This window comes from Enterobacter cloacae complex sp. I1M (assembly GCF_014982425.1).
Lineage (GTDB): Bacteria > Pseudomonadota > Gammaproteobacteria > Enterobacterales > Enterobacteriaceae > Enterobacter > Enterobacter intestinihominis.
Genome location: NZ_JADCLG010000021.1, coordinates 1 through 114,955 on the forward strand (window position 1 = coordinate 1; position 114,955 = coordinate 114,955).

Sequence of the window (114,955 nt, forward strand, 5' to 3'; positions counted from 1 at the left end):
CCCTCAGCCCCGTGGGAGAGGGGCTGTGGGTGAGGGCACCAGGCCTTAACAAACGCTACCCTCTCCCCGTGGGAGAGGGGCTGGGGGTGAGGGCACCAGACCGCACAGTACGCAACCCCGAAAAACCCATCCCAAATCACATTTAAGGGTCGATCTTTGACCTCAACTTCTCTATAATCTTGCGACCCCACGTTACGAGAAGGTTTTTTTCCCGAAACTTTCTATGTGTCGGCATGTGCTATTCGAAGGGGTAGGTTTGCCGGACTTTGTCGTGTGAACCTCAACTGACTAAACGTTTGGGTGTTCACCAACGTGTAACTTATTATTTGGGTAAGCTTTTAATGAAAACTTTTACAGCTAAACCAGAAACCGTACAGCGCGACTGGTATGTTGTTGACGCGACCGGTAAAACTCTGGGCCGTCTGGCTACTGAACTGGCTCGTCGCCTGCGCGGTAAGCATAAAGCGGAATATACTCCGCACGTTGATACCGGTGATTACATCATCGTTCTGAACGCTGACAAAGTTGCTGTTACCGGCAACAAGCGTACTGACAAAATGTACTACCACCACACCGGCCACATCGGTGGTATCAAAGAAGCGACCTTTGAAGAGATGATTGCCCGCCGTCCTGAGCGTGTGATTGAAATCGCGGTTAAAGGCATGCTGCCAAAAGGCCCGCTGGGTCGTGCTATGTTCCGTAAACTGAAAGTTTACGCAGGCAACGAGCACAACCACGCGGCACAGCAACCGCAAGTTCTTGACATCTAATCGGGATTATAGGCAATGGCTGAAAATCAATACTACGGCACTGGTCGCCGCAAAAGTTCCGCAGCTCGCGTTTTCATTAAACCGGGCAGTGGTAAAATCGTAATTAACCAGCGTTCTCTGGAACAATACTTCGGTCGCGAAACTGCCCGCATGGTAGTTCGCCAGCCGCTGGAACTGGTTGATATGGTAGAAAAACTGGATCTGTACATCACCGTTAAAGGTGGTGGTATCTCCGGTCAGGCAGGTGCGATCCGTCACGGTATCACCCGCGCGCTGATGGAGTACGACGAATCCCTGCGTTCTGAACTGCGTAAAGCTGGCTTCGTTACTCGTGACGCTCGTCAGGTTGAACGTAAGAAAGTGGGTCTGCGTAAAGCACGTCGTCGTCCACAGTTCTCCAAACGTTAATCTATTCTGCTTACGCAGAACGATTGGCGAAAAACCCGCTTCGGCGGGTTTTTTTATGGATAATGCGCAGGTTATCCACAGTAACATTTCATATATCTTCTCTTTTTCCACATTTCCGGCATCCCCTCACCACAAAGCCATCAAAATCTGGTAAACTATCATCCAATTTTATGCCCAAATATCGGTGAATACTCGATTTTTGTTCGATTCTTGAACAATGTGTTTTCTCTGGGATGGGCGATACATCATCTGGCTGGCCCCGTTGGGCTGGTAGCAGTAAAAATTCTGAATATACCTGGAGGTTTTCATGGCTGTCGCTGCCAACAAACGTTCGGTAATGACGCTGTTTTCTGGTCCTACTGACATTTATAGCCATCAGGTTCGTATCGTGCTGGCCGAGAAGGGTGTCAGTTTTGAGATCGAGCATGTGGAAAAGGATAACCCGCCTCAGGATCTGATCGATCTCAACCCGAGCCAAAGCGTACCGACGCTGGTGGATCGTGAGCTGACCCTGTGGGAATCCCGTATCATTATGGAATACCTGGATGAGCGTTTCCCGCATCCGCCGCTGATGCCTGTTTACCCTGTTGCGCGTGGTGAAAGCCGCCTGTACATGCAGCGTATCGAGAAAGACTGGTACTCGCTGATGAACGTTATCGTTAACGGTTCCTCTTCAGAAGCGGATGCTGCGCGTAAACAGCTGCGTGAAGAGCTGCTGGCGATTGCGCCGGTATTTGGTCAAAAACCTTTCTTCCTGAGCGATGAGTTCAGCCTGGTAGATTGCTACCTGGCACCGCTGCTGTGGCGCCTGCCAACCCTGGGCGTAGAATTCAGCGGTCCTGGCGCGAAAGAGCTGAAAGGCTACATGACTCGCGTATTCGAACGCGACTCTTTCCTGGCATCCTTAACTGAACCGGAGCGCGAAATGCGTCTCGGCCGAGGCTAATGACTGTGGAAATGTCACAACTTTCACCACGCCGTCCGTATCTGCTGCGCGCCTTCTATGAATGGCTGCTGGATAACCAGCTCACGCCGCACCTGGTTGTGGATGTGACGTTGCCGGGCGTGCAGGTTCCAATGGAATACGCACGCGACGGACAGATTGTACTGAATATTGCGCCACGTGCAGTGGGTAACCTGGAACTGGCGAACGACGAAGTGCGCTTTAATGCGCGTTTCGGCGGCGTGCCGCGTCAGGTTTCCGTTCCGCTGGCTGCGGTTCTGGCTATCTACGCCCGTGAAAACGGTGCAGGTACCATGTTCGAACCGGAAGCGGCTTATGATGAAGAGGTCGCCAGCCTGAACGATGATGGGACATCCGATGAACGTGAAAGCGACACGGTAATGTCTGTGATTGATGGCGATAAACCCGACCATCACGACGACAATGACCCTGATGACGATCCGCCTCCGCGCGGTGGTCGTCCGGCACTCCGTGTCGTCAAATAAACTTCATAAAGCACAATATTTTTTCCGAACCTGCACAGCTGTGCAGGTTTTTTTATTTTCTGCATAAAATTACTCTCTAAAAAACTTGTGTCTTTGCAAAAGATATCGGTCTATTAATTGGCATGGGATTAATCTTGTTGGGTTATTTTCTGTAGGACAGTTAAATTTATCTTCAATAATGTTTTATTTTAATTTGATTGTATCCGATATCACCCTGTGAAAATATATATGTGCGTTAACAAAAACGGATTTTCTTTTAAGGACAAATTATGAATATCACTTTTAAAAAATTATTTTCATCTGCTGCTATTTGTGCAGCCCTCGCCATGTCAAATGCACACGCTGCTAATGATGTGACGTTGAAAGTTATTGGTAATATCGTTCCTGGTTCCTGCGTACCCTCACTGCCAAACGGTGGAGTGGTAGATTATGGCACAATGCCAGCTTCTACCATCAATCCAACTGGCACGGCGAATACACTGGTTCAGTTGGGGGCTAAAAGTATTACTCTCACTATTACCTGTGACAGCGATACCAGCGTTGGGGTGACTTCTACGGATAACCGCCATGATACTCGTGTGGGCCTGGGGAGCGCCGCTTATATTGAAAATGGGTTTTTCGATAATGTAAATGCTAACGCTTCAGGAAACGCCTATGGCTTGGGTAAAACGAGTGCGGGTGTGAATATTGGCTCCTATGTAATTGCAGCAGATCCCGTTAATACAACAACAGATGGTGTTGTCGCTGATCTCATTGCAGCCACAGGTACCGATACATCAAATTATACCTGGGTAAAATCCAGTACGGGTGCTTTTGCACCAGTTAACAGTGGCACAGGCCAGACACGTGTCTTTACGGCTGCTGCATCGGGAACCACCACACCAAAAGCTTTTAAAGTTATGAATATGCCGTTACGCATTACAACTGCGCTTCAGGACAACACTGTATTGGGTACAGGCGATACTATCACGCTTGACGGTAATGCCACGCTGAGCCTTGTTTATCTTTGATATTCGTTATTGCTAAATGCTGTAGAAAATAAATCGGGAAATGAAAATAATGGAATTTAAAAAAGTACTCTCGGCAGCAACCGTCGCCGTAGCCTTCGGTTTATCCGCTTTTGCTGCCCAGGCCGCTAACGATGTTACGCTGAAAGTTGTCGGTACGATTAACCCGGCTGCATGTACGCCGACCCTGCCTGATGGCGGCGTTGTAGATTATGGAACGGTACTGAACCAAAATATTGCACCGACCGGTGCGACAAACAAGCTGGTACAATTGGGGCAGAAAAGCATCACGCTAAATATCAGTTGCGAAAGCAACATGAGCGTTGCTTTTACCTCCACCGATAACCGCCTGGACAGTCGCGTTAACCTGTCTTCAACCGCGTTTATCGCAGGTAGCGGTACGGATAAATCAGACTTCAGCAACACCGCTGGTGCCTTTGGTCTGGGTAAAACCACCGCTGGCGTGAGCATTGGTGCTTACACCGTTGCCATCAATACTGAAGCGGTCACAGCGGATGGCGCGAATGTTGACACCCTGGTAACAGGGAGCATCACTGAAGGCCAGCGTTCCTGGGAGAAAGTTGCGCCAGGCCTGGGTTACCTCTGCTCGCTTAATGGCTGCACGGGCTACCAAAAAGCGAATACCGTAGCAACAGCCGGTACCACGCAGCCAAAAGCCTTCAAACAGCTTAGCGTGCCGTTGCTGGTTACCTCTGCAGTGCAGGATAACTCGGTATTAGGTACGACTGACGTAATTACGCTGGACGGTAACGCAACCATTAGTCTGGTATATCTCTAATAATTTAACGCTTAATTAACGTGGCAATGGTTAGAGTATTTAATAGCCATTGTCACGCTTTTTTTGCATTAAAATAGCTTTCTCTGCCGCAAGAATAATAAAAATAATGCCGGTATGATTTTTATTTATTTATGTGAGTGGAAAGTCATGAAGAAAATTCTATATCTTGCGTTGTTGGCTGTAGCGACAAAGTGTTGTGCCACCGGTATGGTTCCAGAAACATCGGTTTTATTAGTCGATGCACAAAAAGGCGAAGCCAGTATGAATGTTAAAAATACGGATTCGCAGCCTGCATTGCTTTATACAAACATTGTAGATTTACCTGATAGCGATAAATCTATTCGTTTAATCGTTTCTCAACCTGTAGTCCGTGTCGACGCCGGGGAAACACAGCGAATGCGTTTTCTGCTGCAAACCAGCAAACCCATGAAGTATGAAGAACTTAAACGCGTCACGTTCGAAGGCATTCCTCCAAAGGAGAAAGGAGAAGATAAAGTTGCGTTGACTATCCGCCAGGATCTTCCTGTTGTAATTCATCCTGCGGGTCTACCTGAGGAGACGCAGCCATGGAAATTTTTGACATGGAACAAAAAGGGTGATGGCCTGGTTATCAACAATCCCAGCGATTACGTTGTTCGTATAACGGCATCCTTTAAAACATTACCCTCAGGAAAAGCGGGTGTGCTGGATAAGACCTACATCCTTCCTCACACCTCGATAAAAACAACATTACCAAATTTCTCTGATAATAAAGTTGAATTCTATCCGGCGAGTCGTTACGGCTATAAAGGGGATCGCTTTACTACAGATTTGAAGTAAGCCTCTATAAGGACAGCAAAGGATATGCAGCAAAAAACGTTACTCGCCTGTCTCATTGGCCTGGTCTGTTCTGGCCAGGCGATGGCTCAGCAGATGGAAACTGCTGCCATTAATTTTGATCAGGAAACGCTTCGTTCACTGGGGATAAACCCGGACGTATCAAATTATTTCTCTCGCAAGACGAAGTATTTACCGGGTAGCGTTTCCGTCGCCCTGAAGGTGAATGGTGATAATAAAGGCAACGTTATTGCTCGTTTCGACAACAACGGCGATCTCTGTTTCGACAAACCTTTTATGGAGCAGGCAGGATTAAAAGTTCCCTCTGACTATGAGTCCGGCTGCTACGATTATACCGGTCATATCCCGAGCGCTATTGTGGAGGCTTCGCCTGCGCAAGAATCTCTAAGTCTGGTTGTACCGGCGGATCGGGTAGCAAACAGCGAATCGGATATCGGAGCTTATACTTCCGGTGGCACTGCTGCGCTGTTGAATTATTCTCTTCTCTCCTCGCGCAATGAGTTTGGTGACGGGCACTCTGACTATTCACAGGCCATGCTGGACGGTGGGGTCAATTTCGACGACTGGATCTTACGTACACAGCAACTGCTGAGCCGGAGCGACGGAGAATTTGAAAGTAATAACTCATCGACCTATTTGCAGCATACCTTTGTCCCCCTGAAAAGTACCCTACGGGCGGGCGAGGTCAATATCAATAACTCCCTTCTTCAGGGTACGGGAATCTATGGTATCGAGCTTTCACCGGAGAGCGCCTTACAACAGGGGGGTAGCGGAGTGAGCGTGTCCGGTATCGCCAATACGCCTCAGGCCCGTATTGAAGTGCGTCAGCAAAATGTTCTGGTGTACAGCACACTGGTGCCGGTCGGGCCGTTTAATCTCACCGATGTGCCGGTACGTAACGGCGTTAGCGATCTGAACGTGACGGTAGTGGAAACCGATGGCAGCCAGCACAGCTATGTGGTGCCCGCAGCGCTGTATAACCAGAGCGCAGGGGCGCCTTCAGGATATCACTTCGCGCTGGGACGAGTGAGCGATAGCTATAGTGAAACGCCATGGGTAGCCAGCCTTTCTGGAGGCTGGAAACTAAGCGAACGGGTGAATGTCAACGCAGGCTCAATCGTAGGCGAAGATTACCAGGCTGTCGCCACCAGCCTTGATACAGTGCCGCTACCAGCCTGGCTTGTTTCACTCCAGGCGAACCAGTCCAACGATTCGAAAGATTCACTGAAAGGGCAGAGGTACACGCTATCGGCAACATGGAGTTCTGACCCCGCATTTGGCATGGGGGCTAACGCCTCTGTTACGCATAAATCGCAAGACTATCGCGAACTTTTTGAAGCACTGGATGATGATTTCGACAGCGGTAATAAAAATGAGTATTCCGCCGGGCTAACCTGGAGTGTGCCCTACTTAGGCACGCTTAGCACCAGCTACTACCAAACGCAGGGTTATGATAAGTCAGATGATTCCCGCTTCATCTCTGCGGGTTGGAACAAGTCATTCAAGTACGCCACGATTTCCATGAACTGGCAACATCAGTTGAGTGCAGATGAGGAGAATGAGGATGATGGCGATCTGTTCTACGTCAACCTCAGTATTCCTTTTGGTGCCAGCAATAGCGTAAGCCTGTACAGCCGTCATGATGACCATAAAACGCGGTATGGCGCCTCTGCGCTTGGCGTCGTAAGTGATACCACATCCTGGTCGCTGGGAGCTGAACACGATCAGGCCACGAATCGCGATAATGTAAACGGTGGGATAAGCAGCAACCTTCACTATACGCAGCTTGGCCTGAGCGCCAGTTCGGATAACGAGAATAGCCGCAGCTATTCAGGATCGCTACAGGGGGGCATCGCGGTTCATGGACAAGGCGTTACGTTCTCTCCATGGGCGATCCGCGACACGTTCGCGATCGCTGCTCTGGATAAACCCGTCTCCGGTGTGAGGATTGACACGCCCCAGGGGCCGGTATGGACCGACTTCCGTGGTCAGGCAGTGGTACCGTCAGTGGGAGCCTGGCGCCCAGCGCGGGTAGAAGTGGATACGGAAACATTGCCGAAAAATATGGATATCGGGAATGGAACCCGTGTCGTCACGCTTGGCAAAGGAGCGGTAGGGCATCTTGATTTTACTGCGTTAACCCAGCGACGTGCACTGGTGAACGTTACCCTGGCAAACGGTAAAAAGCTGCCGAAAGGGATCGCCCTTGAGGATTCGCACGGAAATTATCTTACGACCTCAGTGGATGAAGGCGTGGTCTTTTTTAACGATGTTGAACCTGCTCAACAGGTGGTGGCAAAACTGGATAACGGCACCTGTGCATTTGGTCTGAAGCTTCCGAAAGAGGCAAATACCGATACATTCTATGAAACTGTCAATGAGGTGTGTAAATGAAGGCGCTTATTTTAGCCTTGTGCGCAATGGCGTTTTCTCTGCATGCTATGGCTGACTGCCAGTTAGTATCAAGCCAGCAAAAACTCAGCTATGGCCGTATGAGTGCCGCAGAGCGCCAGGCGGAAGGGAACAGGTTGATTGAGATGCCGGAGAAACAGATTGTCCTGAACGTGATATGCGATGAACCGTCGCGTATTCGTCTCTTTCTGGGCAGTAACGTACCGAAAGGGCATGAATTTGGTTTTGGTGATAACGGCGTCATGCGCGTTACTGCCGCGCAGGCAACGGTGGACGATCGTACAGTCAATCTGGCGGCTATCCATGCCGGCGACCCGTGGGTTACCAATGGCGGCGTGAGAGAGATCGCGCCAGCGCTTAACGAAGGGATTGCGTTTATCAACGGTCAGGAGCTGCGGGGAAAAACGGCGTCTGTCACGCTTACCATCAAACCGCGCTTCAAAAGTAACCATATTACGGACAGAGAAGTGTGGCGCGGAAATTTACGCGTAAGGATGGATGTACAATGAAAAAGCGTATAGCGCTATTACTCTGCGGAATGTCTGCCGCTTCAGCGGTATGGGCAACTGATACGGTCAATATTGATGTGGATGTCACCGTTGACGCTGCCGCCTGTACACCGGCGTTGAGCAATGGCGGTGTGGCAGATTTCGGCACGCGCTATGCGGGGTCGCTCTCCTCCAGCGCATTCACACAGCTTGGTACTCGCGATCTTACACTATCGGTGACGTGTGAATCTTCTACGGGAGTTGCGATTACCGCGCGTGATACCCGCGCCAGTTCCGTGGTCGTTGGCAAAGATAAATCCGGGCAAGAAGGGGTAAAATTCCAGATAAATAACGGTGCCTATGTGCGTGATACGACCCGCCTGTTTGGTTTAGGATTGACCAGCGAGCAGAAGCCGATTGGCAGTTATGGGGTGCAAATTAACGCGGCAGGCGTGACGGCAGCCGACGAAAGTGCCGCTGTTCAGGTGGAGATCGCCGGGGCCGCGACCAAAAATGGTCCATGGACGCGCACGACGCTATTGCCCTTGCCGACCCAGCAGGACTTTTTCTATACGTTTGTGCAAAAAGGCACGGATATTCCGCAGCCGATCTCATCGGCGGTCGTTCCGCTACAGGTGAGTGCCGCAGTCGCCAACGGGCTTGGCAGCGGGCAAGAAATCAAGCTGGACGGCGAGGCGGTGATTACGCTGGTCTATTTATAATCTCTTTCTGCAAAAGAATATCGAAAATAGACGCGCCAGTTCACCGCTGGCGCCGCGCTTACCAGGTCTGCAAAGAGGCTGCGATTTGTAGACCTGATAAAGCGTAAACAGGCTGATACGTCTCCGGATGAGATTTCCTGAAGCGATAATTACCGTTTAAAGGTTACCGCTTCCGGCTGCGTCAGATGCAGCGTTGTCTGGCTGGGTACCGTTTCGGCGATAACCCGCCCGTGACGAACAGAATAACGCGCAGGCGTCTGGCGACGAACCGCATCAAAGCCATTTTCGGCCGGTAAAACAACCAGGTTCGCAGAATTACCCACCTTCACGCCGTAGTCCTGCAGGTTGAGCGTTTTCGCGCTGTGGGTGGTGATCAGATTCAGCCCGTCGTTAATCTGCCCATACCCCATCAGCTGGCAGACGTGTAAACCCATATGCAGCACCTGCAACATATTGGCGGTGCCCAGGGGATACCACGGATCGAAAACGTCATCATGCCCAAAGCAGACGTTGATCCCCGCCTCCAGCATCTCTTTCACGCGCGTTACGCCGCGGCGCTTAGGATAGGTGTCGAAGCGGCCCTGAAGGTGGATGTTCACCAGCGGATTGGCGACGAAGTTGATGCCCGACATTTTCAGCAAACGAAACAGGCGGGACGCGTAGGCGCCATTATAGGAGTGCATCGCTGTGGTATGGCTGGCGGTAACGCGCGCGCCCATCCCGTCACGGTGCGCCAGCGCGGCGACGGTTTCCACGAAGCGCGACTGTTCATCATCGATTTCGTCGCAGTGTACGTCGATCAGCCTGTCGTACTTCTGCGCCAGTGCGAAGGTTTTGTGCAACGACTCCACACCATACTCGCGGGTAAATTCAAAGTGCGGAATTGCGCCAATAACGTCCGCCCCCATACGCACCGCCTCTTCCAGCAACGCTTCACCGTTGGGATAAGAAAGAATGCCCTCCTGGGGGAACGCCACGATTTGCAGATCGACCCACGGGGCGACCTCCTGCTTCACTTCCAGCATCGCTTTCAGCGCCGTCAGCGTGGGATCGGAGACGTCAACGTGAGTACGCACATGCTGAATGCCGTTGGCCATCTGCCATTTCAGCGTCTGCATTGCGCGGGTCTTAACATCTTCGTGGGTGAGCAGCGCCTTACGTTCAGCCCAGCGCTCAATCCCCTCGAATAAGGTACCAGACTGGTTCCAGCTCGGTTCACCAGCCGTTTGAGTGGTATCCAGATGGATATGCGGCTCAACGAAAGGGGGAATGACCAGCCCGCCTTCAGCATCAAGCACCTGGCCCACCGGTGACGATGCCGCGTCCTGCGGTTCAATACGGCTAAAGCGCCCGTTTTCAATTGCGATCTGCCATAACCCCTCTTGCCCCTGTAAACGGGCCTGACGAATGGTGAGGGTATTATTCTGCATGGGGAGCCTCCGGGGCGGTAGCAAAGGTACGTCTGACAAAGGGGGTTAACAGAAGGTAGCTGAATACGCCACCGAGGACCGCATTCACCGGCACTATACCGGGAATAATATTCCCGGCAGCCACGCCGAGCGCGACCGAAAGAATGGCTACCCAGTTGACCGGCACAAAGGTAGCGCTATGGAAGCTGGCGTAGCGGCGGCGGTTGATCAGATAGTCGGCGATAATCACCCCACCGACGGGAGGGATCGCCGCCGACAGAAAGGTGAGCCAGCCGACAAAGTTATTGTACAGCCACAGCGCGCAGAGCGTGCCGATAATACCGTTAACCACCGACAGCGTGCGGCTGGAAAGGCCGGTCACGTTGGCAAAGCCCAGACCCGACGCATAGAGCGCGTTATCGTTGGTTGTCCAGATGTTCAGGCCGAGAACGATAATGGCGGGCAGCAGTAGCCCCTGAGCGATCATCACGTCCGAGATATCCGCCTGTCCAACTGCCGCGGCGCCTGCCGCACCGAAGATAAACATCAGCGAGTTGCCAAGGAAAAACGCCACCATTGCCACCACCACGGCGCCTTTCGCGTTACGCCCAAAGCGGACGAAGTCGGCGGTCAGCGTTCCGGCGCTGATGAAGGAGCCGACGACCAGCGCCAGCGCGCCTGAAAAATTGAGCGGGGTCTGTGGCACCATCGCTTTTAAATGATCCAGCCCGCCCACGCCGTCCACCGCCAGCCAGACGGAGTAGCTGCCGAGGATAACTATCGCGGGAACGGCGATGATCGACAGAATCGTCAGCGCTGAGATACCAAAGAAGATGGTCATAGTCATCAACAGACCGGATACCGCGATCAGGATATTGACGTCGATGCCCGTGGCTTTACTCACCGGGATGGCAAACATCGCTACGCCGACGCCAAACCATCCTACCTGCGTACCGCCTAAAAGCATGGAGGGAAGCCAGGAACCTTTTATACCGAACGAGTAACGCGCAAGAAGATGGGTTGAGAGGCCGGTTTTTGCGCCAATGTAGCCAAGAAAAGCAGTGTAAATACCGAGGAGGAGATTGCCGAAGAGAACTGCGAGGAAGAAATCATTATAGGAAAGACCGGTACCGAGCGTACCTCCGGTCCACATACTGGCGGAAAAAAAGGTTAACCCTAACATCACAAAAGTGAGTGGAATCACGCCTTTCCGCGCCGCCAGAGGGACGGGGCCCTGGCTATAATTGTTATCTTGCGACACAACGCCTCCTTGAATTTTGGCCAAAAAATCCGCCGCATAATATACATTTTTTTCATGAAAGCAAACGTTTACGTCAGGATTTACGCTGCTTTTTTGCTTAAAAAGGTATCATTAACTTAAGGGCAGGCTACTGAAAACAGGCTCCCCAGCGTTCCGCTTTATGCTTCTGCCGGGGAGTCAGAGGGGCTTACACTTCCAGGAAGTTCATAATCCCGTCAGCCGCTTTACGGCCTTCGGCAATCGCCGTGACCACCAGGTCAGAGCCGCGAACGATGTCGCCACCGGCGAAGATTTTCGGGTTGCTGGTCTGGAACGCGTTGTCGCTGCCTTCCGGCGCAATTATGCGGCCCTGAGAGTCCAGCTCTACGCTGTGCTTCGCCAGCCACTCCATGCTGTGAGGACGGAAACCAAACGCCATCACCACGGCGTCAGCCGGGATCACGTGTTCAGAACCGGCCACGATCTCCGCGCGACGACGGCCTTTCGCATCCGGCGCGCCCATCTCCGTGCGCGCCATCTTCACGCCGCTCACTCTACCGTTGGCATTCACCTCAATACCCAGAGGCTGGATGTTGAACTGGAACTCCACGCCCTCTTCACGCGCGTTTTTCACTTCGCGCTTAGAGCCCGGCATGTTCTCTTCGTCACGACGGTAAGCACAGATGACGTGCGCCGCGTTCTGACGAATGGAGGTACGCACGCAGTCCATCGCGGTATCACCGCCGCCCAGCACCACCACGCGTTTGCCTTCCATGCTGACGAACGGCTCATCGGCGGTCTCACCGTAGCCCATGATCTGCCTGGTGTTGGCAATCAGGAACGGCAGCGCGTCGTACACGCCCGGCGCATCTTCGTTCTCCAGACCACCGCGCATGGACTGATAAGTACCCACGCCCAGGAACACGGCGTCGTAATCCTTCAGCAGGTCGTCGAGCTGCACGTCACGGCCCACTTCCACGTTCAGTTTGAACTCAATGCCCATGCCGGTGAAGATTTCGCGGCGGCGGGTCATCACCTCTTTCTCCAGCTTGAAGGCCGGGATACCGAAGGTCAGCAGGCCGCCAATCTCCGGGTGGCGATCAAAGACCACCGCTTTCACGCCGTTACGGGTCAGCACGTCCGCACAGGCCAGGCCTGCCGGGCCCGCGCCGATAATCGCCACGCGCTTGTCGGTTTGACGCACACCGGTCATATCCGGACGCCAGCCCATTTCGAACGCTTTATCGTTGATATAACGTTCGATGTTGCCGATGGTCACCGCGCCAAACTCGTCGTTCAGCGTACAGGAGCCTTCACACAGACGATCCTGAGGGCACACGCGGCCGCACACTTCCGGCAGGGTGTTGGTCTGATGAGACAGCTCGGCGGCTTCAAAAATACGCCCTTCGTTGGCCAGCTTCAGCCAGTTCGGGATGTAGTTATGGACCGGACACTTCCATTCGCAGTAAGGGTTACCGCAGGACAGGCAGCGGTCTGCCTGTGCTTTGGCCTGGCCTTCTGAAAACGGCTCGTAGATTTCAACAAATTCAATTTTACGGATCTTCAGCGGTTTCTTTGGCGGATCAACACGCTGAAGGTCGATAAACTGGTAAACGTTCTGGCTCATCTGAATTCCTTACTGCGCCTGCACGCGCAGCTCTGCTGCGCTACGACTACGGTGACCCAACAGGGCTTTAACATCGCTGGACTTCGGCTTAACCAGCGCAAATTTCGCAGAGAACGCCGGCCAGTTGGCCAGGATCTCTTCGCCGCGCGAAGAACCGGTATGCTGCACGTGTTCGGTAATTAAGCCGCGCAGGTGTTCTTCGTGGATGGCCAGCGTATCAACGTCCAGCACTTCCACCAGTTCCGGGTTCACGCGTTTGCGGAACTCACCGTCTTCATCCAGGACGTAGGCAAAACCGCCCGTCATGCCCGCGCCAAAGTTCACGCCGGTTTTACCCAGGACGCACACAATTCCGCCCGTCATGTATTCACAGCCGTTATCGCCGATGCCTTCCACCACGGTGATGGCACCGGAGTTACGCACCGCAAAACGCTCGCCCGCACGGCCCGCGGCAAACAGACGACCGCCGGTTGCACCGTACAGACAGGTATTGCCGATGATGCTTGCTTCATGGCTGCGGAAGGCTGAACCAACCGGAGGACGCACCGCCAGCAGACCGCCCGCCATGCCTTTTCCGACGTAGTCGTTGGCATCACCGGTCAGGTATAACTCAACGCCGCCCGCGTTCCACACACCGAAGCTCTGACCCGCGGTACCGCTGAAGTGCGCGGTAATCGGATCCGATGCCAGGCCCTGGTCACCGTGCGTTTGCGCGATGTAACCGGAGAGAGATGCACCCACGGAACGATCGGTGTTGCGGATATCAAACCAGAACGTTTTGCTCTGCTTCTCATCCACGTACGGCTTCGCCTGTTGCAGCAGCTGCGCGTTCAGCACGCCGTTGTCGAACGGCGGGTTGTTCTCGGTGCAGTAAACCGCTTTGCCAGGATGCGGCTGAGCGGTTTCCAGCAGCTTAGACAGCTCCAGCTTCTGCTGCTTGGCCGTGAAGCCCTCAAGCTCTTTCAGCAGGTCGGTACGGCCAATCAGATCCACCAGACGCTTCACGCCCAGCTGCGCCATCAGCTCGCGGGTTTCACGGGCGATGAAGTCAAAGTAGTTAGTCACTTTGAACGGGAGGCCGTGATAGTGATTCTTACGCAGCTTTTCGTCCTGGGTAGCAACGCCCGTTGCGCAGTTGTTCAGGTGGCAAATACGCAGGTATTTACAGCCGAGCGCAACCATCGGGCCGGTACCGAAGCCGAAGCTTTCCGCACCCAGAATCGCCGCTTTGATGATGTCGAGGCCGGTTTTCAGCCCGCCGTCTACCTGCAAACGGATTTTGTGACGCAGGCCGTTGGCGACCAGCGCCTGCTGGGTTTCCACCAGACCAAGCTCCCACGGACAACCCGCGTATTTTACGGAGGAGAGCGGGCTTGCGCCGGTGCCGCCGTCGTAGCCGGCGATGGTGATCAAATCCGCATAGGCTTTCGCCACGCCGGTGGCGATGGTGCCAACGCCCGGCTCGGAAACCAGCTTCACGGAGATCATCGCTTTCGGGTTGACCTGTTTCAGGTCGAAAATCAGCTGCGCCAGATCCTCGATAGAGTAAATATCGTGGTGTGGCGGCGGGGAGATCAGCGTCACGCCCGGCACCGAGTAGCGAAGCTTAGCGATGTACGGGGTGACTTTATCACCCGGCAGCTGACCGCCTTCACCCGGTTTTGCCCCCTGCGCGACCTTAATCTGGATCACGTCGGCGTTAACCAGGTACGCAGGCGTTACGCCGAAACGGCCGGACGCTACCTGCTTGATACGGGACACTTTATTGGTGCCGTAACGGGCAGGATCTTCACCGCCTTCGCCGGAGTTGGAGTTGCCGCCGATGCTGTTCATGGCTTCCGCCAGCGCTTCGTGGGCTTCCGGGCTCAGCGCGCCGATGGACATCGCCGCGGTATCGAAACGTTTGAACAGCTCAGATGCGGGTTCAACCTCGTCAATGCTGACCGCTTCCTCACCCGGATTGATGGCAATGAGATCGCGCAGCGTCGCCGCCGGACGGTTGTTCACCAGCTCAGCATACTGCTGATAATCGCTGTACTCGCCGCTTTGCACCGCCTGTTGGAGTGTGCGCACCACGTCCGGGTTATAAGCGTGATACTCACCCCCGTGAACGTATTTCAGCAGACCGCCCTGTTCCAGCGGCTTACGTGCCAGCCAGGCGCGTTTCGACAGGTTCACCAGATCCTGCTGGAAGTCAGCAAAGCCTGCGCCACCAATACGGCTGATCACGCCCTGGAAGCAGAGGTTGGCAACGTCGTCATGCAGACCGACCGCTTCAAACAGCTTCGAGCAGCGGTAAGAGGCGATGGTCGAGATGCCCATTTTGGACATGATCTTGTACAGACCTTTATTGATGCCGTTACGGTAGTTCAGCATCACAGCACGGTAGTCTTTATCGATCGCGCGGGTATCCACCAGGCGGGCCAGTGTTTCGTAGGCCAGATACGGGTAGATCGCCGTGGCGCCAAAGCCTAACAGCACCGCAAAGTGGTGCGGGTCGCGCGCGCTCGCAGTTTCAACGATGATGTTGGCATCGCAGCGCAGGCTCTTGTCCACCAGACGCGTCTGGATAGCCCCCACCGCCATGGGTGCAGGTACCGGCAGACGGTTTTTCGCGATGTTGCGGTCAGACAGCACCAGCAGAACGGTGCCGTTACGCACCATCTGCTCGGCTTTGTCGCACAGCGCGTTCACCGTCTCTTCGAGGCTCGTTTCGGTCACGTCGAAGGTGATATCGAGCGTGTCGGCGCGATAGTGCTCCTCGGTCATGGTGGTGAGCTGTTTGAAATCGGAGTACAGCAGGATCGGTGATTTAAAGGTCAGACGGTGCGCCTGGCCTTCGGCTTCACAGAATACGTTCATCTCACGGCCGATGCTGGTGGCCAGCGACATGACGTGGGCTTCGCGCAGCGGATCGATTGGCGGGTTGGTGACTTGCGCAAACTGCTGACGGAAATAGTCGTAAATAATGCGTGGCTGGCTGGAGAGCACAGCAAACGGGGTATCGTCACCCATTGAGCCGACCGCTTCCTGGCCGTTTTCGCCGAGCACGCGAATAACCGAGTCCAGCTCTTCCGCGCTGTAGTTAAACTGCTTCTGGAAGCTCGCGAGGGTGTCATCGTCCAGCTCGCGGCTACCCACTTCTTCGTCTGACAGATCTTCAAACGGCACCAGACGACGCACGTTTTTCTCCATCCACTCTTTGTACGGATGGCGGCTCTTCAGATCGTTGTCGGTTTCAGCAGAGTGCAGAATACGCCCACCGCGGGTGTCAATCACCATCAGCTCGCCCGGTCCGACGCGGCCTTTCTCGACCACTTCGTCTGGCTGGTAATCCCAGATACCCACTTCTGAGGCACAGGTGATGAGCTTGTCTTTGGTAATGACATAGCGCGCCGGACGCAGACCGTTACGGTCCAGGTTACAGGCGGCAAAACGTCCGTCGGACATAACGATGCCTGCCGGGCCATCCCACGGCTCCATGTGCATGGAGTTAAAGTCAAAGAACGCACGCAGCTCAGGGTCCATATCCGGGTTGTTCTGCCAGGCCGGCGGTACAAGCAGACGCATGGCGCGCACGATATCCATCCCGCCCGCCAGCAGCAGTTCCAGCATGTTATCCATTGAGCTGGAGTCCGAGCCGGTTTCGTTCACGAACGGCGCGGCATCGTGCAGGTCCGGGATCAGCGGGGTCTGGAACTTATAGGTACGGGCGCGGGCCCACTGGCGGTTACCGGTGATGGTGTTGATCTCACCGTTGTGCGCCAGGTAGCGGAACGGCTGAGCCAGCGGCCAGCGTGGAACGGTGTTGGTGGAGAAGCGCTGGTGGAACAGGCAAATGGCCGATTCCAGACGCAGATCCGCCAGGTCCAGGTAGAAGCGCGGCAGGTCAGCCGGCATGCACAGACCTTTATAGATGTTCACCAGGTTAGAGAGGCTACAGACGTAGAACTCTTTATCGTCCTGAAGACGTTTTTCAATGCGGCGGCGGGCAATAAACAGACGGCGTTCCATATCACGCGGACGCCAGCCCGCAGGCGCGTTGACGAAAATCTGTTCAATACGAGGCAGCGAGGAGAGGGCGATTTCACCGAGCACCCCTTCGTTGGTTGGCACATCGCGCCAGCCGACAATCGACAGGGTTTCACGCTGAAGTTCTTCTTCAACGATGCGGCGTGACGCGGCAGCTTTTTCAGGATCCTGATTCAGGAACAGCATACCGACAGCGTAGTTTTTGGCTAAACGCCAGCCGCGCTCTTCCGCCACGATGCGGAAGAAACGATCCGGTTTTTGCAGCAGCAGACCGCAACCGTCGCCGGTTTTACCATCGGCAAGGATGGCGCCACGGTGCTGCATACGGGCCAGTGCGTGAATAGCAGTACGCACTACCTTGTGGCTAGGTTCGCCTTCTATGTGGGCGATCAGGCCGAAACCACAGTTATCCTTCTCAAGGGATTTATCGTACAACATATCAGTGAACCTCCCCAGGCTCGTCGGGCTTCCCACTGAACTTTACCGTGGCGCACAGGCGCAGAAAGAGCATGGCGACGGGGTTAGCGTTTCATACGCGGACCTCGCATTCGCCCTCTTTTTCATCCTTTCGCGCAGGTAAACAAGTTTGAGGACTTGCTTCAGAGGGAATCTCAATTACTGCATAAATATGATGAGCAGGCCGCTCATCCAGAAAGCTTCCAGCGGATTTCCAACTTATCGGGAATTGGTACACAGGTCAAATGGCAATCTTATTTATACAAAAATGTGCTAAAGAGTGGTCATATTGTTGTTTTTATTGATGATTTCACTATTTTTACAACCACTTAAAGCGCCGGGAAGGTGCAGGGGAGTGTGATCTGACTCACTATATGAAAGCGGTATTATCAATGCAGCGTGCTGAAATGCAGATTTATAGCAGAATAATAATCTGGGGTGGCATTCAAACCCGCATAAAATCACTGTTTTTCAGACCTGGCGCTATAAATGAAAAAAACCATCAAAACATAAGGAAAAGTAATTACGTGCAGGGTGAATGAAATCTCGGTAATCGTGATTATTTATTCAAATAGATAAAGGCCGTCCAGGGCGATTGATCCAGGTCATCGCCGACAGAGGCTAAAAATGGCAGGCTTGTCCCCTTTCTTCGGGACGGTCTATCAGATTATGCAGTTACAGAAATTAGTCAATATGTTTGGTGGGGATCTTTTGCAGCGCTACGGACAAAAGGTTCACAAACTGACGCTGCACGGCGGCTTTAGCTGTCCGAACCGCGATGGCACCATCGGGCGTGGTGGCTGCACCTTCTGTAACGTGGCCTCGTTTGCTGATGAAGCTCAACAGCATAAATCTATCGCTGAACAGCTCGCCCATCAGGCGAGTCTGGTGAACCGCGCGAAGCAATATCTGGCCTATTTCCAGGCCTACACCAGCACGTGGGCGGAGGTGCAGGTGCTGCGTGCTATGTATCAACAGGCGGTTGCTCAAGCGAACATTGTCGGGCTGTGCGTGGGGACGCGTCCGGACTGCGTGCCGGACGCCGTGCTGGATTTACTTAGCGAGTACAAAGAGAAGGGCTACGAGATCTGGCTGGAGCTGGGCTTGCAGACCGCGCACGACAAAACCCTGCACCGTATCAATCGCGGGCATGATTTTGCCTGCTACCAGCGCACCACACGTCTCGCCCGCGAGCGTGGATTAAAAGTCTGCTCGCATCTGATTGTCGGCTTGCCGGGAGAAGGGCAGCAGCATGGTCTTGAAACGCTGGAAAAAGTCGTCGAGACCGGCGTGGACGGCATTAAGCTGCACCCGCTGCATATCGTTACGGGAAGCATTATGGCGAAAGCCTGGGAAGCGGGGCGGTTAAGTGGCATCGAACTCGACGACTATACGGTGACGGCGGGGGAGATGATTCGCCACACGCCGCCGGAGATTGTTTACCACCGCATCTCGGCAAGCGCCCGCCGCCCAACGCTTCTGGCACCGCTCTGGTGTGAGAACCGCTGGACGGGGATGCTGGAAATCGACCGCTATCTACAGGAGAACGGCGTACAGGGGTCGGCGCTTGGCCGCCCGTGGGTTCCACCGCTACCGGCGACGGCCGCCTAACAGACTTCCCAGCATGCCGCGCACTATCTGGTTGGTAATCTGACGCGTCGCGCTTTTTGCCATGGTCTGCACCACGCCATCGCGTTTGCCGCCGCGCGGCCCGGTGCTGCCGAACAGAATATCTTTCAGCCCGCCGAGAATGCCGTCGTCCACGGCTACAGATTGCCCTTTGGCGGCAGGCGCATTCTGCGATTCGGCAGTCGCCTGCACCCCTTTTTGCAGCATCTCGAACGCGGATTCGCGATCCACCTCGTCTTCATACTTCCCGTACACCGGGGAGTGGTTGATCAGGCCGTTGCGTTCATCGTCCGTTACTGGCCCCATGCGCGAGCAGGGCGCAATCACCATCGCGCGCTCGACAACTGTCGGGCTGCCTTTTGCATCGAGGAACGAAATCAGCGCTTCACCGGTGCCCAGCGCCTGAATGGCGGTTTCGGTATCAAAGGCCGGATTGGCACGCATGGTTTGCGCCGCGGCTTTCACCGCTTTCTGATCTTTTGGCGTAAAGGCGCGCAGGGCGTGCTGCACGCGGTTACCCAGTTGCCCCAGTACGTTGTCCGGAATATCCGACGGGTTTTGCGACACAAACCAGACCCCGACGCCTTTGGAGCGGATCAGGCGGATAACCTGTTCAATTTTATCCAGCAGCACCTGCGGCGCGTCGTTAAACAACAGGTGCGCTTCGTCAAAGAAGAACACCAGTTTGGGTTTTTCCAGATCGCCTGCTTCCGGCAGTTGTTCGTAGAGTTCAGAGAGCATCCACAGCAGGCTGGCGGCGTAGAGCTTCGGCATCTGGTAGAGCTTCTCTGCGCTCAGAATGTTGATGATGCCTTTGCCGCTGCTGTCGGTGCGCATCCAGTCTTTGATATCCAGCATTGGCTCGCCGAAGAAATGCTCGGCGCCCTGTTGCTCCAGCGTCAGGAGCCCGCGCTGAATGGCGCCCACCGAGGCGCTGCTGATATTGCCGTACTGGTTCTGGAAGGATTTGGCGTTATCGCCAATGTACTGGGTGATGGCGCGCAGATCTTTGAAGTCGAGCAGCAGTAAGCCCTGATCGTCGGCGATACGGAAGATAATGTTCAGCACCCCGGACTGCACGTCGTTAAGATTAAGCAGACGGGTCAGCAGCAAAGGGCCGAGGTCGGAGACGGTGGCGCGCACCGGATGCCCTTTTTCGCCGAAGATATCCCAGACCACCACTGGATTACCGTGCGGCGTCCAGTCCGTGATGCCGATATTTTTCAGGCGCTCGAGCAGTTTTTCTGACGCCGTGCCTTCCTGAGCCACCCCGGTTAAATCGCCCTTCACGTCAGCCATAAAAACCGGCACGCCAGCCTCGGACAACGACTCAGCCAGCTTTTGCAGGGTGACGGTTTTTCCCGTCCCGGTCGCGCCGGTGATCAGGCCATGACGGTTCGCCATCGCGGGCAGTAAAAACAGCTCTTTTTCCAGCGTCCTGGCGATTAACAATGGTGTACTCATGATGCACGTCCTCTCGTAGTCCTGGGTGGAGTATAGGCAACCTGACGGCAAAACGTCTGCGTAAATTCCTCACTTTGCGGCGCATTATCCAGTGCGGACTATGCTTTTGCATACGGTAAACAAAATTTTGGGAAACTATGTCCAGATTCTTTTTTAACGACCGCAAACAGCTTGTCAACGATGCCATTGAAGGCATACTTCTCTCCGCGCCGCACGGTAATCTCGTCAAACTGGATATCGATCCGGCCATCCGCGTGGTGGCACGCGGCGACTGGGATAAAAGCCGCGTGGCGGTGATCTCCGGTGGCGGCTCCGGCCATGAACCGGCACATGCCGGGTTCGTCGGTAAAGGCATGCTTACCGCAGCGGTGTGTGGCGATTTGTTCGCCTCCCCAAGCGTGGATGCGGTCCTCAATGCCATTGTGGCGGTGACGGGCGATCGTGGCTGCCTGCTGATTGTGAAAAACTACACCGGCGACCGGCTTAACTTTGGCCTGGCAGCGGAAAAAGCCAAACGCTACGGCCTGAAGGTGGAGATGGTTATCGTTGCGGATGATATTGCCCTGCCGGATAACAAGCAGCCGCGTGGTATCGCGGGAACGGCGCTGGTGCATAAGATTGCGGGATATGCGGCAGAGCAGGGGAAATCGCTAAACGACGTGCGGGATATAGCGCAACAGGCCTGCGATAACCTCTGGAGCCTGGGCGTGGCGATGCAAACGTGCAACCTGCCGGGCAGCGATGATGAAGAGGGGCGCATAAAACAAGGCCATGTCGAGCTGGGTTTGGGCATTCACGGCGAGCCGGGAGCTTCCGTCGTGGATACGCAAAACAGCAAAGCCATTATCGACACGCTGGTGACGCCGTTACGCGCGCAGGCGGGTGACGGGCGCTTTGCGGTGCTGATCAACAACCTCGGCGGCGTGTCAGCGCTTGAGATGGCTCTGCTCACCAAAGAGCTGGCGCATTCGGCGCTGAAAGAGAACATAGCGTATCTGATTGGCCCGGCGCCGCTGGTGAGTGCGCTGGATATGAAAGGGTTTTCGCTAACGCTGTTAAAGCTCAGCGATTTCTTCGAGAAGGCGATACACGCCGAGGTCGAGACGCTGGGCTGGCAGAAGCCCGTCGCGTTCGCGCCCCTGCGTACCGTCCCCCATAGCGCCCTTCATGACCGCGTGGAATATACCCCATCGGACAATCCGCAGGTGAGCGAGGCCGTCGCTTCGGTAACGAAGACATTGATCCAGCTGGAAAACCGCCTCAACGCGCTGGATGCCAAAGTAGGCGATGGCGATACGGGCTCCACCTTTGCGCAAGGGGCGCGGGATATTGCGCAGCGACTTGAGGAGAACAACCTGCCCCTTAACGACGTGCCGACATTACTCCTGCTGGTGGGGGAGCGGCTGGCTACGGTAATGGGCGGGTCGAGCGGGGTGCTGATGTCGATCTTCTTCACGGCGGCAGGACAAAAGCTTCACGATGGACAGCCGCTACCAGAAGCATTGTTGAGCGGACTGGCGCAGATGAAGCAGTATGGCGGTGCAGATCTCGGGGATCGCACGCTGATCGACGCCCTGCAACCGGCGCTGGAGGCGTTAAGGGATGGCGATCTGCGGACGGCGGCGCAGGCTGCGCAGCAGGGTGCCGAAGCAACGGCAAAAATGGCGAAAGCCGGCGCGGGACGCTCGTCGTATGTCAATAAAGAGAACCTGGATGGGGTGATGGATCCGGGAGCGGTCGCGGTGGCAGAAGTACTTAACGTATTGGCGCGGCAGTGAAAGTAGGCCGGGTCAGGCGAAGCCGCCACCCGGCAAACTCACATCAGAAATCCGCTTTCAACACCACGCGGTAGCGGGCTTTGCCGTCGCGCACGTGCTGGATCGCTTCGTTGATTTTTGACATAGGATACAGTTCGGTGGTCGGCGCCACTTTTGTGCGTCCGGCAAACTTCATCAGCTTGCGTAACTCATATGGCGTGCCGGTAGCAGATCCGGATACGCTGCGATCGCCGCCGATCAGGGTAAACGCCGGAACCGGCAGCGGCTTCATCACCGCACCCACGGTGTGGAAGTTACCACCGTAGGCCAGGGCCTCAAAGTACGGCTGCCAGTCGAGATCGACGTTGACGGTGTTGATGATCAGGTCAAACTGACCTGCCAGAGCGGTGAGCGCCTCGGGATCGCGACTGTTCACCACTTTATCCGCACCCATCGCCAGCACTTCCTGCTCTTTCGCCGGGTTCGAGCTGAACGCCGTCACTTCACAGCCCATCGCGTGCAGCAGTTTGATGGCAATATGCCCCAGCCCGCCAATACCGATCACGCCCACGCGGCTGGTGGCAGTTACGTGATGCATCAGCAGCGGTTTAAATACGGTGATACCGCCACACAGCAGCGGACCTGCTGATTCAATATCAATGCTGTCCGGCAGCGGGATAACCCATTGCCAGTCGGCGCGTAGTTTATCGGCGAAACCACCCTTGTTCAGGATGGTCGGCGTAGCGCCCTCAAGGCAGTTGATCTGGTTACCGCTAATACAGGCGTCGCAGTGGCCGCAGCTGCGTGCCGTCCAGCCGATACCCACGCGCTGGCCCACTTTCAGCCCTTTGTCCTGCGCGGCGCTGCCGAGCGCAACGACGCGGCCAATGACTTCGTGCCCGGCAACCAGCGGATAGCTGGAAAAGCCCCATTCATTGTCGATCATCGAGAGGTCTGAATGGCAGATCCCGCAGTAATCCACCTGTACTTCGACGTCTTCCGCTTTTAGTTCGCCCGCATCGTACTCGTACAGCTCAAGTTCTGCACCCGCCTGCGGTGCGGCGTAGCTTTTTATCTTCGACATCGCGTTTCCCCTGTTTTGGTGTGAACTGTGAGTGTAGAGCATTCAGTTTACAGACGCTTAACAGAAGACGGCAGGAACAAAACTTACAGACTTTTCAGCATCCTGACTTCGCAGTCCACGTGGCCCGTGCAGCCCAGTGGGGCATCGATATGCTCAAAGCCCAGATGCTCATACAGGCCAATGGCCTCTTTAAGGAAAGCGGTGGTTTCAAGGTAGCAACGTTTAAAGCCCTGTGAGCGTGCATGTTCCAGGGCGACCAGCGCCAGCTTTTTCGCCAGGCCTTGTCCGCGTATCGTTGGCAGGAAATACATTTTCTGGAGTTCACAGATATCCGGCTCGCTGCAGAGCAGGGGGGCAATGCCGCCGCCGCCCACGACCTGGCCGTCCTGCTCGATGACCCAATAGGCATGGCCCGGCTGGCTGTACAGCTGAAAAAGTTCGTCCAGATTGGGATCGGCCACGGTGTAGCCTTTGTCGGCGGTCAGGCCATATTCGGCCGATACCGTGCGGATAACGGCGGCGATAGCCGGGTTGTCCTGCTCAGTGATCCGACGCATTGTCGTCGCGACGGGGGTAATCACGCTCATAGCATTACTCATGACAAAAATTGACACACAACTGCTGTTAATAGCACCGCAGAAAGGGGAGTGCAAGCGAGGAGTTTTCAGGAAGGATACCCCTTACGCCCTGAAGCGTAAGGGGTAAAAGCATTACAGGGCTGCAATAACCGCCTGCTGCTCGATCAGTTTGGTCTTCGCATCGGCGAAGGCAACCAGACGCTCACGCTCTTTGGCGATGACCGCTTCCGGCGCGCGGGCCACAAAGCCCTCGTTCGCCAGTTTGCTTTCGATTTTGCCAATTTCCACGTCGACTTTCGCCACTTCTTTCGCCAGACGAGCCAGCTCAGCGTCTTTGTCGATCAGGCCCGCCATCGGGATCAACAGCTCCGCGCCGTCGATAATTTTGGTCACGGAAACCGGACCTTTATCATCGGCAGGCAGCACGGTGATGCTTTCCAGACGCGCCATGGTTTTCAGGAAGGTGTTGTTCTCGGTGACGCGACGAACGGCAGCTTCGCTGCAACCGCGCAGCAGCAGCTCCAGTGGTTTACCCGGAGCGATGTTCATTTCCGCGCGGATGTTACGTACCGCAACGATCGCCTGTTTCAGCCACTCGGTATCCGCAGACGCGGCTTCATCCACTTTCGCGGCATCGAATGCCGGGAACGGCTGGAGCATGATGGTATCGGCGTTAATACCGGCAATCACCTTCACGCGCTGCCAGATGGTTTCGGTGATGAACGGAATGATCGGGTGCGCAAGGCGCAGCAGACCTTCCAGAACGGTAATCAGCGTATTACGCGTACCGCGCAGCTCTGCCTCAGTGCCGCCGTTCATGACCGGCTTCGCCAGCTCCAGATACCAGTCACAGAACTGGTTCCAGGTGAATTCGTACAGGATGCCTGCCGCGATGTCGAAGCGGTAGCTGTCCAGCGCGTCGCGGAACGCTTTCACCGTCTGGTTAAATTCCGCCAGGATCCAGCGGTCTGCCAGAGACAGGGTCATTTCGCCGCCGTTAAATCCGCAATCCTGATCTTCGGTGTTCATCAGCACGAAGCGGCTGGCGTTCCACAGCTTGTTACAGAAGTTACGGTAACCTTCCAGACGCTTCATATCCCAGTTGATGTCACGACCGGTGGAGGCCAGCGCCGCCAGGGTGAAGCGCAGGGCGTCGGTACCGTGAGATTCGATCCCGTTCGGGAACTGCTTCTCGGTACGCTTGCGGATTTTCTCCGCCAGCTGCGGCTGCATCATGTTGCCGGTACGTTTTTCCAGCAGCTCTTCCAGAGAGATACCATCAACCATGTCCAGCGGGTCGATAACGTTACCCTTGGATTTGGACATCTTCTGGCCTTCGTCGTCGCGGATCAGGCCGGTCATGTAGACGGTATGGAACGGAACCTGCGGCTTGCCATCTTCGTCTTTGATGAAGTGCATGGTCATCATGATCATGCGGGCGATCCAGAAGAAGATGATGTCGAAGCCGGAGACCATCACGCTGGTTGGGTGGAACTGACGCAGCGCGTCGGTGTTTTCCGGCCAGCCGAGGGTCGAGAAGGTCCACAGCGCGGAAGAGAACCAGGTATCCAGCACGTCTTCGTCCTGGCGCAGCGCAACGTCAGCGCCCAGGTTGTTTTCCTGACGCACTTCCTCTTCGGTGCGGCCAACGTAGACGTTGCCTTCATTGTCGTACCACGCCGGGATACGGTGACCCCACCACAGCTGACGGGAGATACACCAGTCCTGAATATCGCGCATCCAGGAGAAGTACATGTTTTCGTACTGCTTCGGCACGAACTGAATGCTGCCGTTCTCAACCGCTTCCACAGCCGGTTTCGCCAGCACGTCGGCACGCACGTACCACTGGTCGGTCAGCATTGGCTCGATAACCACGCCGCCACGGTCGCCGTACGGCACGGTCAGATCGTGAGGTTTAATCTCTTCCAGCAGGCCGAGCGCGTCCACGGCGGCTACGACGGCTTTACGCGCGGCAAAGCGCTCCAGCTTCTGGAACTCAGCCGGGATGTCGCTGGAATAAACGTCGGATTCGTTGCCTTTGGTATCGTACACTTCTGCGCTTTCGCGGATATCGCCGTCGAAGGTCAGAATGTTGATCATCGGAAGTTGATGACGACGACCGACTTCATAGTCGTTAAAGTCGTGCGCCGGGGTAATTTTCACGCAGCCGGTGCCTTTTTCCATGTCGGCGTGTTCGTCGCCCACAATCGGAATACGGCGGTTCACCAGCGGCAGCACCACAAATTTGCCGATCAGATCTTTATAGCGCGGATCTTCCGGGTTAACGGCCACGCCGGTATCGCCCAGCAGGGTTTCCGGACGGGTGGTCGCCACCACCAGGTAATCTTTACCGTCTGCGGTTTTCGCGCCGTCGGCCAGCGGATAGCGGATGTGCCACATGGAGCCTTTAGACTCGCGGTTTTCCACTTCCAGGTCAGAGATGGCGGTACGCAGTTTCGGGTCCCAGTTGACCAGGCGTTTGCCACGGTAAATCAGGTCTTCTTTGTACAGGCGCACGAAGACTTCTTTCACGGCGTTGGACAGGCCTTCGTCCATGGTGAAGCGCTCACGCTCCCAGTCCACGGAGTTGCCGAGACGGCGCATCTGACGGGTAATAGTGCCGCCGGATTCCGCTTTCCACTGCCAGATTTTGTCGATAAACGCGTCGCGACCGTAGTCGTGGCGGGTTTTACCCTCTTCAGCGGCAATTTTACGCTCAACCACCATCTGGGTCGCGATACCCGCGTGGTCAGTCCCCGCCTGCCACAGGGTGTTTTTACCCTGCATACGCTGGTAGCGGATCATGGTATCCATGATGGTCTGCTGGAAAGCATGCCCCATATGCAAACTGCCGGTGACGTTCGGCGGCGGGATCATGATGCAGAAGGACTCTTTGCTTTCGTCGCCGTTAGGCTTGAAATAGCCCTGCTGTTCCCAGTGCTCGTAAAGCGGCTGTTCGATATCGCGTGGGTTATATGTCTTTTCCATTATTTCCAGGTTGCCGTATTCAGGTTAAAACCGGCCAGGCGGTACGCTTTGTAGCGTTCGCGCGCCAGCTGTTTCAAAGATTCTTCGTAAGGGACAAAGTCTACCACTTCTGTGAAAGCGGTGGCAAAATCTGCAAAGTCTGTCCGCAGGCTAATGAGAATGTCGCGCGCGCTGCTGTTGCGTTTTTGCGGCCAGGCAATCTCCACCGGTGCCCCGCCGCGTGGACCTTCGCCCGACAGGTTATGCGGAACAAAACTCTCCGGCGGGCGCGCCCATAGCGCTTCATCCAGACGAATCGCCTGCTGCTCATCTTCACAGGCAATCAGGACGCGTTTACCTGCGCGCCAACGTTCTGCGGCAATTTCACACACCAGTTGTTCAACGGCGCTAAGGCCATCCTGATGGGTGTCATTGTCCAGAAGGTAGAACGTTGCATTCTTCATATATGGGGTTTCTTGTCGTGGATTTAAATGCAAAGCCGGGTGGCGCTACGCTTACCCGGCCTACGGTTGAGTGACGTTGTAGGCCGGGTAAGGCGAAGCCGCTACCCGGCGTTTTTCATCACTCGTCGCCGTTAAAACCCGCGCGATTGAGCAGGAACTGCGACAGCAGCGCCACCGGACGTCCGGTCGCGCCTTTGGCTTTACCGGAGCGCCATGCGGTCCCCGCGATGTCCAGGTGCGCCCAGTTGTACTTGCGGGTGAAGCGCGCCAGGAAGCAGCCTGCGGTAATTGCGCCGCCAGGACGACCACCAATGTTCGCCATATCCGCGAAGTTAGACTCCAGCTGTTCCTGGAACTCGTCCCCCAGCGGCAGACGCCACGCGCGGTCGCCAGCCTGTTCGGACGCGCCGATCAGCTCATGCGCCAGCGGATTGTGGTTCGACATCAGGCCGGTGATGTGATGCCCCAGCGCAATCACGCAGGCGCCGGTCAGGGTAGCTACGTCGATAACCGCTTCAGGTTCGAAACGCTCAACGTAGGTCAGCACGTCGCACAGCACCAGACGGCCTTCGGCGTCGGTGTTCAGCACTTCAACGGTCTGGCCGGACATGGTAGTCAGCACATCACCCGGGCGATAAGCGCGGCCGCCAGGCATGTTTTCGCAGCCCGCCAGCACGCCGATCACGTTGATGGGCAAATGAAGTTCCGCGACCATGCGCATGACGCCGTAAACCGCCGCCGCGCCACACATGTCGTACTTCATCTCATCCATGCCTTCTGAAGGCTTGATGGAGATACCGCCGGAGTCGAAGGTCAGCCCTTTGCCAACGAGCACGATCGGACGCGCGTCTTCAGACGGATTGCCTTTGTATTCGATGACCGACATCAGGGATTCGTTCTGGGAGCCGTTACCGACCGCCAGATAAGAGTGCATCCCCAGCTCTTTCATCTGCTGTTCGCCGATAACGCGGGTGATGACGTTCTTGCTGTAGGCGTCAGCCAGCTGGCGCGCCTGTGACGCCAGGTACGCGGCGTTACAGATGTTTGGCGGCATATTGCCAAGATCTTTTGCCGCTTTAATACCGGCAGCAATCGCCAGACCGTGCTGAATGGCGCGCTCGCCGCTGGTCAGCTCGCGACGGGTCGGCACGTTAAAGACCATTTTACGCAGCGGGCGACGCGGCTCGCTTTTGGTGGTCTTCAACTGGTCAAAGCTGTAGAGACTCTCTTTTGCGGTTTCGACGGCCTGGCGTACTTTCCAGTACGTGTTGCGGCCCTTAACGTGCAGCTCCGTGAGGAAGCAGACGGCTTCCATCGAACCAGTATCATTCAGTGTATTAATGGTTTTCTGAATAACCTGCTTGTACTGGCGCTCATCAAGCTCACGTTCTTTACCGCAGCCAATCAGCAGAATACGCTCGGACAGGACGTTTGGAACGTGGTGCAGCAACAGGGTCTGCCCTGGTTTGCCTTCCAGTTCGCCACGGCGCAGCAGGGCGCTGATATAGCCGTCGCTGATTTTATCGAGTTGCTCGGCGATCGGGGAGAGTCGGCGTGGTTCAAAGACGCCCACAACGATGCAGGCACTCCGCTGTTTCTCCGGGCTACCGCTTTTTACACTGAACTCCATGCACTACGCTCCTGAATCTTAAAGACAACGGCGGCGGCTACGGATAGAATTGAAACCTTTCGTAACTCATGTCCGCCGTTGTGGTGACTTCGTGTTAATCTTACGTTACTACGGTTTCGACACGTCAATAAATGTCATGAAGCGCGAATCCGCCGGGTTTTTTAATCTTAGCGATGATTTCGACGACTCAAGAGAATAAATGACGTTTAAGCCATGAAACAAGCTAAATTCCTGCATAAGACGAGTTTTAACGGGCGTATTTAAAGTGATAATCATAAGATATCTGGTTCGGGAGACGCTGAAGAGCCAACTGGCGATCCTCTTTATCCTCCTTCTGATCTTTTTCTGTCAGAAGCTGGTCAGGATCCTCGGCGCGGCAGTTGATGGCGAAATCCCAACGAATCTGGTGCTTTCCCTGCTCGGGCTTGGCGTGCCGGAAATGGCGCAGCTTATCCTGCCGTTAAGCCTGTTCCTTGGTCTGCTGATGACCCTGGGTAAGCTCTATACCGAAAGTGAAATCACCGTGATGCATGCCTGCGGCCTCAGTAAGGCCGTATTGGTAAAGGCAGCCATGGTGCTGGCGCTGTTTACGGGCATTGTTGCCGCGGTTAACGTCATGTGGGCGGGGCCGACCTCGTCCCGTCATCAGGATGAGGTGCTGGCGGAAGCAAAAGCTAACCCGGGGCTGGCGGCGCTGGCGCAGGGGCAGTTCCAGCAGGCGACCGACGGTAACTCCGTGCTGTTTATCGAAAGCGTCGATGGCAGCCGCTTCAATGACGTGTTTCTTGCTCAACTGCGCCCGAAAGGTAACGCTCGCCCTTCTGTGGTAGTGGCGGACTCCGGTCAGCTGGCGCAGCGTAAAGACGGCTCTCAGGTTGTCACGCTGAACAAAGGAACGCGTTTCGAAGGCACGGCTATGCTGCGTGACTTCCGTATCACCGATTTCCAGAACTACCAGGCCATCATTGGTCACCAGGCCGTCGCGCTCGATCCAACGGATACTGAGCAGATGGATATGCGCACCTTAATGAATACTGATACCGATCGTGCGCGTGCTGAACTGCACTGGCGTATCACGCTGGTATTCACCGTATTTATGATGGCGCTGATGGTAGTGCCGCTGAGCGTGGTGAACCCGCGTCAGGGCCGCGTGCTGTCGATGCTGCCAGCGATGCTGCTGTATCTGGTGTTCTTCCTGCTGCAAACCTCAATCAAGTCTAACGGCGGGAAAGGAAAAATTGACCCGATGATCTGGACCTGGGTCGTGAATGGTTTGTATCTGCTGCTGGCAGTCGGACTCAACTTGTGGGACACGGTGCCTGTGCGTCGTCTTCGTGCCCGGTTTACGCGTAAAGGAGCCATCTAATGCAGGCGTTTGGCGTACTTGACCGCTATATCGGTAAAACAATTTTTACCACCATCATGATGACCCTGTTCATGCTGGTGTCGCTCTCGGGCATTATCAAATTTGTCGACCAGCTGAAAAAAGCCGGGCAGGGGAGTTACGACGCGTTGGGCGCCGGGATGTACACCCTGCTCAGCGTACCAAAAGATGTGCAGATCTTCTTTCCAATGGCGGCCCTGCTGGGTGCGCTGCTGGGCCTGGGGATGCTGGCTCAGCGTAGCGAACTGGTGGTGATGCAGGCATCGGGCTTTACCCGTATGCAGGTTGCGCTGTCGGTGATGAAAACCGCGATCCCGCTGGTGCTGCTGACCATGGCGATCGGCGAATGGGTCGCGCCGCAAGGCGAACAGATGGCGCGTAACTACCGTGCTCAGGCGATGTACGGCGGTTCTCTGCTCTCCACGCAGCAGGGATTATGGGCGAAAGATGGTCAGAACTTCGTCTATATCGAACGCGTGAAAGGGGATGACGAGCTGGGTGGCGTGAGTATCTATGCTTTCAATAACGATCGTCGTTTGCAGTCAGTGCGTTATGCCGCCTCTGCTAAATTTGATGCAAACAACAAGCTGTGGCGGTTATCCCAGGTTGATGAATCTGACCTGACTAACCCGAAACAGATCACCGGTTCGCAGACCGTTAGCGGTACCTGGAAAACCGACCTGACGCCGGACAAGCTCGGCGTCGTGGCGCTTGACCCCGATGCGCTCTCCATCAGCGGTCTGCATAACTACGTGAAGTATCTGAAATCGAGCGGGCAGGATGCGGGGCGTTACCAGCTCAACATGTGGAGCAAAATCTTCCAGCCGCTGTCCGTGGCGGTGATGATGCTGATGGCGCTGTCGTTCATCTTTGGACCGCTACGTAGCGTGCCGATGGGGGTTCGCGTGGTAACCGGTATCAGCTTTGGTTTCGTGTTCTATGTCCTCGATCAGATTTTTGGTCCGCTGACGCTGGTGTATGGCATTCCGCCAATTATCGGCGCGCTGTTGCCGAGCGCCAGTTTCTTCCTGATCAGCCTCTGGATGCTGCTAAAACGCTCCTGATAAACCTTCTTCCTCGCTCCCGCTTGCCCGGGGGCGAGGCTAATCTCCTGTTTCACCCCGCACTTTTTCTCACAACCTTCAACGCCTCGCCGTGAATTTGAGTATTATTGAGCGATAAAGTCGTGAAGGGATCCTCTATGAAGCAAATTCGAATGCTGGCCCAGTACTACGTCGACCTGATGATGAAGCTCGGGCTGGTGCGTTTTTCCATGCTGCTGGCGCTGGCGCTGGTCGTTCTGGCCATCGTCGTGCAAATGGCCGTGACCATGGTTCTGCATGGTCAGGTCGAGAGCATCGACGTGATCCGCTCTATTTTCTTTGGCCTGCTGATCACCCCATGGGCGGTCTATTTCCTCTCCGTGGTGGTTGAGCAGCTGGAAGAGTCCCGACAGCGTTTATCGAAACTGGTGGATAAGCTGGAAGAGATGCGCGAGCGCGATCTTAAACTCAACGTTCAGCTCAAGGACAACATTGCCCAGCTGAATCAGGAAATTTCAGACCGTGAGAAGGCGGAAGCCGAGCGTCAGACCACGCTGGAGCAGCTGAAAATTGAGATGAAAGAGCGTGAGGTCACGCAGATCCAGCTTGAACAGCAATCCTCTTTCCTGCGCTCGTTCCTCGATGCGTCGCCGGATCTGGTGTTCTACCGTAATGAAGATAAAGAGTTCTCCGGCTGTAACCGGGCCATGGAATTGTTGACCGGGAAAAGCGAAAAGCAGCTGATACACCTGAAACCTCAGGATGTCTATTCCGAAGAGGCGGCGGCAAAAGTGATGGAGACGGATGAAAAGGTGTTCCGTCATAACGTCTCGTTGACCTATGAGCAGTGGCTGGACTACCCCGACGGGCGCAAGGCCTGCTTTGAAATCCGCAAAGTGCCTTATTACGACCGGGTGGGTAAACGTCATGGTCTGATGGGCTTTGGCCGTGATATCACCGAGCGTAAGCGATATCAGGATGCGCTGGAGCGCGCCAGTCGTGACAAGACCACCTTCATCTCCACCATCAGCCATGAGCTTCGTACGCCGCTAAACGGTATCGTGGGGCTGAGCCGTATTCTGCTGGATACCGACTTGACCAGCGAGCAGGAAAAATACCTCAAAACGATCCACGTTTCGGCGGTCACGCTGGGCAATATCTTCAATGATATTATCGACATGGATAAGATGGAGCGCCGTAAGGTTCAGCTCGACAACCAGCCGGTTGATTTTACCGGCTTCCTCGCGGACCTGGAGAACCTGTCAGGTTTGCAGGCCCAGCAGAAAGGACTGAGCTTCGTGATGGAACCGACGCTGCCGCTGCCGCATAAAGTGGTGACGGACGGCACGCGTCTGCGTCAGATCCTGTGGAATCTCATTAGCAACGCCGTGAAGTTTACCCAGAAGGGACAGGTTGCGGTGCGCATTCGCTATGATGAGGGGGACATGCTGCACTTTGAAGTTGAGGACTCGGGTATCGGCATTCCTCAGGATGAGCAGGATAAGATCTTCGCCATGTATTATCAGGTTAAAGACAGCCACGGTGGTAAACCGGCGACCGGCACGGGCATTGGCCTGGCGGTGTCGAAACGTCTGGCGAAAAGTATGGGTGGGGATATCACCGTTGCCAGCCAGCCGGGTAAAGGCTCTACCTTTACGCTTACCGTCCACGCCCCTGCTGTTGCTGAAGAAGTGGAAGATACGTTTGAGAACGACGATATGCCGCTTCCAGCCCTGCACGTCCTGCTGGTTGAAGATATTGAGCTGAACGTCATTGTCGCCCGGTCGGTACTGGAAAAACTCGGTAACAGCGTGGATGTCGCGATGACCGGCAAAGCCGCGCTGGAGATGTTCACGCCGGGCGAGTACGACCTGGTGCTGCTCGATATTCAGCTACCGGACATGACCGGGCTGGATATCTCCCGCGAGCTGACGCGCAAATATGCTCCTGACGAGCTGCCGCCGCTGGTTGCGTTGACCGCAAACGTGCTGAAAGATAAAAAAGAGTACCTCGAGGCCGGTATGGACGATGTGCTCAGCAAGCCGCTGGCAGTACCTGCCCTGACGGCGATGATCAAGAAGTTCTGGGATACCTGTGATGAAGAGGAGAGCACCATGACGTCTGTTGATAGCGCCAAAACCCAAACGATACTGGATACCGCCATGCTGGAGCAGTATATCGATCTGGTGGGACCCAAACTGATCACCGATGGCCTGGCCGTGTTCGAAAAAATGATGCCGGGCTATCTGAACGTGCTCGAATCCAACCTGACGGCGCGTGACCAGAAGGGCATCGTCGAAGAGGGACATAAAATCAAAGGCGCAGCTGGTTCAGTCGGGTTACGCCATCTCCAGCAACTGGGCCAACAGATTCAGTCGCCTGATTTACCTGCCTGGGAAGATAACGTAGGTGATTGGGTTGAAGAGATGAAACAAGAGTGGCAAAACGATGTGGCAGTGCTGAAAGCCTGGGTAGAATCCCGAAAAAAATGACCCCGGCTATACCGGGGTGCGCGAATACTGCGCCAACACCAGGGAAATCGTGGCTGCGCCTGATTTTTATGGGTTGTTTTCGCATGGACGCCGCCTGAAAATTAAGGCCGCACGCAGATAAGATAGCAAATCTTAAACAGTTTGTTACATGAATCAGTGAAATGTGTGAAGCATAGCGTTTTAATCAGAATTTTTAATGTGCTTCAGCGAGTTGCATAGAAGGATCGTCAGAATGAAGAAAGTGGGTGTCGTGCTGAGCGGATGTGGCGTTTACGATGGTTCAGAGATACATGAAACCGTATTAACGCTGCTGGCATTATCGCGCCAGGGGGCCGACGTTATCTGCTTCGCTCCGGATAAAACGCAGGCAGACGTGGTTAATCATCTTACCGGCGAGCCAATGGCGGAAAGCCGTAACGTGCTGATTGAAGCGGCACGTATTGTGCGCGGGGATATTCATCCGCTGGTACAGGCCGATGCGGCTGAGCTAGATGCGCTCATCGTGCCGGGCGGCTTTGGCGCGGCGAAAAACCTGAGCACGTTTGCAACGCAAGGCGCGGCGTGCCATGTCGATCCCGATTTGAAAGCGCTATCGCTGGCGATGCATGCGGCAGGTAAGCCGCAGGGCTTTATCTGCATTGCGCCAGCCATGCTGCCGAAGATTTTTGATTTCCCGCTGCGGCTCACGATCGGAACCGACATTGATACTGCTGAAATTGTCGAAGATATGGGCGGCGAACACGTGCCATGTCCGGTAGACGACATTGTGGTGGATGAGGACAATAAAATCGTCACCACACCGGCGTATATGCTGGCGCAGAACATTGCCGAGGCTGCTGCAGGCATTGAAAAGCTGGTGGACAGAGTGCTGGTTCTTACCGAATGAGTCGTAAATTATCCCCTGGCGGGTGGTTAAAACGGATCCTGCTGCGTATTGTGCTGGTCCTGGCCGTTTTTTGGGGCGGAGGCATTGCGCTGTTCAGCATCCTGCCCGTCCCGTTCTCGTCCGTGATGGCAGAGCGGCAGATTAGCGCCTGGCTCTCGGGTGATTTTGGCTATGTTGCCCACTCAGACTGGGTCGGCATGGATGAAATCTCCCCGTGGATGGGGCTGGCGGTCATTGCGGCAGAAGATCAGAAATTCCCGGAGCACTGGGGTTTTGACGTGGCGGCTATCGAGAAGGCGCTGGATCATAATGAACGTCATGAAAACCGCGTCCGCGGTGCGTCGACGCTTTCTCAGCAGACGGTAAAAAATCTGTTCTTATGGGACGGTCGCAGCTGGGTGAGAAAAGGGCTGGAGGCCGGGCTGACGCTGGGCGTCGAGACGGTGTGGAGCAAAAAACGCATTTTGACCGTCTACCTGAATATCGCGGAGTTTGGTGACGGCGTGTTTGGCGTCGAATCGGCATCGCAGCGCTATTTTGGCAAGCCCGCCAGCAGGCTGACTATGTCCGAAGCGGCACTGCTTGCCGCCGTGCTGCCGAACCCGCTGCGTTTTAAGGCCAGCGCGCCGTCAGGCTACGTGCGAAGCCGCCAGGCGTGGATTATGCGCCAGATGCGTCAGCTGGGTGGGGAAGGGTTTATGGAGCGAAATAATCTTATGTAAAGCGGGTAAGCGCAGCGCTACCCGCCGACGTGGCGAACGTTAATCTTCGTCAAACCCGGCGTTAAACAGGGCAATCACTGCCGCCAGCGCTTCTTCTTCCTGCGGGCCGGTGGCTTCAACTTCAATCTGGCGGCCTTTGGCAGAATCCAGCATCAGCAGCGCAATCACGCTGTTGGCTTCTGCCTCGGTTCCCTCATCGTTGCGCAGCAGCACCTCAGCATCAAAACCCTGCATCAGTTCAAACAGCTTCATCGCCGGGCGCGCATGCATGCCCAGCTTATTGGTGATTTCGACGGTCTGTTTTACGGTCATGTTTTGCGTTTTTCCAGCGTGCGATGACGGGACTGAACGTTCTTCCCGCGTGAGCGGAAGTAATCGGCCAGCTGTTCGGCAATGTAGACCGAACGATGTTTACCGCCGGTACAGCCAATCGCCACCGTCAGGTAGCTACGATTGTTTGTCTCCAGCATAGGTAACCATAGCTCAAGGTAGCTTCGCGTCTGGTAGATAAAATTGTGTACTTCTGTGTGTCGGTCGAGGAACGCCGCCACCGGCTTATCCAGACCGGTCATCGGACGCAGTTTCGGATCCCAGTGTGGGTTCGGCAGGAAACGCACATCAAAAACGTAATCCGCATCGATAGGGATACCGTGCTTAAAGCCGAAGGATTCAAACACCATCGTCAGTTCGCGCTCGCGCTTGCCGAGTAAGCGAGTACGCAGCATTTCCGCCAGCTCGTGGACGGACATTTCTGAAGTGTCGACAATCAGGTCGGCCCGGGAACGCAGCGGCTCAAGCAGATCGCTCTCTTTATCGATGGCGCTTTCCAGCGAAAGATTTTTACTCGAGAGCGGGTGCAAACGACGTGTATCGCTGTAACGGCGGATCAGCGTGTTGCGGTCAGCATCCAGGAACAAGAGCTGAGGCGAGAAGCACTCCGGCAGGCTGTTCATTGCCTGCTCGAAGATTTCCGGCGATTCCGGCATGTTACGCACGTCAATACTGACGGCGGCAGAGATTTGCCTGTCCGCCAGCGTCCGCGCCAGATCGGGTAACAGCACTACCGGCAGGTTATCTACGCAGTAAAATCCCATGTCTTCCAGCGCGCGCAGGGCCACGGACTTCCCGGACCCCGAACGACCGCTGACGATCATCAGCACCATGTTCCGTTTCTCCTCAGGGAAGCCGTTCTGAAGGCCCTTTCCCGATTATGCCTCATCCTGATTGCCTTCTGCTTCAGTGATAATTTGATAAAGCTCTTCATCACTTTGAGCTGAGCGCAGTCGACGACAAATGGTTTTATCCGCCAGACGTTTGGCAACCAGCGACAGCGTGTGCAGGTGGGTTTTGGTCTGATCGGCAGGAACCAGCAGCGCGAAGAGCAGATCCACAGGCTGGTTATCGATGGCGTCAAAAGCGATAGGCGTTTCCAGTTGCACAAACACCCCCACGGCACGCAGCGTATCTTCTTCCAGCTTGCCATGCGGGATCGCAATGCCATTGCCGATGCCGGTACTGCCCATTTTTTCACGGGTCAGAATGGCTTCAAACACGATCTGCGGCGGCAGACCCAGCTGTTTTGCGGCCAGCTCACTGATGATTTCCAGCGCACGTTTTTTGCTCTGGCAGTGAACGCCACTGCGGGTACAATCCTGGTTAAGGACATTGCTCAGTTGAAGAGCGGAATCGTTGTTTATCATAATTTCACCTAAGCGCTAACTGTACAAATGGCCTGTTGTGCTTCACAACAGGCCGTCCTGCACCCGTTAACTGCCCGGACAATTAGTGTTGTTTCAGTTTATCTTTATGTTTATTGAGCTGTCTCGCAAGCTTATCAATCAAGCCGTCGATAGCCGCGTACATGTCTTGCCCTTCCGCACTGGCATGAAGTTCCCCTCCGTTGACGTGCAGGGTCGCATCCGAGATATGCGTCACTTTCTCCACTTTCAACACAACATAGACCTGGTTGATCCTCTCGAAATACTGCTCGAGTTTCGCGAACTTAGCGTTTACAAAATCGCGTAAAGCCTCAGTAATTTCGACGTTATGTCCGGTGATATTGAGCTGCATAGTGTCTTCCTTATCGGTTGTGTCAAACCAGTTGTTTACGCTGGTTAGACGGCGGAATGGATAAAGACTCTCGATACTTCGCGACAGTACGGCGTGCCACCATAATACCCTGATCGGACAGCATGGTGGTTAACTTACTGTCACTGAGTGGCTTCGCGGGGTTCTCCGCGGCGATCAACTTCTTCACCAGTGCGCGAATAGCTGTTGACGAGGCTTCGCCGCCGCCTTCGGTGTTCACGTGGCTGGAGAAGAAATACTTAAGCTCAAAAATACCGCGTGGGCTGTGCAGATACTTCTGCGTGGTCACGCGGGAAATGGTTGATTCATGCATCTCGACGGCCTGGGCGATGTCCGCCAGCACCATCGGTTTCATAAATTCTTCGCCCTGCTCAAAGAATGCCTGCTGCTGTTCGACAATACAGCGGCTGACGCGCAGCAGCGTGTCATTACGGCTTTCCAGACTCTTAATCAACCAGCGTGCTTCCTGAAGGTTGCTGCGAATGTATTGATTATCAGCGTCGTTACGGGCGCTGGTGCACATGGAGGCGTATTGCTGGTTGATTTGCAGGCGAGGAATGCTGTCGGCGTTCAGTTCAACGACCCAGCGGCCATTGTGTTTTCTCACCAGCACATCAGGAATAACGTATTCCGGTTCGCTGGTCTGGATCGATTGCCCCGGACGCGGATCGAGTGACTGGATCAGATTCACCGCTTCCTTCAGCACCTCTTCTTTGAGGCGCGTAACGCGCATCAGGGTGCGGAAGTCGTGATTTGCCAGCAAATCCAGATGCTCGCTGATGATGAGCCGGGCTTCGTCAATCCACGGTGTCTCTTTGGCAAACTGCGAAAGCTGGATCAGAAGGCAGTCGCGCAGATCTTTCGCGGCGACGCCAATCGGGTCGAAACGCTGAACGCGTTTCAGGACGGCTTCGATCTCTTCCAGTTCAATCTCGTCATCGCCGATGCTTTCCAGAATCTCGTCCAGCGTCACGGTCAAATAGCCCGTGTCGTCAACGGCATCGACAATCGAGGTGGCAATGGCGCGATCGGTATCGGAGAAAGGCGTCAGCTCCACCTGCCACATCAGGTAGTCCTGAAGCGACTGGGTAGTTTCGCCCTGGTAGACCGGGAGTTCATCGTCCTGGTAATCTGCACGCGTCCCGGAAGGGGTACCCGCGGTGTAGATTTCATCCCAGCTGGCATCCAGCGGCAGTTCCTCCGGCATCTCTTTCTGTTCGAGCGCATCTACGGAGTCGAGCGTTTCTGTGTCCTGCGTCTGCTGGGCGTCTACCTCGTCATGAAGATCGGTTTGCTCCAGCAGCGGATTGCTGTCCAGCGCCTGCTGGAGCTCCTGCTGGAGTTCTAACGTGGACAGCTGCAACAGACGGATTGCCTGCTGGAGCTGCGGCGTCATGGCCAGTTGCTGGCTGAGCCGTAATTGCAAACCTTGCTTCATGTTCAGAGCGTTTTTCTCCGGTTCGGCGTGACTTAACCTCTACCCTATCAGAGTCTGAAGTCTTCCCCAAGGTACACGCGCTTAACATGCTCATCTTCGAGGATTTGCTGCGGCGTACCGTGGGCAATCAGATGGCCCTGGCTCACTATGTAGGCGCGCTCACACACGGCCAGCGTTTCACGAACGTTGTGGTCCGTGATCAGCACGCCAAGCCCGCTGTCGCGCAGGTGCTCAATAATACGTTTGATATCGATAACGGAGATGGGGTCAACGCCCGCAAACGGTTCATCCAGGAGGATAAATTTCGGGTTTGCTGCCAGCGCGCGCGCAATCTCAACGCGGCGGCGTTCACCACCGGACAGCGCCTGACCGAGGCTGTCACGCAGATGTTCGATATGAAACTCTTCCATCAGCTCGTTCGCACGGTCAGTGCGCTGCTCGCTGGTCAGATCGTCACGGATCTGGAGCACGGCCATCAGGTTGTCGAACACGCTTAAGCGGCGGAAGATGGAGGCTTCCTGCGGCAGATAGCCGATGCCACGACGCGCGCGGGCATGCAGTGGCAGCAGACTGATATCTTCATCATCGATGATGATGTTGCCGGCGTCACGCGGGACGATGCCCACCACCATGTAGAAAGTCGTGGTTTTACCCGCCCCGTTAGGGCCAAGCAAACCCACGATTTCGCCGGAGTTGACGGTCAGACTGACATCTTCGACGACGCGGCGGCCCTTATACGCTTTCGCGAGGTTTTTTGCAGTTAAAGTTGCCATAACGAATTAGTTACTCTTTTTCTGTGCCGGAGCCTGGCCGTTGTTCTTGTCCTGCAATTGCGAAGGCACAAGAACGGTCGTGACGCGTTTGCCTTTTTCACTGGAGGCCTGCATTTTCTGCTCTTTCACCAGATAAGTGATCTTGTCGCCTTTGATATTGCTGTCCAGCTGTTCCAGGTAAGCATTACCGGTCAGGATGACCAGATCCTTCGCCAGTTCATAGTGCATATGCGAGGCATGGCCTTTCACCGGCTTGCCGTTGTCCTGCATCTGGTAGAAGGTGGCCGGGTTGCCATAACCATCGATAATCTCTTTGCCCTGCTCGCCGCCCGGTCGGGTAACGACCACTTTGTCGGCGTTGATTTTGATGGTGCCCTGGGTCATGACCACGTTGCCGGTAAAGGTGACGACGTTACCCTGCATATCCAGAGACTGGGTATCGGATTCAATATGAATCGGCTGTTCGGTGTCGCCAGTCACAGCAAGCGCGGGAAGACTGGCCGCCAGCAGCGCGCTGGCGATAACAACTTTAAGGCTGAGTTTGTTTGTTTTGAATTTCATAGGAGGTTCTAACCTTTTCAATCAGCTCGGCGTTTTTGCTGCGTAAGTTCCCGCGCATTCTTAAACCGCTGGAATTAAATGTTGTGCCATACAGGGTGACTAAATCCTGCGACGTGACATCCTGGGTGACCAGGTTGATCTGGGCGTTATCCGTCGTAATTTTTCGCAGTTGCGCGTCAGCGGTCAGGGCGTTGACTTCAACGTGACCATACAGGTAAAGCATACGGTCATTTGTCAGTTTTGCCCGGTCAGACTTGATAGACCACGTCGGCACTTTGTCCGTATCAAAGGTGGTCATGACCGGTTGGGTAAACCACGAAGTACCGTCATCTGAAAAATATTCTACATGCTGAGCAACGAGGCGATAGTTCAGCGCGCCTTCCGGGCTATAGACCACGGTGTCGCTGTGATCGCTTTTATAGGTCGGGTCGCTCGTGTTAACCACTTCCGCTTGCGTATCTTCGCGGTCAGCGAGGTTTACGCCAATCAGTACCAGGGCGACAAGCGCAAGCAGAATGATAACCCAACGTCTGGTTTTACTCATATCGATTGCCCTTTCGCCTCATCAAGCTTGCCCTGCGCCAGCAGAAGCAGATCGCAGACTTCACGGACGGCGCCGCGGCCACCGTGAATATGGGTAACGTAATCAGCACGCGGGATCAGCAGCGGGTGCGCGTCAGCCACGGCGATGCTCAGACCCACCTCCACCATGACTGGCCAGTCGATCAAATCATCCCCGACGTATGCCACATTCTCTGGTGCAATGGCCAGTTTTCCCAACAGATCCCGGAAGGCTACCATCTTATCAGACTGCCCCTGATAGAGATGGGTAATGCCCAGCGTTTCACACCGATCTTCTACCAGTTTAGCTTTCCGCCCGGTGATGATTGCAACTTCAATACCGGACGTGAGCGCACAGCGGATACCGTAACCGTCGCGAACGTTAAAGGCTTTCAGCTCTTCGCCATTATTGCCCATATAAATCAGACCGTCGGAGAGCACACCATCCACATCGAGGATCAGCAGGCGGATATTTTCCGCCTTTGCCATCATGTGGGCGCTCACCGGGCCATAACAGGTTGCAAGGGATGCACCCGCATTACTCATTGTCTTATCCTTCATTACACTACGCCAGCGCGCAGCAGATCATGCATATGTACCACACCCAGCAGTTGGTCGCCATCGGCAACCATCACTGAGGTAATATGACGGGACTGCATCAGGTTCAGTACATCTACCGCCAGCGTGCCCGGACGGACGCGGATCCCGCCTGGTGTCATTACATCAGCGATGCCCAGCGTTCGGACATCCACACCCATATCGAATACCCGGCGCAGGTCGCCGTCGGTGAAAATGCCCTGAATTTTCATCAGATCGTCGCAGATAACCGTCATGCCCAGGTTTTTACGGGTGATCTCCAGTAACGCGTCGCGCAAAGAGGCCTCTTTGCTGACGTGCGGGATCTCATCCCCGGTGTGCATAATATCGTTGACCCGCAGCAGCAGTTTGCGCCCGAGCGCGCCGCCGGGGTGCGACAGAGCGAAATCTTCAGGCGTAAAACCGCGGGCTTCCAGCAGCGCAACGGCAAGGGCATCGCCCATCACCAGCGCGGCGGTTGTGCTGGAGGTCGGCGCCAGCCCCAGCGGACAGGCTTCTTTCGGCACCTTCACGCACAGGTGAATATCTGCCGCACGCGCCATGCTGCTTTCCGGGCGGCTGGTCATGCAAATCAGCGGTACGTGCAGACGCTTCAGCACCGGGATCAACGCCAGGATTTCATTCGATTCCCCGGAGTTGGACAGCGCAATAACCACATCCTGCGGCGTAACCATGCCGAGGTCACCGTGCGCGGCTTCACCGGGATGAACGAAGAATGACGACGTGCCGGTACTGGCAAAGGTCGCCGCCATTTTGCGCCCGATATGGCCGGATTTGCCCATCCCCATCACCACGACTTTACCGGCGCAGTAGAACATCTTCTCACAGGCCAGACTAAAATCCTGATTAATGTACTGATCTAACTGCGCCAGACCTTCACGTTCAATCTCCAGAACGTCTTTGCCTGCTTTCTGAAAGTCAAAACCCGGCTGCAATTCTATTTGCGACATAATGCGTTTCCGTTTACCCAGAGAGAAGTGGCGAGAGCCAGTACAGCATCGCCAGCCATACGATAAATCCACCCGTCAGCAGCGCGCCCGCGCCTTTGCCGATCTGCTCTTTTCGCCGCCAGCAGAGCAGGGCGAAAATTACGCTGACCAGCAGCATCACACCGTAATCGCGCGTGAAGACCATAGGGTTAAACGGCCCCGGTGAGATTAATGCCGGCAGCCCCGTCACGATCGCGATATTGAAAATATTCGAGCCAATGATATTGCCGATGGCGATATCATCTTCCCCTTTACGTGCCCCGGCGATGGCGGTAGCCAGCTCTGGCAGGCTGGTGCCGATGGCGATGACCGTCAGACCGATTGTCAGTTCGCTCATCGCAAACGCGTTCGCCAGCACCGTCGCGTTATCGACCACCATCCGCGTGGCCATTGGCATTATAATCAGCGCGACGCCCAGCCACAGCAGGGCGACGGGTAAGGTCCCTTCCCGTGGCAGCTCGGCGAGATGCTCACGCGTGAGGCTATCATTACCCTGTTTTTCCGCCAGACGTGCGATCTTCACGCTGTAAAGCAACCAGATCACGGCCAGGGCGAGCAGGAATATACCGTCACCGACGCTCAGCACCCCGTCATAAAGCACATAGCCTGCCAGCAGACTGACGACTAACATTAGCGGCAATTCACGACGCAAAACATCGGAATGTACGCGAAATGGATGCAGTAATGCGGCTAAGCCTAAAATCAGCAAGATATTGACGATGTTAGAGCCAATCGCGGTGCCAATAGCGAGGTCGACCTGGCCATGCAACGAGGCTGAAACAGAAACGATGATTTCAGGAAGCGATGTGCCTACACTGACCACCGTCATCCCAATAATGATGGGCGGCATGCCAATGAGTCGACAGAGAATGGATGCGGCAAAGACCAAACGGTCAGCACTGTAGACCACCAACAGTAAACCAATTATTAACAGTGCTGTTGCTAAAAGCATCAAAAGTCCTTTCTTCAGGTATACTCGCTGGTCCACTGCGCACGAATTTTAGCGCCAGATGAAGTCTGAGACGTGACGAATTCCTAATTTTGACTTTATGCGCCGGAAAAGTAAAACAAATGCCAGCTTTCGCTAACCCCAATAGTGAATATTCTGTAAAAATGCGGGGTTTAGGGCTGATTTACGCTTCATGCCAGCAGTGAAGCAAGGTAAGTAAGGAACCATAAATGAGCCAAACGATGGCGAATATAGTCGATGTCCGGGGCGTCAGTTTTTCTCGCGGCAACCGGGTGATATTTGATGATATTTCGCTGACCGTGCCGCGCGGTAAAATCACCGCCATCATGGGGCCGTCAGGGATCGGTAAAACGACGTTGCTGCGTCTTATCGGCGGGCAAATCCCCCCTGATAGCGGCGAAATTCTCTTCGACGGTGAAAACGTCCCGGAGATGTCTCGCTCGCGCCTCTACACGGTTCGCAAACGGATGAGCATGCTCTTTCAGTCGGGTGCGCTGTTCACCGATATGAACGTATTTGACAACGTGGCCTATCCGCTGCGTGAGCACACCCATCTTCCTCCTGCGCTGTTGCACAGCACGGTGATGATGAAGCTCGAAGCTGTGGGGTTGCGGGGGGCTGAGAAACTTATGCCGTCCGAACTCTCGGGTGGGATGGCGCGCCGCGCCGCGCTGGCGCGTGCTATTGCCCTGGAACCCGATTTAATCATGTTCGATGAACCGTTCGTCGGGCAGGACCCTATCACCATGGGCGTGCTGGTGAAGTTAATCTCGGAGCTGAACAGCGCCCTTGGCGTCACCTGCGTGGTGGTTTCCCACGACGTGCCGGAAGTGCTGAGCATTGCTGATTACGCCTATATTGTGGCTGACAAAAAGATCGTCGCCCACGGCAGCGCTCAGGCGTTGCAGGAGAATGGCGATCCGCGCGTGCGGCAGTTCCTGGACGGTATCGCAGATGGGCCGGTGCCTTTCCGCTATCCGGCGGGCGACTATCATGACGATTTACTGGGAATAGGGAGTTAATCCACTCATGCTGTTAAATGCGTTGGCGGGTCTTGGACACCGTGGCCTAAAAACCATCAGTACGTTCGGGCGTGCCGGATTAATGTTGTTCAACGCGCTGGTTGGCAAACCGGAGTTCCGCAAGCATGCGCCGTTACTGGTGCGGCAGCTTTATAACGTCGGCGTGCTGTCGATGCTTATCATCATCGTGTCGGGTCTGTTTATTGGCATGGTGCTAGGGTTGCAGGGGTATCTGGTGCTGACAACCTACAGCGCGGAAACCAGCCTTGGCATGCTGGTGGCGCTCTCGCTGCTGCGTGAACTCGGGCCGGTTGTAGCAGCGCTGCTGTTCGCCGGGCGTGCCGGATCAGCGCTGACGGCTGAAATTGGCCTGATGCGCGCCACAGAGCAGCTCTCCAGTATGGAGATGATGGCGGTCGATCCGCTGCGCCGGGTGATCTCGCCGCGCTTCTGGGCCGGGGTTATCTCCTTGCCGTTACTGACTATCCTCTTTGTGGCGGTAGGTATCTGGGGAGGCGCGCTGGTTGGCGTCAACTGGAAAGGCATTGATGCCGGGTTCTTCTGGTCTGCCATGCAGGACGCCATCGATCTGCGGATGGATCTGGTGAACTGTCTGATCAAGAGCGTGGTTTTCGCTGTGACGGTTACCTGGATTGCGTTGTTTAATGGTTACGATGCCATTCCGACGTCGGCGGGCATTAGCCGTGCAACGACGCGTACTGTCGTACATTCGTCGCTGGCCGTTTTAGGTCTGGATTTTGTGCTCACCGCACTGATGTTTGGGAATTGAGTTCATGCAAACGAGAAAAAATGAAATTTGGGTTGGCGTGTTTTTGCTTCTGGCACTGCTGGCCGCGCTGTTTATCTGCCTGCGCGCGGCGGACATCACCTCTGTTCGCACCGAGCCGACGTATCGCGTCTACGCGACTTTCGATAATATCGGCGGCCTGAAGGCGCGCTCACCGGTCCGTATTGGTGGCGTCGTTATTGGACGTGTCGCTGACATTACGCTTGATGAGAAAACCTATCTGCCGCGCGTCGCAATGGATATCGAAGAACGCTATAACCACATTCCTGACACCAGCTCGCTCTCTATCCGCACCTCTGGCCTGCTGGGGGAGCAATATCTGGCCCTTAACGTTGGTTTTGAAGATCCTGAGCTGGGAACGTCTATCCTTAAAGACGGTAGCGTAATCCAGGATACCAAGTCAGCGATGGTGCTGGAAGATATGATTGGTCAGTTCCTTTACAACAGTAAAGGGGATGATAAAAAGTCTGACGATGCCCCTGCGCAGAGTGAAGACCACACCAACGTCGAACCGACGCCAGGCGCGACGAATTAATTTCAGGAGAAGTCATTCATGTTTAAACGACTGTTAATGGTTGCCATGCTGGTCATTGCCCCTCTAACCGCGGCGCACGCTGCGGATCAGAGTAACCCGTACAAACTGATGGATGAGGCCGCGAAGAAAACCTTCGACCGTCTTAAAAACGAACAGCCCAAAATCCGTTCCAACCCTGATTATCTGCGTGATGTGGTGGATCAGGAGCTGCTGCCGTATGTGCAGATCAAGTACGCGGGCGCACTGGTGCTGGGCCGTTACTACAAAGACGCGACCCCGGCGCAGCGCGAGGCTTACTTTGCGGCGTTCCGTGAATACCTGAAACAGGCTTACGGCCAGGCGCTGGCGATGTACCACGGGCAGACCTATCAGATTGCCCCTGAACAGCCGCTGGGCGATGCCACCATCATTCCTATCCGCGTGACGATTATCGATCCAAACGGTCGTCCACCGGTACGCCTGGACTTCCAGTGGCGTAAAAACAGCCAGACCGGAAACTGGCAGGCGTACGACATGATCGCTGAAGGCGTCAGCATGATCACCACTAAACAGAACGAGTGGAGCGATCTGCTGCGCACCAAAGGCATCGATGGCCTGACGGCTCAGCTTCAGTCCATCTCTCGTCAGAAAATTACCCTGGACGAGAAGAAGTAATGTCGCAGCAGCTTAGCTGGGCGCGTGACGGCGAGACGTTGACGCTGACGGGAGAGCTGGATCAGGATCTGCTTAACCCGCTGTGGGACGCTCGCCATAACGCGATGCAGGGCGTGACGTTGATTGATCTCCATGGCGTCACGCGGGTAGATACCGCCGGTATCGCCCTGCTGGCGCACCTGGTGGCCACGGGCAAAAAGCAGGGGAGTAGCGTCACCCTGACGGGGGTAAGCGATAATGTCGTAACCCTTGCACAGCTTTACAATTTGCCTGAAGACGTATTACCTCGCTAACTTTTTCAGTACGTTACTTCCGAAAGCCCCGACAGTTTACGCGTCGGGGCTTTTTGCTTGTTTAAGACCGCGCCACTTTGCTCTAAGATGTTGAGCTTGTTTTCACTATCAGATGATGTAGACCCCATGGAAAATAATGAAATCCAGACAGTGCTGATGAATGCACTCTCCCTTCAGGAAGCCCACGTCTCTGGCGATGGCAGTCACTTCCAGGTTATTGCTGTGGGTGAGATGTTCGACGGAATGAGTCGCGTGAAGAAACAGCAGGCTGTGTACGCGCCGCTGATGGAATACATTGCGGATAACCGCATCCACGCCCTGTCGATTAAAGCGTTCACCCCACAGGAGTGGGCACGCGATCGCAAACTAAACGGTTTTTGAGCTGAGGGCGAAGCGCCCGCAGCACGGTTGAATTTATAAGAGAGCAAACGATGGATAAATTTCGTGTACAGGGACCCACGCGTCTCCAGGGCGAAGTCACAATTTCTGGCGCTAAAAACGCCGCGCTGCCCATTCTTTTCGCTGCGCTGCTCGCAGAAGAGCCGGTAGAGATCCAGAACGTACCGAAGCTGAAAGATATCGACACGACCATGAAGTTGCTCGGCCAGTTGGGCACCAAAGTGGAGCGTAACGGTTCCGTCTGGATCGATGCCAGCAACGTGAACAACTTCTCAGCGCCGTATGAGCTGGTGAAAACCATGCGTGCTTCCATCTGGGCGCTTGGCCCGCTGGTTGCGCGTTTCGGTCAGGGACAGGTTTCACTGCCGGGCGGATGCGCTATCGGTGCCCGTCCAGTCGACCTGCATATCTTCGGTCTGGAAAAGCTGGGCGCGGAGATCAAGCTGGAAGAGGGGTACGTTAAAGCGTCCGTCAATGGTCGCCTGAAAGGCGCGCACATTGTCATGGACAAAGTGAGCGTGGGCGCAACGGTAACCATCATGTCGGCTGCTACGCTGGCAGAAGGCACTACCATCATCGAAAACGCCGCCCGAGAGCCGGAAATCGTGGATACCGCGAACTTCCTGGTCGCGCTGGGGGCGAAGATCAGCGGGCAGGGCACAGACCGTATCACCATCGAAGGCGTTGAACGTCTGGGTGGTGGTGTGTACCGCGTACTGCCAGACCGTATCGAAACCGGTACTTTCCTGGTAGCGGCTGCCATTTCTGGCGGTAAGATTGTTTGTCGTAACGCACAACCGGATACCCTGGATGCGGTGCTGGCGAAACTGCGCGATGCGGGTGCGGACATTGAAATTGGTGAAGACTGGATCAGCCTCGATATGCACGGGCAGCGTCCTAAAGCCGTTAACGTGCGCACTGCGCCACATCCGGCATTCCCGACGGATATGCAGGCACAGTTCACCCTGTTGAACCTGGTGGCTGAAGGCACAGGCTTCATCACGGAAACTATCTTCGAAAACCGTTTCATGCACGTACCTGAACTGATCCGTATGGGTGCGCATGCTGAGATTGAAAGCAACACGGTCATTTGCCACGGCGTTGAAAAACTGTCCGGTGCGCAGGTGATGGCGACCGATCTGCGCGCGTCTGCGAGCCTCGTACTGGCAGGTTGTATTGCAGAAGGGACTACCGTTGTCGATCGTATCTACCACATCGATCGTGGTTACGAGCGTATTGAAGACAAACTGCGCGCGCTGGGTGCGAATATCGAGCGTGTGAAGGGCGAGTAATCGTTCCGGCACCCCCCTGCCAGAACAGGCCGGGGGATTGCTGTTCCTGTAAATCCGGGTGCATCAGTCCTGATGTGCTTTCTTCGCTTTGCTCTGGCGCATCATGCGCGTTCTGTCGATAAATTCATGGGTAATGGGATCGTGATAGCGTGACGGCCATATCACCCACGGATGCGTATCCAGCGCCGTCGCAATAATCAGTTCCCCCTTCGGCCATGGGCGGGTCAGGGCGTTTGCCAGCGTCGACGAGCTCAGCCCATGACGACGTGATTCGGCAGCCAGCGATGTCCCTTTTTTACGCAGTGCCGCAATAATGTCAGCAGAATGCCAGTCGATGAATTTTGTATCCATAATGCTGTCCTTGTGTTCGTTATCGTCCACGTCGTTTCGTGTGAAAAGACAGCATTACTATACTCACTTCGAACATCTGTTCTAAAAAGTTCATGTTACGAGAAGCAATATTCAGAATAAGGCACGGCTTTATACATACGGCCTGTAACCTGATGAGCTTACGCGTAAATGTAATTTATTGGTGCGTACTGGAACCTCCCTACGAGATCGCAGGGAGATGAGGAGAGGATTAACGGTCGCGCTGGACGGCGATGTGCGCGAGGCCGATTAGCGCATCACGCCATGGGCTGTCGGGAATGACCTGAATTGCGGCGATGGCTTTGTCTGCTTCTTCTTCAGCACGCTGACGCGTCCATTCAAGGGAACCACAGATGGCCATTGTTTCCAGTACCGGTTCCAGAAGATGGCGACCATTTCCCTGCTCGATAGCCTCCCGGATCATTTTCGCCTGCTCTGGTGTGCCATTGCGCATCGCGTGGAGCAGCGGCAGCGTTGGCTTCCCTTCGTTCAGGTCATCGCCAACGTTTTTACCGAGCGTTTCGCCATCCGCGCTGTAGTCCAGCAAATCATCAATCAGCTGGAACGCGGTGCCGAGGTAACGGCCGTAGTCCTGAAGCCCTTTTTCCTGAGCTTCGCTACAGCCTGCCAGAATGCCGGAGCACTGCGCGGCGGCTTCAAACAGACGTGCGGTCTTGCTGTAAATCACCCGCATATAGTTTTCTTCGGTGATATCCGGGTCGTTGACGTTCATCAACTGTAGGACTTCGCCTTCAGCGATAACGTTTACGGCTTCTGACATCACTTCCAGCACCTTCAGCGAGCCAAGGCTGGTCATCATCTGGAAGGCTCGGGTATAGATAAAATCCCCTACCAGAACGCTTGCCGCATTACCAAACGCGGCATTGGCGGTGGCTTTGCCACGACGCATGTCTGATTCATCCACAACATCGTCATGAAGCAGGGTGGCGGTGTGGATAAATTCGATCAGCGCCGCGATCGTGACGTGGGCATTTCCTTGATAGCCAACCGCGCGTGCGGCCAGAATAGCAATCATCGGACGAATACGTTTACCGCCGCCGCTGACGATGTAATAGCCCAACTGATTGATAAGCTGAACGTCAGAGTTGAGTTGCTCCAGGATTGCTGCATTCACACCCGCCATATCTTGCGCGGTTAACTCATTGATTTTTTCTAAATTCATCGCAAAAGCCGGGCTTTTTATCCTGTTTATCCCACACGAGATGGGTACACAAAGGGTTTCGGTTTATAAATAGTATTGCTGATTGTACTGAAAAAATGGCTCAGATAAACGTTACCGTACGTGTTGTGTTTTTTTTCTTCATGTATTGATGGTAGCACTTGTCAAAGGCTCGCGTTTTGCGTAATATTCGCGCCCTATTGTGAATATTTATAGCGCACTCTGAATCATACGAGGATGTGCGCGGAAGCGGAGTTTATATGTACGCGGTTTTCCAAAGTGGTGGTAAACAACACCGAGTAAGCGAAGGTCAGACCGTTCGCCTGGAAAAGCTGGACATCGCAACTGGCGAATCTGTTGAGTTCGCTGAAGTTCTGATGATCGCAAACGGTGAAGAAGTCAAAATCGGCGTTCCTTTCGTTGATGGCGGCGTTATCAAAGCTGAAGTTGTTGCTCACGGTCGTGGCGAGAAAGTTAAAATCGTTAAGTTTCGTCGTCGTAAACACTATCGTAAGCAGCAGGGCCACCGTCAGTGGTTCACTGATGTGAAAATTACTGGCATCAGCGCCTAAGACCTGAGGAGAGATTTAAATGGCACATAAAAAGGCTGGCGGCTCCACACGTAACGGTCGCGATTCAGAAGCTAAACGCCTGGGCGTTAAGCGTTTCGGTGGCGAATCCGTTCTGGCGGGTAGCATCATCGTTCGTCAGCGTGGCACCAAGTTCCACGCGGGTACCAACGTAGGTTGCGGTCGTGACCACACTCTGTTTGCTAAAGCAGACGGTAAAGTGAAATTTGAAGTTAAAGGCCCGAACAACCGTAAATACATCAGCATCGTTGCTGAGTAAGGTTTTCTCGGTCCGGTAACGGATTAAAGCCCCGCAACGTGTTGCGGGGCTTTTTACATTGGAAACCCGGAAAATTTTCTGTAGGGAAAACGGGCATGAAGCAGCAGGCCGGCATTGGTATTCTTTTGGCGCTCACTACCGCGATGTGCTGGGGTGCACTGCCAATTGCAATGAAGCAGGTACTGGAAGTGATGGAACCGCCCACGGTGGTGTTTTATCGCTTCCTGATGGCAAGTATAGGCCTGGGCGCCATTCTGGCCGTCAAAGGTAAGCTGCCACCGCTGCGCATCTTCCGAAAACCGCGCTGGCTGGTGTTATTGGCTATCGCGACGGGCGGTCTGTTCGGTAACTTCATTCTGTTCAGCTCTTCCCTGCAATATCTTAGCCCTACAGCGTCTCAGGTGATTGGTCAGCTATCACCGGTCGGCATGATGGTCGCCAGCGTATTCATCCTCAAGGAGAAGATGCGCGGTACGCAGATCATCGGGGCAAGCATGTTGCTTTGCGGTCTGGTGATGTTCTTTAACACCAGTCTGATCGAGATTTTTACCCGCCTGACGGATTACACCTGGGGTGTCATTTTTGGGGTGGGTGCAGCAACGGTCTGGGTGAGTTATGGCGTCGCGCAAAAGGTGTTATTGCGTCGTCTTGCCTCACAGCAGATCCTCTTTTTGCTGTACACTTTGTGTACACTGGCATTATTGCCGTTAGCTAAGCCGGGGGTGATTACCCAGCTCAGCGACTGGCAACTGGCGTGCCTCATTTTTTGTGGGCTGAACACGCTGGTCGGTTATGGCGCGCTGGCTGAAGCTATGGCGCGCTGGCAGGCAGCACAGGTTAGCGCCTTAATCACGCTTACCCCGCTGTTTACGCTGTTATTTTCAGATTTGTTATCAATGGCCTGGCCCGATGTCTTCGTCAAGCCGATGCTCAACCTGTTGGGTTATCTCGGTGCGTTTGTCGTGGTTGCGGGCGCGATGTATTCCGCCATTGGTCATCGTCTCTGGGGGCGTTGGCGCAAAAATGAAGCGGTTGTAATAGTCCCCCGCTCAGGCGAATGAGTTACGGAGAGTAAAATGAAGTTTGTTGATGAAGCGACGATTCTGGTCGTGGCAGGTGATGGCGGTAACGGTTGTGTAAGCTTCCGCCGTGAAAAATATATTCCTCGTGGCGGTCCTGACGGCGGTGACGGTGGGGACGGTGGCGACGTGTGGCTGGAGGCGGATGAAAACCTCAACACGCTGATCGACTACCGTTTCGAAAAATCTTTCCGCGCCGAACGTGGGCAGAATGGCCAGAGCCGCGACTGTACCGGTAAACGCGGTAAAGACGTGACGATCAAAGTGCCGGTAGGTACGCGTGTCATCGATCAGGGCACGGGCGAAACCATGGGTGATATGACCAAACACGGTCAGCGCCTGATGGTGGCGAAAGGCGGCTGGCACGGTCTGGGTAACAGCCGTTTCAAATCTTCCGTTAACCGTACCCCGCGTCAGAAAACCATGGGTACCCCGGGTGATAAGCGCGACCTGCAACTGGAACTGATGCTGCTGGCGGATGTGGGGATGCTGGGTATGCCAAACGCCGGTAAATCGACGTTTATCCGTGCGGTCTCTGCGGCGAAACCAAAAGTGGCAGATTATCCGTTTACGACGCTGGTACCGAGCCTGGGCGTTGTCCGTATGGATAACGAGAAGAGCTTCGTGGTCGCTGACATCCCGGGTCTGATTGAAGGGGCAGCAGAAGGCGCCGGTCTGGGGATTCGCTTCCTGAAGCACCTTGAGCGTTGTCGCGTACTGTTGCACCTCATCGACATCGATCCAATCGACGGTTCCGATCCGGTTGAAAACGCCCGTATCATTATCGGTGAGCTGGAGAAATACAGTGAAAAACTGGCGCAAAAACCGCGCTGGCTGGTATTTAACAAGATCGACCTGATGGATAAAGCGGAAGCTGAAGCGAAAGCTAAAGCGATTGCCGAAGCGATGGGTTGGGAAGATAAGTACTACCTGATCTCTGCCGCCAGCCAGGTTGGCGTGAAAGATCTCTGCTGGGATGTGATGACCTTTATCATCGAGAATCCGGTTGTTCAGGCAGAAGAGGCGAAACAGCCTGAAAAAGTCGAATTCATGTGGGATGACTACCACCGCCAGCAGCTCGAAGAGCTGGAAGCGGAAGAAGATGATGAAGACTGGGACGATGACTGGGATGAAGACGACGAAGAAGGCGTCGAGTTCATCTACAAGCACTAACTTCAGTATAAAGCCCCTTAACGGGGCTTTTTTTTATCCTATTTTCGCCGGTAACCAACAGCTGGCGATGAGGCCGCCCGCAGCGCCGTTCTCCAGCGTTAAATGGCCATGATGGAGCTGTACGATACGCTGTACGATGCTCAGCCCAAGGCCGCTGCCGCCGTAGCGCTGGTCGAGACGTCGGAAAGGTTCGGTGATCGACTGGCGGTGTGCCTCATCAATACCCGGCCCCTGATCGGTAACGCTCACCCGGGTACCGCTCTCCGTCGCTGTTAATGCCACTTCAATGGTTGTGCCTGCCGGGCTGTAGCGGGCGGCATTCTCCAGAAGGTTCCTTAGCATCAGACGTAACAGGACGGCGTCGCCCTGTACCGTCAGCGGGCTGTGAGCAGGCCATATCACCGTATGCTCTCTGGCTTCATGCTCCAGGCTGAGCGGTGCAATGATCGTCTCAGTCCAGTTCACGGTATCGTAATGGCCGCTGGCCATCGCCTGTCCGGCACGCGCCAGCATCAGCAGCTGTTCCACCGTGTGCATCAACTGATCGATCCGGTTTATCAGTGGCGTGGCCTGCGGGGAGCCGGACTGAGCCATCAGTTCCAGATGGAGCCTGATCCCCGCAAGCGGCGTACGTAACTCGTGTGCCGCATCGGCGGTAAACAGGCGTTCCTGTTGAATAGTGTGGTCCAGCCGGGCGAGGAGTTGGTTGAGGGACGTGGTTACTGCGCCTATCTCTTCCATATCAGAATACATCGGCAGGGGAGTCAGATTATCCGCCGAACGGTTCGCAAGGCTGGCGCGAAGTTTGTTGAGTGGTCGTGTGATCCAGGTGACGGCCCAGAATGAGAAGAGCAGGGTAAAACCGACCATCACCAGAGAAGGGACCAGCAGGGAGGCAATGGCTTCGCGGATCTCTTTTTCGACATGGTTGTTGCGCGCTTTCGCAGACAACGTTTCATTCACCAGAAAACCGATTTGCTCGCGGCTCTCATGCCACAGCCAGACTACGCTAACCAGTTGAAAAAATAGCAGTATAACCGCCAGCAACACCATTAATCGCCGGCGCATACTGTTCATTTCTGGCTCTCCAGACGGTAACCCACGCCACGTACGGTTTTGATGCGATCTTTACCGAGCTTGCGGCGCAGATTATGAATGTGAACTTCAAGCGTGTTTGATCCTGGATCGTCCTGCCAGGAGTAGATGTCCTGTTGCAGCGTTTCACGGTGCACGGTCTGCCCGCTGCGCATGATCAGACGCGTCAGCAGAGCGAACTCTTTTGGGGTCACTTCCACAGGCTGAGACTGGCGCAGCACCTGCTGAGTTTGCAGATTGAGGGTGATATCCCCGTCCGTCAGCAGGTTGTCGCTGTGGCCCTGATAGCGGCGGATTAACGCCCGTACGCGAGCCTGTAGCTCGGCAAGGGCGAAGGGTTTTACCAGATAATCGTCAGCGCCAGAATCCAGCCCGTTAATTCTGTCTTCAATGGCATCGCGGGCGGTGAGAATCAATACGGGATTCTCCACTCCGCGACGACGCCACTGGCAGAGCAGCGTCGCGCCGTCTTTATCCGGCAGTCCCAAATCCAGGATCACAAGGCTGTATTCTCCGCTCTGGATCAAGGCATCTGCTTCAGCCGCCGTGGCGGCACAATCCAGGGCGTAGCCCTCATTCCCCAGCGCCAGCGCTAACCCTTCCTGTAATAACAGATCGTCTTCAACTATCAGTAGTTTCATCGCTAGTTATTCTGGTAGATGTCCTTATAGAGCCTGCTTTCGAAACGCACCAGTGGAATACGACGATTGCGCTGGTCAGCCGGTTCGACGGCATAGCCGGAAAGATACTGCACAAAGGCCATGCGTTGCCCGCTGGCTGTCGTGATAAAACCGGCAAGGTTGTAAACGCCTTGCAGGGAACCCGTTTTGGCTGACACTTTGCCATCCACGCCTGCAGCGTGAAGGCCCGCACGGTACTGAAGTGACCCATCGTGTCCGGCGAGCGGCAGCATTGTAATAAAGTTTAGCTCAGCGTCATGCTGAGCGATGTACTGCAACACCTGCATCATGGTGGCCGGTGAGATCAGGTTATGGCGCGATAAACCGGAACCGTCGACAGCGATCGTATTGCCCAGATCGATACCCGCCTGCTGGCGCAGGATCTGACGTACGGCATCAGAACCGGCCCGCCAGGTTCCTGGCACACCAAAGCGCGCATGCCCAATCATACGGAACACCGTGTCGGCAATCATGTTATCCGACTTTTTCAGCATAATCTTAAGCAAATCATGCAGTGGCGCGGACTGTTTGCTGGCAATCACCGTGCCTGGTTCATTCACCTGCGTCTGGCGCAGCAGCGTTCCGGTGTAGGTTATGCCCGCCTGCTTCAGTTCATCTTTAAAAATGGCACCGGCATAGCCTGCGCCATCCTGAATGGCAAAGGCCAGCGGGAGGGGATCGGCCCGCTGGGTCAGGCAGCCGGTGAGCGTATAGCGATTGAGATCGCCCGGTACCACGTCGAGCTCACAATACTGCGCCTCCGGGGAGCCTTTCGCCAGCGTCCGCACCTGGCTGAACATCGTGACCGGGTAGTAAGACGCCACGCGGATAAACGCTAAGTCATTGGGTTTTGGCGCGCTGTAAAGCGATACGGAGAAGCAGTTACGGTCAACGATGGCGGCGGCTGGCGGGGCGCTAAAGCACTGCGTCATGTCGTTCCATGGCCAGCCAGGCGCTTTATCGTGGCTGGCGAAAATGGAGGTGTCGATCAGCACGTTGCCATCAATTTTTGTTACGCCGGATTTTTTCAGTACCGCCACCATGTTGCGGACATCCTGGCGCTTAAAGGTGGGATCGCCACCAAAACGGGCGATAAGATCGCCTTTCAGTTCGCCACCCTCAACGTTACCTCTGGTTTCAAGGGTGGTAGTAAAACGGAAGTCAGGCCCGAGCTGGAGCAGGGCGGCGAGGGCAGTGATCACCTTCTGGGTACTGGCAGGCAGCGCCATCTGTTGACTGTGATAGTCAATCTCGGGAGCCTGCGCGCCAACCTTCTGCACCATCAGGGCAAGGTTCGCGCCGGCGGGCAGTTGATTAATGTACTCATCAACATTCGCGGCCTGAACGGTGAACGTTATACTGGTAGTCAATCCGATGATAAAACTGGAAAATCGCATAATCTCGCGCTAACAACCCGAAAACAAACCGTCATACTACGGTGCATGGCACTGTAAAGTAAACGATGACCCATAGTGAACTTCGCGGTAAAATGCGTATCAAATTGAAAAATTGCTGCTGACCTGGGGCGTTGCTCCCGGGTCGGTTTTCTTTTTGCTTCTGGCCTGTTCAGGTGGGCTGGAGCAGGGAACACTGCTCCCAACAGGAATGTTTAAGAGGTATAACAAATGCAAGCTATTCCGATGACCTTACGTGGTGCCGAAAAACTGCGCGAAGAGCTGGATTTTCTGAAATCCGTACGTCGCCCTGAAATCATCGCCGCTATCGCGGATGCGCGTGAGCATGGCGACCTGAAAGAGAATGCTGAATACCACGCGGCGCGTGAGCAGCAGGGTTTCTGCGAGGGGCGCATCAAAGATATCGAAGCGAAACTGTCCAACGCGCAGGTTATCGATATCACTAAAATGCCAAACAACGGTCGCGTGATCTTCGGCTCTACCGTCACCGTCCTGAATCTGGACAACGACGAAGAGCAAACCTATCGCATCGTGGGTGATGATGAAGCGGACTTCAAACAGAACCTGATTTCGGTGAACTCCCCGATTGCTCGCGGCCTGATTGGCAAAGAGCAGGATGATGTTGTGATTATCCGCACCCCGGGTGGCGAAGTGGAATACGAAATTATTAAGGTTGAATACCTGTAATTCGCTTCTCTTCTAAGATGTTGATACATTGTAAAGAAAAGAAAAAGGCCGCATAGCGGCCTTTTATCAACTCAAGGAGCATGGCATTTTGCTCGCCTGCTGAAAGAAATCCCTCGTTTCACACAGAAAATGTGTTTGATTCAGGATATCCTTAACGTGGCAGCGAGATTTTGCGCTCTTTAGATGGGCGATAGAGCACCAGCGTTTTACCGATGACCTGTACATTACAGGCGCCGGTTTCGCGCACGATGGCTTCCACGATCAGGTTTTTAGTGTCTCTGTCTTCAGAGGCGATTTTCACCTTGATCAGCTCGTGGTGTTCCAGCGCTTGTTCAATCTCGGCAAGCACCCCTTCGGTCAAACCATTGTTGCCAAGCATCACTACAGGCTTGAGCGGATGTGCCAGACCTTTAAGGTGCTGTTTTTGTTTAGTACTCAGATTCATCGTATATTTTTGCTTACGTTGGGATTGAAAACGGTTCATTCTACCGCCATCTCCCTAATATCGCCAAATAGCTGCGTAGAAATTTACGTCACAGGCAAGTAACGATGAACCAGGACGGAAATGTTAAATGACAGGTAAAAAGCGTTCTGCCAGCTCCAGCCGCTGGCTTCAGGAACACTTTAGCGATAAATATGTTCAACAGGCGCAGAAAAAGGGGTTACGTTCCCGCGCCTGGTTTAAACTTGATGAAATACAGCAAAGTGACAAACTTTTTAAACCGGGAATGACGGTGGTCGACCTCGGTGCGGCACCTGGCGGATGGTCCCAGTATGCGGTTACGCAGATCGGCGGAACGGGCCGAATCATCGCATGCGATCTTTTACCAATGGATCCCATCGTCGGTGTCGACTTCCTTCAGGGCGACTTTCGTGATGAATTAGTGCTTAAAGCATTACTTGATCGTGTAGGTGACAGTAAGGTCCAGGTTGTCATGTCGGATATGGCACCAAATATGTGTGGAACACCGGCGGTGGATATCCCCCGCGCCATGTATCTGGTGGAACTAGCGTTAGAAATGTGTCGTGATGTACTAGCGCCTGGTGGTAGTTTTGTTGTGAAGGTGTTTCAGGGCGAAGGTTTCGAGGAGTATCTTAAGGAAATTCGCTCCCTGTTTGCGAAGGTCAAAGTTCGTAAGCCGGACTCTTCCCGGGCCCGTTCCCGTGAAGTGTATATTGTAGCGACCGGGCGAAAATGATAACCGGTAGATTTCAGGCGAAAGTTTGAATGAAACTGGATATAGAGTATCCTGACGCTGTTTTTAACACAGTTGTAATATGAGGTTAATCCCTTGAGTGACATGGCGAAAAACCTAATACTCTGGCTGGTCATTGCCGTTGTGCTGATGTCAGTTTTCCAGAGCTTTGGGCCCAGCGAGTCGAATGGCCGCAAGGTGGATTATTCTACCTTCCTGCAAGAGGTCAATCAGGACCAGGTTCGCGAAGCGCGTATCAACGGACGTGAGATCAACGTTACCAAGAAAGATAGTAACCGTTACACGACTTACATCCCGGTGAACGATCCTAAGCTGCTTGATAACCTTCTGACCAAAAACGTCAAAGTGGTAGGCGAGCCGCCGGAAGAACCAAGCCTGTTGGCTTCTATCTTCATTTCCTGGTTCCCGATGCTGCTTCTTATCGGTGTCTGGATCTTCTTTATGCGCCAGATGCAGGGCGGTGGTGGCAAAGGTGCCATGTCGTTCGGTAAGAGCAAGGCGCGTATGCTGACGGAAGACCAGATCAAGACCACCTTTGCTGACGTAGCAGGTTGTGACGAAGCAAAAGAAGAGGTGGGTGAACTGGTTGAATACCTGCGCGAGCCGAGCCGTTTCCAGAAACTGGGCGGTAAGATCCCGAAAGGCGTCCTGATGGTCGGCCCTCCGGGTACCGGTAAAACCCTGCTGGCAAAAGCCATCGCGGGTGAAGCGAAGGTCCCGTTCTTTACTATTTCAGGTTCTGACTTCGTTGAAATGTTCGTGGGTGTCGGTGCATCTCGTGTGCGTGACATGTTCGAGCAGGCTAAGAAGGCAGCACCGTGCATCATCTTCATCGATGAAATCGACGCCGTTGGCCGCCAGCGTGGCGCAGGCCTGGGCGGTGGTCACGATGAACGTGAGCAGACCCTGAACCAGATGCTGGTTGAAATGGACGGCTTTGAAGGTAACGAAGGTATCATCGTTATCGCGGCAACTAACCGTCCAGACGTACTCGACCCTGCGCTGCTGCGTCCAGGCCGTTTCGACCGTCAGGTTGTGGTCGGTCTGCCGGATGTTCGTGGTCGTGAACAGATCCTGAAAGTGCATATGCGTCGCGTACCGCTGGCGCCAGATATCGACGCGGCAATCATCGCGCGTGGTACTCCAGGCTTCTCCGGTGCGGATCTGGCTAACCTGGTCAACGAGGCAGCACTGTTTGCCGCTCGCGGTAACAAGCGTGTAGTGTCCATGGTGGAATTTGAGAAAGCGAAAGACAAAATCATGATGGGTGCGGAACGTCGCTCCATGGTGATGACGGAAGCGCAGAAAGAGTCCACGGCATATCACGAAGCGGGCCACGCGATTATCGGTCGTCTGGTCCCGGAACACGATCCGGTACACAAGGTGACGATCATTCCACGCGGTCGTGCGTTGGGTGTGACCTTCTTCCTGCCTGAAGGTGACGCGATCAGCGCCAGCCGTCAGAAGCTGGAAAGTCAGATTTCAACCCTGTACGGCGGTCGTCTGGCAGAAGAGATCATCTACGGTGCGGAACATGTTTCCACCGGTGCGTCGAACGATATTAAAGTGGCGACAAACCTGGCACGTAACATGGTGACCCAGTGGGGCTTCTCCGACAAACTCGGTCCGCTGCTCTATGCAGAAGAAGAGGGCGAAGTATTCCTGGGCCGCTCCGTGGCAAAAGCGAAACATATGTCCGATGAAACGGCTCGTATCATCGACCAGGAAGTGAAAGCGCTGATTGAGCGTAACTACGCTCGCGCCCGTCAGATCCTGAACGACAATATGGACATCCTGCATTCGATGAAAGATGCGCTCATGAAATATGAGACCATCGATGCGCCGCAGATTGACGACCTGATGGCTCGCCGCGAAGTGCGTCCGCCAGCAGGCTGGGAAGACCCAGGCGCGTCTAACAATTCTGACAACAATGGCACCCCGCGTGCACCGCGTCCGGTCGATGAACCGCGTACGCCAAACCCGGGCAACACCATGTCAGAGCAGTTGGGCGACAAGTAAGTCACTGCTGTTGAAGCGTTTGTCTGTACATCAAACCCTGGAGCGTGCTCCGGGGTTTTTCTTTTTTATATAACCATGCAAATAACAGGGATTTAGCCATGAAACTCTTCGCCCAGGACTCGCATCTCGACCTTTCACATCCGCATGTGATGGGGATCCTGAATGTCACGCCTGATTCCTTCTCTGACGGCGGCACGCATAACTCGCTTATCGACGCGGTTAAACACGCGAATTTAATGATCAACGCGGGTGCCACCATCATTGACGTTGGAGGGGAGTCAACGCGGCCTGGCGCGGCGGAGGTTTCGGTGGAAGAAGAGCTGGCGCGCGTGGTGCCGGTGGTGGAGGCTATCGCCCGGCGCTTTGAAGTGTGGATCTCCGTTGATACCTCCAAACCCGAAGTGATCCGTGAAGTGGCGAGAGTGGGTGCTCACATTATTAATGATATCCGCTCGCTGACCGAGCCGGGCGCAATTGAAGCCGCCGCTGAAACCGGGCTACCGGTGTGTCTGATGCATATGCAGGGCCAGCCTAAGACAATGCAGGAGGCGCCAAAATATGAAGATGTGTTTGCCGACGTCACCCGCTTCTTTATTGAGCATATCGAACGCTGTGAACGTGCGGGTATCGCAAAAGAGAAATTGCTGCTCGACCCGGGCTTCGGTTTCGGTAAAAATCTCTCACACAATTACGCGTTGCTTGCGCGCTTATCAGAGTTTCATCAGTTCGGCCTGCCACTGCTGGTGGGAATGTCGAGAAAATCGATGATTGGTCAGTTGTTGAATATCGGGCCGAACGAACGTCTGAGCGGCAGTCTGGCCTGCGCGGTGATTGCCGCGATGCAAGGTGCACACATCATTCGCGTCCATGACGTAAAAGAAACAGTAGAAGCCATGCGTGTGGTGGAAGCCACACTGGCAGCGAAGGAAAACAAACGCTATGAGTAATCGTAAATATTTTGGTACCGATGGCATCCGTGGGCGCGTAGGCGATGCGCCAATTACCCCTGACTTTGTCCTGAAGCTGGGTTGGGCGGCGGGTAAGGTACTGGCGCGTCATGGCTCCCGTAAGATCATTATTGGTAAAGATACCCGTATTTCGGGTTATATGCTGGAGTCCGCGCTGGAAGCCGGGCTGGCGGCGGCGGGGCTTTCAGCTTCCTTTACGGGGCCAATGCCGACCCCTGCTGTTGCCTATCTGACTCGTACCTTCCGTGCGGAAGCGGGCATCGTCATTTCAGCTTCTCATAATCCGTTCTATGACAACGGTATCAAATTCTTCTCCATCGACGGCACTAAACTGCCGGATGACGTGGAAGAGGCGATTGAAGCGGAAATGGAGAAAGAGATCACCTGTGTCGACTCCGCTGAGCTGGGTAAAGCCAACCGTATTGTCGATGCCGCAGGCCGCTACATTGAATTCTGCAAAGGCACGTTCCCGAATGAACTGAGCCTGGCACACCTCAAAATTGTGGTGGACTGTGCAAACGGTGCGACCTATCACATTGCGCCGAATGTTTTCCGCGAGCTGGGTGCGAAAGTGATCACCATCGGCTGCGAGCCGGACGGTCTGAACATCAATGAAGAAGTCGGCGCGACAGACGTGCGTGCCTTGCAGGCGCGTGTACTGGCTGAAAAAGCCGATCTGGGTATTGCCCTGGATGGTGATGGCGATCGTGTGATCATGGTTGACCACGAAGGTAACAAGGTCGACGGGGATCAGATCCTCTACATCATTGCGCGTGAAGGCCTGCGTCAGGGGCAACTGCGCGGTGGCGCGGTGGGCACGCTGATGAGCAATATGGGTCTGGAGCTGGCGCTGAAACAGCTGGGCATCCCGTTTGTTCGCGCGAAAGTGGGTGACCGCTACGTGCTGGAAAAACTTCAGGAAAAAGGCTGGCGCATTGGCGCGGAAAACTCCGGCCACGTGATCCTGCTCGATAAAACCACCACCGGTGACGGCATTGTGGCGGCGCTTCAGGTTGTTGCCGCGATGGCGCGTAACCATATGAGCCTGCACGATCTGTGCAGCGGCATGAAAATGTTCCCGCAGATCCTGGTGAACGTGCGTTTCACCGCTGGTAAAGGCGACCCGCTGGAAAATGATAACGTGAAAGCGGTGATGGCAGAGGTGGAAGCGACGCTTGGCAGCCGTGGACGCGTCCTGCTGCGTAAGTCGGGTACCGAGCCGCTGATCCGCGTGATGGTGGAAGGTGAAGACGAAGCGCAGGTAACTGAATTTGCGCACCGCATTGCGGATGCAGTGAAAGCTGCATAATCTTTCAGAATAAGTGTTTAAAAAGGCGGCGTTTGCCGCCTTTGTTTTAAGCAATTAATGGCTTTTTGCTGTTTTTTTCCGCAGTTGATACAATGCCTCGAAAATGCCCTTGCGAAGGTGATTCGCTTTGGTTAGTATTCACACCCGCTTCAGTGGGAAACAAAATCCTGCTAATTGGTCGAAGCATTGGTATGCGGCAAATCCGCAAGGAACAGGTTGATTATGTACGAAGCTCTTTTAGTTATTTTCCTTATTGTAGCCATCGCTCTCGTAGCGCTGATTATGCTGCAGCAAGGTAAAGGCGCTGATATGGGAGCCTCCTTCGGAGCAGGCGCTTCCGGTACGCTGTTCGGTTCAAGTGGTTCTGCGAACTTCATGACCCGTACGACGGCGATTCTGGCTACGCTGTTCTTCATCATCAGTCTGGTGCTGGGCAATATCAACAGCAACAAGACCAGTAAAGGAAGCGAGTGGGAAAACCTGAGCGCGCCAGCAAAAACTGAGCAAACTCAGCCAGCTGCACCGGCTAAGCCAACCAGCGATATCCCGCAGTAAGTATTCAGTACCGAGGTGGTGGAATTGGTAGACACGCTACCTTGAGGTGGTAGTGCCCTAACGGGCTTGTGGGTTCGAGTCCCATCCTCGGTACCAATATTCCAGAAGAAAGACGTCGCAAGACGTCTTTTTTTTCGTCTGTACATTCTGTGTTTCCGATCTATTGTAGGGCGGGTAAGCGCAGCGCCGCCCGCCGTTTTGCCCGGTGGCGCTGCGCTTACCGGGCCTACGAAGACCACAAAAAAGGCGCCCATTGGGCGCCTTTTACATGTCTTGCTGTCGATTACTTCTTATCGCTGTGTTCCAGGTTCTCAACCTGCGGCAGACCATTACCGGAATTCGCGGAGAGCAGGCCATTCTCAACATAGTTGAACAGCTTCTCACGGGTATCGGTGATGTCCAGGTTACGCATGGTCAGCTGGCCAATACGATCGTCCGGAGAGAATACTGACTCACCTTTCTCCATGGTCAGACGCTCTGCTTTATAGGTCAGGTTGTCAGACACGGTATTGAGGATGGAGTAATCATTGCCGCGACGCAGTTCCAGCGTCACTTCGCCGGTGATTGCGCTCGCCACCCAACGTTGCAGGGCGTCACGCAGCATCAGCGCCTGTGGATCAAACCAGCGACCCTGATACAGCAGTTTGCCCAGCTGACGGCCATGAGCGTGATACTGCTCAATGGTGTCTTCGTTGTGAATACCGGTCAGCAAACGCTCGTAAGCGATGTGCAGCAGCGCCATCCCCGGAGCTTCGTAAATGCCACGGCTTTTCGCTTCGATGATACGGTTTTCGATCTGATCGCTCATACCCAGACCGTGACGACCGCCGATGCGGTTTGCTTCCAGCATCAGTTCAACATCGTCTGAGAAGGTTTTACCGTTCAGGGCAACCGGATGACCGCGTTCGAAACGCACGGTCACTTCTTCCGCCGGGATCTTCACGTTCTCATCCCAGAATTTTACGCCCATGATCGGGTTAACAATTTTTACGCTGGAGTTCAGGAATTCCAGGTCTTTCGCTTCGTGCGTCGCACCCAGCATGTTGGAGTCGGTTGAGTAGGCTTTCTCAACGGACATCTTATAGTCAAAGCCGCAGGCAATCATAAACTCAGACATTTCATGACGGCCACCCAGTTCGTCGATGAAGTCGGTATCCAGCCACGGTTTGTAGATCTGCAACTCGGCGTTGGTCAGCAGACCGTAACGATAGAAACGTTCAATATCGTTGCCTTTATAGGTACTGCCATCACCCCAGATGTTCACGCCATCCTCTTTCATGGCGGCGACCAGCATGGTGCCGGTGACAGCACGACCCAGCGGAGTGGTATTAAAATAGGTCAGGCCGCCGGTAGTGTTATGAAAAGCACCGCACTGGATAGCGGCAATGCCTTCAGCGACCAGTTGCTTACGGCAGTCAATCAGACGTGCGTTCTCTGCGCCATACTCCATGGCACGACGAGGGATCGCGTCATAATCTTCCTCGTCCGGCTGACCCAGGTTCGCAGTATATGCATACGGAACCGCTCCCTTCTGGCGCATCCACAGCAGTGCAGCGCTGGTATCCAGGCCGCCTGAGAAAGCGATGCCAATACGTTGTCCTACCGGAAGATGCTTGAGAATCGTCGTCATAGAATAAAACCCTGCTTGATTGACTGATTAGAGACCGCTTTCGCTCTCTTGTGCATTTTTATGCAAAATAAGTGAGTATTCATTTAATCATCTTTTGTCGAAGACCGAAAGAGACTCGTGCGTTTTTTGTAAAAAAATTGGTCTGTTCTGTCTGGCAGAAGCTGGGTTGACAGGTGGGGTCAACTATCAATATACTAAACGCCGATTTTACGTCCCGTCTTCGGTACCAAATCCCAGCATTATTTGCAAATTCTGTCCAAAACGCGTAGAATTTGCCACGTTTCAGGCGCGGGGTGGAGCAGCCTGGTAGCTCGTCGGGCTCATAACCCGAAGGTCGTCGGTTCAAATCCGGCCCCCGCAACCACTTTCCTATAAAGTTCTTTTTCAAATATACTGTGAAGACTTAGAGCCTTCGTAGCTGGATTTGAAAAAATTCTTTCGGAAAGTGCTCCAGGCCACAGTTGTGGCTATAGGGTTCAGTTATCTAAAGCCCCGATTTATCGGGGTTTTTTGTTATCTGACTACAGAATAACTGGGCTTTACGCCCTTTTTTTATGTCTTGGGGGTGGGCTTGTCCACATTAGAGCAAAAATTAACAGAGATGATTACTGCACCGGTCGAAGCACTGGGCTACGAACTGGTCGGCATCGAATTCGTTCGCGGCCGCACATCGACGCTGCGCATCTATATTGATAGTGAAGATGGCATCAATGTTGATGATTGTGCTGATGTCAGCCACCAGGTGAGTGCGGTTCTTGATGTTGAAGATCCGATTACCGTTGCGTACAACCTGGAAGTTTCCTCACCTGGCCTCGATCGTCCGATGTTCACGGCCGAGCACTATGTGCGCTTTACCGGTGAAGAAGTGGCTCTCGTTCTGCGTATGGCCGTACAGAACCGCCGTAAATGGCAGGGAATTATCAAAGCCGTTGATGGTGAAATGATCACGGTGACAGTCGAAGGCAAAGATGAAGTGTTCGCGCTGAGTAATATCCAGAAGGCGAACCTGGTTCCCCACTTTTAACAGTCTGGATTGAGGTGAAAAGCCCGCGATGAACAAAGAAATTTTGGCTGTTGTTGAAGCCGTCTCCAACGAGAAATCACTGCCGCGTGAGAAGATTTTCGAAGCGCTGGAAAGTGCACTGGCTACAGCAACCAAGAAAAAATACGAACAAGAGATCGATGTTCGCGTAGAAATCGATCGTAAAAGCGGTGACTTCGATACATTCCGTCGTTGGGTAATCGTTGAAGAAGTGACCCAACCGACCAAAGAGATCACCCTGGAAGCGGCACGTTTTGAAGACGAAAGTCTGAACGTGGGTGATTACGTTGAAGATCAGATTGAATCTGTCACCTTCGACCGTATCACCACCCAGACCGCGAAGCAGGTTATCGTGCAGAAAGTTCGCGAAGCCGAGCGCGCGCTGGTTGTCGATCAGTTCCGCGATCAGGAAGGCGAAATCATCACTGGCGTGGTGAAGAAAGTGAACCGCGATAACATCTCTCTGGAGATCAAATCCGAAGGGCTGCCGGGTAACGCTGAAGCCGTTATCCTGCGTGAAGACATGCTGCCGCGTGAAAACTTCCGCCCAGGCGACCGTATTCGTGGTGTGCTGTATGCCGTACGTCCTGAAGCACGTGGTGCACAGCTGTTCGTGACGCGTTCTAAACCAGAAATGCTGGTTGAACTGTTCCGTATCGAAGTGCCGGAAATCGGCGAAGAAGTTATCGAAATCAAAGCGGCGGCCCGCGATCCGGGCTCCCGTGCGAAAATTGCGGTGAAAACCAACGACAAGCGTATCGACCCGGTCGGTGCTTGCGTCGGTATGCGTGGCGCACGTGTTCAGGCGGTTTCTACCGAACTGGGCGGCGAGCGTATTGATATCGTTCTGTGGGACGACAATCCGGCGCAGTTCGTGATCAACGCAATGGCACCGGCTGATGTGGCGTCTATCGTTGTTGACGAAGACAAACACACCATGGATATCGCTGTAGAAGCGGGCAACCTGGCGCAGGCGATTGGCCGTAACGGTCAGAACGTACGTCTGGCGTCACAGCTGAGCGGCTGGGAACTCAACGTGATGACCGTTGATGACCTTCAGGCCAAGCATCAGGCTGAAGCCCACGCGGCGATCGATACCTTCACCAAATACCTGGACATTGACGAAGACTTCGCCACTGTGCTGGTTGAAGAAGGTTTCTCTACGCTGGAAGAACTGGCCTACGTGCCAATGAAAGAGCTGCTGGAAATTGACGGTCTGGATGAACCAACCGTTGAAGCCCTGCGTGAACGCGCTAAAAACGCACTGACCACCCTGGCGCTGGCTCAGGAAGAAAGCCTTGGCGATAAGAAGCCGGCTGATGACCTGCTGAATCTGGAAGGTCTTGATCGTGCGATTGCGTTCAAGCTGGCTGCCCGTGGTGTTTGTACGCTGGAAGATCTCGCTGAGCAAGGCGTTGATGACCTGGCTGATATCGAAGGTTTAACCGACGAGAAAGCCGGCGAACTCATCATGGCCGCACGTAATATTTGCTGGTTCGGCGACGAAGCGTAATAAACTGTAGCAGGAAGGAACAGCATGACTGATGTAACTGTAAAATCGCTGGCTGCTGAGATTCAGACCTCCGTGGACCGCCTGGTACAGCAATTTGCTGATGCAGGGATCCCGAAGGCCGCTGATGACTCGGTGACCGCGCAAGAAAAACAAACCTTGTTAGCGCACCTGAACCGTGAACACGGCTCTACGCCTGACAAGTTAACGCTGCAGCGCAAAACGCGTAGCACGTTGAACATCCCTGGTACCGGTGGCAAAAGCAAATCGGTACAAATTGAAGTCCGCAAGACGCGCACCTTTGTAAAACGTGATCCGCAAGAGGCAGAACGCCTTGCTGCGGAAGAGCAGGCACAGCGTGAAGCGGAAGAACAAGCTCAGCGTGAGGCAGAAGCCACTGCTAAACGCGAAGCAGAATTAAAAGCTGAACGTGAGGCCGCAGAAAAAGCGAAACGCGACGCCGGTGAAAAAGCGAAGCGTGACGCTGCGGAAAAAGACAAAGTGAGCAATCAACAGACCGACGAAATGACCAAAACTGCCCAGGCTGAAAAAGCCCGCCGTGAAAATGAAGCTGCCGAGCTGAAGCGTAAAGCGGAAGAAGAAGCCCGCCGCAAGCTTGAAGAAGAAGCTCGCCGCGTCGCCGAAGAAGCGCGTCGCATGGCAGAAGAAAACGAGAAGAACGGTGTGAATACCGCTGAACCAACTGAAGACAACAGCGATTATCACGTCACCACCTCTCAGCATGCACGTCAGGCAGAAGACGATAACGACCGTGAAGTTGAAGGTGGTCGTGGCCGTACTCGCAGTACAAAAGCGGCGCGTCCTGCGAAAAAAGGTAACAAGCACGCTGAATCTAAAGCTGACCGTGAAGAAGCACGTGCAGCGGTTCGCGGTGGTAAAGGCGGTAAGCGTAAAGGTTCCGCTCTGCAGCAGGGCTTCCAGAAGCCAGCTCAGGCCGTTAACCGTGACGTTGTGATCGGCGAAACCATCACCGTTGGCGAACTGGCTAACAAGATGGCGGTGAAAGGCTCTCAGGTCATCAAAGCGATGATGAAGCTGGGCGCAATGGCCACCATCAACCAGGTCATCGACCAGGAAACCGCACAGCTGGTTGCCGAGGAGATGGGCCACAAAGTTATCCTTCGTCGTGAAAACGAGCTGGAAGAAGCAGTAATGAGCGACCGTGATACGGGCGCAGCGGCTGAACCGCGCGCACCGGTTGTGACCATCATGGGTCACGTTGACCACGGTAAAACCTCTCTGCTTGACTACATTCGTTCTACTAAGGTTGCCTCCGGCGAAGCGGGTGGTATTACCCAGCACATCGGTGCTTACCACGTAGAAACCGAAAACGGCATGATCACCTTCCTGGATACCCCAGGCCACGCAGCGTTTACCTCAATGCGTGCTCGTGGTGCTCAGGCAACGGATATCGTTGTTCTGGTTGTTGCTGCCGATGATGGCGTGATGCCACAGACCATTGAAGCTATCCAGCACGCGAAAGCGGCGCAGGTGCCTTTGGTTGTTGCAGTCAACAAAATCGATAAGCCAGAAGCCGATATGGATCGCGTTAAGAACGAACTGTCACAGTACGGCGTTATGCCGGAAGAGTGGGGCGGTGAAGCGCAGTTCATCCCTGTATCTGCAAAAGCAGGTACCGGTATCGACGACCTGCTGAACGCTATCCTGCTTCAGGCTGAAGTTCTGGAGCTGAAAGCGGTTCGTAAAGGTATGGCGAGCGGCGCGGTAATCGAATCCTTCCTGGATAAAGGTCGTGGTCCGGTTGCAACCGTTCTGGTTCGCGAAGGTACTCTGCACAAGGGCGACATCGTTCTGTGTGGTTTCGAATACGGTCGCGTTCGTGCGATGCGTAACGAACTGGGTCAGGAAGTGCTGGAAGCGGGTCCGTCCATCCCAGTGGAAATCCTCGGCCTGTCCGGTGTTCCGGCTGCCGGTGACGAAGTAACCGTGGTACGTGACGAGAAGAAAGCACGTGAAGTGGCGCTGTATCGTCAGGGTAAATTCCGTGAGGTGAAACTGGCTCGCCAGCAGAAATCTAAACTCGAGAACATGTTCGCCAACATGACTGAAGGCGAAGTTCACGAAGTGAACATCGTTCTGAAAGCGGACGTACAGGGTTCTGTGGAAGCGATCTCCGACTCCTTGCTGAAACTGTCTACCGACGAAGTGAAAGTGAAGATCATCGGTTCTGGCGTAGGTGGTATCACCGAAACCGACGCAACCCTGGCAGCCGCGTCCAACGCTATCCTCGTTGGCTTCAACGTTCGTGCTGACGCATCTGCGCGTAAAGTTATCGATGCTGAAAGCCTGGATCTGCGTTACTACTCCGTCATCTATAACCTGATTGACGAAGTGAAAGCAGCGATGAGCGGCATGCTGTCTCCTGAGCTGAAACAGCAGATCATCGGTCTGGCTGAAGTACGTGACGTGTTCAAATCACCGAAATTCGGTGCGATCGCGGGCTGTATGGTTACCGAAGGGACCATTAAGCGTCACAACCCAATCCGCGTACTGCGCGACAACGTGGTTATCTACGAAGGTGAGCTGGAATCCCTGCGCCGCTTCAAAGATGACGTTAACGAAGTTCGTAACGGCATGGAATGTGGTATCGGTGTTAAGAACTACAACGACGTTCGCGTTGGCGATATGATCGAAGTGTTCGAGATCATCGAAATTCAGCGTACCATCGCGTAATCTTCGTCAACTGAAGATTAATTAGCGTAGGCCGGGTAAGCGAAGCGCCACCCGGCAGTAATTTTAAAAAGGGGCTTAAGCCCCTTTTTTGTCTGGAGAATTTATTATGGCGAAAGAATTTGGTCGCCCACAGCGCGTCGCGCAGGAGATGCAGAAAGAGATCGCTCTCATTCTGCAACGTGAAATCAAAGATCCACGCGTGGGGATGATGACCACCGTGTCTGGCGTGGAAATGTCCCGCGACCTGGCGTACGCCAAAGTGTTTGTGACATTCCTGAATGACCAGGATGAAGACGCCGTGAAGAACGGCATTAAAGCGCTGCAGGAAGCCTCTGGTTTCATCCGCTCTCTGCTTGGCAAAGCGATGCGTCTGCGTATTGTGCCAGAGCTGACCTTCTTCTACGACAACTCGCTGGTTGAGGGTATGCGTATGTCCAACCTGGTGACCAGCGTGGTGAAACATGACGATGAGCGTCGTGTTAACCCGGCGGACGACAGCAAGGAGGACTGATGAGTCGTCCTCGTCGTCGCGGTCGTGACGTGCATGGCGTGCTGTTGCTGGATAAACCACAGGGCGCATCCAGCAACGACGTGCTGCAAAAAGTAAAGCGTATTTATAACGCCAATCGCGCGGGGCACACCGGCGCGCTGGATCCGCTGGCAACCGGGATGCTCCCGATCTGCCTGGGTGAAGCGACAAAGTTTTCCCAGTATCTGCTGGATTCCGATAAGCGCTACCGCGTGATTGCCAAACTGGGCCAGCGCACGGACACTTCCGATGCGGATGGTCAGGTCGTTGAAGAGCGCCCGGTAACCTTCAGCGCAGAGCAACTTGATGCGGCGCTGGAGAGCTTCCGGGGCGACACAATGCAGGTGCCGTCGATGTATTCGGCGTTGAAATATCAGGGCAAGAAGCTTTACGAATATGCGCGTCAGGGCATTGACGTTCCGCGTGAAGCCCGTCCGATTACCGTGTATGAGCTGCTGTTCATTCGCCACGAAGGTGAAGAGCTGGAGCTGGAAGTACACTGTTCGAAAGGGACCTACATCCGCACCATCATTGACGACCTCGGTGAAAAGCTGGGCTGCGGCGCGCATGTGATTTATCTGCGTCGGCTGGCGGTCAGCAAGTATCCGGTCGAACGTATGGTAACGCTTGAGCATCTGCACGCCCTGGCTGAACAGGCGCAAGCGCAGGGAATTGCGCCGGCAGATCTGCTGGATCCGCTGCTGATGCCAATGGACAGTCCGGCAGCAGATTTCCCGGTTGTTAATCTTCCTTTAACATCGTCCGTTTATTTTAAGAACGGAAACCCGGTCCGCACAACGGGGGCGCCGCTTGAGGGCCTGGTCCGTGTGACGGAAGGGGAGGAAGGCAAGTTTATCGGGATGGGCGAAATGGACGGTGAAGGGCGCGTTGCCCCGCGTCGTCTGGTCGTCGAATACCCGGTCGAAGCGTGACGGTGATAACGCCTCACCTTGCGATAAGCAGGGGAGACGAGTAGAATATCGCCGCTTAACGCCTGGTAAATTGTTTAACAATCTGCGGGGCGTACATGGGATAGCTGAATTAGAGATCGGCATCCTTACATTCTTTATACTTTGGAGTTTGAAAATGTCTCTAAGCGTTGAAGCTAAAGCTAAAATCGTTTCTGAGTTTGGTCGTGGTACTAACGACAGCGGTTCTACCGAAGTTCAGGTTGCACTGCTGACTGCACAGATTAACCACCTGCAGGGTCACTTTGCAGAGCACAAAAAAGATCACCACAGCCGTCGTGGTCTGCTGCGTATGGTTTCTCAGCGTCGTAAACTGCTCGACTACCTGAAGCGTAAAGATGTTGCACGCTACACCGCGCTGATCGAGCGTCTGGGTCTGCGTCGCTAATTCTTGCGAGTTTCAGAAAAGGGGGCCTGATGGCCCCTTTTTTCAACCAGACGGCAGCAATTCAGGGGAAACTATTGTATTGTTGCTATAAATGATCTTCATTGCAGAGGTTCGCGCGGCTAATGAGAGGCTTCACCCATGGGGGTGTCGGTTGTCATTAGTCGCGAGGATGCGAAGAAGGTCGGGTTAAATCGTCAGCACACCTGAGGTGTGCTTTCAAACATTTAAGAAAGGACAGAATTTTGCTGAATCCGATCGTTCGTAAATTCCAGTATGGTCAGCATACCGTCACGCTGGAAACCGGCATGATGGCTCGTCAGGCTACTGCTGCCGTAATGGTAAGCATGGATGACACTGCTGTATTCGTTACCGTAGTTGGCCAGAAAAAAGCTAAACCAGGTCAGGACTTCTTCCCACTGACCGTGAACTACCAGGAGCGTACCTACGCTGCCGGTAAAATCCCGGGTGGCTTCTTCCGTCGTGAAGGCCGTCCAAGCGAAGGCGAAACCCTGATCGCGCGTCTGATTGACCGCCCGGTTCGTCCGCTGTTCCCGGAAGGTTTCGTCAATGAAGTGCAGGTTATCGCAACCGTTGTTTCCGTTAACCCACAGGTTAACCCGGACATCGTAGCGATGATCGGTGCGTCTGCTGCCCTGTCACTGTCTGGTATCCCATTCAATGGCCCAATCGGTGCCGCGCGCGTCGGTTACATCAACGACCAGTACGTGCTGAACCCAACTCAGGAAGAGCTGAAAGAGAGTAAGCTGGACCTGGTTGTTGCCGGTACTGAAGCAGCAGTTCTGATGGTTGAATCTGAAGCAGAACTGCTGAGTGAAGACCAGATGCTGGGCGCAGTGGTCTTCGGCCACGACCAGCAGCAGATTGTTATCCAGAACATCAACGACCTGGTGAAAGAAGCCGGTAAACCACGTTGGGACTGGCAGCCAGAAGCGGTAAACGACGCGCTGAACGCACGCGTAGCTGCACTGGCAGAATCTCGTCTGAGCGATGCATATCGCATTACAGACAAACAGGAGCGTTATGCTCAGGTTGACGTGATCAAAGATGAAACCATCGCAACCCTGATCGCGGAAGACGAAACGCTGGACGCTAACGAGCTGAGCGAAATCCTGCACGCTATCGAGAAAAACGTTGTTCGTAGTCGCGTACTGGCAGGCGAGCCGCGTATTGATGGCCGTGAAAAGGACATGATCCGTGGTCTGGATGTGCGTACTGGCGTGCTGCCACGTACTCACGGTTCCGCGCTGTTCACCCGTGGTGAAACCCAGGCGCTGGTTACCGCTACCCTGGGTACTGCACGTGACGCACAGAACATCGATGAACTGATGGGCGAGCGCACTGACAGCTTCCTGTTCCACTACAACTTCCCTCCGTACTCTGTGGGCGAGACCGGTATGGTTGGCTCACCGAAGCGTCGTGAAATTGGTCACGGTCGTCTGGCGAAGCGCGGCGTGCTGGCAGTAATGCCAGAAGCAGACAAATTCCCGTACACCGTACGTGTCGTGTCTGAAATCACTGAATCCAACGGTTCTTCTTCCATGGCTTCCGTGTGTGGTGCCTCTCTGGCGCTGATGGATGCAGGCGTGCCGATCAAAGCCGCCGTTGCGGGTATCGCAATGGGTCTGGTGAAAGAAGGCGACAACTTCGTTGTTCTGTCTGACATTCTGGGTGACGAAGATCACCTGGGTGATATGGACTTCAAAGTGGCGGGTTCCCGCGACGGTATCTCTGCCCTGCAGATGGATATCAAAATTGAAGGTATCACCAAAGAGATCATGCAGGTTGCTCTGAACCAGGCTAAAGGTGCGCGTCTGCACATTCTGGGCGTGATGGAACAGGCTATCAACGCACCACGCGGTGATATCTCTGAATTCGCTCCGCGTATTCACACCATCAAGATCAATCCAGACAAGATCAAAGATGTTATCGGTAAGGGCGGTTCTGTTATCCGTGCACTGACCGAAGAAACGGGCACCACCATCGAAATCGAAGATGACGGTACTGTGAAAATCGCAGCAACCGACGGTGAGAAAGCGAAATATGCTATCCGCCGTATCGAAGAGATTACAGCAGAAATCGAAGTGGGCCGTATCTACAATGGTAAAGTGACCCGTATCGTTGACTTTGGTGCATTCGTTGCCATCGGTGGCGGTAAAGAAGGTCTGGTACATATCTCTCAGATCGCTGACAAGCGCGTTGAGAAAGTGACCGATTACCTGCAAATGGGTCAGGAAGTACCGGTGAAAGTTCTGGAAGTTGACCGCCAGGGCCGTATCCGTCTGAGCATTAAAGAAGCAACCGAGCAGTCTCAGCCTGCTGCGGCGCCGGAAGCTCCGGCTGCTGAACAGCAAGGCGAGTAAGGTTGCCATTTGCCCTCCGCGCAGGCGGAGGGCTTATTATCAGGCAGGACGCCTTGTTAAGCCGCCGGGGGACAGGACGTTCATCCAATAGTTGTCTTCGGGAGTGGGAAATGAAGCCTTTTTTGCGCTGGTGTTTCGTTGCGACAGCTTTAACGCTGGCAGGATGCAGCAACTCTGCCTGGCGTAAGAGCGAAGTCCTCGCAGTGCCATTGCAACCGACTTTGCAGCAGGAAGTGATTCTGGCACGCATGGAACAAATACTTGCCAGTCGGGCTTTAACCGATGACGAACGCGCACAGCTTTTATATGAGCGCGGAGTGTTGTATGATAGTCTCGGTCTGAGGGCATTAGCGCGAAATGATTTTTCACAAGCGCTGGCAATTCGACCTGATATGCCTGAAGTATTCAATTACTTAGGCATTTATTTAACGCAGGCAGGCAATTTTGATGCTGCCTATGAAGCGTTTGATTCTGTACTTGAGCTTGATCCAACTTACAACTACGCGCACTTGAATCGCGGTATCGCATTGTATTACGGCGGTCGTGATAAGTTAGCGCAAGATGATCTGCTGGCGTTTTATCAAGACGATCCTAATGATCCTTTCCGCAGCCTGTGGCTTTACATCGTTGAGCAGAAGCTCGATGAGAAGCAGGCCAAAGAAGCACTGAAACAGCGCTTCGAGAAATCGGACAAGGAACAGTGGGGATGGAACATTGTCGAGTTCTACCTGGGCAACATTAGCGAAGCAACGCTGATGGAACGCCTCAAGGCGGACGCAACGGATAACACCTCGCTCGCTGAGCATCTCAGTGAAACCAACTTCTATTTAGGTAAGTACTACCTAAGTCTGGGGGATATGGACAGCGCTACGGCACTGTTCAAATTAGCGGTTGCTAACAACGTACATAACTTCGTTGAGCACCGTTATGCATTGTTGGAATTATCGCTCTTGGGCCAGGAGCAAGACGACCTGGCAGAATCGGACCAGCAATAGCTGACGACATAAACATCAGCCCGTAATCTTTTGATTGCCATCACCTTCACTGGTGAGGGCGTTGTTGTTCGTCAATACACCTAATTTGAGCCGGTTCACACTTTTCAATGAAAATTGCTAATCATTTTCACGATGAGCTAAGTAGACTGGCCGCCATTAATATCGAGGCACTTGTACTACATGGCTGAATTCGAAACCACTTTTGCAGATCTGGGCCTGAAGGCTCCTATCCTTGAAGCCCTTAACGATCTGGGTTACGAAAAACCATCTCCGATCCAGGCTGAGTGTATCCCACACCTGCTTTCTGGTCGTGACGTGCTGGGCATGGCCCAGACCGGTAGCGGTAAAACCGCAGCATTCTCGCTGCCGCTGCTGAACAACATTGATCCGGACCTGCGTGCACCGCAGATCCTCGTCCTGGCTCCAACCCGTGAACTGGCTGTTCAGGTTGCTGAAGCAATGACGGAATTCTCTAAACATATGCGCGGCGTAAACGTGGTAGCCCTGTACGGCGGCCAGCGTTATGACGTGCAGTTACGCGCCCTGCGCCAGGGCCCACAGATTGTTGTCGGTACGCCGGGCCGTCTGCTGGATCACCTGAAGCGCGGTACCCTGGACCTCTCTAAGCTGAGCGGCCTGGTACTGGATGAAGCAGATGAAATGCTGCGTATGGGCTTCATCGAAGACGTTGAAACCATCATGGCGCAGATCCCGGAAGGTCATCAGACCGCTCTGTTCTCTGCAACCATGCCAGAAGCGATCCGTCGCATTACCCGCCGCTTCATGAAAGAGCCGCAGGAAGTGCGTATTCAGTCTAGCGTGACCACTCGCCCGGACATCAGCCAGAGCTACTGGTCTGTATACGGCATGCGCAAAAACGAAGCGCTGGTCCGTTTCCTGGAAGCGGAAGATTTTGATGCGGCGATTATCTTCGTACGTACCAAAAACGCGACCCTGGAAGTGGCTGAAGCGCTGGAGCGTAGCGGCTATAACAGCGCAGCGCTGAACGGCGACATGAACCAGGCGCTGCGTGAGCAGACTCTGGAGCGTCTGAAAGACGGTCGTCTGGATATCCTGATTGCAACCGACGTGGCAGCACGTGGTCTGGACGTTGAGCGTATCAGCCTGGTTGTAAACTACGATATCCCAATGGACTCCGAGTCTTACGTTCACCGTATCGGCCGTACCGGTCGTGCGGGTCGTGCGGGCCGTGCGCTGCTGTTCGTTGAGAACCGTGAGCGTCGTCTGCTGCGTAACATTGAACGCACCATGAAGCTGACCATTCCAGAAGCTGAGCTGCCAAACGCAGAACTGCTGGGCAAACGCCGTCTGGAAAAATTCGCCGCGAAAGTACAGCAGCAGCTGGAAAGCAGCGATCTGGATCAGTACCGTGCGCTGCTGTCCCAGATCCAGCCTGTCGCTGAAGGCGAAGAGCTGGATATGGAAACTCTGGCCGCAGCACTGCTGAAAATGGCGCAGGGCGAACGTAGCCTGATCGTGCCACCTGATGCACCGATGCGTCCTAAGCGTGAGTTCCGTGACCGTGACGATCGTTTCGAACGTCGTGGCGACCGTAACGACCGTGGTCCACGCGGTGACCGTCCAGAGCGTGGTGGTGAAGACCGTCCACGTCGCGAGCGTCGTGACGCTGGCGAAATGGAACTGTATCGCATTGAAGTGGGCCGTGATGATGGTGTTGAAGTTCGTCACATCGTTGGCGCGATCGCTAATGAAGGCGACATCAGCAGCCGTTACATCGGTAACATCAAGCTGTTCGGTTCACACTCAACGATCGAGCTGCCAAAAGGCATGCCGGGCGAAGTACTGCAGCACTTTACTCGCACCCGCATTCTGAACAAGCCAATGAACATGCAACTGATGGGTGATGCACAGCCTCGCTCTGACCGCGGTGGCGAACGCCGTGGCGGTGGTCGCAGCTTCGGTGGCGAGCGTCGTGAAGGCGGTCGTAGCGAAGGTCGCACTGGCGAACCTCGTCGTTTCTCCGGCGAGCGCCGTGAAAATCGTGGCCCACGCCGCGAAGAAGGCACCAGCCGTCGTCGTTTCGGTGACGCGTAAGCCTTTTCGCTTTTGACGTAAAGTAAAATATACAGCCCCGATAGTTGTTATCGGGGCTTTTTTTATTCCTTTTGTACTCTTGTACTGGTACAGTGCGTCACATTAAAATGCACACCACATTTTTGACTGGAGATAAGGCCGCATGGCAACACTAACCACCACCCAAACGTCACCTTCGCTGCTTGGCGGCGTGGTGATCATCGGCGGAACCATTATTGGTGCCGGGATGTTCTCCCTGCCAGTGGTTATGTCCGGTGCGTGGTTCTTCTGGTCGCTGGCGGCGCTGGTTTTCACCTGGTTCTGCATGCTCCATTCCGGGCTGATGATCCTTGAAGCAAACCTGAACTACCGCATTGGCTCCAGCTTCGACACCATCACCCGAGATCTGCTGGGCAAAGGCTGGAACATGGTGAACGGGTTGTCCATCGCGTTTGTACTCTATATCCTGACCTACGCGTACATTTCAGCGAGCGGGTCGATTCTGCATCACACCTTCTCCGAGATGTCGCTGAACGTTCCGGCGCGTCTGGCGGGTCTCTGCTTCGCGCTGGGCGTGGCGTTTATCGTCTGGATGAGTACCAAAGCGGTCAGCCGCATGACGGCGATCGTGCTGGGCGCCAAGGTCATCACCTTCTTCCTGACCTTCGGCAGCCTGCTGGGGCACGTCACGCCGGCCACGCTGTTTAACGTTGCGGAAGTGAACACCTCCTACACGCCATACCTGCTTATGACGTTGCCATTCTGTCTGGCGTCGTTCGGCTACCACGGCAACGTACCGAGCCTGATGAAGTACTACGGCAAGGATCCGCGCACCATCGTGAAATGCCTGATTTACGGCACGCTGCTGGCGCTGGGGCTGTATGTGATCTGGCTGCTGGGGACGATGGGTAACATCCCGCGTCCGGAATTTATCGGCATTGCGCAGAAGGGCGGTAACATTGATGTGCTGGTACAGGCGCTGAGTGGCGTGCTGAACAGCCGCAGTCTGGATCTGCTTCTGGTGGTCTTCTCTAACTTTGCGGTGGCGAGCTCATTTCTCGGCGTGACGCTGGGCCTGTTTGACTACCTGGCAGATCTGTTTGGTTTTGATGACTCTGCGATGGGGCGCTTCAAAACGGCGCTGTTAACCTTCCTGCCGCCGATTGTGGGCGGCCTGCTGTGGCCGAACGGTTTCCTGTACGCCATCGGCTATGCAGGACTGGCGGCTACCATCTGGGCGGCGATTGTACCGGCGCTGCTGGCGCGTAAATCACGTAAGCGCTTCGGCAGCCCGAAATTCCGCGTCTGGGGCGGAAAACCGATGATTGCGCTGATCCTGGTATTTGGTATCGGCAACGCGGTGGTGCACATGCTGTCGAGTTTTAATCTGTTGCCTGTGTATCAGTAAACAGAAAGCCCGGTGGCGCTACGCTTACCGGGCCTACAGGGATCGCGTAGGCCGGATAAGGCGAAGCCGCCATCCGGCAAAAAACTACCCCACCAACTCCTCTTTCACCTGCATCGCCAGATCAAATGAATGCAAACGCGCCTGATGATCGAAAATCTGGCCGTTGACCATAATTTCATCCGCCTGCGTTTCTCGTAGCACTGCCGCCAGACCGTGACGCACCTTCGCCTTATCACCCACCAGCGACATGCTCAGGGCCTGCTGCACGCCATACTGCTCGGAGGCCGACCACAGCTGATGCATATTTTCAACCGGTGGCGGCAACTGGCCCGTCTCGCCGCGACGCAGCTTCACAAACGCCTGCTGCATGGAGGTAAACAGGAATTCCGCGTCGCGGTTGCTGTCGGCGGCAATGATATTGATGCACACCATCGCATACGGCTTCTCAAGACGCTCGGAAGGCTTGAAGTTTGTGCGGTAGAGATGCAGAGCCTGATGCAGCATATCCGGTGCGAAGTGGGAAGCGAACGCGAACGGCAGCCCCAGCTGTGCGGCAAGCTGTGCGCTGTACAGACTTGAGCCTAACAGCCACACCGGGATTTTCTCGCCGTAGCCCGGCACCGGGCGCACGTGCGGGTTAGGATCGCTCGCATCGAACCAGTCTACCAGCTCCGCTACATCACGCGGGAAGTTGTCGATATCGCCGCTCATATGGCGACGCAGGGCGCGCATGGTCGGCTGGTCGCTGCCCGGCGCGCGGCCAAGACCCAAATCAATGCGACCGGGGTAGAGTGTATTCAGGGTACCAAACTGCTCGGCAATCACCAGCGGGGCATGGTTCGGCAGCATCACGCCACCGGAGCCAAGGTGCAAAGTAGTGGTATTCGCCGCCAGATAGCCAATCAGTACTGAGGTGGCGGCGCTGGCGATGCCCACCATATTATGGTGCTCCGCCAGCCAGTAGCGGTGATAGCCACGTTTTTCGGCAAGCTGAGCCAGATCCAGAGAGTGCGAAAAGGCTTCTCTTGCCGAGGAGCCTTGTGGAATCGGTGCCAGATCCAGCACCGAAAACGGAATGGTTTTGTCAGTCATAACAGCTCACTTTGTCGACGGTCAATCTTTAATACTGCATTAAAAAATGATAACCGTTGTTAACAAAGTGAGCTTTTTTACCCCTGCAATTCCAGCCCGGCGAGACGTTTCCAGTAACCGTTGCAGTCGCTGTTTGCCGTCAGCGGCAGCGGCGAGGCGCCGTTTTCGTTGGTGCGGAAGGCGTCCAGCATGGCGAACACGCCGGTATCGAGCGGCGAAAGACGCACCATATCCACCAGCCCATGCATTGACGCCAGCTCGTTGCCGAGGTTATAGACGTAACCGCTCATAGTCTGAATGCCGTTGAGGACAAACACCTGCTGATTCTCCTGCGACAGCATGCTGCGTCCGTTCGGGTACTTAATGCAGCAGGTTTCACACTCGTCTTTCGGGCGATCTTCGGAACGCGCGGTGAAGCAGCGGGCAGAGTAGGCCAGCGGCAGATGGCCGTAGCTCAGCACTTCGACTTCAAACTGATTGCGAATGCCCAGCTCGTCACACTGATTTAGCAGGTTGACCAGCCAGTCGCGGGAGAGCTCAACCGGCATGCACCAGCGTGTCATCCCCTGTTTGAGCAGCAGGCGCAAGGTCACCGCGTTATAGCAGTTCAGCGCATGTCCGGCGACAAACGGCAGCTTACGCTCGGCGCACATGTTCACCACGCCCAGGTCGCTCGCCTCCAGCAGGAACTCACCGTTTTCGACGTAGCGCTTCAGCTCGCCCAGTTCAGAGGACGCCTGCACCAGCGCCAGCGTCGAGAGCACCACCTGCTTGCCGCTGCCGGCCAGGCTTTTCGCCATATCCAGCCAGTCGCCCACTTTGGTGGCGCGGCGCTTGCTGCACACCGCTTCGCCGAGGTAAATCACATCGGCGCTGCTGTTAGCCGCCTGCTGGTAAAAATCTTCCAGCGTCTCTTTTGGCCAGTAGTAAAGCACCGGCCCTAATGAATATTTCATGATTATCTCACTGCCATTTACGGTGATACGCGCCGAGCGTGGTTTGCGTGCCTTCGGACATCGCGCCGAGCGTCTCCATCCAGGCCGCCTGCGGGGCGTAGTTTTGCGGGTCCGCCATGCAGCGGTCGATGGCCTGACGCCACACCTTCGCCACCTGGCTCACGTAGGCCGGGCTACGCTGGCGGCCTTCGATTTTCACCGAGGCAATGTTGGCGGCCAGCAGTTCCGGCAGCAGCTCCAGCGTGTTGAGGCTGGTGGGCTCCTCCAGCGCGTGGTAGCGCTCGCCTTCCACCAGATAGCGGCCTTTGCACAGCGTCGGGTAGCCCGCGTTTTCACCGTCCTGATAGCGGTCGATTAACACATCATTCAGGCGCGACTCCAGTCCCTGCGGCGTTTGCTGCCAGCGAACGAAGCGGGCAGGCGAGCAGGCACCGACGGTATTTGGCGATTCCCCGGTAAGATAGGAAGAAAGATAGCAGCGGCCTTCGGCCATGATGCACAGGCTGCCGAAGGCAAAAACCTCCAGCGGCACTGGCGTGACGCGCGCCAGTTGCTTAACCTGATGAATAGAGAGCACGCGCGGCAGCACCACGCGGGCTACGTCAAAGTGTCGATGATAAAAACGCACGGCCTCTTCATTGGTGGCCGATGCCTGAACAGAGACGTGGCGCTCAATATGCGGATAACGTTCTGCCGCATACTCAAGCATGGCGAGGTCAGCCAGGATCAGCGCATCTGCGCCCAGCTGGGCCGCCATATCCACGGCGCGCTGCCAGCGGGCATAGCCATCAGGATGGGCAAAGGTATTGATGGCGATGTGCAGTTTGCGCCGGTGCTGGTGAACGAAGTTAACGGCTTCCTGAAGCTTTTTCTCCGTAAAGTTAAGACCCGCAAAATGGCGGGCGTTGGTATCATCTTTCAGCCCGATATAGACCGCATCGGCCCCATTTTCGATGGCCGCCTTAAGCGCCGGAAGGTTTCCGGCAGGGCAGAGCAGCTCCATAATTTATCCCGATGTTGTCGATCGCAGGGATCGTAAAAAATGTTAACGAGCTGGGATTTTAATTAACCCATACGCGACAATTTTTGATTTAAGGCAGCTAATGGCGTATTGATGGCACCAATAATGAGGTATACCGGACAACGGTTTGTTGATTTACGCCGCTATCTTCTTGTCGGGATATGGCAAAATAGCAGGATTATAGCTATCAGGGAGTAAAGCTCGTGCTGGATAAACTGCGTTCACGTCTCGTACAATTCGGTCCATCAATGCTGAGCGTGCCGGTAAAACTGGCGCCGTTCGCGCTTAAACGCCAGGTGCTGGAACAGGTACTGAGCTGGCAGTTCCGCCAGGCGCTACAGGACGGTGAGCTTGAGTTTCTGGAAGGCCGCTGGTTAAAGATTGAAGTACGCGATATCGGGTTGCGCTGGTTTACTTCCGTAGAGAACGATCGGCTTATCGTCCGTGAAACCGCCGAGGCGGATGTCAGCTTTAGCGCGGATGCCAGCGATCTGCTGATGATCGCCGCGCGCAAACAGGATCCGGACACCCTTTTCTTCCAGCGTCGTCTGGTGATTGAAGGCGACACGGAGCTCGGTCTGTACGTCAAAAATTTAATGGATGCCATTGAGCTGGAGCAGATGCCGAAAGCACTGCGTATGATGTTGATGCAAATGGCAGATTTCGTTGAGGCCGGGCTAAAAACCCCGCCGGACAGTAAACACACTTCAGTAGGTGAACCATGCTGATTCGAGTCGAAATTGGGATTGATGCGCCGGGTATCGATGCGTTGTTACGCCGCTCTTTTGCAGGCGACGCCGAAGCTCAACTGGTTCACGATCTTCGCGAAGATGGCCTGATTACGCTGGGCCTGGTTGCCACCGACGATGAAGGGCAGGTAGTCGGCTACGTGGCGTTCAGCCCGGTGATTGTGCAGGGTGAAGAGTTGCAGTGGGTCGGAATGGCGCCGCTGGCGGTGGATGAAAACTACCGTGGACAGGGCCTGGCACGCCAGCTGGTCTATGAAGGGCTGGATTCCCTGAATGAATTCGGCTATGCCGCTGTCGTCGTTCTGGGCGATCCGGCGTTCTACGAGCGTTTAGGCTTTGAGCCAGCGTCCAGATACGATCTGCGCTGCCACTGGCCAGGCACGGAAACATCTTTCCTGGTACATCCTCTGGCGGACGATTCGCTCGATGGGGTTACCGGTCTGGTGGAGTACCACGATCATTTCAATCGTTTTTAAGCAGGCTTTCGCGTAGCGCCTCGAAAGAGCCGTCCCCGTTGACGAGACGCTCTTTCTGGCGCTTCGTCAGCTGCTTAATGCGGTATTCCAGCCTGAGCGCCAGGGATCTGTCGCCCACGGCGGCTGAAAACGCCAGCTGAAGTTCACCTTTCCCCCGCAGTGCTTTCGCCCCTTTTCCCGTTTGATGTTGTAAAAAACGCCGTGCCACATCGGTAGTGATCCCGGTGTAGAGTGCGTTATCAGCGGTTCGGACAAGATAGAGAAACCAGCACACGGTAAACAGATTCAGTATGTTAAGGTGAACGCACCATAGCATGAGAGAGAGCGAAAATGGAAACACTGGCCGCCATTAACCGCTGGCTGGCAAAGCAGCATGTTGTGACCTGGTGCGTCTGTAAAGACGAGGAGATGTGGTGCGCAAATGCCTTTTATTACTACGATCCCGAGCGCGTGGCCTTTTACGTGATGAGCGAAGACAAAACGCGGCATGCGCAGATGACGGGCCAACAGGCAAAAGTGGCGGGCACGGTAAATGGTCAGCCTAAAACCGTTGCGCTGATCCGCGGGGTCCAGTTCAAAGGCGAAATTCGTCGCCTGGAAGGTGAGGAAAGCGACGCCCAGCGTAAACGCTATACGCGCCGCTTCCCGGTGGCCGCAGCGCTAAAAGCCCCGGTGTGGGAAATCCGCCTCGATGAGCTGAAATTTACCGACAACACCCTGGGCTTTGGCAAGAAGCTGCACTGGTTACGCACCGAGCAGGCGTAGCGCTTCGCGGTTAAACGCTGGAAGATCGTCCGGCGTACGGCTGGTGATCAGCTGATCGTTATCGTTCACCACTTCCTGATCGTAGAACTCGGCACCGGCGTTTTTCAGATCGATAACGATCGGTTTCACCGCGGTGAGCTTACGCCCGCGTACCACCTCGGCGCTGATCAGCAGCTGCGGGCCGTGGCAAATGGCAAACACCGGTTTACCGGTGCCGACGAAGTCACGGGTAAAGGTGACGAAACGCTCGTCCCCGCGCAGGGAATCCGGTGAATGGCCGCCCGGTAACAGCAGGGCGTCGAAATCCGACGGGCTGACGTTATCAATGGATTCGTCAATGGTCACGCTGGCTTCACCCTTGTGGCCCTTCACGGTTTTACCCGCTTCTTTTTCGATGGTGACCACCTCGTGGCCCGCCTTGCGGAATGCCTCTGCTGGCGACGTAAATTCTGAATCTTCAAACTCGTCGGTAATCAAGACTGCGATTTTTTTACCCATGCTTCCTCCGTTGTTTTCGCTTCAGACTGTTTTTTTCCCGTTTGTGGTAAATACTTACCGGTAACAGACTTTTAAGTGTGGTAGAGCAGGCCCAGATCGCAAACGGACAATTCTGTAAAGGGGACAAGATGAGTCAGGTACTGATTACCGGCGCAACCGGGCTGGTGGGTGGACATCTGCTGCGGCTGCTGATCCAGGATCGGCATATCAACTATATCGCCGCCCCGACGCGTCGCCCGCTGTTGGATATCACCGGCGTCTATAACCCGCACGATCCCCAGCTTACCGACGCGCTGGCGCAGGTGCAGGATCCCATTGATATCGCCTTTTGCTGCCTTGGCACCACCCGACGGGAAGCGGGCAGTAAAGAAGCCTTTGTCCATGCAGATTACACGCTGGTGGTAGATACCGCCCTGACGGCCAAGAAGCTGGGTGCTAAGCATTTCCTGGTGGTCAGCGCGCACGGCGCGAACGCAGGCTCGCCGTTTTTTTACAACCAGGTGAAGGGCAAAATGGAAGAGGCGTTAATCGCGCAGCAATGGGAGCGCCTGACCATCGTGCGGCCTTCCATGCTGATGGGCCACCGCGACGAACGGCGTTTTAACGAGTCTTTTTTCGCTCCGCTGTTTCGCATCCTGCCAGGTAACTGGAAGTCCATCGAGGCGCGGGATGTCGCGCAGGCGATGCTGAAAGAGGCACTGGCTCCGTCGCAAGAGGGGGTTAATATTATCCCTTCGGCAAAACTGCGTGAAATCGCGCAGGGCGAGGCGTAAACTTCCCCGGCTTATTAAATAACACCTTCCGGGGAATGGTATGACTGGTCAGTCTTCATCTCAGGCGGCAACACCTGTTCAGTGGTGGAAGCCCGCACTCTTCTTTCTCGTGGTCATCATTGGCCTTTGGTATGTGAAATGGCAGCCGTACTACGGTAAAGCCTTCACCGCCGCCGACACCCACAGCATCGGTAAATCGATTCTCGCGCAGGCCGATTCCAGCCCGCTTCGCGCGGCGTGGGATTACGCAATGGTCTATTTTCTTGCCGTCTGGAAAGCGGCGGTATTGGGCGTATTGCTGGGCTCGCTGATTCAGGTACTTATCCCGCGTAACTGGCTGATAAAAACCCTGGGACAACCGCGCTTGCAGGGCACGCTGCTGGGAACGATTTTCTCCCTGCCGGGCATGATGTGCTCCTGCTGCGCTGCACCGGTGGCGGCGGGTATGCGCCGACAGCGCGTGTCGATGGGCGGTGCGCTTGCCTTCTGGATGGGTAACCCCCTGCTGAACCCGGCAACGCTGGTGTTTATGGGCTTCGTTCTCGGCTGGCATTTCGCGTTTATCCGTCTGGCGGCTGGCCTGCTGACGGTGGTGCTTGTCGCTACGCTAGTGCAGCACCTGGTGAAAGACAACGAGGCCGGGCCTGCCTCCGTTGAGCTGGACCTCAGCGATCCGCAGGGCAGTTTCTTAGCTCGCTGGGGCAAAGCGCTGTGGCAGCTTTTCTGGAGCACAATCCCGGTCTATATCCTGGCCGTACTGGTGCTCGGGGCGGCGCGCGTCTGGCTGTTCCCGCATGCGGATGGCGCTATCGACAACACGCTGATGTGGGTGATTGCGATGGCGGTGGCCGGTTGCCTGTTTGTGATCCCAACCGCGGCGGAGATCCCGATTATTCAGACCATGATGATGGCTGGCATGGGTACCGCACCGGCGCTGGCGCTGCTCATCACGCTGCCGGCGGTGAGCCTGCCGTCGCTGATCATGCTGCGTAAGTCATTCCCGGCGAAAGCGCTGTGGCTGACGGCGGGGCTGGTGGCGTTGAGCGGAGTGATTGTGGGGAGTATGGCGCTGGTGTGAAAGAAAGCCCGGTGGCGCTGGCGCTTACCGGGCTTACAGTCAGGTGTGAATTACTTGATATAAGTAAAGGCGGTGGTGACGTGCTTCACGCCGCTCACCCGGCTGGCGATATCCGCCGCCGCTTTCCCTTCACGTTCTGTCACCAGGCCCAGCAGGAACACTTCGCCGTTCTCAGTGGTTACTTTCACGTTTGAGGATTTCACCTGGTCGGTACCCAGCAGCTGGGAACGCACTTTGGTGGTGATCCAGGTATCAGATGACGCGGTGCCGAGACCAATCGGCTGGCCCTGGCGGATCTCGTTAAACACTTCCGCCGTACCTTCTACGCCCATCGCGATCTGTTTGGCGCGCGAGGCGAGTTCAGGGGTTGGCGCCTGGCCTGCCAGCAGAACTTTGCCCTGATAAGCCGTCACGTTAATGCGTGCTTCCTTCTTGATCTGTTCGTCTTTCGACAGCGCACTGTTTACGCGCAGCTCAAGCGTACCGTCATCCACCTGCGTCCCAACGGTACGCGGATCGGTCGCTGCTTTGGTGCCGACCGCTGCGGTACCGACTACAGCGGCAGCGATGCATCCCTGAAGCAGTAATGCAGACATCACGACTGCAAGGGCCGATAAAACCTTCATGAGAACTCCTTAATCATCCTGGTGAGGGAAAAGCGTGTTATCGATCAGATCGCATAAGCAGTTCACCGTGAGCATATGCATCTCCTGGATGCGGGCGCTACGGTGCGAAGGAATGCGGATTTCCACATCCTGCGGCCCCAGCAGGCCAGCCAGCTCACCGCCGTCGTAACCGGTCAGGGCGACAATCGTCATGTCCCGGGTTACTGCCGCTTCAACCGCCTTAACGATATCCCGGCTGTTACCGCGCGTGGAGATCGCCAGCAGCACGTCTCCGGCATGGCCTAAGGCGCGCACCTGCTTGGCGTAAATTTCGTCATGCAGACGATCGTTGGCAATCGCAGTTAAGACCACGTTATCGGTGTTTAGTGCAATGGCTGGTAAACTCGGTCGCTCGGTTTCGAAGCGATTGATCATGCTGGCAGCAAAATGCTGTGCGTTGGCGGCGGACGTGCCATTGCCACAACAGAGGATTTTGTTGCCGTTGAGCAGCGACTGAACCAGCGTCATCGCTGCACGCGAGATCGCGTCCGGAAGGGCTTCCGCTGCGGCAATCTGCGTTTGAATGCTTTCTGTGAAGCACACTTTTATTCGTTCGAGCACGGTATCCCTTTAAAATCTTATTTATGCGTCTTCGCCAAACGCGTTTTTAAGCCAGTCGATCGCATTTCCGGTGAAGGCTACCACATCGAAACGGCAATCCACAGTATCAAAACTCCCATTATGGCGGGCAAGCCACAAGTGGGCAGTCTGTAATAATTTTTGTTGTTTGGCGAGCGTCACGCTGGCGGCAGCACCGCCAAAACGGGACGACTGTCGGTAGCGTACTTCAACAAACACGATGGTTTGACCGTCTTTCATAATCAGGTCAATCTCGCCGCCGCGCCCGCGAACGTTGGCGGCGACAAAGCGCAGTCCTTTGCCTTCAAGCCAGCGGCGCGCTTTTAGCTCCCACGCGTCGCCGGTCTCTTTGCGGCTTAACTGGCCGGGACGATCTGCCCCTGCTGGTATTTGAGCCATGATAACTTCCTGTTAATCACACAATCCTGATCGGCGGTCAGATCGCCGGTATTCCCGTTAAGCTCAAAGCCCGGTACCTGGCGCATCTGGGTAAAGTGGTTTGCCAGCGCCCAGGCATCGACGCCCATCGCGTACAGACGCGCCAGGGAATAATCATTGCGCACCGCGCCCAGCGCCTGCTGCATCAACTGCGGGTTGCTGCCTGCCAGCATAGGGATCTCGCTGTATTGCAGTCCTTCCATTTCCAGACGGAAATCCGGGCCTGCGGTACCCTGTGCGCTGCGGGAGCTGGCGTAGAGCGTTGCGCCGCTCTGGCTGCCGTTACGCATGGCGATCATTGGTTTGATAAAGGCGATCTCTTCCGGCGTAGCGACGATGTACGCCGAATCCACTTTACCGCCGCCGCTGATTTGCGCGTCGGTAGGGGGGGCTGGGATCGTCAGACCGCCGATGGTGACGCTCTGCTGCTGCGGCAGGCTGGCGGATACCGGGCTACCGTTGAGGGCAATACCTGCCCCGCCGTTCACGCCCGCTCTCAGTTCGGAAGCTGAGCCAAATTTCTGCTGCAACACCACGCCACCGCCAAGGGTCTGCCACTCTTGCGCAAAGGCGTTGGCAACGCGGTCGCCCAGCGTGCTGCGTGGGATCAGCAGCAGCGGCGCCTGTTTGCCCTGCTCGTGAATATGACGGGCCGCATCGCGGGCTTCATCCTCCGGAGAGAGGGCGAAGTAACAGATATTGGCGCGGTTCTGAACCTGCTCTGGCTGGTTCAGCGCAAGCACGTTCAGCGTGGTGTTGCTCTTCATCAGCGCTTCCACGTTGTTTTTCAACAGCGGGCCGACAACGATGCTGGCCCCGTCCTGCTGAACCTGCGCCAGCACCTGGTCAAGCGGCTGGGCGCTGGTGTCGTAGATTTTCAACTCTGCACCAGGGTTAGCGCTGGTGGTGGCCACAGCCTGCGGCTGGGCTGCTGGCTGCTGTTCCGGCTGCGCGGTTTGCGGCTGAGGTTGTTCTGCCGTCGCGGGCGCCGGAGTTTCAGCCGGGGCCTGTGTTGCCGCAGGCGCTGAGGTAGCGGGTTGCGTCGTTGGGGCGGTAACCGGATTCTGCATGGTGCCCTGGGCAGGGGTTTGCGCGGTGGTCAGGTCGCTGGTTTCGGCGGCTGACGGACTGACTACGTCATTCACATTCGCCGCCTGTGCTGCCTGCGCCGGAACGGCGCTGCCGGTGACGGCGGTAGTGCCGTTTTTCGCGGCTTCAAAACCTTGCTGAATGGCGCGGCCAAACACCGCTGCCTGGCCGTTTAACGGCAGCAGCAGGGCGATTTTGCTGGTGGAGGCGGGCTTAAAGTTTTGCACGTTCACCAGCTGCGTTGGCAGCATTTTTGCTCCCGGGTTTTGCGGGTAGCGCTTTTGCCAGTCGGTAATGCCGGCTTTCAGCATGTTCGGATCGCTGCGGTTGTTGAACCACATCTGTTGCAGATCCAGCCAGCCTTGCAGGACATTTTCATCGGCGTTGATCACCAGCGCTCTGGCCTGATCCTGGGTCATGGAGGCGAGTGCCTGCCAGGTTGCGTCAATATTTTTCTGCTTGTCCGCACCCGCGAGCAGAGGCTCCTGGGCAATCAGCGCGCGGAGAAGCGTCAGGGAGGGGCGACCCTGCTCAGCGGTGATACCGGCCTGCCAGAAACGGGCCTGCTGATTCTTATCCAGCGCGCTCAGTTCGATAGTGCCGAGGATCTTCTTCGCGCCGTCGAAATCTTTCTGCGCGACCTTCAGTTCTGCCGACAGCAGCGTCTGCTCATGGCGCTGATCGTCGTTAAGATCCTGCGGCAGCTGGCTGAACAGCTCGGCGGCCTGCTGGGTTTTTCCTTCCTTCAGCAGTGCACGAATGGCGAGTAATTGCCAGTTGATCCTGGTATCATTTGAACTCTGCGACATTTGTTGCAGATAAAAGCCAGAATCAGCCTGAGCGGATCCCTGCATATGAGCAGTGCTCTGGTCAGGTGCCTGGGTGCCGCAGCCGGTAAAGATCAGGGCTGCCAGCAGGAGGGGCACGCTGTGCGCGGCTTTTTTTCGAAGAAACGTTAACGGTACCATACTGTATCCAGTGATTTTTTTACGCAATGCTCAATATTAAATCGGCAATACGGACGAAACAATGAAACAACACGAAACGGCAGATAATTCTCAAGGCCAGCTTTATATTGTACCTACTCCTATCGGGAATTTGTCTGATATTACCCAACGTGCACTCACTGTATTGCAAGCTGTTGATTTAATTGCTGCTGAAGACACCCGTCATACCGGTTTACTGCTGCAGCACTTTGCCATTAACTCCCGTCTGTTTGCCCTGCACGATCACAATGAGCAACAAAAAGCCGAAACGCTGGTGGCGAAGCTGAAAGAAGGGCAGAACATCGCGCTGGTCTCCGATGCGGGTACGCCGCTTATCAACGATCCGGGTTACCATCTGGTGCGCACCTGCCGTGAAGCAGGGATCCGCGTTGTGCCGCTGCCGGGGCCGTGTGCTGCTATTGCCGCATTAAGTGCGGCGGGCCTGCCGTCCGATCGTTTCTGCTACGAAGGTTTCCTGCCTGCTAAATCCAAAGGCCGTCGCGACGTGTTAAAGGATCTGGAAGCAGAGCCGCGTACCCTGATTTTTTACGAATCAACCCACCGCCTGCTGGAAAGCCTGGACGATATGGTTACCGTCTGGGGCGAATCCCGCTACGTGGTGCTGGCGCGCGAGCTGACCAAAACCTGGGAAACCATTCACGGCGCGCCGGTTGGCGAACTGCTGGCGTGGGTGAAAGAGGATGAGAACCGCCGCAAGGGCGAAATGGTGCTGATTGTCGAAGGGCATAAAGCGCAGGAAGACGCCCTGCCTGCCGATGCGCTGCGTACGCTGACCCTGCTACAGGCTGAACTGCCCCTGAAAAAAGCGGCGGCGCTGGCGGCGGAGATCCACGGCGTGAAGAAAAATGCGCTGTATAAATATGCGCTGGAGCAGCAGGGGGAGTAAGCCCCTGCCGCCTGTTTTGCCGGGTGGCGGCTTCGCCTTACCCGGCCTACACCGTGTCAAAGCCTCACTATTTTCCCGGCATCGCCTCAAACACCAGCGTTTCCAGCGGTTGCAGCGTAATCACTACAGCGTTTTTATACTCCTCTGGTACGGTCGAATTACTGCCGTACACGGCTTTCAGGGTAAACTGCGAGCGCTCTCCTGCCGGGATCTCAAAATCTTTGGTTAAATCCAGGTAGTAACGTTGCGGCTTATCCGACGGGTTGCGTAAACCAAAAATCGCTTTGTCTTTACTCCATGAGGCCCAGCCGTAAACCTCAAGCGAAGTTGGGTCACCGCCAATCCAGTGCGTATCCACCAGCACGCTGGCATTCTCACGCGACCACTTCGCCGCCTGTGCCAGGGTGTCCCACTTCGCCTTGTTAAGCATGGACGGCGTGATGTACAGCTCCTGAAGTTGAGTTCCGGTCGCGAAGTAGCTCCAGACCTGATCGGCAAAATCACCGTCCGTTTGTACTTTCTCCAGTCCATAGTAAGCGTTCTCTGCACTGACGATCCCGTGGTACATCAGGGAGTTCAGCGGGAACAGCGGGCCTTTGCGTACGATGGAGCGATAAGTTTCGGCATCCCGGTAGGTCATCCACTGCTGCACTGGCGTGCCGGGACCGTACAGGTTGATATCATCGCCCTGACGCCAGATTGAATCAGCATAGAACAGCCAGGACGGGCTCGCGTCGGTCCCGGTGGTCAGGTTGATAAACAGGTTCGGGTTTGCGCTGCGCATGTTGTGCAGCAGGGCAATGGACGCGTCAAAATCCGATGCAAATGGGCTGCCCTTGATATGCGAATTGGCGTTACCCATTCCGTCGAGCTTGAACGAGGTAATGTGCTCGTTTTTGATCAGCTTAATGATCTGATCGTTAAAGTTTTTAAAGTAGTTCGGCCCCGACAGCGCCAGCTTGCCGTCTACGGTTTCGAAACCATACTCTTTTGCATGCGAGACGCGAATATCGCGCGGCTTGTTGTAACCGCCCCACGGTGAAAGCCACAGCCCAACCGAGCTATGCAGGCTATCGGCTTTTTCCCTGACTTTGCCAAAACCGTTGCTGAATGCCGGGCCAAACAGCCAGCGTCCGGTGCGATCGTCCCAGCCATCGTCCAGCAGGAACGCGTCCAGCGCCACCCCGCGTCCGGCAATAAATTCTTTATTCCATTCGTCCATCCGCCCAATGACATCCTGCTCGGAGTAAGGAGTAAAGAAGCCAATGTCCATCCAGCTGTTGTAGTGCAGATAAGGCTTATAAGGCCGCGGGCGCACGGCATCGATAAACTGGTTTACGCTGCGCCGCAGCTGATTAGTTTCCGGGAAAGTGCCGAACCAGGTGGTAAAACTGACCGGTGTCTCAGGCAGAATTGGCGTTTTCAGCTCCACGTTGAGGTTCGTGGTGGCTTCATAAGCGTAAGTATTCACAATCGGTTTGTCTGGCAGGATGAAGAACGAGTCGGCCACGATTGGCGAGCTGTTAATCGCCCCGTCAACGTAAGGTGCCTGAGACTGCTTCTTCGTCGGGAAGAAGGTCATTTTCGCTACGTCCCGCGGCTGCCCGACGGCGGCGATGGTGTAGCCGATGCTGGCGTATTTTCCCTTCACCAGGTTCAGTTTCACCGTTACGTTAAAATCCGGATGCGTAAAGTCGATGACTATCGCGTTGCCCTGCTTTTCGACGTGCTTGATTTTGAAATCAGCGGTGTGGATTTTTGTTTCATCCGGCAGTGTCAGAAAGAACAACTCCTGTGGCGTGAGCGGATGGTTAGCCTTGCTGTCCGTTACTACTACCGTTGCATTTGCATCATCAAACGAAAGGGCAATATTGTTGTTACTGAGCGCGTAGTTTGCTGCTGCCGCGCCATGAGAAACACAGAGAGCCAGCAGCGAGAGAGTGAGCCTTGTTTTCATCGGGGTAAGATCCTTATCAGTAATGCTTCAGCATTCGGTTGATGGACTGTTCCAGCCAGTAGCGCTGGGTGCCGAAGTTAATACGCAGGTAGTTTTCGCCGTTTTGTACGTAGTGGCTGCCATCTTCGATGACCACGCCAGCCTGTTTGGCGAAATGTTGGGTTAGCGCCGTCGCACTGCGATCGTCCGCACTGACGTCTATCCAGGCGAGATACGACGACTCCGGGTTCATCATCTTCCATGCAGGGAAGTGGGTCTGGATGGCATCCGCAAGGTAGCGGGCATTGCCGCGCAGATAACCATTCAGCGCGTCGAGCCATGGCAGACCTTGCTGATAGGCCAGAATAATCCCCCACACGCCGAAGATATTCGGCGAGGTAATGGAGTTCTTCTCCAACTGCTGGCGGAAACGCTGGCGCAGCGAATCGTCTGGAATCATTGAGTAGGATGTTTTTAGCCCGCCAAGGTTGAAGGCTTTATTGGGGGAGGTCAGCACAATCAGGTTGTCCTGGGCGGCACAGCCCGAAGTCAGACAGCTGACGAATGTACCGTCCAGAATGTGCTCGGCGTGAACCTCATCAACCACCAGAATCGTGCCGTAGCGCTTACAGAGATCGGACACCTGGCGTATCTCATCCGCGCGCCAGATGCGGCCCGAGGGGTTATGCGGCGAGCAGAAGAACCACAGTTTTGGACGGTGAGTTTTGAGCTGAACTTCAATCAGATTAAAATCCAGCTGATAGCGGTTTTCCTTCACGCTCAGCGGATTTGCAAGCACCCGCACGCCCTGTCGCTGTGTCGCCATCGCAAACGGGTCATACACTGGGGTGTTCATCATCACGCAGTCGCCGGGATTGCAGAACGCCTGAACCGTATAGTGCAGCGTAGAAACGGTGCCGTAGGTCAGGGTGATCCATGACTTATGCACCTCAACCTGATGACGGGTGCGCTGGAAGGCGATGACCGCATCGTAGAATTCGTCGAAGCACCAGGTGTAACCGAAGGTGCCATGCTCCACGATGCGCTGAAAGCCTTCAATCACGGCGGGTGGCGAGGTGAAATCCATGTCTGCTATCCACAGCGGGATAAATCCCTCCGGGACATCACCGAAACGCGAACACACAAACGCATGATCCCATTTACGGCATTTATCGCTTTTACGCTCAATGATTCTGTCGAAATCAAACACAACGACCCCCTGTTAAATTAAGGCTTCAATGCCGGATTTGACGCTCTGCACCTGTGGGCCGATGATCACCTGAACGCTGTGGGCATCAAGCACCACGACTGACAAGGCGCCAGCGGCCTTCAGCGCCTGCTGGTCGATAAGCCCCATATCTTTCACCACCAGACGTAAGCGGGTAATGCAGTTGTCGAGCGACTCAATATTCTCTTTACCGCCAAGCGCGCGAAGAATAAGCCCATGATCGTATTTTGATTTTCCACGTGCCCGGGTATTGGCTTCCACCGCCTGGAGCGCACCCTGCGCGTCAACATCACGGCCTGGCGTTTTTATATCGTGCTTGAGGATGTACCAGCGGAAGACGAAGAAGTAGATAGCAAACCAGGCAATACCCACCGGGAACAGCAGATACCATTTGGTCGACATCCCCTGCATGACGCCGAAGATCAGCAGATCCAGAATACCGCCGTCAGTGTTGCCGATGGTGACGCCGAGCAGCGCCATCACCATCAGCGCCAGGCCAGACATAACGATATGAAACGCGTAAAGCACAGGGGCAATAAACAGGAACAGGAACTCAATCGGCTCTGAAATACCCGTGACAACTGAAACCAGCACGCCTGAAAGCAGCAGCCCTTTAATCACCGGACGGTTTTCCGGGCGCGCGGTGCGGTAGATAGCGTAAGCCACGGCAGGCAGGCCGAAGATAAAGGTCGGCATAAACCCTTGCGATAAAAATGCCGTAATGTGCGGGCTAAACGGCAGACCCGCTTTCAGCTCGGCGTAGAAAATGTTCAGCGCACCGGCCACTTCCTGGCCGTTAACCATCTCAATGCCGCCCGCCGGGGTGAAGCGCACCATCGCCAGCAGTATGTGATGCAGGCCAAAAGGTTTGAGTAGCAGCACGCCCACGCCATACAGGAACGGCCCAAAGACGCTGGTGCTCTGGATGATATGACCAATTCCGGCAATGCCCATTGCCACATATTCCCACAGCAGGGGGATGACCAGGCCGACCAGCGACAGGGTGAGGGCGGTAATAATCGGAACAAAACGAATGCCGCTAAAGAAGGCAAATGCGTCGTGCAGCACTGTGTCCTGGAAGCGTTCGTGCAGGAAGTAGGTGATCACCCCTACCACAATGCCGCCGAGCACGCCCATCTCCAGCGTTTGAATGCCAAGCACGATGGATTGTCCCACCTGTCTCATGGTGGCGGCATCCGCAAGCTGGTGGGTGGCGGTCAGGTAGTAGTTGATGCTCATGTTCATCAGCATGTAGCCAACGAATCCGGCAAAAGCGCCCACCGCTTTATTACGCCTGGCAAGGCCCATTGGGATCGCCATGGCAAACATCAGCGGCAGATAGGTAAAAGCAAAGCCACCGACCATGGCGATAAAACCAAAGGTGAGCTGCGTTAACTCGCCGCCCAGAAAGGGAAAACTTTTGATGGTGGAAGGGCTGGTGACAGAACTACCGATACCTAACAACAACCCCATAAAGGCCAATAGCGAAACCGGGAACATAAACGTCTTTCCCAGGCTCTGGAAAAACTCCCACGCTTTCGATTTAAACGACTTTTCCTGTGTCATGTAGGGACTCCTCGGATTTTTAGGATAATGGAAGGCGCTGTCCGGCTTAAGGACGCGCCTTCATATTTGCGAGGCTTATAGTTATTTTTTAGGTACTAACGTTATGCGCGATGGGTTCAGGCTTCAGCCGGAAGCAGCAGCCGGTTCGCCGAGCCGCAAACGGTGATTTTGCTTCTGACCACCTCTTTCATGGCATCCATGCCGACGCGCATGTAGAAGCGCGGATCGTTGCCCTGTGGGTTCTCGGCAAACCAGGCTTTGACTGCGTCAGAGAAGGCGATTTTCAGCTCTGTTGCGACGTTAACTTTGCAGACGCCCAGCTCAATGGTGCGGCGCACATCCTCATCCGGAACATCGCTCGCACCGTGCAGTACCAGCGGCACTGTCACTACCTCGCGGATCTCGGCCAGCCGCTGGAAGTCGATTTTTGGGCGTTTGGTATAGAGGCCGTGCGCGGTTCCGATGGCAACGGCGAGGCTGTCCACGCCTGTCAGTTCGACAAAGCGTTTTGCTTCCTGCGGGTCTGTCAGGAACGCGCTTTCGGCGTCGACGCTCATGTCATCTTCCACTCCACCCAGTCGGCCCAGTTCGGCCTCGACGCTACAGTCGTTGAGGTGACAGAAATCGACGACCGATTTCACCAGCTTGACGTTTTGTTCGAAGGGGTAATGGCTACCGTCGATCATTGCGCTACGTACGCCGGTATGGACTTTGCGGCGAATGTCATCCAGCGATTCGTGGTGATCGAGGTGTAGCGCCAGCGGCATGTCATAAGTAAGGGAATATGCGCTGCACAAGGCGTAGATCTCTTCCAGCGCAATATGTTTAAACGTCCCCGGCGTACCCGCGAGGATCACCGGGGATCGCATTTCGCTACAGACTTCGAGGATCGCCTGGATCGTCTCGGCGTTATGAATGTTAAAGGCCGGAACGGCATAGCCCTTTGCCTGTGCGTCCTGCAAAAGATATTTGGTGGAAATAATACTCATGAGCCTGTCCTCTTAAGCCTGCCACGGATGAATAACGACGCCCTGGACCACACGGTTAACCGTACCGCTGGCGGATGGCGTATCTGGCGTATTGCCAACGTGCAGAGACTGGGTCAGTGCGAAGACCTGGGCGTACATCAGGAAGCAGAATGCCTGCTCCATATCGTTAAATGAACGAGAAGGCGGCAGCAGGATATGCGGGCCAGCTTCAATGACCGGATCCGTTTCGGCTGCAATGGCTACTACCCGCATAGCCTGACGATCGCGACGCAGCTCGGCGAGCAGATCCAGATCGTACTGACGCGTGTACGGATGGCTGGAGACAAACACGACGACCAGCGTTTCGTTGTCCACCAGTGACTTAGGCCCGTGACGGAAACCCGTTGGCGAATCGTAGAATGCCGCCAGCTTGCCGGCGGTCAGCTCCAGCACTTTCAGCGCAGACTCCCGTGCGGCGCCCTGTAATCCACCGCTGCCCAGATAAACAATGCGTTTCCACGGTTCGTTACCAAAGACGCCGGGGCTGAAATCGCCAAGCGATGTGAGGATCGCCTGACAGCGATCGGACACGTCGCGGAACGTTTTGCTGTTGATCGTTTCCGGTGCGAATACCGCCAGGCAGCTCGCCATCATGGTGGTGATGCTGCTTGTCATCGCGAACCCGCGATCGTGCGTTTCGGCTGGCATGAGCAGAGCGCAGGCGTTATCGCTGTCGACGGCATTCTGGTACAGGCTGCCCGCTTCATTACAGGTGATCGACAGGTGGTAGCACTCCGGTACGAACTGATTCGCCAGCTCAACGGCGGCGACGCTCTCCGGGCTATTGCCAGAACGGGCGAAAGAGACCAGAAGCAGCGGGTGCGCAGGGCTGAAATAATCCATCGGGTTGGTGACCAGATCGGTCGTAGGTATCGCGGTGATGTTTTTCCCCGTGTGGCTGGCAAGCCATGGCGCAATGATGTCGCCGATAAAAGCGGACGTACCCGCACCGGTCAGAACGATCCGCAGATCGGGCTTGCGCAACAGTGGTGTCAGAAAACTGTCGATCGACGCGCGCAGGTTATCAATATTGTTGAGCGAGCGAAGCCAGCTGGCTGGCTGCTGGCGGATCTCTTTTTCGGTCCAGGTGCCGGTGGCGGCGGTAGTGGTTTGTGGCATAACTCAGTCCTCAGTCGTGTGAATTCCACATCAGACGCTGGCAAACGTGTCGCTATCTTTCGTTTCGTTTCACTTGTTCACTTTAGCAGTTAAATAAAATCTATAGAAAAGAAATCGAAAGTTCAATGGCGTAAAAGAAATAAAACGAAAAGTGTGATCGCGAAAGGAAAGGAGAAAGTCAAGGAAAGGAAAAGAAAGGCCTTACGATCGTCTTCCGTAAGGCCAACAGGGCACATTGTGAAAGGGCTACAGGGAAAGAGCCTGACCCTGGATCCAAATCTGCCGGAGGTGTAAACCCGCATCCAGCGCAATAATATTGGCGCGTTTGCCCGGCGCTAACGATCCCAGCAGGTGATCCATACCGAGCAGACGGGCGGGATGCAGTGAAGCCATATGGATAGCTTGCTCTGGGGCGACCCCCGTATGCTCCACCATATTTCGCACGGCGGCATCCAGCGCGAGCGTGCTGCCCGCCAGCCCGCCTGAGGCCGTGCGGACAACGCCGCCCTGCATCTCGACACTTTCACCACACAACGTATAGCCCCCATCAGGCATACCCGCCGCCTGCATGGCATCGGTAATCAGCACCGTACGATCCTTCGCGCAGCAACAACACAGCCGCATGGCTCCAGGATGAACGTGATGCCCGTCGGCAATAAGCTCCAGCCACGCGCGTGGGTCCGTAAGGCCAGCGCCAACCATGCCGGGCTCCCGGTGGTGTAACCCCGTCATGCCGTTGTAGCAGTGCACCAGCCCGGCTGCGCCTGCATCAAATGCGGCCAGGGTTTGCGCGTATGTAGCGGCGCTGTGACCCAGCATGACGCGTATCCCTTTTTGCTTGAGGTGATGGATCGCCTTCAGGGCTTCCGCTTTTTCCGGAGCAAGCGCCACTACCCGCAGCGTGTTCTGCGAAACTGCAATCAGATCATCAAGTTCCGCGAGATCCAGTTCGCGAAACAGTTCTTGCGGATGTGCCCCTTTGTTCTGCGGCGTAAAGTACGGGCCTTCCAGATAGCTGCCCAGGACCTGCGCACCGGGGCCACCGACATGACAGCGTCGGGCAATGCGCCGTAACGCGCCATGGATCGCCTCCAGCGGAGCGGTGACGGTGGTAGGCAGAAACGCCCCCACGCCTTCACGCGCTTTATGCATGGCTAACCGGTCCAGTACGTCGGGGGCATCATCCATCACATCCACACCCGCGCCGCCGTGGACGTGGATATCAATGTATGCCGGGCAAAGCAGGTCTGCCTCGCGGGTGTTAACCCCTGCCGGAATCGGCTCGATGGCGGTGATGACGCCTCTATCCATGCGCAGCTGATGGTCATCCAGCCAGCCCTGCCCGGTAAGCAGACGACGCGCGCGCAGCAGCTGGCTCATATCCCTTCCTCGGCGGGCGCTTCCTCGCGACAGCGTGCAAGCTCATCCACCAGGCTGGTCAGGCCGCGATGGCCGCACTCCAGCGCCTGCAAACGAAATGCTTCACTGCTTAACCCGTCGCGCTCCAGAACCATCTCCAGCAAAAGCTGGAGATTGGTGCCGGTGATCACTTCGCTGCCGGGGTGTTGCATCGCGAGGGTAGAGGCCACACGAAACGGCGTACCGCCGAGAAGATCGGTGAGAAACACGATATCGTGTTCTGCATCCAAATCATTCACTGCCTGCTCAAGCTGCGCGGTCAGCCGCGCAGTGGTGGAGCTTTCCGGAAAATCGATGGCGATAAACTGCGGCTGTTCGCCGAGGATTTGCTTCATCGCCTGTTCCAGCCCGCTGGCAAAACCGCCATGACCCGTCAAAATAATGCCTAACATCGCAACCTCTTTGCTTTTACAGGAAGTGACAAAATTTACCGACAACGCCCAGCACCACGGTGATACCAATCAGGCGCAGCGGGCTCCAGCCACGGCGTACCAGCCAGAACATGGTCAGGGTGTAGACCAGCGGCAGAAAGGCGGGCATCAGTTTGTCGATCACGTCGGTTTGCAGTTTGACGACCGCATCCCCGGCTTTAATCTCGAGTGTGGTATTCAGGCGCACATAGGTTGCCACCAGTGCACCAATCACCGTCATCCCGACAATGGACGCAGCATGACCAACCTTTTTGGTGTTGGCCTTGATCAGCGGGATCGCGGCGACACCCATCCGGTAGGCATAGTGCGCCAGACCAAAACGCAGGCCGAGATGCACCACGTTAAACAGCACGATAAAGACCACGGCGCCAAGAATGGATCCCTGTAGCGCCAGGCTGGCGCCAATCCCCCCACAAATAGGCAGCAGGGTTAGCCAGAACATGGCGTCACCAATGCCACCGAGCGGTGCACCGACGGCAATTTTAGTGCTCTGGATGCTGTTCACATCCTGCTTGGAACGCTCCATTGCCAGAATAATGCCGATGACGAAGGTCACCAGGAACGGGTGGGTGTTAAAGAAGCCCATATGGCCTTTCATGGCGCGCGCCAGGTCCCGCTTATTGGTGTGGATCTTTTTCAGCGCGGGCAGTAGCCCATACAGCCAGCCGGAGGCCTGCATTCGCTCGTAGTTGAACGAGGCCTGTAGCAGCATGGAACGCCAGGCGACACGGTTAATATCCTTTTTCGTTAGCTCAGCGCCAATACTCTGGTCTTCGTAGACGTTTTCATTCACGCCGGTCAGCAGCGTCTCTTCACTTTCAGACACGCCCGGCAGGGTGGTTGGATTAGATGCCATCTTCAAATTCCTCTTTCTGGGCCGCAGGCGCCGTCGGTTCAGGCGATTTGCGCAGCAGGTCGATCAGCGCCATCGCCAGCGCAGCCGCGGCAATCGCCAGCACCGGCAGTTTCAGCCAGGCCGCGGCGACAAAGCCGATAATGAAGTAAGGGATGTAGACGTTTTTCATCATGATCTTCAGCAGCACGGCGAAGCCGATCGCTGGCATGATGCCGCCCGCGACGCCCAGACCGTCGATCAGACGTTCCGGCAGGACATCAATGGCGGTTTTCGCGTGTTCAGCCCCGAAGTAGATGGGCAGAAACGCACACAGGAAGTAGAAGACGCCGAGCGCCAGCAGTGCCAGATAGTTGACCCGTTCAATACCACGGGTGTCTGCGTTAGCCGCCATGCGATCGCAGCGGGACATCACGCCGGACATCACCGAGAAGAGGAAAGTGATCCCCATCTGAACCGCCACGGCAAACGGCACGGCGACCCCAACCGCGACATCCGGCTTCACGCCTGTGGTAATGGCAAATGTGGTGCCAACGATGGTGCCGATAATCACGTTTGGCGGCTGCGCGCCCGCCAGCGGCGCGAGACCCATCCAGACCAGTTCTAACGTACCGCCGGTCAGAATTCCGGTGTGCAGATCGCCCAGAATCAGGCCAACCAGTGGCCCGAGCACCACCGGACGGTGCATGTGTGTTAAGCCGTTAAACATATCCAGGCCCGCGATAAAGGCGAGAAGCCCCAGCGCGAAAGCCTGCAACAGACTGATTTCCATTGTGAATCCCTCAGAGCAGTTTAAAGAGATCCAAAGCAGTCTCTGTTGGAACGCCCTGAACGAAGCATTCCACTCCGGCCGCCTTCAGGCCGTTAAACGCGGCGATATCGTTCGCGTCTACAGATACCGTTTTGGCAATTTGCTGTTTGCCACTGGCGTAATGCATATTTCCGACGTTGATACGGGTGATGGGCACGCCGCCCTCGACCAGCGTTAAAAAATCAGCCGGTGTTTTACAAACCAGCAGAATTTTCTGCCGGTCGGCGGCGCGATGAATGTTGTCGATCACTTTTTGCAGGGACCAGAAACGCACGGCGATGCCTTCCGCAAGCACCATCTCCATCAGGTTTTGCTGAACCGGATCGTCTGCAACCTCGTCATTTGCCACCAGCACCAGGTTCGCCCCCGCAAACCCCACCCACTGTACGCCCACCTGACCGTGGATCAGGCGTTCATCAATGCGGCATAAGACAATGTTTGGCATAGCGTTTTCCTCTTTTTTAATTATGCGTGTTGAGTCGTTACGCCTTCGCAGGCGGCATGGTACTGCTGGAGTATGTCCTGAATGTGGTCGAGAATGAGCTCCTGTGGTATGGACCTGAGAGCACCCTCGCGAACTTTGCTGTACTGCAACGGCAGATACTGGCTGATCAGCGGCAGCGGGATCGGTTCATCCGCCAGGTTGCGTACCAGTCGCTCAAAAGCCTCGTCAATCTGACTGTCTGGCCAGTAATAGCGCACGCGGTCGGAATAGCTGTAACCGCGGGCCAGGCGACGGGCATTGCCGTCGCCGTGATAGTGGCTTTGCCAGTATTCCGGGCGATCGAGCATCACGTTTTCCAGGACGTGACGCAGTCCTGAGCAGGCTTTTGCCGGCAAAAGCTCTTCTTCAATTGCAGCCAGGGAGAACAGCGCTTCGCGCAGCGCGAAGGTTAGCGCAGGGCCGACTTTCAGAATGGCGAAGTGATCTTTCACCAACTGGCGCAGCGCCTGCGGCGTCTGGTAATCGGTAGAGTGTGCCTCAAATACGAGCGTGTCGTAGGCTTCAACCATCTTGCTCAGTGCGACGGCTTTATGCGGTTGATAGTCACAAACGTGCGCATGGTCGAACTCAACGCCAGGCTGAACCACCAGGCCAATAATGCGCGGCCAGATGTCGCTTAACCCTTCCTTCTCGAATGCGTGGCGGTGTGCCTCAAGCGTGGCACGTGCCGCCTCTGGTGTGGTGACCTCAAGCTCGGTCAGCGTTTCGTGTGCCCCACCGGGAACCGGAACTTCCGTGCCGATAACGTAGACCAGATCCGCTACGCCAAATTGCTCGAGACAGGTGGTTTCGGCAATTTTAGCCAGCCGAGCGGCACGCCCGGCAACGATTGCATCGGTTAAAGGAACCGGATCGTCTTCGCAGGACATGCTGCAATCGAGGTGAATTTTTTTAAATCCGGCCGCCACGTAGCTTCTGATCAGATCGTCGGCGTTCGCCATCGCCTGCAAAGCTGGCAGGTTTTGCCAGCGGTTAGGACCTAAATGATCGCCGCCAAGGATCAGCTGTGAGGTGGGGAAACCGAGGGATCCTGCCAGCTTGCAGACAAACCCATAAAAATCGGCGGGCGTCATACCGGTATAGCCGCCAAACTGATCCACCTGGTTTGAGGTGGCTTCAATTAGCAGAGGCGTCTGTTGTGAATGGGCGTAACGAATTGCAGCTTCAAGTACCAATGGATGTGCGGAACAGACGGCGTAAATCCCGTTTGTATTCCCCCGTTTATGTTGTTCCACCATTTCTGTCAGATGTTTCACTTTCCTCTCCATTTCGGATGGTGTTGGTATTCATCTTTCGTTTTGTTTCATTTGATACTGCATTATGGTGGGGTAAAAATAAAACGAAAGATAATAGTTTTCCGATCTGTTTCACAAAAGAAACATAATGAAAGGTTTCAGCGGCGGTTAAGCTTGCGTCTGCTCACCATACAGGGCTTGCATTCCCTCAAAAGAAAGGCGTTAATAAGCAAAACGAAATGAAACGAAAGTTTATTTACTAAGGAGCTCGTATGAGCAGCACCGATTCATCCGCAGAGAAGCGCATCACCGGCACCAGTGAAAGGCGAGAGCAGATCATTCAGCGGTTGCGGGCGCAGGGAAGCGTGCAGGTTAACGATCTTTCTCTTTTATACGGCGTGTCGACGGTGACGATCCGTAACGATCTGGCCTTTCTGGAAAAGCAGGGGATTGCCGTTCGCGCTTACGGCGGCGCGCTGATTTGTGAAGGTAATGCCCCCGGCGTGGAGCCGTCCGTTGAGGACAAAAGTTCCCTTAATACGGCTGTGAAGCGCAGCATCGCGCAGGCGGCGGCTGAACTGGTGAAGCCGGGTCACCGCATTATTCTGGACTCCGGCACCACGACCTTTGAAATTGCTCGCATGCTGCGCCAGCACACCGATGTTATTGCCATGACCAACGGGATGAACGTGGCAAACGCGCTGCTGGAAGCGGAGGGCGTAGAGCTGCTGATGACCGGCGGGCACTTGCGCCGTCAGTCGCAGTCCTTCTATGGTGACCAGGCGGAGCAGTCCTTACAGAATTACCATTTTGACCTGCTGTTCCTGGGCGTCGATGCCATCGATCTCGATCGGGGGGTGAGTACGCACAACGAGGATGAAGCCCGTCTGAACCGGAAAATGTGCGAGGTGGCGGAGCGTATTATCGTTGTCACTGATTCCAGCAAGTTTAACCGTTCAAGCCTGCATAAAATCATTGATACTCAGCGGATCGACATGATTATCGTTGATGAAGATATTCCGGCGGAAAGCCTGGAAGGGTTACGCAAAAGCGGGATCGATGTGGTGCTGGTCTAAAGAGGCTTTTCCCCTCACCCTAACCCTCTCCCCATAGGGGAGAGGGGACTGCTCGGTGCGGTTTTTTTACCCTCTCCCCGGTGGGGAGAGGGCAGGGTGAGGGGCCATCACGTCACCGGTGCCGGGTTAAACACCGCCAGCGAGTTATGCAATCCCCATTGATCGGAGAAGGTTTTCTTCCGTCCGCTTGCCACATCCAGAATGAAGTGGAACAGCTTCCAGCCCACCTCTTCAATACTCTCTTCCCCGGTGGCGATGGTGCCCGCGTTGATATCCATTAAGTCATACCAGCGGTTTGCCAGCTCGGTGCGGGTCGCCATTTTGATCACCGGTACCGCCATCAGGCCGTACGGCGTGCCGCGTCCGGTGGTAAAGACCTGTACCGTAATGCCGGATGCTACCTGCTGGGTGCCGCACACGAAATCACTGGCAGGCGTTGCCGCGTAGATCAGACCGCGTTTGGTTGGTCGCTGGCCAGGTGAGAGCACTTCCACAATCGCGCTCTGGCCGGATTTGGCAATCGACCCGAGGGCCTTTTCCACCACGTTTGCCAGGCCGCCTTTCTTGTTACCCGGAGACGGGTTGGCGCTGCGGTCGGTTTTGCCCATGTCGAGATAGTTATCGTACCAGGCCATCTCCTCCAGCAGGCGTTTGCCCACCTCTTCGTTAACGGCGCGCGGCGTGAGCAGGTGGATAGCATCACGCACCTCGGTGACTTCAGAGAACATCACCGTGGCGCCGCAGCGCACGAACAGATCGGAGGCATAACCTACCGCCGGGTTAGCGGTGACGCCGGAAAACGCATCGCTGCCGCCACACTGTGTCCCAACCACCAGTTCAGAGGCCGGGCAGGTTTCACGCTGACGTTTGTTCAGCTTCTCCAGATGGCGCTCTGCCACCTGTAAAATGTCGTCGACCATCGATCTGAAGCCGACATGGTGTTCATCCTGAAGACGCACAATACTGGCCTCGTCAACCGGAATGGCTTTCACATCCTCAGTACCCTGCAACAGGCGTTCTGGCTGCAATTTTTCACAGCCGAGGCCAATCACCATCACCTCGCCGCCAAAGTTCGGGTTAAGGGCGATATTGTGGATCGTGCGGATCGGCACGACCGCTGCGGGCGCGTTGATCGCCACGCCGCAGCCGTACAGGTGGTTAAGACCCACCACGCCGTCAACGTTGGGGTATTTCGGCAGCAGATCGCGCTCAATAATTTTCACCACGTAATCCACGACACCCGCCACGCAATGCACGCTGGTGGTGATGCCAAGCAGGTTTTTGGTTCCCACGCTGCCATCCGCGTTGCGGTAACCTTCGAAGGTATAACCCTCCAGCGGAGGTAACGGCTCAGGGACGCGGGTAGCCAGCGGCAACGTCTCCAGCGGCGGGGCGGTGGGCAGCTCAACCAGCGACTCCTCAATCCAGCTACCCTGCGGGATAGCGCGCACCGCATAGCCGATGACTTCGCCGTAGCGCACGATTTCGCCCTGCGCCGGGATATCGACCAGTGCGACTTTATGCCCCTGCGGAATGTGCTCAATCAGCTCCAGCCCGTCCGGGAACCGGGTACCCGCTTTTAAGCCATTGTCGTTGACAATAATCGCCACGTTATCGGTATCGTGCACTTTTATATAGAACGCCGTCGGCGACGCCTGTCGAATTTCAATATCGGCCATTGTTCACTCATCTCCAGCAAAATATCTGATACTAAATATAGCCAGATGGTTAATCGTTTCTTATTGAGGAAATAAAGAATGTCAGGAGAGGAAAAGTGAGAATGTGATCGCGATCGCTCCCGACACACTAATCGTTGATTCTGTGCATCAGCGCCCACTGCATTGGGCAAATGCTCAAAATAGCGTGCTAACCCCGTTGGATAATTGAGCATTGAGACAATGTGCTGCCGGGTGGTGACGATTATACTGAATGACGATTTTATAACGCCAAAATTCAGTCAGTAAATAAATATAACGCTGACGCTGAGTCGGAATAAATAAGAAAAGCTACTGGCTAAAACTGCGGAATTAAAAAAGGTATACGTAATGAGTAACGACATCTTCCCGAATAAATTTAAAGCGGCCCTTGCGGCGCATCAGATTCAGATTGGCTGCTGGTCTGCGCTGGCCAACCCCATCAGCACCGAAGTGCTGGGCCTGGCCGGATTCGACTGGCTGGTGCTGGACGGCGAACATGCGCCAAACGATATCAACACGTTTATTCCGCAGCTGATGGCGCTGAAAGGCAGCCACAGCGCGCCGGTGGTGCGTGTACCTACCAACGAGCCGGTGATCATCAAGCGTCTGCTGGATATCGGCTTCTACAACTTCCTGATCCCGTTTGTTGAAACGGAAGAAGAAGCGGTGCTGGCCGTAGCTGCCACCCGCTATCCGCCGGAAGGGATCCGCGGCGTGTCTGTCTCTCACCGCGCCAACATGTTTGGCACCGTGCCGGACTATTTCGCCCAGTCCAACAAGAACATCACCATTCTGGTTCAGATCGAGAGCCAGCAGGGGGTCGATAACGTCGACGCCATTGCCGCGACCGTAGGTGTCGACGGTATTTTCGTCGGCCCGAGCGATCTGGCGGCCGCCTTTGGTCATCTGGGCAACGCCAGCCACCCGGACGTGCAGCGGGCAATCCAGCACATTTTTGCCCGTGCCAAAGCGCACGGTAAACCGTGCGGCATTCTGGCGCCGGTGGAAGCTGATGCCCGCCGCTACCTGGAGTGGGGCGCAACGTTTGTCGCCGTCGGCAGCGACCTCGGCGTATTCCGCGCCGCCACGCAGAAATTAGCAGACGCTTTTAAAAAATAACCATCATTGAGGAAACAGATTATGACGCTGAAAGTGGGTTTTATTGGCCTGGGTATCATGGGCAAACCAATGAGCAAAAACCTCATCAAAGCAGGTTACTCACTGGTGGTTTTAGATCGTAATTCAGACGCGGTGGCAGAAGTGATTGCGGCTGGCGCAGAAACGGCGACAACTGCAAAAGCGATCGCCGAGCAGTGCGATGTCATTATCACCATGCTGCCAAACTCCCCGCACGTGAAAGAGGTGGCGCTGGGTGAGAACGGCATTATCGACGGCGCGAAGCCGGGTCTGGTGGTGATCGACATGAGTTCTATCGCGCCGCTGGCGAGCCGCGAAATCAGTGAGGCGCTGAAAGCGAAAGGCGTGGAGATGCTGGATGCGCCGGTCAGCGGCGGCGAACCGAAAGCCATCGACGGTACTCTGTCGGTAATGGTGGGGGGCGATAAAGCCGTGTTCGACAAATACTACGACCTGATGAAAGCCATGGCTGGCTCCGTGGTGCATACCGGTGAAATAGGCGCAGGCAACGTCACCAAGCTGGCAAACCAGGTGATTGTGGCGTTGAACATCGCGGCCATGTCCGAAGCACTGACGCTGGCCACCAAAGCGGGCGTTAATCCGGATCTGGTCTATCAGGCCATTCGCGGTGGTCTTGCGGGCAGCACCGTGCTGGATGCCAAGGCACCGATGGTGATGGATCGTAACTTCAAGCCGGGCTTCCGCATCGATCTGCACATTAAAGATCTGGCGAATGCGCTGGATACCTCCCACGGCGTGGGCGCGCAGTTGCCGCTGACTGCCGCCGTCATGGAGATGATGCAGGCGCTGCGTGCGGACGGTCTGGGCACCGCCGATCACAGCGCGTTAGCGTGCTATTACGAAAAGCTGGCGAAGGTTGAAATTGCTCGCTAATGACGTCCCGCCCGGTGGCGTTACGCTTACCGGGCCTACGGCTCAGGCATACAACTATGAAAATCGTAATCGCGCCAGACTCTTATAAAGAAAGCCTGTCTGCCACTGAGGTGGCGCAGGCGATAGAAAAAGGATTTCGGGAAATTTTCCCCGACGCTCATTACGTGTCTGTTCCCGTTGCTGACGGCGGAGAAGGTACGGTTGAAGCGATGATCGCCGCGACGCAGGGCACCTGGCAGCAGGCTGTCGTCACCGGCCCGTTAGGGGAAAAGGTGAAGGCCAGCTGGGGGATCTCGGGCGACGGTACCACCGCGTTTATCGAGATGGCCGCCGCCAGCGGCCTGGTACTTGTTCCTCCCGCGCAGCGTAACCCGCTGGTCACGACGTCGCGCGGGACGGGGGAGCTGATCCTCCGCGCGCTGGATAAAGGCGCGCGCAACATCATTATCGGTATCGGCGGGAGCGCAACCAACGATGGGGGCGCGGGTATGATGCAGGCGCTGGGCGCGAGGTTTACGGATGCGAACGGGACGGAGATCGGCTACGGCGGCGGCAGCCTGATGGCGCTGAACCGTATTGATATTTCGGATCTTGATCCGCGTCTTCAGGGGTGCGCAATCCGCGTCGCCTGTGACGTGACGAATCCGCTGGTCGGTGAAAGCGGCGCGTCGCGTATCTTTGGCCCGCAAAAAGGTGCCACGGAGGAGATGATCCTCGAACTCGACGCCAGTCTTAGCCACTACGCCAACGTGATCAAAAAATCGCTGCGCATTGACGTCAACCCGGTTCCGGGGGCAGGAGCGGCGGGCGGCATGGGCGCGGCGCTGATGGCCTTCCTGGGCGCTGAGCTGAAAAGCGGCATTGAGATTGTCACTCAGGCGCTCAATCTTGAAGAACATATTCACGACTGCACGTGGGTGCTGACGGGAGAAGGGCGCATCGACAGCCAGAGCATTAATGGCAAAGTGCCCGTCGGCGTGGCGAGCGTCGCCAAAAAATACCATAAGCCGGTGATAGGGATTGCCGGAAGTCTGACGCAGGATGTGGGTGTGGTGCATCAGTACGGCATCGACGCGGTGTTCAGCGTATTGACCCGCATCGGTTCACTGGAAGAGGCGTTCCAGGGAGCGTACGACAACATTTACCGCGCCTCGCGCAATATCGCGGCCACATTGCAGGTAGGCATGCGTAGCCAGGGGTGACAGCGGCGCGCAAACCCTCTATACTGCGCGCCGAAGCTGACCAGACAGTCGCCGCTTCGTCGTCGTCCCTTTCGGGGGAGACGGGCGGAGGGGAGGAAAGTCCGGGCTCCACAGGGCAGGGTGCCAGGTAACGCCTGGGGGGGAAACCCACGACCAGTGCAACAGAGAGCAAACCGCCGATGGCCCGCGTAAGCGGGATCAGGTAAGGGTGAAAGGGTGCGGTAAGAGCGCACCGCGCGGCTGGTAACAGTCCGTGGCACGGTAAACTCCACCCGGAGCAAGGCCAAATAGGGGTTCACATGGTACGGCCCGTACTGAACCCGGGTAGGCTGCTTGAGCCAGTGAGCGATTGCTGGCCTAGATGAATGACTGTCCACGACAGAACCCGGCTTATCGGTCAGCTTCAACTTCTTACGAAACCCCGCTTCGGCGGGGTTTTTGTTTTCTGAAGGTTGCATGCCGGGTCAGCGAAGCGCCAAACGACATCAATTCTCAATTTTGCGACGCCAAGCACATTTCACTGCTTTACCGATTATGCGTTCCTTTCATCTGCTGCGCATGATCGTAATCACAAAATTTAACGCTATAAAATTAGAAAATTTTAGTGTTGAACAGATGTTGTGAATGTTGAATCAGTGATGCTGAATGTTATTCATTTGATAATTTAATATTGAATCTAAAAACATTCTTCTGGTGAATGTGTGATATATCCCACTCTTTAACCGGAAGCTGAGAAAATATTCCTGATAAAGTTGATAAACCACAAAAATGTTTTAAAAGAATAATGATGGTTTATTAACCTTTAATTGCCTGAAAGATAGTCTTTATTAATATTGTTAAGGCAAAAAAATTCATGCTGGTTATTGCCATAAAATAAATTTATTACCGCGGATTTTGTTGATCAATATCAGCGTAATTGCGTATTTTTAGCTATCTAACTGTTTGAATAATAAGATTATAAATCGATTTTAAATGTGGTTGTAAAAAGGGCATCCTGGCAAATTGTGAGTAACAGCACATACCCCCTGAAACAATATTGGGTAGAATCCGCTGCGTCATAGGGAAATAAGCGCAGAATATTATGAATACTATTATTCTACCGAAAACACAGCACCTCGTGGTATTTCAGGAAGTCATCAAAAGTGGCTCTATAGGTTCTGCTGCAAGACAACTGGGGCTGACGCAACCTGCCGTCAGCAAAATCATCAGCGACATCGAATCCTACTTTGGGGTGGAAGTGATGGTGCGTAAAAACACCGGCGTAAAACTCACTGCCGCCGGTCAGGTGCTGCTGTCCTACGCTGAGTCGATCACCCGCGAAATGAAAAACATGGTGAGCGAGATCAACAGCCTCAGTTTCAGTACCGTCATGGACGTCTCCTTCGGCTATCCGTCGCTGATTGGCTTCACCTTCCTGTCCGGGATGATCAAAAAATTCAAGGAAGTGTTCCCGAAGGCGCGCGTCTCAATGTATGAAGCGCAGCTCTCTTCATTCCTGCCCGCCATTCGCGATGGCCGGCTGGATTTCGCCATCGGCACGCTGAGCGACGGGATGTTGCTCCAGGATCTTCACGTTGAGCCACTCTTTGAATCTGAGTTTGTGCTGGTGGCGAGTAAATCACGAACGTGCACCGGCCCGACCAGACTGGCGTCGCTCACGCACGAGCAGTGGGTGATGCCGCAAACCGATATGGGCTACTACAACGAACTCCTGACCACCCTGCAAGATAACCACATCAGCATTGAAAACATCGTCCAGACCGATTCCGTCGTCACCATCTATAACCTTGTTCTCAATGCCGATTACCTGACGGTGATCCCCCGTGACATGATTGCGCCATTCGGCTCGGACCAGTTTATTGTCCTGCCGGTGGAAGATGCATTACCCGTGGCGCGTTATGCCGCCGTGTGGTCAAAAAATTACAGTATTAAAAAATCGGCGTCAGTATTAGTTGAACTGGCAAAACAATATTCGTCGATGAATATCGAAAAACGACGATAGAAATAATGATGATTTAAAACACCCGGAGCGACGCTTTTTAACGCTCTGATACCCTGACTTTGCCTGAAAATAATGAATTATTATAACGAGGATATTATGCACATTACTTACGATCTCCCGGTGACCATTGACGATATTCAGGACGCCAGAAAAAGACTGGCGGGAAAGATCTATAAAACCGGTATGCCGCGCTCAAATTATCTGAGCGAACGGTGTAAGGGTGAGATATTCCTGAAATTTGAAAATATGCAGCGTACCGGTTCGTTTAAAATACGTGGGGCGTTTAATAAATTAAGCTCGCTGACCGATGCGGAAAAACGCAAGGGCGTGGTTGCCTGTTCCGCAGGGAACCACGCGCAGGGGGTGTCGCTCTCCTGCGCCATGCTCGGCATCGACGGCAAAGTGGTAATGCCTATGGGCGCGCCGAAATCCAAGGTGGCCGCCACGCGCGACTACTCCGCCGAAGTAGTGCTGCACGGCGAGAACTTTAACGACACTATCGCCAAAGTGAGCGAAATCGTCGAGATGGAAGGGCGCATTTTTATCCCGCCTTACGACGATCCGAAAGTGATCGCCGGTCAGGGCACCATCGGCCTGGAAATCCTCGAAGATTTATACGACGTGGATAACGTGATTGTTCCCATCGGCGGTGGTGGTTTAATTGCTGGTATTGCGACAGCAATTAAATCCATCAACCCAACTATCAATATTATCGGCGTGCAGTCTGAAAACGTGCACGGAATGGCGGCGTCGTATCAGACCGGTGAAATAACGAACCACCGCATTACCGGCACATTAGCGGACGGCTGCGACGTGTCTCGCCCGGGTAATTTAACCTTCGAAATCGTTCGTGAACTGGTTGACGACATTGTGCTGGTCAGCGAAGACGAGATTCGCAACAGCATGATCGCGCTTATTCAGCGAAATAAAGTGGTTACGGAAGGTGCTGGCGCGCTGGCGTGCGCGGCGTTATTAAGCGGCAAGCTGGACCACTATATTCAGGGCCGTAAAACCGTCTGCATTATTTCCGGTGGCAATATTGATCTCTCCCGTGTTTCCCAAATTACCGGCTTCGTTGACGCATAAAGGTGACCTATGAGCAACACAGAAAGCATTATCGTTGGCCAGACAAAAACGTCCTCCTGGCGTAAATCGGATACCACCTGGACGCTCGGCCTGTTTGGTACCGCCATTGGCGCTGGCGTGCTGTTCTTCCCCATCCGCGCAGGCTTTGGGGGGTTGATCCCTATTCTGCTGATGCTGGTTCTGGCGTTCCCCATTGCCTTTTACTGCCACCGCGCGCTGGCGCGTCTGTGTTTGTCCGGCAGTAACGTCTCCGGCAACATCACCGAAACGGTGGAGGAGCATTTTGGTAAGACCGGCGGGGTGGTGATCACCTTCCTCTACTTCTTTGCTATTTGCCCGCTGCTGTGGATTTACGGCGTCACCATTACCAACACCTTTATGACCTTCTGGGAAAACCAGCTCCAGATGCCTGCCCTGAACCGCGGCGTGGTAGCGCTGTTCCTGCTGCTGCTGATGGCCTTTGTGATCTGGTTCGGTAAAGACCTGATGGTGAAGGTGATGAGCTACCTGGTGTTCCCGTTCATCGCCAGCCTGGTGCTGATTTCTCTCTCGCTGATCCCGTACTGGAACTCAGCGGTGATCGACCAGGTTAACCTGAGCGATATCGCCTTCACCGGTCATGACGGCATTCTTGTCACGGTGTGGCTGGGGATTTCCATTATGGTCTTCTCCTTCAACTTCTCGCCTATCGTCTCCTCGTTTGTGGTCTCCAAGCGCGAAGAGTACGAGCCGGAGTTTGGTAAAGAATTCACCGAGCAGAAATGTTCCAAAATCATCGGTCGCGCCAGCCTGCTGATGGTGGCGGTGGTGATGTTCTTCGCCTTTAGCTGCCTGTTTACGCTCTCTCCGCAGAACATGGCGGACGCCAAAGCGCAGAACATTCCGGTGCTCTCTTACCTGGCGAACCACTTTGCGTCGATGTCAGGCAGTAAATCCACGTTCGCCACGGTGCTGGAGTACGGCGCGTCCATCATCGCGCTGGTCGCTATCTTTAAATCCTTCTTCGGTCACTACCTGGGCACGCTGGAGGGGCTGAACGGCCTGATCGTTAAGTTCGGCTACAAGGGCGACAAGAAGAACGTCTCCGTGGGCAAGCTGAACACCATCAGCATGGTCTTCATCATGGGCTCCACCTGGATTGTGGCCTATGCCAATCCGAACATTCTTGACCTTATTGAAGCTATGGGCGCGCCAATTATCGCCTCTCTGCTGTGCCTGCTGCCGATGTACGCCATCCGCAAAGCACCGGCGCTGGCGAAATACAAAGGCCGGACCGAGAACATCTTCGTAACCGTGGTCGGCCTGCTGACCATTCTGAACATCGTGTACAAACTGTTTTAAACCAAAGCTCAGGAAGAGCGGAGCCATACCATGATTGAGTTTCCGGTAGTACTGGTCATTAACTGCGGATCGTCCTCTGTTAAGTTTTCGGTGCTGGACGCCGCAGGCTGCGATGCCCTGCTGACGGGCATTGCGGACGGCATCAACACAGAAAAAGCCTTTATTTCCGTGAATGGGGGTGAGCCAGTCAGACTGGCTCATCAGGACTACGAAGGGGCGCTGGCCGCCATCGCCCTGGAGCTGGAGAAGCGCGACCTGATGGGCAGCGTGGCTTTGATTGGCCATCGCATTGCCCACGGCGGCGATCTCTTCAGCGAGTCGACCCTGATCACGGAAGAGGTGATGGAGCAGATCCGCCAGGTCTCCCCGCTGGCGCCGCTGCATAACTACGCTAACCTGAGCGGCGTGGAAGCCGCAGAGCGACTCTTCCCCGGGGTGCAGCAGGTGGCGGTATTTGATACCAGCTTCCACCAGACCATGGCGCCGCAGGCGTATCTGTACGGCTTGCCGTACCGCTTTTTTGAAGAGCTGGGCGTGCGCCGCTACGGCTTCCACGGCACCTCTCACCGCTATGTGGCGGCGCAGGCGCACGCGCTTCTCGGGCTCTCCGCCGAAGACAGCGGCCTGGTGATTGCCCATCTCGGCAACGGGGCGTCCATTTGCGCGGTGCGTAACGGCAGAAGCGTGGACACGTCCATGGGGATGACGCCGCTTGAAGGACTGGTGATGGGCACGCGCTGTGGCGACGTAGATTTTGGCGCGATGGCGTGGATTGCCCGGCAGACCGGCCAGACGTTCGAGGATCTGGAGCGCGTGGTCAACAAAGAGTCCGGGCTGCTGGGGATCTCCGGCATCTCCTCCGATTTGCGCGTGCTGGAGAAAGCCTGGCATGACGGCAACGAGCGGGCGCGGCTGGCGATAAAGACCTTTGTCCACCGCATAGCGCGGCATATCGCCGGTCATGCCGCATCCCTGCACCGTCTGGATGGCGTGGTGTTTACCGGCGGGATCGGTGAGAACTCCGTGCTCATACGCGCGCTGGTGGTGGAGCACCTGAAGGTGTTTGGCATCATCCTCGACGAGTCCAAAAATGCCCTGCCGGGCAGCGCGGGTGAGCGCGTGATCTCCACCGAGTCGTCCCGCGCGGCCTGCGCGGTGATCCCTACCAATGAAGAAAAAATGATCGCGCTGGACGCCCTCCGTCTTGGGAAGGTCACCCCGGCTGCGGCTTACGCCTGATAAAGCGAGAATCTGATGAAAGTAACAATCGATACGGGCGTCGCGCCTTACAGCGACGCATGGGCCGGGTTTTGCGGTGAAGAATGGAAAAACGCCGTTAACGTGCGCGATTTTATTCAGCATAAC

The 114,955-nt window shown here is 55.1% G+C and carries 109 protein-coding genes, 2 tRNA genes and 1 other RNA gene (1 of these 112 cut by a window edge); 63 read left to right on the top strand and 49 right to left on the bottom strand.

The genetic code is table 11. The annotated features are described in order from the left end of the window. Positions 1–341: 341 nt before the first annotated feature. The 10 genes from rplM to INF86_RS13100 all read left to right on the top strand — a co-directional run bounded on the left by rplM (position 342) and on the right by INF86_RS13100 (position 8,892). The gene (gene rplM / locus INF86_RS13055) at positions 342–770 is read left to right on the top strand and encodes a 50S ribosomal protein L13 (protein ID WP_003860434.1); all 429 of its coding nucleotides are present in this window, start codon (positions 342–344) and stop codon (positions 768–770) included. Positions 771–785: 15 nt separating this feature from the next. Then, a complete protein-coding gene (gene rpsI / locus INF86_RS13060) occupies positions 786–1,178 on the top strand; it encodes a 30S ribosomal protein S9 (protein ID WP_003860436.1) in 393 nt (130 codons plus the stop codon). Between the two features lie 307 nt (positions 1,179–1,485). Then, a complete protein-coding gene (gene sspA / locus INF86_RS13065) occupies positions 1,486–2,124 on the top strand; it encodes a stringent starvation protein SspA (protein WP_003860438.1) in 639 nt (212 codons plus the stop codon). A gap of 5 nt (positions 2,125–2,129) precedes the next feature. After that, positions 2,130–2,627: a ClpXP protease specificity-enhancing factor gene (gene sspB, locus INF86_RS13070; RefSeq protein WP_032622090.1), complete on the top strand. Its 498-nt coding sequence runs from the start codon at positions 2,130–2,132 to the stop codon at positions 2,625–2,627. A 269-nt stretch (positions 2,628–2,896) separates the two neighbouring features. Continuing rightward, entirely contained in the window at positions 2,897–3,637 is a 741-nt protein-coding gene (locus INF86_RS13075; RefSeq protein WP_022649551.1) for a DUF1120 domain-containing protein, read from the top strand. A 49-nt stretch (positions 3,638–3,686) separates the two neighbouring features. Next, positions 3,687–4,433 (top strand): DUF1120 domain-containing protein, encoded by a 747-nt coding sequence (locus INF86_RS13080; RefSeq protein ID WP_022649550.1) that lies wholly within the window; start codon positions 3,687–3,689, stop codon positions 4,431–4,433. A 147-nt stretch (positions 4,434–4,580) separates the two neighbouring features. Beyond that, positions 4,581–5,252 (top strand): fimbria/pilus chaperone family protein, encoded by a 672-nt coding sequence (locus INF86_RS13085; RefSeq protein ID WP_022649549.1) that lies wholly within the window; start codon positions 4,581–4,583, stop codon positions 5,250–5,252. 24 nt (positions 5,253–5,276) lie between these two features. Beyond that, a complete protein-coding gene (locus INF86_RS13090; RefSeq protein WP_193543599.1) occupies positions 5,277–7,664 on the top strand; it encodes a fimbrial biogenesis usher protein in 2,388 nt (795 codons plus the stop codon). Further along, the gene (locus INF86_RS13095; RefSeq protein ID WP_150312408.1) at positions 7,661–8,191 is read left to right on the top strand and encodes a hypothetical protein; all 531 of its coding nucleotides are present in this window, start codon (positions 7,661–7,663) and stop codon (positions 8,189–8,191) included. Before INF86_RS13090 ends, INF86_RS13095 begins: the two co-directional genes overlap by 4 nt. Next, positions 8,188–8,892 (top strand): DUF1120 domain-containing protein, encoded by a 705-nt coding sequence (locus tag INF86_RS13100; RefSeq protein WP_022649546.1) that lies wholly within the window; start codon positions 8,188–8,190, stop codon positions 8,890–8,892. The genes INF86_RS13095 and INF86_RS13100 overlap by 4 nt, the downstream gene beginning before the upstream one ends. 149 nt (positions 8,893–9,041) lie before the next feature. Here INF86_RS13100 and codA read toward each other — a convergent pair whose 3' ends face one another. The 4 genes from codA to gltB form a co-directional block, all read right to left on the bottom strand. Further along, positions 9,042–10,322, bottom strand: coding sequence for a cytosine/isoguanine deaminase (gene codA / locus INF86_RS13105; RefSeq protein WP_038416801.1), 1,281 nt, complete (start codon positions 10,320–10,322; stop codon positions 9,042–9,044). After that, positions 10,312–11,562 carry a cytosine permease gene (gene codB / locus INF86_RS13110; protein WP_038416800.1) on the bottom strand — a complete coding sequence of 417 codons (1,251 nt, stop codon included), beginning with the start codon at positions 11,560–11,562 and terminating at the stop codon, positions 10,312–10,314. Before codB ends, codA begins: the two co-directional genes overlap by 11 nt. Before the next feature lie 187 nt (positions 11,563–11,749). Further along, the gene (gene gltD, locus INF86_RS13115; RefSeq protein ID WP_032626441.1) at positions 11,750–13,168 is read right to left on the bottom strand and encodes a glutamate synthase subunit GltD; all 1,419 of its coding nucleotides are present in this window, start codon (positions 13,166–13,168) and stop codon (positions 11,750–11,752) included. Positions 13,169–13,177: 9 nt separating this feature from the next. Beyond that, the gene (gltB, locus tag INF86_RS13120; protein ID WP_193543600.1) at positions 13,178–17,638 is read right to left on the bottom strand and encodes a glutamate synthase large subunit; all 4,461 of its coding nucleotides are present in this window, start codon (positions 17,636–17,638) and stop codon (positions 13,178–13,180) included. A gap of 687 nt (positions 17,639–18,325) precedes the next feature. Between gltB and INF86_RS13125 the strand changes: the two genes are divergently transcribed. Then, entirely contained in the window at positions 18,326–19,267 is a 942-nt protein-coding gene (locus tag INF86_RS13125; protein WP_096147825.1) for a TIGR01212 family radical SAM protein, read from the top strand. On the opposite strand, the gene INF86_RS13130 is transcribed toward INF86_RS13125, so the two are convergent. Further along, positions 19,247–20,749 (bottom strand): helicase HerA-like C-terminal domain-containing protein, encoded by a 1,503-nt coding sequence (locus INF86_RS13130; RefSeq protein ID WP_193543601.1) that lies wholly within the window; start codon positions 20,747–20,749, stop codon positions 19,247–19,249. The two genes, INF86_RS13125 and INF86_RS13130, sit on opposite strands and share 21 nt — an antisense overlap. A 137-nt stretch (positions 20,750–20,886) precedes the next feature. Between INF86_RS13130 and INF86_RS13135 the strand changes: the two genes are divergently transcribed. Beyond that, positions 20,887–22,527, top strand: a complete 1,641-nt coding sequence (locus INF86_RS13135; RefSeq protein ID WP_038416798.1) for a dihydroxyacetone kinase subunit DhaK — start codon at positions 20,887–20,889, stop codon at positions 22,525–22,527. Positions 22,528–22,570: 43 nt separating this feature from the next. Here INF86_RS13135 and INF86_RS13140 read toward each other — a convergent pair whose 3' ends face one another. The 5 genes from INF86_RS13140 to pepA form a co-directional block, all read right to left on the bottom strand. After that, positions 22,571–23,590: an NAD(P)-dependent alcohol dehydrogenase gene (locus tag INF86_RS13140; protein ID WP_022649538.1), complete on the bottom strand. Its 1,020-nt coding sequence runs from the start codon at positions 23,588–23,590 to the stop codon at positions 22,571–22,573. 83 nt (positions 23,591–23,673) lie between these two features. Continuing rightward, positions 23,674–24,177, bottom strand: a complete 504-nt coding sequence (locus INF86_RS13145; protein WP_003861887.1) for a GNAT family N-acetyltransferase — start codon at positions 24,175–24,177, stop codon at positions 23,674–23,676. Between the two features lie 123 nt (positions 24,178–24,300). Beyond that, positions 24,301–27,156, bottom strand: a complete 2,856-nt coding sequence (locus tag INF86_RS13150) for a valine--tRNA ligase (protein ID WP_063150255.1) — start codon at positions 27,154–27,156, stop codon at positions 24,301–24,303. Then, complete coding sequence (gene holC / locus INF86_RS13155) at positions 27,156–27,599, bottom strand: DNA polymerase III subunit chi (RefSeq protein WP_003861884.1); 444 nt, start codon at positions 27,597–27,599, stop codon at positions 27,156–27,158. The genes INF86_RS13150 and holC overlap by 1 nt, the downstream gene beginning before the upstream one ends. Before the next feature lie 118 nt (positions 27,600–27,717). Further along, complete coding sequence (pepA, locus tag INF86_RS13160; protein ID WP_193543602.1) at positions 27,718–29,229, bottom strand: leucyl aminopeptidase; 1,512 nt, start codon at positions 29,227–29,229, stop codon at positions 27,718–27,720. Positions 29,230–29,494: 265 nt separating this feature from the next. On the opposite strand from pepA, the gene lptF reads away from it, so the two are divergent. From lptF to mtgA, 5 genes are all read left to right on the top strand, one after another. Further along, the gene (gene lptF / locus INF86_RS13165; protein ID WP_023307066.1) at positions 29,495–30,595 is read left to right on the top strand and encodes an LPS export ABC transporter permease LptF; all 1,101 of its coding nucleotides are present in this window, start codon (positions 29,495–29,497) and stop codon (positions 30,593–30,595) included. Continuing rightward, a complete protein-coding gene (gene lptG, locus INF86_RS13170; RefSeq protein WP_022649534.1) occupies positions 30,595–31,677 on the top strand; it encodes an LPS export ABC transporter permease LptG in 1,083 nt (360 codons plus the stop codon). Before lptF ends, lptG begins: the two co-directional genes overlap by 1 nt. Before the next feature lie 137 nt (positions 31,678–31,814). Next, a complete protein-coding gene (gene arcB, locus INF86_RS13175) occupies positions 31,815–34,148 on the top strand; it encodes an aerobic respiration two-component sensor histidine kinase ArcB (protein ID WP_032626426.1) in 2,334 nt (777 codons plus the stop codon). A gap of 232 nt (positions 34,149–34,380) precedes the next feature. Then, entirely contained in the window at positions 34,381–35,034 is a 654-nt protein-coding gene (elbB, locus tag INF86_RS13180; protein ID WP_022649532.1) for an isoprenoid biosynthesis glyoxalase ElbB, read from the top strand. Then, the gene (mtgA, locus tag INF86_RS13185; RefSeq protein ID WP_193543603.1) at positions 35,031–35,756 is read left to right on the top strand and encodes a monofunctional biosynthetic peptidoglycan transglycosylase; all 726 of its coding nucleotides are present in this window, start codon (positions 35,031–35,033) and stop codon (positions 35,754–35,756) included. Before elbB ends, mtgA begins: the two co-directional genes overlap by 4 nt. 39 nt (positions 35,757–35,795) lie before the next feature. Here mtgA and npr read toward each other — a convergent pair whose 3' ends face one another. The 11 genes from npr to INF86_RS13240 all read right to left on the bottom strand — a co-directional run bounded on the left by npr (position 35,796) and on the right by INF86_RS13240 (position 43,715). Further along, a complete protein-coding gene (gene npr, locus INF86_RS13190; protein WP_003861872.1) occupies positions 35,796–36,068 on the bottom strand; it encodes a PTS phosphocarrier protein NPr in 273 nt (90 codons plus the stop codon). Next, a complete protein-coding gene (rapZ, locus tag INF86_RS13195) occupies positions 36,065–36,919 on the bottom strand; it encodes an RNase adapter RapZ (protein WP_003861870.1) in 855 nt (284 codons plus the stop codon). Before rapZ ends, npr begins: the two co-directional genes overlap by 4 nt. Before the next feature lie 45 nt (positions 36,920–36,964). Continuing rightward, positions 36,965–37,456: a PTS IIA-like nitrogen regulatory protein PtsN gene (ptsN, locus tag INF86_RS13200; RefSeq protein ID WP_003861869.1), complete on the bottom strand. Its 492-nt coding sequence runs from the start codon at positions 37,454–37,456 to the stop codon at positions 36,965–36,967. 82 nt (positions 37,457–37,538) lie between these two features. Further along, positions 37,539–37,826: a ribosome hibernation promoting factor gene (gene hpf, locus INF86_RS13205; protein WP_014171818.1), complete on the bottom strand. Its 288-nt coding sequence runs from the start codon at positions 37,824–37,826 to the stop codon at positions 37,539–37,541. 22 nt (positions 37,827–37,848) lie between these two features. Continuing rightward, the gene (gene rpoN / locus INF86_RS13210; protein ID WP_022649530.1) at positions 37,849–39,282 is read right to left on the bottom strand and encodes an RNA polymerase factor sigma-54; all 1,434 of its coding nucleotides are present in this window, start codon (positions 39,280–39,282) and stop codon (positions 37,849–37,851) included. Positions 39,283–39,329: 47 nt separating this feature from the next. Next, a complete protein-coding gene (gene lptB, locus INF86_RS13215; protein ID WP_003861862.1) occupies positions 39,330–40,055 on the bottom strand; it encodes an LPS export ABC transporter ATP-binding protein in 726 nt (241 codons plus the stop codon). Between the two features lie 6 nt (positions 40,056–40,061). Further along, a complete protein-coding gene (gene lptA, locus INF86_RS13220; RefSeq protein WP_006812136.1) occupies positions 40,062–40,616 on the bottom strand; it encodes a lipopolysaccharide ABC transporter substrate-binding protein LptA in 555 nt (184 codons plus the stop codon). After that, positions 40,585–41,160: an LPS export ABC transporter periplasmic protein LptC gene (gene lptC, locus INF86_RS13225; RefSeq protein WP_022649529.1), complete on the bottom strand. Its 576-nt coding sequence runs from the start codon at positions 41,158–41,160 to the stop codon at positions 40,585–40,587. The genes lptA and lptC overlap by 32 nt, the downstream gene beginning before the upstream one ends. Beyond that, on the bottom strand, positions 41,157–41,723 hold the full coding sequence (gene kdsC, locus INF86_RS13230) for a 3-deoxy-manno-octulosonate-8-phosphatase KdsC (protein ID WP_193131700.1): 567 nt from the start codon (positions 41,721–41,723) through the stop codon (positions 41,157–41,159). Before kdsC ends, lptC begins: the two co-directional genes overlap by 4 nt. A gap of 14 nt (positions 41,724–41,737) precedes the next feature. Beyond that, entirely contained in the window at positions 41,738–42,724 is a 987-nt protein-coding gene (gene kdsD / locus INF86_RS13235; RefSeq protein ID WP_003861853.1) for an arabinose-5-phosphate isomerase KdsD, read from the bottom strand. Positions 42,725–42,737: 13 nt separating this feature from the next. Further along, positions 42,738–43,715: a calcium/sodium antiporter gene (locus INF86_RS13240; RefSeq protein ID WP_003861852.1), complete on the bottom strand. Its 978-nt coding sequence runs from the start codon at positions 43,713–43,715 to the stop codon at positions 42,738–42,740. A gap of 227 nt (positions 43,716–43,942) precedes the next feature. Here INF86_RS13240 and mlaF point away from each other — a divergent pair, with 227 nt between their 5' ends. The 7 genes from mlaF to murA all read left to right on the top strand — a co-directional run bounded on the left by mlaF (position 43,943) and on the right by murA (position 48,736). Continuing rightward, entirely contained in the window at positions 43,943–44,755 is an 813-nt protein-coding gene (mlaF, locus tag INF86_RS13245; RefSeq protein WP_193543604.1) for a phospholipid ABC transporter ATP-binding protein MlaF, read from the top strand. Between the two features lie 7 nt (positions 44,756–44,762). Next, positions 44,763–45,545 (top strand): lipid asymmetry maintenance ABC transporter permease subunit MlaE, encoded by a 783-nt coding sequence (mlaE, locus tag INF86_RS13250; protein WP_003861848.1) that lies wholly within the window; start codon positions 44,763–44,765, stop codon positions 45,543–45,545. A 4-nt stretch (positions 45,546–45,549) separates the two neighbouring features. Beyond that, positions 45,550–46,098 (top strand): outer membrane lipid asymmetry maintenance protein MlaD, encoded by a 549-nt coding sequence (mlaD, locus tag INF86_RS13255; protein ID WP_022649526.1) that lies wholly within the window; start codon positions 45,550–45,552, stop codon positions 46,096–46,098. 18 nt (positions 46,099–46,116) lie between these two features. Next, positions 46,117–46,752, top strand: coding sequence for a phospholipid-binding protein MlaC (gene mlaC, locus INF86_RS13260; RefSeq protein ID WP_006812130.1), 636 nt, complete (start codon positions 46,117–46,119; stop codon positions 46,750–46,752). Next, a complete protein-coding gene (gene mlaB / locus INF86_RS13265; RefSeq protein ID WP_022649525.1) occupies positions 46,752–47,045 on the top strand; it encodes a lipid asymmetry maintenance protein MlaB in 294 nt (97 codons plus the stop codon). The genes mlaC and mlaB overlap by 1 nt, the downstream gene beginning before the upstream one ends. 126 nt (positions 47,046–47,171) lie before the next feature. Then, on the top strand, positions 47,172–47,426 hold the full coding sequence (ibaG, locus tag INF86_RS13270; protein ID WP_003861840.1) for a BolA family iron metabolism protein IbaG: 255 nt from the start codon (positions 47,172–47,174) through the stop codon (positions 47,424–47,426). Between the two features lie 50 nt (positions 47,427–47,476). Beyond that, positions 47,477–48,736, top strand: coding sequence for a UDP-N-acetylglucosamine 1-carboxyvinyltransferase (murA, locus tag INF86_RS13275; protein ID WP_006812128.1), 1,260 nt, complete (start codon positions 47,477–47,479; stop codon positions 48,734–48,736). A 63-nt stretch (positions 48,737–48,799) separates the two neighbouring features. Here the strand turns inward: murA and sfsB are convergent, their stop codons facing one another. Together sfsB and ispB are read right to left on the bottom strand one after the other, a co-directional pair. Further along, a complete protein-coding gene (gene sfsB, locus INF86_RS13280) occupies positions 48,800–49,087 on the bottom strand; it encodes a DNA-binding transcriptional regulator SfsB (RefSeq protein WP_022649524.1) in 288 nt (95 codons plus the stop codon). A gap of 229 nt (positions 49,088–49,316) precedes the next feature. Beyond that, positions 49,317–50,288, bottom strand: coding sequence for an octaprenyl diphosphate synthase (gene ispB, locus INF86_RS13285; protein ID WP_006812126.1), 972 nt, complete (start codon positions 50,286–50,288; stop codon positions 49,317–49,319). Between the two features lie 257 nt (positions 50,289–50,545). Between ispB and rplU the strand changes: the two genes are divergently transcribed. The 4 genes from rplU to cgtA all read left to right on the top strand — a co-directional run bounded on the left by rplU (position 50,546) and on the right by cgtA (position 53,386). Continuing rightward, on the top strand, positions 50,546–50,857 hold the full coding sequence (gene rplU, locus INF86_RS13290; protein ID WP_003025032.1) for a 50S ribosomal protein L21: 312 nt from the start codon (positions 50,546–50,548) through the stop codon (positions 50,855–50,857). Positions 50,858–50,876: 19 nt separating this feature from the next. Next, on the top strand, positions 50,877–51,134 hold the full coding sequence (gene rpmA / locus INF86_RS13295) for a 50S ribosomal protein L27 (protein WP_003861831.1): 258 nt from the start codon (positions 50,877–50,879) through the stop codon (positions 51,132–51,134). A 95-nt stretch (positions 51,135–51,229) separates the two neighbouring features. Continuing rightward, positions 51,230–52,195, top strand: coding sequence for a DMT family transporter (locus tag INF86_RS13300; protein ID WP_003861826.1), 966 nt, complete (start codon positions 51,230–51,232; stop codon positions 52,193–52,195). Positions 52,196–52,210: 15 nt separating this feature from the next. Further along, on the top strand, positions 52,211–53,386 hold the full coding sequence (gene cgtA, locus INF86_RS13305; protein WP_003861823.1) for an Obg family GTPase CgtA: 1,176 nt from the start codon (positions 52,211–52,213) through the stop codon (positions 53,384–53,386). 33 nt (positions 53,387–53,419) lie between these two features. Here the strand turns inward: cgtA and pmrB are convergent, their stop codons facing one another. From pmrB to dacB, 3 genes are read right to left on the bottom strand one after another with little or no spacing between them, the layout of a single operon-like run. Continuing rightward, positions 53,420–54,463 carry a two-component system sensor histidine kinase PmrB gene (gene pmrB, locus INF86_RS13310; protein ID WP_058677035.1) on the bottom strand — a complete coding sequence of 348 codons (1,044 nt, stop codon included), beginning with the start codon at positions 54,461–54,463 and terminating at the stop codon, positions 53,420–53,422. Next, complete coding sequence (gene pmrA, locus INF86_RS13315; protein ID WP_003861819.1) at positions 54,460–55,122, bottom strand: two-component system response regulator PmrA; 663 nt, start codon at positions 55,120–55,122, stop codon at positions 54,460–54,462. The genes pmrB and pmrA overlap by 4 nt, the downstream gene beginning before the upstream one ends. Before the next feature lie 2 nt (positions 55,123–55,124). Further along, positions 55,125–56,558, bottom strand: a complete 1,434-nt coding sequence (gene dacB / locus INF86_RS13320; RefSeq protein ID WP_003861817.1) for a serine-type D-Ala-D-Ala carboxypeptidase — start codon at positions 56,556–56,558, stop codon at positions 55,125–55,127. Positions 56,559–56,786: 228 nt separating this feature from the next. On the opposite strand from dacB, the gene greA reads away from it, so the two are divergent. Next, complete coding sequence (gene greA, locus INF86_RS13325) at positions 56,787–57,263, top strand: transcription elongation factor GreA (protein WP_023298719.1); 477 nt, start codon at positions 56,787–56,789, stop codon at positions 57,261–57,263. 151 nt (positions 57,264–57,414) lie between these two features. Here the strand turns inward: greA and yhbY are convergent, their stop codons facing one another. After that, positions 57,415–57,708 (bottom strand): ribosome assembly RNA-binding protein YhbY, encoded by a 294-nt coding sequence (yhbY, locus tag INF86_RS13330; RefSeq protein WP_003861814.1) that lies wholly within the window; start codon positions 57,706–57,708, stop codon positions 57,415–57,417. A gap of 127 nt (positions 57,709–57,835) precedes the next feature. On the opposite strand from yhbY, the gene rlmE reads away from it, so the two are divergent. The 6 genes from rlmE (at position 57,836) to INF86_RS13360 (ending at position 63,427) form a co-directional block, all read left to right on the top strand. Beyond that, complete coding sequence (rlmE, locus tag INF86_RS13335) at positions 57,836–58,462, top strand: 23S rRNA (uridine(2552)-2'-O)-methyltransferase RlmE (protein WP_003861812.1); 627 nt, start codon at positions 57,836–57,838, stop codon at positions 58,460–58,462. Positions 58,463–58,564: 102 nt separating this feature from the next. Then, a complete protein-coding gene (gene ftsH, locus INF86_RS13340; RefSeq protein WP_003861810.1) occupies positions 58,565–60,499 on the top strand; it encodes an ATP-dependent zinc metalloprotease FtsH in 1,935 nt (644 codons plus the stop codon). Positions 60,500–60,597: 98 nt separating this feature from the next. Next, positions 60,598–61,446 (top strand): dihydropteroate synthase, encoded by an 849-nt coding sequence (gene folP / locus INF86_RS13345; RefSeq protein WP_045622101.1) that lies wholly within the window; start codon positions 60,598–60,600, stop codon positions 61,444–61,446. Continuing rightward, positions 61,439–62,776: a phosphoglucosamine mutase gene (gene glmM / locus INF86_RS13350; RefSeq protein WP_003861804.1), complete on the top strand. Its 1,338-nt coding sequence runs from the start codon at positions 61,439–61,441 to the stop codon at positions 62,774–62,776. Before folP ends, glmM begins: the two co-directional genes overlap by 8 nt. Before the next feature lie 222 nt (positions 62,777–62,998). Further along, on the top strand, positions 62,999–63,331 hold the full coding sequence (gene secG, locus INF86_RS13355; protein WP_003861803.1) for a preprotein translocase subunit SecG: 333 nt from the start codon (positions 62,999–63,001) through the stop codon (positions 63,329–63,331). A gap of 9 nt (positions 63,332–63,340) precedes the next feature. Beyond that, a tRNA-Leu gene (locus tag INF86_RS13360) sits at positions 63,341–63,427 on the top strand. A 187-nt stretch (positions 63,428–63,614) separates the two neighbouring features. Here INF86_RS13360 and argG read toward each other — a convergent pair. Next, positions 63,615–64,961, bottom strand: coding sequence for an argininosuccinate synthase (gene argG, locus INF86_RS13365; protein WP_022649518.1), 1,347 nt, complete (start codon positions 64,959–64,961; stop codon positions 63,615–63,617). Positions 64,962–65,248: 287 nt separating this feature from the next. Between argG and INF86_RS13370 the strand changes: the two genes are divergently transcribed. The 12 genes from INF86_RS13370 to mtr all read left to right on the top strand — a co-directional run bounded on the left by INF86_RS13370 (position 65,249) and on the right by mtr (position 78,952). After that, positions 65,249–65,325: transfer RNA gene (locus INF86_RS13370), tRNA-Met, on the top strand. Positions 65,326–65,532: 207 nt separating this feature from the next. Continuing rightward, positions 65,533–65,985, top strand: coding sequence for a ribosome maturation factor RimP (gene rimP, locus INF86_RS13375; protein WP_014833432.1), 453 nt, complete (start codon positions 65,533–65,535; stop codon positions 65,983–65,985). Positions 65,986–66,013: 28 nt separating this feature from the next. After that, the gene (gene nusA, locus INF86_RS13380; RefSeq protein ID WP_003861798.1) at positions 66,014–67,516 is read left to right on the top strand and encodes a transcription termination factor NusA; all 1,503 of its coding nucleotides are present in this window, start codon (positions 66,014–66,016) and stop codon (positions 67,514–67,516) included. A 24-nt stretch (positions 67,517–67,540) separates the two neighbouring features. Continuing rightward, entirely contained in the window at positions 67,541–70,228 is a 2,688-nt protein-coding gene (gene infB / locus INF86_RS13385; protein WP_022649517.1) for a translation initiation factor IF-2, read from the top strand. Positions 70,229–70,334: 106 nt separating this feature from the next. Next, complete coding sequence (gene rbfA / locus INF86_RS13390; RefSeq protein ID WP_003861793.1) at positions 70,335–70,739, top strand: 30S ribosome-binding factor RbfA; 405 nt, start codon at positions 70,335–70,337, stop codon at positions 70,737–70,739. Continuing rightward, a complete protein-coding gene (truB, locus tag INF86_RS13395) occupies positions 70,739–71,689 on the top strand; it encodes a tRNA pseudouridine(55) synthase TruB (RefSeq protein ID WP_193543605.1) in 951 nt (316 codons plus the stop codon). The genes rbfA and truB overlap by 1 nt, the downstream gene beginning before the upstream one ends. A gap of 154 nt (positions 71,690–71,843) precedes the next feature. Then, positions 71,844–72,113 (top strand): 30S ribosomal protein S15, encoded by a 270-nt coding sequence (gene rpsO / locus INF86_RS13400; protein ID WP_003861789.1) that lies wholly within the window; start codon positions 71,844–71,846, stop codon positions 72,111–72,113. 242 nt (positions 72,114–72,355) lie between these two features. After that, entirely contained in the window at positions 72,356–74,494 is a 2,139-nt protein-coding gene (gene pnp / locus INF86_RS13405; protein WP_022649515.1) for a polyribonucleotide nucleotidyltransferase, read from the top strand. A gap of 110 nt (positions 74,495–74,604) precedes the next feature. Beyond that, positions 74,605–75,489, top strand: a complete 885-nt coding sequence (gene nlpI, locus INF86_RS13410) for a lipoprotein NlpI (RefSeq protein WP_003861782.1) — start codon at positions 74,605–74,607, stop codon at positions 75,487–75,489. 107 nt (positions 75,490–75,596) lie between these two features. Next, a complete protein-coding gene (gene yrbN, locus INF86_RS13415; RefSeq protein WP_097397692.1) occupies positions 75,597–75,677 on the top strand; it encodes a protein YrbN in 81 nt (26 codons plus the stop codon). Beyond that, a complete protein-coding gene (locus INF86_RS13420; RefSeq protein WP_022649514.1) occupies positions 75,670–77,565 on the top strand; it encodes a DEAD/DEAH family ATP-dependent RNA helicase in 1,896 nt (631 codons plus the stop codon). Before yrbN ends, INF86_RS13420 begins: the two co-directional genes overlap by 8 nt. 142 nt (positions 77,566–77,707) lie before the next feature. Beyond that, complete coding sequence (mtr, locus tag INF86_RS13425) at positions 77,708–78,952, top strand: tryptophan permease (RefSeq protein ID WP_023298717.1); 1,245 nt, start codon at positions 77,708–77,710, stop codon at positions 78,950–78,952. An 84-nt stretch (positions 78,953–79,036) separates the two neighbouring features. Here mtr and INF86_RS13430 read toward each other — a convergent pair whose 3' ends face one another. From INF86_RS13430 to INF86_RS13440, 3 genes are all read right to left on the bottom strand, one after another. Continuing rightward, positions 79,037–80,044: a luciferase-like monooxygenase gene (locus INF86_RS13430; RefSeq protein WP_154051815.1), complete on the bottom strand. Its 1,008-nt coding sequence runs from the start codon at positions 80,042–80,044 to the stop codon at positions 79,037–79,039. Positions 80,045–80,121: 77 nt separating this feature from the next. After that, positions 80,122–81,000, bottom strand: a complete 879-nt coding sequence (locus tag INF86_RS13435) for a U32 family peptidase (RefSeq protein WP_046620867.1) — start codon at positions 80,998–81,000, stop codon at positions 80,122–80,124. 7 nt (positions 81,001–81,007) lie between these two features. After that, complete coding sequence (locus INF86_RS13440) at positions 81,008–82,003, bottom strand: peptidase U32 family protein (protein WP_154051814.1); 996 nt, start codon at positions 82,001–82,003, stop codon at positions 81,008–81,010. 221 nt (positions 82,004–82,224) lie between these two features. On the opposite strand from INF86_RS13440, the gene INF86_RS13445 reads away from it, so the two are divergent. Both INF86_RS13445 and INF86_RS13450 read left to right on the top strand, forming a co-directional pair. Next, entirely contained in the window at positions 82,225–82,749 is a 525-nt protein-coding gene (locus INF86_RS13445; RefSeq protein ID WP_003861771.1) for an SCP2 domain-containing protein, read from the top strand. Then, complete coding sequence (locus tag INF86_RS13450) at positions 82,743–83,246, top strand: GNAT family N-acetyltransferase (protein ID WP_022649509.1); 504 nt, start codon at positions 82,743–82,745, stop codon at positions 83,244–83,246. Before INF86_RS13445 ends, INF86_RS13450 begins: the two co-directional genes overlap by 7 nt. Here the strand turns inward: INF86_RS13450 and INF86_RS13455 are convergent. Beyond that, positions 83,233–83,562, bottom strand: a complete 330-nt coding sequence (locus INF86_RS13455) for a GIY-YIG nuclease family protein (protein WP_003861768.1) — start codon at positions 83,560–83,562, stop codon at positions 83,233–83,235. The two genes, INF86_RS13450 and INF86_RS13455, sit on opposite strands and share 14 nt — an antisense overlap. 14 nt (positions 83,563–83,576) lie before the next feature. Between INF86_RS13455 and INF86_RS13460 the strand changes: the two genes are divergently transcribed. Continuing rightward, positions 83,577–84,011: a YhbP family protein gene (locus INF86_RS13460; protein WP_022649508.1), complete on the top strand. Its 435-nt coding sequence runs from the start codon at positions 83,577–83,579 to the stop codon at positions 84,009–84,011. Here INF86_RS13460 and INF86_RS13465 read toward each other — a convergent pair. Next, entirely contained in the window at positions 83,991–84,509 is a 519-nt protein-coding gene (locus tag INF86_RS13465) for a type 1 glutamine amidotransferase domain-containing protein (protein WP_015571965.1), read from the bottom strand. The genes INF86_RS13460 and INF86_RS13465 overlap by 21 nt on opposite strands. Before the next feature lie 128 nt (positions 84,510–84,637). On the opposite strand from INF86_RS13465, the gene INF86_RS13470 reads away from it, so the two are divergent. Both INF86_RS13470 and INF86_RS13475 read left to right on the top strand, forming a co-directional pair. Then, positions 84,638–85,282 carry an NAD(P)H-binding protein gene (locus INF86_RS13470; protein ID WP_022649507.1) on the top strand — a complete coding sequence of 215 codons (645 nt, stop codon included), beginning with the start codon at positions 84,638–84,640 and terminating at the stop codon, positions 85,280–85,282. Between the two features lie 40 nt (positions 85,283–85,322). Further along, positions 85,323–86,360, top strand: a complete 1,038-nt coding sequence (locus INF86_RS13475) for a permease (RefSeq protein ID WP_023307055.1) — start codon at positions 85,323–85,325, stop codon at positions 86,358–86,360. Positions 86,361–86,410: 50 nt separating this feature from the next. Here INF86_RS13475 and dolP read toward each other — a convergent pair whose 3' ends face one another. The 4 genes from dolP to INF86_RS13495 are packed head-to-tail and all read right to left on the bottom strand — an operon-like array spanning position 86,411 to position 90,099. Further along, positions 86,411–86,986, bottom strand: a complete 576-nt coding sequence (dolP, locus tag INF86_RS13480; protein WP_022649505.1) for a division/outer membrane stress-associated lipid-binding lipoprotein — start codon at positions 86,984–86,986, stop codon at positions 86,411–86,413. Between the two features lie 9 nt (positions 86,987–86,995). Beyond that, a complete protein-coding gene (gene diaA / locus INF86_RS13485; protein WP_003861754.1) occupies positions 86,996–87,586 on the bottom strand; it encodes a DnaA initiator-associating protein DiaA in 591 nt (196 codons plus the stop codon). Positions 87,587–87,607: 21 nt separating this feature from the next. Continuing rightward, positions 87,608–88,003 carry a YraN family protein gene (locus INF86_RS13490; RefSeq protein WP_022649504.1) on the bottom strand — a complete coding sequence of 132 codons (396 nt, stop codon included), beginning with the start codon at positions 88,001–88,003 and terminating at the stop codon, positions 87,608–87,610. Next, positions 87,961–90,099: a penicillin-binding protein activator gene (locus tag INF86_RS13495; RefSeq protein WP_045622090.1), complete on the bottom strand. Its 2,139-nt coding sequence runs from the start codon at positions 90,097–90,099 to the stop codon at positions 87,961–87,963. The genes INF86_RS13490 and INF86_RS13495 overlap by 43 nt, the downstream gene beginning before the upstream one ends. 61 nt (positions 90,100–90,160) lie before the next feature. On the opposite strand from INF86_RS13495, the gene rsmI reads away from it, so the two are divergent. Continuing rightward, positions 90,161–91,024 carry a 16S rRNA (cytidine(1402)-2'-O)-methyltransferase gene (gene rsmI, locus INF86_RS13500; protein ID WP_193543606.1) on the top strand — a complete coding sequence of 288 codons (864 nt, stop codon included), beginning with the start codon at positions 90,161–90,163 and terminating at the stop codon, positions 91,022–91,024. 67 nt (positions 91,025–91,091) lie between these two features. On the opposite strand, the gene INF86_RS13505 is transcribed toward rsmI, so the two are convergent. From INF86_RS13505 to kbaZ, 11 genes are all read right to left on the bottom strand, one after another. Further along, positions 91,092–92,981: an enterotoxin gene (locus INF86_RS13505; RefSeq protein ID WP_126291458.1), complete on the bottom strand. Its 1,890-nt coding sequence runs from the start codon at positions 92,979–92,981 to the stop codon at positions 91,092–91,094. A 16-nt stretch (positions 92,982–92,997) separates the two neighbouring features. After that, positions 92,998–94,170, bottom strand: a complete 1,173-nt coding sequence (locus tag INF86_RS13510; RefSeq protein ID WP_023307051.1) for a MalY/PatB family protein — start codon at positions 94,168–94,170, stop codon at positions 92,998–93,000. A gap of 12 nt (positions 94,171–94,182) precedes the next feature. Next, positions 94,183–95,754: a maltose/glucose-specific PTS transporter subunit IIBC gene (gene malX / locus INF86_RS13515; protein WP_193543607.1), complete on the bottom strand. Its 1,572-nt coding sequence runs from the start codon at positions 95,752–95,754 to the stop codon at positions 94,183–94,185. Between the two features lie 116 nt (positions 95,755–95,870). Further along, a complete protein-coding gene (gene kbaY, locus INF86_RS13520; RefSeq protein WP_193543608.1) occupies positions 95,871–96,743 on the bottom strand; it encodes a tagatose-bisphosphate aldolase subunit KbaY in 873 nt (290 codons plus the stop codon). A gap of 12 nt (positions 96,744–96,755) precedes the next feature. After that, the gene (locus tag INF86_RS13525) at positions 96,756–97,901 is read right to left on the bottom strand and encodes an SIS domain-containing protein (RefSeq protein ID WP_023298709.1); all 1,146 of its coding nucleotides are present in this window, start codon (positions 97,899–97,901) and stop codon (positions 96,756–96,758) included. Between the two features lie 246 nt (positions 97,902–98,147). After that, on the bottom strand, positions 98,148–99,281 hold the full coding sequence (gene nagA / locus INF86_RS13530) for an N-acetylglucosamine-6-phosphate deacetylase (protein ID WP_155019476.1): 1,134 nt from the start codon (positions 99,279–99,281) through the stop codon (positions 98,148–98,150). Next, positions 99,278–99,712 carry a PTS galactosamine/N-acetylgalactosamine transporter subunit IIA gene (gene agaF, locus INF86_RS13535; RefSeq protein ID WP_032626392.1) on the bottom strand — a complete coding sequence of 145 codons (435 nt, stop codon included), beginning with the start codon at positions 99,710–99,712 and terminating at the stop codon, positions 99,278–99,280. The genes nagA and agaF overlap by 4 nt, the downstream gene beginning before the upstream one ends. 16 nt (positions 99,713–99,728) lie before the next feature. Continuing rightward, on the bottom strand, positions 99,729–100,607 hold the full coding sequence (agaE, locus tag INF86_RS13540) for a PTS N-acetylgalactosamine transporter subunit IID (RefSeq protein WP_022649494.1): 879 nt from the start codon (positions 100,605–100,607) through the stop codon (positions 99,729–99,731). Continuing rightward, positions 100,597–101,376, bottom strand: a complete 780-nt coding sequence (gene agaW / locus INF86_RS13545; RefSeq protein ID WP_003861730.1) for a PTS N-acetylgalactosamine transporter subunit IIC — start codon at positions 101,374–101,376, stop codon at positions 100,597–100,599. The genes agaE and agaW overlap by 11 nt, the downstream gene beginning before the upstream one ends. 10 nt (positions 101,377–101,386) lie before the next feature. After that, on the bottom strand, positions 101,387–101,860 hold the full coding sequence (gene agaV, locus INF86_RS13550) for a PTS N-acetylgalactosamine transporter subunit IIB (protein ID WP_003861728.1): 474 nt from the start codon (positions 101,858–101,860) through the stop codon (positions 101,387–101,389). Positions 101,861–101,880: 20 nt separating this feature from the next. Beyond that, positions 101,881–103,188, bottom strand: a complete 1,308-nt coding sequence (gene kbaZ, locus INF86_RS13555) for a tagatose-bisphosphate aldolase subunit KbaZ (RefSeq protein ID WP_193543609.1) — start codon at positions 103,186–103,188, stop codon at positions 101,881–101,883. Between the two features lie 239 nt (positions 103,189–103,427). Between kbaZ and INF86_RS13560 the strand changes: the two genes are divergently transcribed. Further along, the gene (locus tag INF86_RS13560) at positions 103,428–104,231 is read left to right on the top strand and encodes a DeoR family transcriptional regulator (RefSeq protein ID WP_063147855.1); all 804 of its coding nucleotides are present in this window, start codon (positions 103,428–103,430) and stop codon (positions 104,229–104,231) included. Positions 104,232–104,338: 107 nt separating this feature from the next. Here INF86_RS13560 and garD read toward each other — a convergent pair whose 3' ends face one another. Next, positions 104,339–105,910: a galactarate dehydratase gene (gene garD / locus INF86_RS13565; RefSeq protein WP_023307046.1), complete on the bottom strand. Its 1,572-nt coding sequence runs from the start codon at positions 105,908–105,910 to the stop codon at positions 104,339–104,341. 366 nt (positions 105,911–106,276) lie between these two features. On the opposite strand from garD, the gene garL reads away from it, so the two are divergent. The 9 genes from garL to pflB all read left to right on the top strand — a co-directional run. After that, the gene (gene garL, locus INF86_RS13570) at positions 106,277–107,047 is read left to right on the top strand and encodes a 2-dehydro-3-deoxyglucarate aldolase (protein WP_032676532.1); all 771 of its coding nucleotides are present in this window, start codon (positions 106,277–106,279) and stop codon (positions 107,045–107,047) included. Positions 107,048–107,068: 21 nt separating this feature from the next. Next, positions 107,069–107,959: a 2-hydroxy-3-oxopropionate reductase gene (gene garR / locus INF86_RS13575; protein ID WP_022649490.1), complete on the top strand. Its 891-nt coding sequence runs from the start codon at positions 107,069–107,071 to the stop codon at positions 107,957–107,959. Between the two features lie 56 nt (positions 107,960–108,015). Further along, positions 108,016–109,161 carry a glycerate 2-kinase gene (garK, locus tag INF86_RS13580; RefSeq protein WP_022649489.1) on the top strand — a complete coding sequence of 382 codons (1,146 nt, stop codon included), beginning with the start codon at positions 108,016–108,018 and terminating at the stop codon, positions 109,159–109,161. 32 nt (positions 109,162–109,193) lie between these two features. Further along, positions 109,194–109,570: RNase P RNA component class A (rnpB, locus tag INF86_RS13585), an RNA gene on the top strand. Positions 109,571–110,242: 672 nt separating this feature from the next. Further along, positions 110,243–111,163 carry a transcriptional regulator TdcA gene (gene tdcA, locus INF86_RS13590; protein ID WP_023298702.1) on the top strand — a complete coding sequence of 307 codons (921 nt, stop codon included), beginning with the start codon at positions 110,243–110,245 and terminating at the stop codon, positions 111,161–111,163. 96 nt (positions 111,164–111,259) lie between these two features. After that, positions 111,260–112,249, top strand: coding sequence for a bifunctional threonine ammonia-lyase/L-serine ammonia-lyase TdcB (gene tdcB / locus INF86_RS13595; RefSeq protein ID WP_023298701.1), 990 nt, complete (start codon positions 111,260–111,262; stop codon positions 112,247–112,249). Positions 112,250–112,258: 9 nt separating this feature from the next. Further along, positions 112,259–113,590 carry a threonine/serine transporter TdcC gene (tdcC, locus tag INF86_RS13600; protein WP_022649486.1) on the top strand — a complete coding sequence of 444 codons (1,332 nt, stop codon included), beginning with the start codon at positions 112,259–112,261 and terminating at the stop codon, positions 113,588–113,590. A 30-nt stretch (positions 113,591–113,620) separates the two neighbouring features. Then, a complete protein-coding gene (tdcD, locus tag INF86_RS13605) occupies positions 113,621–114,829 on the top strand; it encodes a propionate kinase (protein ID WP_108367868.1) in 1,209 nt (402 codons plus the stop codon). 15 nt (positions 114,830–114,844) lie between these two features. Continuing rightward, positions 114,845–114,955: the 5' portion of a formate C-acetyltransferase gene (pflB, locus tag INF86_RS13610; protein ID WP_022649484.1), read on the top strand. The gene runs 2,184 nt beyond the window's last position; only the first 111 of its 2,295 coding nucleotides appear in the window; it begins with the start codon at positions 114,845–114,847; its stop codon lies off the right edge, out of view.

Excerpts from the sequence above, each read along its gene's own strand:
- mlaE (WP_003861848.1), top strand. The coding sequence starts at position 44,763 with ATGCTGTTAAATGCGTTGGCGGGTCTTGGACACCGTGGCCTAAAAACC.
- tdcA (WP_023298702.1), top strand. The coding sequence starts at position 110,243 with ATGAATACTATTATTCTACCGAAAACACAGCACCTCGTGGTATTTCAG.
- kbaZ (WP_193543609.1), bottom strand. The coding sequence starts at position 103,188 with ATGGAGAGGAAAGTGAAACATCTGACAGAAATGGTGGAACAACATAAA.
- rpmA (WP_003861831.1), top strand. The coding sequence starts at position 50,877 with ATGGCACATAAAAAGGCTGGCGGCTCCACACGTAACGGTCGCGATTCA.
- folP (WP_045622101.1), top strand. The coding sequence starts at position 60,598 with ATGAAACTCTTCGCCCAGGACTCGCATCTCGACCTTTCACATCCGCAT.
- garK (WP_022649489.1), top strand. The coding sequence starts at position 108,016 with ATGAAAATCGTAATCGCGCCAGACTCTTATAAAGAAAGCCTGTCTGCC.
- secG (WP_003861803.1), top strand. The coding sequence starts at position 62,999 with ATGTACGAAGCTCTTTTAGTTATTTTCCTTATTGTAGCCATCGCTCTC.
- argG (WP_022649518.1), bottom strand. The coding sequence starts at position 64,961 with ATGACGACGATTCTCAAGCATCTTCCGGTAGGACAACGTATTGGCATC.
- glmM (WP_003861804.1), top strand. The coding sequence starts at position 61,439 with ATGAGTAATCGTAAATATTTTGGTACCGATGGCATCCGTGGGCGCGTA.
- pmrA (WP_003861819.1), bottom strand. The coding sequence starts at position 55,122 with ATGAAACTACTGATAGTTGAAGACGATCTGTTATTACAGGAAGGGTTA.
- mlaF (WP_193543604.1), top strand. The coding sequence starts at position 43,943 with ATGAGCCAAACGATGGCGAATATAGTCGATGTCCGGGGCGTCAGTTTT.
- npr (WP_003861872.1), bottom strand. The coding sequence starts at position 36,068 with ATGACCGTAAAACAGACCGTCGAAATCACCAATAAGCTGGGCATGCAT.
- INF86_RS13450 (WP_022649509.1), top strand. The coding sequence starts at position 82,743 with ATGCTGATTCGAGTCGAAATTGGGATTGATGCGCCGGGTATCGATGCG.
- murA (WP_006812128.1), top strand. The coding sequence starts at position 47,477 with ATGGATAAATTTCGTGTACAGGGACCCACGCGTCTCCAGGGCGAAGTC.
- INF86_RS13525 (WP_023298709.1), bottom strand. The coding sequence starts at position 97,901 with ATGCCACAAACCACTACCGCCGCCACCGGCACCTGGACCGAAAAAGAG.
- yrbN (WP_097397692.1), top strand. The coding sequence starts at position 75,597 with ATGAAAATTGCTAATCATTTTCACGATGAGCTAAGTAGACTGGCCGCC.
- rsmI (WP_193543606.1), top strand. The coding sequence starts at position 90,161 with ATGAAACAACACGAAACGGCAGATAATTCTCAAGGCCAGCTTTATATT.
- INF86_RS13090 (WP_193543599.1), top strand. The coding sequence starts at position 5,277 with ATGCAGCAAAAAACGTTACTCGCCTGTCTCATTGGCCTGGTCTGTTCT.
- agaV (WP_003861728.1), bottom strand. The coding sequence starts at position 101,860 with ATGCCAAACATTGTCTTATGCCGCATTGATGAACGCCTGATCCACGGT.
- ftsH (WP_003861810.1), top strand. The coding sequence starts at position 58,565 with ATGGCGAAAAACCTAATACTCTGGCTGGTCATTGCCGTTGTGCTGATG.
- mtgA (WP_193543603.1), top strand. The coding sequence starts at position 35,031 with ATGAGTCGTAAATTATCCCCTGGCGGGTGGTTAAAACGGATCCTGCTG.
- arcB (WP_032626426.1), top strand. The coding sequence starts at position 31,815 with ATGAAGCAAATTCGAATGCTGGCCCAGTACTACGTCGACCTGATGATG.
- INF86_RS13455 (WP_003861768.1), bottom strand. The coding sequence starts at position 83,562 with ATGCTATGGTGCGTTCACCTTAACATACTGAATCTGTTTACCGTGTGC.
- codA (WP_038416801.1), bottom strand. The coding sequence starts at position 10,322 with ATGCAGAATAATACCCTCACCATTCGTCAGGCCCGTTTACAGGGGCAA.
- rapZ (WP_003861870.1), bottom strand. The coding sequence starts at position 36,919 with ATGGTGCTGATGATCGTCAGCGGTCGTTCGGGGTCCGGGAAGTCCGTG.
- gltD (WP_032626441.1), bottom strand. The coding sequence starts at position 13,168 with ATGAGCCAGAACGTTTACCAGTTTATCGACCTTCAGCGTGTTGATCCG.
- mtr (WP_023298717.1), top strand. The coding sequence starts at position 77,708 with ATGGCAACACTAACCACCACCCAAACGTCACCTTCGCTGCTTGGCGGC.
- INF86_RS13505 (WP_126291458.1), bottom strand. The coding sequence starts at position 92,981 with ATGAAAACAAGGCTCACTCTCTCGCTGCTGGCTCTCTGTGTTTCTCAT.
- INF86_RS13150 (WP_063150255.1), bottom strand. The coding sequence starts at position 27,156 with ATGGAAAAGACATATAACCCACGCGATATCGAACAGCCGCTTTACGAG.
- mlaC (WP_006812130.1), top strand. The coding sequence starts at position 46,117 with ATGTTTAAACGACTGTTAATGGTTGCCATGCTGGTCATTGCCCCTCTA.
- malX (WP_193543607.1), bottom strand. The coding sequence starts at position 95,754 with ATGACACAGGAAAAGTCGTTTAAATCGAAAGCGTGGGAGTTTTTCCAG.
- INF86_RS13420 (WP_022649514.1), top strand. The coding sequence starts at position 75,670 with ATGGCTGAATTCGAAACCACTTTTGCAGATCTGGGCCTGAAGGCTCCT.
- elbB (WP_022649532.1), top strand. The coding sequence starts at position 34,381 with ATGAAGAAAGTGGGTGTCGTGCTGAGCGGATGTGGCGTTTACGATGGT.
- INF86_RS13075 (WP_022649551.1), top strand. The coding sequence starts at position 2,897 with ATGAATATCACTTTTAAAAAATTATTTTCATCTGCTGCTATTTGTGCA.
- agaE (WP_022649494.1), bottom strand. The coding sequence starts at position 100,607 with ATGGCATCTAATCCAACCACCCTGCCGGGCGTGTCTGAAAGTGAAGAG.
- rpsI (WP_003860436.1), top strand. The coding sequence starts at position 786 with ATGGCTGAAAATCAATACTACGGCACTGGTCGCCGCAAAAGTTCCGCA.
- INF86_RS13460 (WP_022649508.1), top strand. The coding sequence starts at position 83,577 with ATGGAAACACTGGCCGCCATTAACCGCTGGCTGGCAAAGCAGCATGTT.
- tdcB (WP_023298701.1), top strand. The coding sequence starts at position 111,260 with ATGCACATTACTTACGATCTCCCGGTGACCATTGACGATATTCAGGAC.
- INF86_RS13495 (WP_045622090.1), bottom strand. The coding sequence starts at position 90,099 with ATGGTACCGTTAACGTTTCTTCGAAAAAAAGCCGCGCACAGCGTGCCC.
- kbaY (WP_193543608.1), bottom strand. The coding sequence starts at position 96,743 with ATGAGTATTATTTCCACCAAATATCTTTTGCAGGACGCACAGGCAAAG.
- INF86_RS13440 (WP_154051814.1), bottom strand. The coding sequence starts at position 82,003 with ATGGAGCTGCTCTGCCCTGCCGGAAACCTTCCGGCGCTTAAGGCGGCC.
- infB (WP_022649517.1), top strand. The coding sequence starts at position 67,541 with ATGACTGATGTAACTGTAAAATCGCTGGCTGCTGAGATTCAGACCTCC.
- gltB (WP_193543600.1), bottom strand. The coding sequence starts at position 17,638 with ATGTTGTACGATAAATCCCTTGAGAAGGATAACTGTGGTTTCGGCCTG.
- nlpI (WP_003861782.1), top strand. The coding sequence starts at position 74,605 with ATGAAGCCTTTTTTGCGCTGGTGTTTCGTTGCGACAGCTTTAACGCTG.
- garR (WP_022649490.1), top strand. The coding sequence starts at position 107,069 with ATGACGCTGAAAGTGGGTTTTATTGGCCTGGGTATCATGGGCAAACCA.
- INF86_RS13125 (WP_096147825.1), top strand. The coding sequence starts at position 18,326 with ATGCAGTTACAGAAATTAGTCAATATGTTTGGTGGGGATCTTTTGCAG.
- mlaB (WP_022649525.1), top strand. The coding sequence starts at position 46,752 with ATGTCGCAGCAGCTTAGCTGGGCGCGTGACGGCGAGACGTTGACGCTG.
- tdcD (WP_108367868.1), top strand. The coding sequence starts at position 113,621 with ATGATTGAGTTTCCGGTAGTACTGGTCATTAACTGCGGATCGTCCTCT.
- INF86_RS13300 (WP_003861826.1), top strand. The coding sequence starts at position 51,230 with ATGAAGCAGCAGGCCGGCATTGGTATTCTTTTGGCGCTCACTACCGCG.
- ibaG (WP_003861840.1), top strand. The coding sequence starts at position 47,172 with ATGGAAAATAATGAAATCCAGACAGTGCTGATGAATGCACTCTCCCTT.
- ispB (WP_006812126.1), bottom strand. The coding sequence starts at position 50,288 with ATGAATTTAGAAAAAATCAATGAGTTAACCGCGCAAGATATGGCGGGT.
- sfsB (WP_022649524.1), bottom strand. The coding sequence starts at position 49,087 with ATGGATACAAAATTCATCGACTGGCATTCTGCTGACATTATTGCGGCA.
- rplM (WP_003860434.1), top strand. The coding sequence starts at position 342 with ATGAAAACTTTTACAGCTAAACCAGAAACCGTACAGCGCGACTGGTAT.
- dolP (WP_022649505.1), bottom strand. The coding sequence starts at position 86,986 with ATGAAGGTTTTATCGGCCCTTGCAGTCGTGATGTCTGCATTACTGCTT.
- INF86_RS13130 (WP_193543601.1), bottom strand. The coding sequence starts at position 20,749 with ATGAGTACACCATTGTTAATCGCCAGGACGCTGGAAAAAGAGCTGTTT.
- INF86_RS13140 (WP_022649538.1), bottom strand. The coding sequence starts at position 23,590 with ATGTCGAAGATAAAAAGCTACGCCGCACCGCAGGCGGGTGCAGAACTT.
- INF86_RS13135 (WP_038416798.1), top strand. The coding sequence starts at position 20,887 with ATGTCCAGATTCTTTTTTAACGACCGCAAACAGCTTGTCAACGATGCC.
- kdsC (WP_193131700.1), bottom strand. The coding sequence starts at position 41,723 with ATGAGTAATGCGGGTGCATCCCTTGCAACCTGTTATGGCCCGGTGAGC.
- INF86_RS13095 (WP_150312408.1), top strand. The coding sequence starts at position 7,661 with ATGAAGGCGCTTATTTTAGCCTTGTGCGCAATGGCGTTTTCTCTGCAT.
- INF86_RS13490 (WP_022649504.1), bottom strand. The coding sequence starts at position 88,003 with ATGGCTCAAATACCAGCAGGGGCAGATCGTCCCGGCCAGTTAAGCCGC.
- INF86_RS13465 (WP_015571965.1), bottom strand. The coding sequence starts at position 84,509 with ATGGGTAAAAAAATCGCAGTCTTGATTACCGACGAGTTTGAAGATTCA.
- kdsD (WP_003861853.1), bottom strand. The coding sequence starts at position 42,724 with ATGTCGCAAATAGAATTGCAGCCGGGTTTTGACTTTCAGAAAGCAGGC.
- rplU (WP_003025032.1), top strand. The coding sequence starts at position 50,546 with ATGTACGCGGTTTTCCAAAGTGGTGGTAAACAACACCGAGTAAGCGAA.
- rlmE (WP_003861812.1), top strand. The coding sequence starts at position 57,836 with ATGACAGGTAAAAAGCGTTCTGCCAGCTCCAGCCGCTGGCTTCAGGAA.
- greA (WP_023298719.1), top strand. The coding sequence starts at position 56,787 with ATGCAAGCTATTCCGATGACCTTACGTGGTGCCGAAAAACTGCGCGAA.
- truB (WP_193543605.1), top strand. The coding sequence starts at position 70,739 with ATGAGTCGTCCTCGTCGTCGCGGTCGTGACGTGCATGGCGTGCTGTTG.
- INF86_RS13145 (WP_003861887.1), bottom strand. The coding sequence starts at position 24,177 with ATGAGCGTGATTACCCCCGTCGCGACGACAATGCGTCGGATCACTGAG.
- holC (WP_003861884.1), bottom strand. The coding sequence starts at position 27,599 with ATGAAGAATGCAACGTTCTACCTTCTGGACAATGACACCCATCAGGAT.
- agaF (WP_032626392.1), bottom strand. The coding sequence starts at position 99,712 with ATGTTAGGCATTATTTTGACGGGTCATGGCGGTTTTGCCAGCGGGCTG.
- rpsO (WP_003861789.1), top strand. The coding sequence starts at position 71,844 with ATGTCTCTAAGCGTTGAAGCTAAAGCTAAAATCGTTTCTGAGTTTGGT.
- garD (WP_023307046.1), bottom strand. The coding sequence starts at position 105,910 with ATGGCCGATATTGAAATTCGACAGGCGTCGCCGACGGCGTTCTATATA.
- lptA (WP_006812136.1), bottom strand. The coding sequence starts at position 40,616 with ATGAAATTCAAAACAAACAAACTCAGCCTTAAAGTTGTTATCGCCAGC.
- sspA (WP_003860438.1), top strand. The coding sequence starts at position 1,486 with ATGGCTGTCGCTGCCAACAAACGTTCGGTAATGACGCTGTTTTCTGGT.
- lptC (WP_022649529.1), bottom strand. The coding sequence starts at position 41,160 with ATGAGTAAAACCAGACGTTGGGTTATCATTCTGCTTGCGCTTGTCGCC.
- tdcC (WP_022649486.1), top strand. The coding sequence starts at position 112,259 with ATGAGCAACACAGAAAGCATTATCGTTGGCCAGACAAAAACGTCCTCC.
- pmrB (WP_058677035.1), bottom strand. The coding sequence starts at position 54,463 with ATGAACAGTATGCGCCGGCGATTAATGGTGTTGCTGGCGGTTATACTG.
- dacB (WP_003861817.1), bottom strand. The coding sequence starts at position 56,558 with ATGCGATTTTCCAGTTTTATCATCGGATTGACTACCAGTATAACGTTC.
- nusA (WP_003861798.1), top strand. The coding sequence starts at position 66,014 with ATGAACAAAGAAATTTTGGCTGTTGTTGAAGCCGTCTCCAACGAGAAA.
- INF86_RS13080 (WP_022649550.1), top strand. The coding sequence starts at position 3,687 with ATGGAATTTAAAAAAGTACTCTCGGCAGCAACCGTCGCCGTAGCCTTC.
- INF86_RS13240 (WP_003861852.1), bottom strand. The coding sequence starts at position 43,715 with ATGCTTTTAGCAACAGCACTGTTAATAATTGGTTTACTGTTGGTGGTC.
- INF86_RS13100 (WP_022649546.1), top strand. The coding sequence starts at position 8,188 with ATGAAAAAGCGTATAGCGCTATTACTCTGCGGAATGTCTGCCGCTTCA.
- INF86_RS13470 (WP_022649507.1), top strand. The coding sequence starts at position 84,638 with ATGAGTCAGGTACTGATTACCGGCGCAACCGGGCTGGTGGGTGGACAT.
- garL (WP_032676532.1), top strand. The coding sequence starts at position 106,277 with ATGAGTAACGACATCTTCCCGAATAAATTTAAAGCGGCCCTTGCGGCG.
- pepA (WP_193543602.1), bottom strand. The coding sequence starts at position 29,229 with ATGGAGTTCAGTGTAAAAAGCGGTAGCCCGGAGAAACAGCGGAGTGCC.
- hpf (WP_014171818.1), bottom strand. The coding sequence starts at position 37,826 with ATGCAGCTCAATATCACCGGACATAACGTCGAAATTACTGAGGCTTTA.
- nagA (WP_155019476.1), bottom strand. The coding sequence starts at position 99,281 with ATGAGCCAGCTGCTGCGCGCGCGTCGTCTGCTTACCGGGCAGGGCTGG.
- lptG (WP_022649534.1), top strand. The coding sequence starts at position 30,595 with ATGCAGGCGTTTGGCGTACTTGACCGCTATATCGGTAAAACAATTTTT.
- lptB (WP_003861862.1), bottom strand. The coding sequence starts at position 40,055 with ATGGCAACTTTAACTGCAAAAAACCTCGCGAAAGCGTATAAGGGCCGC.
- INF86_RS13085 (WP_022649549.1), top strand. The coding sequence starts at position 4,581 with ATGAAGAAAATTCTATATCTTGCGTTGTTGGCTGTAGCGACAAAGTGT.
- cgtA (WP_003861823.1), top strand. The coding sequence starts at position 52,211 with ATGAAGTTTGTTGATGAAGCGACGATTCTGGTCGTGGCAGGTGATGGC.
- mlaD (WP_022649526.1), top strand. The coding sequence starts at position 45,550 with ATGCAAACGAGAAAAAATGAAATTTGGGTTGGCGTGTTTTTGCTTCTG.
- ptsN (WP_003861869.1), bottom strand. The coding sequence starts at position 37,456 with ATGATAAACAACGATTCCGCTCTTCAACTGAGCAATGTCCTTAACCAG.
- rpoN (WP_022649530.1), bottom strand. The coding sequence starts at position 39,282 with ATGAAGCAAGGTTTGCAATTACGGCTCAGCCAGCAACTGGCCATGACG.
- INF86_RS13430 (WP_154051815.1), bottom strand. The coding sequence starts at position 80,044 with ATGACTGACAAAACCATTCCGTTTTCGGTGCTGGATCTGGCACCGATT.
- INF86_RS13475 (WP_023307055.1), top strand. The coding sequence starts at position 85,323 with ATGACTGGTCAGTCTTCATCTCAGGCGGCAACACCTGTTCAGTGGTGG.
- INF86_RS13435 (WP_046620867.1), bottom strand. The coding sequence starts at position 81,000 with ATGAAATATTCATTAGGGCCGGTGCTTTACTACTGGCCAAAAGAGACG.
- INF86_RS13560 (WP_063147855.1), top strand. The coding sequence starts at position 103,428 with ATGAGCAGCACCGATTCATCCGCAGAGAAGCGCATCACCGGCACCAGT.
- agaW (WP_003861730.1), bottom strand. The coding sequence starts at position 101,376 with ATGGAAATCAGTCTGTTGCAGGCTTTCGCGCTGGGGCTTCTCGCCTTT.
- rbfA (WP_003861793.1), top strand. The coding sequence starts at position 70,335 with ATGGCGAAAGAATTTGGTCGCCCACAGCGCGTCGCGCAGGAGATGCAG.
- yhbY (WP_003861814.1), bottom strand. The coding sequence starts at position 57,708 with ATGAATCTGAGTACTAAACAAAAACAGCACCTTAAAGGTCTGGCACAT.